At 70.5% G+C, this 115343-nt stretch carries 98 protein-coding genes and 6 pseudogenes (2 of these 104 running past the window's edge); 58 read left to right on the top strand and 46 right to left on the bottom strand.

Translation table 11 applies throughout. The features are described 5' to 3' along the window. Together ACQEXA_RS26160 and ACQEXA_RS26155 are read right to left on the bottom strand one after the other, a co-directional pair. A protein-coding gene (locus ACQEXA_RS26160; RefSeq protein ID WP_433131170.1) for a transposase crosses the window boundary here: on the bottom strand, nt 1–1043 show its 5' end (the start). Its footprint begins 1240 nt before the window's first position; only the first 1043 of its 2283 coding nucleotides appear in the window; the start codon lies at nt 1041–1043; its stop codon lies off the left edge, out of view. After that, nucleotides 1040–1903 (bottom strand): TnsA-like heteromeric transposase endonuclease subunit, encoded by an 864-nt coding sequence (locus tag ACQEXA_RS26155; protein WP_433131168.1) that lies wholly within the window; start codon nt 1901–1903, stop codon nt 1040–1042. The genes ACQEXA_RS26160 and ACQEXA_RS26155 overlap by 4 nt, the downstream gene beginning before the upstream one ends. 705 nt (nt 1904–2608) lie before the next feature. Here ACQEXA_RS26155 and ACQEXA_RS26150 point away from each other — a divergent pair. Then, complete coding sequence (locus tag ACQEXA_RS26150; RefSeq protein ID WP_433131166.1) at nt 2609–4087, top strand: eCIS core domain-containing protein; 1479 nt, start codon at nt 2609–2611, stop codon at nt 4085–4087. A 133-nt stretch (nt 4088–4220) separates the two neighbouring features. Here ACQEXA_RS26150 and ACQEXA_RS26145 read toward each other — a convergent pair whose 3' ends face one another. Beyond that, entirely contained in the window at nt 4221–4823 is a 603-nt protein-coding gene (locus ACQEXA_RS26145) for a hypothetical protein (RefSeq protein ID WP_433131164.1), read from the bottom strand. Between the two features lie 413 nt (nt 4824–5236). After that, nucleotides 5237–6556 carry an AlbA family DNA-binding domain-containing protein gene (locus ACQEXA_RS26140; RefSeq protein ID WP_433131162.1) on the bottom strand — a complete coding sequence of 440 codons (1320 nt, stop codon included), beginning with the start codon at nt 6554–6556 and terminating at the stop codon, nt 5237–5239. 777 nt (nt 6557–7333) lie between these two features. On the opposite strand from ACQEXA_RS26140, the gene ACQEXA_RS26135 reads away from it, so the two are divergent. Then, nucleotides 7334–10045, top strand: coding sequence for an ADP-ribosylglycohydrolase family protein (locus ACQEXA_RS26135; protein WP_433131160.1), 2712 nt, complete (start codon nt 7334–7336; stop codon nt 10043–10045). A 632-nt stretch (nt 10046–10677) separates the two neighbouring features. On the opposite strand, the gene ACQEXA_RS26130 is transcribed toward ACQEXA_RS26135, so the two are convergent. From ACQEXA_RS26130 to ACQEXA_RS26120, 3 genes are all read right to left on the bottom strand, one after another. Next, nucleotides 10678–11202, bottom strand: a complete 525-nt coding sequence (locus ACQEXA_RS26130; RefSeq protein WP_432930841.1) for a tyrosine-type recombinase/integrase — start codon at nt 11200–11202, stop codon at nt 10678–10680. Between the two features lie 664 nt (nt 11203–11866). Continuing rightward, nucleotides 11867–12526 (bottom strand): hypothetical protein, encoded by a 660-nt coding sequence (locus ACQEXA_RS26125; protein ID WP_432930843.1) that lies wholly within the window; start codon nt 12524–12526, stop codon nt 11867–11869. Between the two features lie 338 nt (nt 12527–12864). Continuing rightward, complete coding sequence (locus tag ACQEXA_RS26120) at nt 12865–13503, bottom strand: TetR/AcrR family transcriptional regulator (RefSeq protein WP_432930845.1); 639 nt, start codon at nt 13501–13503, stop codon at nt 12865–12867. Between the two features lie 135 nt (nt 13504–13638). Between ACQEXA_RS26120 and ACQEXA_RS26115 the strand changes: the two genes are divergently transcribed. The 3 genes from ACQEXA_RS26115 to ACQEXA_RS26105 all read left to right on the top strand — a co-directional run bounded on the left by ACQEXA_RS26115 (nt 13639) and on the right by ACQEXA_RS26105 (nt 15479). Continuing rightward, a complete protein-coding gene (locus ACQEXA_RS26115) occupies nt 13639–14172 on the top strand; it encodes a carboxymuconolactone decarboxylase family protein (RefSeq protein ID WP_433131158.1) in 534 nt (177 codons plus the stop codon). A gap of 137 nt (nt 14173–14309) precedes the next feature. Next, nucleotides 14310–14960, top strand: coding sequence for a nitroreductase family protein (locus tag ACQEXA_RS26110; RefSeq protein ID WP_433131156.1), 651 nt, complete (start codon nt 14310–14312; stop codon nt 14958–14960). A gap of 123 nt (nt 14961–15083) precedes the next feature. Next, the gene (locus ACQEXA_RS26105) at nt 15084–15479 is read left to right on the top strand and encodes an MmcQ/YjbR family DNA-binding protein (protein WP_432930847.1); all 396 of its coding nucleotides are present in this window, start codon (nt 15084–15086) and stop codon (nt 15477–15479) included. Between the two features lie 53 nt (nt 15480–15532). Here ACQEXA_RS26105 and ACQEXA_RS26100 read toward each other — a convergent pair whose 3' ends face one another. Beyond that, entirely contained in the window at nt 15533–16102 is a 570-nt protein-coding gene (locus tag ACQEXA_RS26100; protein WP_432930849.1) for an IS630 family transposase, read from the bottom strand. A 38-nt stretch (nt 16103–16140) separates the two neighbouring features. Here ACQEXA_RS26100 and ACQEXA_RS26095 point away from each other — a divergent pair. After that, nucleotides 16141–16374 (top strand): annotated as a pseudogene (locus tag ACQEXA_RS26095) (IS1096 element passenger TnpR family protein); the annotation flags it as partial. 140 nt (nt 16375–16514) lie between these two features. Continuing rightward, a complete protein-coding gene (locus tag ACQEXA_RS26090; RefSeq protein ID WP_433131154.1) occupies nt 16515–17750 on the top strand; it encodes an IS701 family transposase in 1236 nt (411 codons plus the stop codon). Between the two features lie 305 nt (nt 17751–18055). Here ACQEXA_RS26090 and ACQEXA_RS26085 read toward each other — a convergent pair whose 3' ends face one another. Beyond that, nucleotides 18056–18265, bottom strand: a complete 210-nt coding sequence (locus ACQEXA_RS26085) for a hypothetical protein (protein WP_432930851.1) — start codon at nt 18263–18265, stop codon at nt 18056–18058. 1473 nt (nt 18266–19738) lie between these two features. Between ACQEXA_RS26085 and ACQEXA_RS26080 the strand changes: the two genes are divergently transcribed. From ACQEXA_RS26080 to ACQEXA_RS26070, 3 genes are all read left to right on the top strand, one after another. Further along, nucleotides 19739–20044 (top strand): ANTAR domain-containing protein, encoded by a 306-nt coding sequence (locus tag ACQEXA_RS26080; RefSeq protein ID WP_432930853.1) that lies wholly within the window; start codon nt 19739–19741, stop codon nt 20042–20044. 1256 nt (nt 20045–21300) lie between these two features. Next, nucleotides 21301–23049 (top strand): sialidase family protein, encoded by a 1749-nt coding sequence (locus tag ACQEXA_RS26075; RefSeq protein WP_432930855.1) that lies wholly within the window; start codon nt 21301–21303, stop codon nt 23047–23049. Further along, on the top strand, nt 23050–23553 hold the full coding sequence (locus ACQEXA_RS26070; protein WP_432930857.1) for a hypothetical protein: 504 nt from the start codon (nt 23050–23052) through the stop codon (nt 23551–23553). Nucleotides 23554–24040: 487 nt separating this feature from the next. Here ACQEXA_RS26070 and ACQEXA_RS26065 read toward each other — a convergent pair whose 3' ends face one another. The 3 genes from ACQEXA_RS26065 to ACQEXA_RS26055 all read right to left on the bottom strand — a co-directional run bounded on the left by ACQEXA_RS26065 (nt 24041) and on the right by ACQEXA_RS26055 (nt 25755). Further along, complete coding sequence (locus ACQEXA_RS26065) at nt 24041–24754, bottom strand: LPXTG cell wall anchor domain-containing protein (RefSeq protein ID WP_432930859.1); 714 nt, start codon at nt 24752–24754, stop codon at nt 24041–24043. A 217-nt stretch (nt 24755–24971) separates the two neighbouring features. After that, nucleotides 24972–25280, bottom strand: coding sequence for a hypothetical protein (locus ACQEXA_RS26060; RefSeq protein ID WP_432930860.1), 309 nt, complete (start codon nt 25278–25280; stop codon nt 24972–24974). 319 nt (nt 25281–25599) lie between these two features. After that, nucleotides 25600–25755 carry a hypothetical protein gene (locus ACQEXA_RS26055; RefSeq protein ID WP_359410450.1) on the bottom strand — a complete coding sequence of 52 codons (156 nt, stop codon included), beginning with the start codon at nt 25753–25755 and terminating at the stop codon, nt 25600–25602. Nucleotides 25756–26485: 730 nt separating this feature from the next. On the opposite strand from ACQEXA_RS26055, the gene ACQEXA_RS26050 reads away from it, so the two are divergent. The 5 genes from ACQEXA_RS26050 (at nt 26486) to ACQEXA_RS26030 (ending at nt 30192) form a co-directional block, all read left to right on the top strand. After that, nucleotides 26486–27388 carry a YceI family protein gene (locus ACQEXA_RS26050; protein WP_432930863.1) on the top strand — a complete coding sequence of 301 codons (903 nt, stop codon included), beginning with the start codon at nt 26486–26488 and terminating at the stop codon, nt 27386–27388. 291 nt (nt 27389–27679) lie between these two features. Continuing rightward, nucleotides 27680–28714, top strand: a complete 1035-nt coding sequence (locus ACQEXA_RS26045; RefSeq protein WP_432930865.1) for a sigma-70 family RNA polymerase sigma factor — start codon at nt 27680–27682, stop codon at nt 28712–28714. A 671-nt stretch (nt 28715–29385) separates the two neighbouring features. Further along, nucleotides 29386–29604, top strand: a complete 219-nt coding sequence (locus ACQEXA_RS26040; protein ID WP_432930867.1) for a hypothetical protein — start codon at nt 29386–29388, stop codon at nt 29602–29604. Beyond that, nucleotides 29597–29977 carry a DUF6221 family protein gene (locus ACQEXA_RS26035; protein ID WP_432930869.1) on the top strand — a complete coding sequence of 127 codons (381 nt, stop codon included), beginning with the start codon at nt 29597–29599 and terminating at the stop codon, nt 29975–29977. The genes ACQEXA_RS26040 and ACQEXA_RS26035 overlap by 8 nt, the downstream gene beginning before the upstream one ends. Next, nucleotides 29974–30192: a hypothetical protein gene (locus tag ACQEXA_RS26030; protein ID WP_432930871.1), complete on the top strand. Its 219-nt coding sequence runs from the start codon at nt 29974–29976 to the stop codon at nt 30190–30192. Before ACQEXA_RS26035 ends, ACQEXA_RS26030 begins: the two co-directional genes overlap by 4 nt. Before the next feature lie 412 nt (nt 30193–30604). On the opposite strand, the gene ACQEXA_RS26025 is transcribed toward ACQEXA_RS26030, so the two are convergent. After that, nucleotides 30605–30874, bottom strand: coding sequence for a hypothetical protein (locus ACQEXA_RS26025; protein ID WP_433131152.1), 270 nt, complete (start codon nt 30872–30874; stop codon nt 30605–30607). Nucleotides 30875–30952: 78 nt separating this feature from the next. Here ACQEXA_RS26025 and ACQEXA_RS26020 point away from each other — a divergent pair, with 78 nt between their 5' ends. Both ACQEXA_RS26020 and ACQEXA_RS26015 read left to right on the top strand, forming a co-directional pair. Beyond that, nucleotides 30953–31279 carry a hypothetical protein gene (locus tag ACQEXA_RS26020; protein WP_432930875.1) on the top strand — a complete coding sequence of 109 codons (327 nt, stop codon included), beginning with the start codon at nt 30953–30955 and terminating at the stop codon, nt 31277–31279. A gap of 272 nt (nt 31280–31551) precedes the next feature. Beyond that, nucleotides 31552–31992, top strand: a complete 441-nt coding sequence (locus ACQEXA_RS26015; protein ID WP_432930877.1) for a hypothetical protein — start codon at nt 31552–31554, stop codon at nt 31990–31992. Nucleotides 31993–32243: 251 nt separating this feature from the next. Here ACQEXA_RS26015 and ACQEXA_RS26010 read toward each other — a convergent pair. The 8 genes and pseudogenes from ACQEXA_RS26010 to ACQEXA_RS25975 form a co-directional block, all read right to left on the bottom strand. Beyond that, nucleotides 32244–32639, bottom strand: a pseudogene (locus ACQEXA_RS26010) (transposase); the annotation flags it as partial. A 127-nt stretch (nt 32640–32766) separates the two neighbouring features. Next, entirely contained in the window at nt 32767–33300 is a 534-nt protein-coding gene (locus ACQEXA_RS26005; RefSeq protein ID WP_432930879.1) for a GNAT family N-acetyltransferase, read from the bottom strand. Nucleotides 33301–33578: 278 nt separating this feature from the next. Further along, nucleotides 33579–34613, bottom strand: a complete 1035-nt coding sequence (locus tag ACQEXA_RS26000; protein ID WP_433131032.1) for an IS630 family transposase — start codon at nt 34611–34613, stop codon at nt 33579–33581. Nucleotides 34614–34947: 334 nt separating this feature from the next. Continuing rightward, nucleotides 34948–36792 (bottom strand): hypothetical protein, encoded by a 1845-nt coding sequence (locus tag ACQEXA_RS25995; RefSeq protein ID WP_432930881.1) that lies wholly within the window; start codon nt 36790–36792, stop codon nt 34948–34950. 38 nt (nt 36793–36830) lie between these two features. Then, nucleotides 36831–37385, bottom strand: coding sequence for an IS630 family transposase (locus tag ACQEXA_RS25990; RefSeq protein WP_432934313.1), 555 nt, complete (start codon nt 37383–37385; stop codon nt 36831–36833). Beyond that, nucleotides 37382–37963 (bottom strand): helix-turn-helix domain-containing protein, encoded by a 582-nt coding sequence (locus ACQEXA_RS25985; protein WP_432930885.1) that lies wholly within the window; start codon nt 37961–37963, stop codon nt 37382–37384. The genes ACQEXA_RS25990 and ACQEXA_RS25985 overlap by 4 nt, the downstream gene beginning before the upstream one ends. Nucleotides 37964–37974: 11 nt before the next feature. Continuing rightward, complete coding sequence (locus ACQEXA_RS25980) at nt 37975–38916, bottom strand: hypothetical protein (protein ID WP_432930887.1); 942 nt, start codon at nt 38914–38916, stop codon at nt 37975–37977. A 1275-nt stretch (nt 38917–40191) separates the two neighbouring features. Continuing rightward, on the bottom strand, nt 40192–40686 hold the full coding sequence (locus tag ACQEXA_RS25975; protein ID WP_432930889.1) for a hypothetical protein: 495 nt from the start codon (nt 40684–40686) through the stop codon (nt 40192–40194). A gap of 636 nt (nt 40687–41322) precedes the next feature. Here ACQEXA_RS25975 and ACQEXA_RS25970 point away from each other — a divergent pair. Together ACQEXA_RS25970 and ACQEXA_RS25965 are read left to right on the top strand one after the other, a co-directional pair. Next, nucleotides 41323–41766, top strand: a complete 444-nt coding sequence (locus ACQEXA_RS25970) for a cupin domain-containing protein (protein WP_433131150.1) — start codon at nt 41323–41325, stop codon at nt 41764–41766. A gap of 52 nt (nt 41767–41818) precedes the next feature. Beyond that, nucleotides 41819–42550, top strand: a complete 732-nt coding sequence (locus ACQEXA_RS25965; RefSeq protein ID WP_433131148.1) for an SDR family oxidoreductase — start codon at nt 41819–41821, stop codon at nt 42548–42550. A 34-nt stretch (nt 42551–42584) separates the two neighbouring features. On the opposite strand, the gene ACQEXA_RS25960 is transcribed toward ACQEXA_RS25965, so the two are convergent. Further along, nucleotides 42585–43421 carry a TrmH family RNA methyltransferase gene (locus ACQEXA_RS25960; protein WP_432930896.1) on the bottom strand — a complete coding sequence of 279 codons (837 nt, stop codon included), beginning with the start codon at nt 43419–43421 and terminating at the stop codon, nt 42585–42587. 309 nt (nt 43422–43730) lie between these two features. Here ACQEXA_RS25960 and ACQEXA_RS25955 point away from each other — a divergent pair, with 309 nt between their 5' ends. The 3 genes and pseudogenes from ACQEXA_RS25955 (at nt 43731) to ACQEXA_RS25945 (ending at nt 45202) form a co-directional block, all read left to right on the top strand. Further along, entirely contained in the window at nt 43731–44642 is a 912-nt protein-coding gene (locus ACQEXA_RS25955) for a glycosyltransferase family 2 protein (RefSeq protein WP_432930898.1), read from the top strand. 63 nt (nt 44643–44705) lie between these two features. Further along, a pseudogene (locus ACQEXA_RS25950) lies at nt 44706–44960 on the top strand (BTAD domain-containing putative transcriptional regulator); the annotation flags it as partial. Continuing rightward, nucleotides 44882–45202: a BTAD domain-containing putative transcriptional regulator gene (locus ACQEXA_RS25945; protein ID WP_433134620.1), complete on the top strand. Its 321-nt coding sequence runs from the start codon at nt 44882–44884 to the stop codon at nt 45200–45202. The pseudogene ACQEXA_RS25950 and the gene ACQEXA_RS25945, both read left to right, overlap by 79 nt. A 227-nt stretch (nt 45203–45429) precedes the next feature. Here ACQEXA_RS25945 and ACQEXA_RS25940 read toward each other — a convergent pair whose 3' ends face one another. Both ACQEXA_RS25940 and ACQEXA_RS25935 read right to left on the bottom strand, forming a co-directional pair. Continuing rightward, a complete protein-coding gene (locus ACQEXA_RS25940; protein ID WP_432930902.1) occupies nt 45430–47127 on the bottom strand; it encodes a bifunctional 3'-5' exonuclease/DNA polymerase in 1698 nt (565 codons plus the stop codon). A gap of 56 nt (nt 47128–47183) precedes the next feature. Further along, the gene (locus ACQEXA_RS25935; protein ID WP_432930904.1) at nt 47184–47915 is read right to left on the bottom strand and encodes a Clp protease N-terminal domain-containing protein; all 732 of its coding nucleotides are present in this window, start codon (nt 47913–47915) and stop codon (nt 47184–47186) included. A gap of 81 nt (nt 47916–47996) precedes the next feature. On the opposite strand from ACQEXA_RS25935, the gene ACQEXA_RS25930 reads away from it, so the two are divergent. Next, nucleotides 47997–49115 carry a DUF2786 domain-containing protein gene (locus ACQEXA_RS25930; protein WP_432930906.1) on the top strand — a complete coding sequence of 373 codons (1119 nt, stop codon included), beginning with the start codon at nt 47997–47999 and terminating at the stop codon, nt 49113–49115. Nucleotides 49116–49124: 9 nt separating this feature from the next. On the opposite strand, the gene ACQEXA_RS25925 is transcribed toward ACQEXA_RS25930, so the two are convergent. From ACQEXA_RS25925 to ACQEXA_RS25915, 3 genes and pseudogenes are all read right to left on the bottom strand, one after another. Then, nucleotides 49125–49661, bottom strand: coding sequence for a DUF4232 domain-containing protein (locus ACQEXA_RS25925; RefSeq protein WP_359394686.1), 537 nt, complete (start codon nt 49659–49661; stop codon nt 49125–49127). 244 nt (nt 49662–49905) lie between these two features. Continuing rightward, nucleotides 49906–50415 carry a hypothetical protein gene (locus ACQEXA_RS25920; protein ID WP_432930908.1) on the bottom strand — a complete coding sequence of 170 codons (510 nt, stop codon included), beginning with the start codon at nt 50413–50415 and terminating at the stop codon, nt 49906–49908. A gap of 52 nt (nt 50416–50467) precedes the next feature. After that, a pseudogene (locus ACQEXA_RS25915) lies at nt 50468–50745 on the bottom strand (30S ribosomal protein S14). A gap of 111 nt (nt 50746–50856) precedes the next feature. Here ACQEXA_RS25915 and ACQEXA_RS25910 point away from each other — a divergent pair. From ACQEXA_RS25910 to ACQEXA_RS25895, 4 genes are all read left to right on the top strand, one after another. After that, on the top strand, nt 50857–51228 hold the full coding sequence (locus ACQEXA_RS25910) for a VOC family protein (RefSeq protein WP_359394690.1): 372 nt from the start codon (nt 50857–50859) through the stop codon (nt 51226–51228). Between the two features lie 11 nt (nt 51229–51239). After that, complete coding sequence (locus ACQEXA_RS25905; protein ID WP_359394692.1) at nt 51240–51599, top strand: ArsR/SmtB family transcription factor; 360 nt, start codon at nt 51240–51242, stop codon at nt 51597–51599. After that, nucleotides 51596–52057: an SRPBCC family protein gene (locus ACQEXA_RS25900; protein ID WP_359394694.1), complete on the top strand. Its 462-nt coding sequence runs from the start codon at nt 51596–51598 to the stop codon at nt 52055–52057. Before ACQEXA_RS25905 ends, ACQEXA_RS25900 begins: the two co-directional genes overlap by 4 nt. Nucleotides 52058–52228: 171 nt before the next feature. Then, nucleotides 52229–52486 (top strand): DUF397 domain-containing protein, encoded by a 258-nt coding sequence (locus tag ACQEXA_RS25895; protein WP_359394696.1) that lies wholly within the window; start codon nt 52229–52231, stop codon nt 52484–52486. Between the two features lie 122 nt (nt 52487–52608). On the opposite strand, the gene ACQEXA_RS25890 is transcribed toward ACQEXA_RS25895, so the two are convergent. Then, nucleotides 52609–53097 (bottom strand): ATP-binding protein, encoded by a 489-nt coding sequence (locus tag ACQEXA_RS25890; RefSeq protein WP_432930910.1) that lies wholly within the window; start codon nt 53095–53097, stop codon nt 52609–52611. A gap of 345 nt (nt 53098–53442) precedes the next feature. On the opposite strand from ACQEXA_RS25890, the gene ACQEXA_RS25885 reads away from it, so the two are divergent. From ACQEXA_RS25885 to ACQEXA_RS25875, 3 genes are all read left to right on the top strand, one after another. Beyond that, nucleotides 53443–54279 carry a helix-turn-helix domain-containing protein gene (locus ACQEXA_RS25885; protein ID WP_432939402.1) on the top strand — a complete coding sequence of 279 codons (837 nt, stop codon included), beginning with the start codon at nt 53443–53445 and terminating at the stop codon, nt 54277–54279. Between the two features lie 133 nt (nt 54280–54412). Beyond that, a complete protein-coding gene (locus tag ACQEXA_RS25880; RefSeq protein ID WP_432930911.1) occupies nt 54413–55873 on the top strand; it encodes an aldehyde dehydrogenase family protein in 1461 nt (486 codons plus the stop codon). 111 nt (nt 55874–55984) lie between these two features. Beyond that, nucleotides 55985–56533, top strand: a complete 549-nt coding sequence (locus tag ACQEXA_RS25875; RefSeq protein ID WP_432930912.1) for a DinB family protein — start codon at nt 55985–55987, stop codon at nt 56531–56533. A gap of 82 nt (nt 56534–56615) precedes the next feature. Here the strand turns inward: ACQEXA_RS25875 and ACQEXA_RS25870 are convergent, their stop codons facing one another. Further along, nucleotides 56616–58028: a glutamate decarboxylase gene (locus ACQEXA_RS25870; protein WP_359394704.1), complete on the bottom strand. Its 1413-nt coding sequence runs from the start codon at nt 58026–58028 to the stop codon at nt 56616–56618. Between the two features lie 160 nt (nt 58029–58188). Then, a pseudogene (locus ACQEXA_RS25865) lies at nt 58189–58850 on the bottom strand (chloride channel protein); the annotation flags it as partial. A 145-nt stretch (nt 58851–58995) separates the two neighbouring features. On the opposite strand from ACQEXA_RS25865, the gene ACQEXA_RS25860 reads away from it, so the two are divergent. Beyond that, nucleotides 58996–59757: a MerR family transcriptional regulator gene (locus ACQEXA_RS25860; RefSeq protein WP_432930913.1), complete on the top strand. Its 762-nt coding sequence runs from the start codon at nt 58996–58998 to the stop codon at nt 59755–59757. Nucleotides 59758–59775: 18 nt separating this feature from the next. Here ACQEXA_RS25860 and ACQEXA_RS25855 read toward each other — a convergent pair whose 3' ends face one another. Beyond that, entirely contained in the window at nt 59776–60141 is a 366-nt protein-coding gene (locus tag ACQEXA_RS25855; protein WP_359394708.1) for a YbjQ family protein, read from the bottom strand. 163 nt (nt 60142–60304) lie between these two features. Between ACQEXA_RS25855 and ACQEXA_RS25850 the strand changes: the two are divergent. Continuing rightward, nucleotides 60305–61336: pseudogene (locus ACQEXA_RS25850) on the top strand (DedA family protein); the annotation flags it as partial. Nucleotides 61337–61586: 250 nt separating this feature from the next. On the opposite strand, the gene ACQEXA_RS25845 reads toward ACQEXA_RS25850, so the two are convergent. After that, entirely contained in the window at nt 61587–63389 is a 1803-nt protein-coding gene (locus ACQEXA_RS25845) for a threonine/serine exporter family protein (protein ID WP_433131145.1), read from the bottom strand. A gap of 95 nt (nt 63390–63484) precedes the next feature. Then, nucleotides 63485–63976 carry an inorganic diphosphatase gene (locus ACQEXA_RS25840; RefSeq protein ID WP_234512613.1) on the bottom strand — a complete coding sequence of 164 codons (492 nt, stop codon included), beginning with the start codon at nt 63974–63976 and terminating at the stop codon, nt 63485–63487. Nucleotides 63977–64055: 79 nt separating this feature from the next. Between ACQEXA_RS25840 and dacB the strand changes: the two genes are divergently transcribed. From dacB to folE, 6 genes are all read left to right on the top strand, one after another. Continuing rightward, nucleotides 64056–65720: a D-alanyl-D-alanine carboxypeptidase/D-alanyl-D-alanine endopeptidase gene (gene dacB / locus ACQEXA_RS25835; RefSeq protein ID WP_432930915.1), complete on the top strand. Its 1665-nt coding sequence runs from the start codon at nt 64056–64058 to the stop codon at nt 65718–65720. A 92-nt stretch (nt 65721–65812) separates the two neighbouring features. Further along, nucleotides 65813–66937, top strand: a complete 1125-nt coding sequence (locus tag ACQEXA_RS25830) for a zinc-dependent metalloprotease (RefSeq protein WP_432930916.1) — start codon at nt 65813–65815, stop codon at nt 66935–66937. 190 nt (nt 66938–67127) lie between these two features. Then, on the top strand, nt 67128–68147 hold the full coding sequence (gene tilS / locus ACQEXA_RS25825) for a tRNA lysidine(34) synthetase TilS (RefSeq protein WP_432930917.1): 1020 nt from the start codon (nt 67128–67130) through the stop codon (nt 68145–68147). A 233-nt stretch (nt 68148–68380) separates the two neighbouring features. Continuing rightward, on the top strand, nt 68381–68941 hold the full coding sequence (hpt, locus tag ACQEXA_RS25820; RefSeq protein WP_359394722.1) for a hypoxanthine phosphoribosyltransferase: 561 nt from the start codon (nt 68381–68383) through the stop codon (nt 68939–68941). Nucleotides 68942–69162: 221 nt separating this feature from the next. Continuing rightward, the gene (ftsH, locus tag ACQEXA_RS25815; RefSeq protein ID WP_432930918.1) at nt 69163–71184 is read left to right on the top strand and encodes an ATP-dependent zinc metalloprotease FtsH; all 2022 of its coding nucleotides are present in this window, start codon (nt 69163–69165) and stop codon (nt 71182–71184) included. A gap of 143 nt (nt 71185–71327) precedes the next feature. Beyond that, nucleotides 71328–71933 carry a GTP cyclohydrolase I FolE gene (gene folE, locus ACQEXA_RS25810; RefSeq protein WP_432930919.1) on the top strand — a complete coding sequence of 202 codons (606 nt, stop codon included), beginning with the start codon at nt 71328–71330 and terminating at the stop codon, nt 71931–71933. Nucleotides 71934–71954: 21 nt separating this feature from the next. Here the strand turns inward: folE and ACQEXA_RS25805 are convergent, their stop codons facing one another. From ACQEXA_RS25805 to ACQEXA_RS25780, 6 genes are all read right to left on the bottom strand, one after another. Further along, nucleotides 71955–72440 carry a DUF3180 domain-containing protein gene (locus ACQEXA_RS25805; protein WP_432930920.1) on the bottom strand — a complete coding sequence of 162 codons (486 nt, stop codon included), beginning with the start codon at nt 72438–72440 and terminating at the stop codon, nt 71955–71957. Between the two features lie 80 nt (nt 72441–72520). After that, a complete protein-coding gene (gene folK, locus ACQEXA_RS25800) occupies nt 72521–73132 on the bottom strand; it encodes a 2-amino-4-hydroxy-6-hydroxymethyldihydropteridine diphosphokinase (protein ID WP_433131143.1) in 612 nt (203 codons plus the stop codon). Beyond that, the gene (folB, locus tag ACQEXA_RS25795; RefSeq protein WP_432930922.1) at nt 73129–73488 is read right to left on the bottom strand and encodes a dihydroneopterin aldolase; all 360 of its coding nucleotides are present in this window, start codon (nt 73486–73488) and stop codon (nt 73129–73131) included. The genes folK and folB overlap by 4 nt, the downstream gene beginning before the upstream one ends. Before the next feature lie 257 nt (nt 73489–73745). Next, a complete protein-coding gene (locus tag ACQEXA_RS25790) occupies nt 73746–74249 on the bottom strand; it encodes a nuclear transport factor 2 family protein (protein WP_432930924.1) in 504 nt (167 codons plus the stop codon). Beyond that, nucleotides 74246–75106: a dihydropteroate synthase gene (folP, locus tag ACQEXA_RS25785; protein ID WP_432930926.1), complete on the bottom strand. Its 861-nt coding sequence runs from the start codon at nt 75104–75106 to the stop codon at nt 74246–74248. Before folP ends, ACQEXA_RS25790 begins: the two co-directional genes overlap by 4 nt. 737 nt (nt 75107–75843) lie before the next feature. After that, nucleotides 75844–77682, bottom strand: a complete 1839-nt coding sequence (locus ACQEXA_RS25780; protein WP_432930928.1) for a phosphatidylglycerol lysyltransferase domain-containing protein — start codon at nt 77680–77682, stop codon at nt 75844–75846. Between the two features lie 205 nt (nt 77683–77887). Between ACQEXA_RS25780 and ACQEXA_RS25775 the strand changes: the two genes are divergently transcribed. Both ACQEXA_RS25775 and ACQEXA_RS25770 read left to right on the top strand, forming a co-directional pair. Next, complete coding sequence (locus tag ACQEXA_RS25775) at nt 77888–79015, top strand: alpha/beta hydrolase (protein ID WP_433131141.1); 1128 nt, start codon at nt 77888–77890, stop codon at nt 79013–79015. A 466-nt stretch (nt 79016–79481) separates the two neighbouring features. Next, a complete protein-coding gene (locus ACQEXA_RS25770; RefSeq protein WP_432930932.1) occupies nt 79482–80918 on the top strand; it encodes a hypothetical protein in 1437 nt (478 codons plus the stop codon). Between the two features lie 70 nt (nt 80919–80988). Here the strand turns inward: ACQEXA_RS25770 and ACQEXA_RS25765 are convergent, their stop codons facing one another. Both ACQEXA_RS25765 and ACQEXA_RS25760 read right to left on the bottom strand, forming a co-directional pair. After that, nucleotides 80989–82320 (bottom strand): PH domain-containing protein, encoded by a 1332-nt coding sequence (locus tag ACQEXA_RS25765; RefSeq protein ID WP_432930933.1) that lies wholly within the window; start codon nt 82318–82320, stop codon nt 80989–80991. Beyond that, nucleotides 82317–82808 (bottom strand): PH domain-containing protein, encoded by a 492-nt coding sequence (locus ACQEXA_RS25760; RefSeq protein WP_432930935.1) that lies wholly within the window; start codon nt 82806–82808, stop codon nt 82317–82319. Before ACQEXA_RS25760 ends, ACQEXA_RS25765 begins: the two co-directional genes overlap by 4 nt. Before the next feature lie 31 nt (nt 82809–82839). Between ACQEXA_RS25760 and ACQEXA_RS25755 the strand changes: the two genes are divergently transcribed. After that, a complete protein-coding gene (locus tag ACQEXA_RS25755; RefSeq protein WP_359394746.1) occupies nt 82840–83991 on the top strand; it encodes an NADH-quinone oxidoreductase subunit D in 1152 nt (383 codons plus the stop codon). Here the strand turns inward: ACQEXA_RS25755 and ACQEXA_RS25750 are convergent. Then, entirely contained in the window at nt 83956–84981 is a 1026-nt protein-coding gene (locus tag ACQEXA_RS25750) for an SAM-dependent methyltransferase (protein WP_432930938.1), read from the bottom strand. The two genes, ACQEXA_RS25755 and ACQEXA_RS25750, sit on opposite strands and share 36 nt — an antisense overlap. A 257-nt stretch (nt 84982–85238) precedes the next feature. Between ACQEXA_RS25750 and ACQEXA_RS25745 the strand changes: the two genes are divergently transcribed. The 3 genes from ACQEXA_RS25745 to ACQEXA_RS25735 all read left to right on the top strand — a co-directional run bounded on the left by ACQEXA_RS25745 (nt 85239) and on the right by ACQEXA_RS25735 (nt 87869). Further along, nucleotides 85239–86444 carry a sensor histidine kinase gene (locus ACQEXA_RS25745; RefSeq protein ID WP_432930940.1) on the top strand — a complete coding sequence of 402 codons (1206 nt, stop codon included), beginning with the start codon at nt 85239–85241 and terminating at the stop codon, nt 86442–86444. 74 nt (nt 86445–86518) lie between these two features. Then, entirely contained in the window at nt 86519–87190 is a 672-nt protein-coding gene (locus ACQEXA_RS25740; protein ID WP_359394753.1) for a response regulator transcription factor, read from the top strand. Between the two features lie 46 nt (nt 87191–87236). Next, nucleotides 87237–87869, top strand: coding sequence for an AAA family ATPase (locus ACQEXA_RS25735; protein ID WP_433131139.1), 633 nt, complete (start codon nt 87237–87239; stop codon nt 87867–87869). A 230-nt stretch (nt 87870–88099) separates the two neighbouring features. Here ACQEXA_RS25735 and ACQEXA_RS25730 read toward each other — a convergent pair whose 3' ends face one another. The 4 genes from ACQEXA_RS25730 to ACQEXA_RS25715 all read right to left on the bottom strand — a co-directional run bounded on the left by ACQEXA_RS25730 (nt 88100) and on the right by ACQEXA_RS25715 (nt 92486). Beyond that, complete coding sequence (locus tag ACQEXA_RS25730) at nt 88100–89206, bottom strand: DUF5937 family protein (RefSeq protein ID WP_432930944.1); 1107 nt, start codon at nt 89204–89206, stop codon at nt 88100–88102. 182 nt (nt 89207–89388) lie between these two features. Next, a complete protein-coding gene (locus ACQEXA_RS25725; protein WP_432930946.1) occupies nt 89389–90375 on the bottom strand; it encodes an aldo/keto reductase in 987 nt (328 codons plus the stop codon). A 49-nt stretch (nt 90376–90424) separates the two neighbouring features. Next, a complete protein-coding gene (locus ACQEXA_RS25720; protein WP_433131137.1) occupies nt 90425–91201 on the bottom strand; it encodes a thioesterase II family protein in 777 nt (258 codons plus the stop codon). Between the two features lie 7 nt (nt 91202–91208). Continuing rightward, complete coding sequence (locus ACQEXA_RS25715; RefSeq protein WP_433131135.1) at nt 91209–92486, bottom strand: cytochrome P450; 1278 nt, start codon at nt 92484–92486, stop codon at nt 91209–91211. Nucleotides 92487–92973: 487 nt separating this feature from the next. Here ACQEXA_RS25715 and ACQEXA_RS25710 point away from each other — a divergent pair, with 487 nt between their 5' ends. The 14 genes from ACQEXA_RS25710 to ACQEXA_RS25645 form a co-directional block, all read left to right on the top strand. Continuing rightward, nucleotides 92974–94563 carry a condensation domain-containing protein gene (locus tag ACQEXA_RS25710; protein ID WP_433131133.1) on the top strand — a complete coding sequence of 530 codons (1590 nt, stop codon included), beginning with the start codon at nt 92974–92976 and terminating at the stop codon, nt 94561–94563. Further along, nucleotides 94563–97988 carry an amino acid adenylation domain-containing protein gene (locus tag ACQEXA_RS25705; RefSeq protein ID WP_432930954.1) on the top strand — a complete coding sequence of 1142 codons (3426 nt, stop codon included), beginning with the start codon at nt 94563–94565 and terminating at the stop codon, nt 97986–97988. The genes ACQEXA_RS25710 and ACQEXA_RS25705 overlap by 1 nt, the downstream gene beginning before the upstream one ends. Beyond that, the gene (locus ACQEXA_RS25700) at nt 97985–99115 is read left to right on the top strand and encodes a cytochrome P450 (protein ID WP_432930956.1); all 1131 of its coding nucleotides are present in this window, start codon (nt 97985–97987) and stop codon (nt 99113–99115) included. The genes ACQEXA_RS25705 and ACQEXA_RS25700 overlap by 4 nt, the downstream gene beginning before the upstream one ends. Beyond that, nucleotides 99112–102870, top strand: a complete 3759-nt coding sequence (locus ACQEXA_RS25695) for a type I polyketide synthase (RefSeq protein ID WP_433131131.1) — start codon at nt 99112–99114, stop codon at nt 102868–102870. Before ACQEXA_RS25700 ends, ACQEXA_RS25695 begins: the two co-directional genes overlap by 4 nt. A 2-nt stretch (nt 102871–102872) precedes the next feature. Continuing rightward, entirely contained in the window at nt 102873–104252 is a 1380-nt protein-coding gene (locus tag ACQEXA_RS25690; protein ID WP_432930960.1) for an MFS transporter, read from the top strand. Then, nucleotides 104252–105640, top strand: coding sequence for a cytochrome P450 (locus ACQEXA_RS25685; RefSeq protein ID WP_433131129.1), 1389 nt, complete (start codon nt 104252–104254; stop codon nt 105638–105640). Before ACQEXA_RS25690 ends, ACQEXA_RS25685 begins: the two co-directional genes overlap by 1 nt. Nucleotides 105641–105678: 38 nt before the next feature. Continuing rightward, the gene (locus ACQEXA_RS25680; protein WP_432930964.1) at nt 105679–106410 is read left to right on the top strand and encodes a thioesterase II family protein; all 732 of its coding nucleotides are present in this window, start codon (nt 105679–105681) and stop codon (nt 106408–106410) included. 31 nt (nt 106411–106441) lie between these two features. After that, the gene (locus tag ACQEXA_RS25675) at nt 106442–107266 is read left to right on the top strand and encodes an SDR family oxidoreductase (RefSeq protein ID WP_432930966.1); all 825 of its coding nucleotides are present in this window, start codon (nt 106442–106444) and stop codon (nt 107264–107266) included. Nucleotides 107267–107330: 64 nt separating this feature from the next. Next, nucleotides 107331–110174, top strand: a complete 2844-nt coding sequence (locus ACQEXA_RS25670) for an amino acid adenylation domain-containing protein (RefSeq protein ID WP_433131127.1) — start codon at nt 107331–107333, stop codon at nt 110172–110174. Nucleotides 110175–110279: 105 nt separating this feature from the next. After that, nucleotides 110280–111266, top strand: coding sequence for a Rossmann-like and DUF2520 domain-containing protein (locus ACQEXA_RS25665; protein WP_432930970.1), 987 nt, complete (start codon nt 110280–110282; stop codon nt 111264–111266). Next, on the top strand, nt 111263–112303 hold the full coding sequence (panC, locus tag ACQEXA_RS25660) for a pantoate--beta-alanine ligase (RefSeq protein ID WP_432930972.1): 1041 nt from the start codon (nt 111263–111265) through the stop codon (nt 112301–112303). Before ACQEXA_RS25665 ends, panC begins: the two co-directional genes overlap by 4 nt. Next, nucleotides 112300–114018 (top strand): L-aspartate oxidase, encoded by a 1719-nt coding sequence (locus ACQEXA_RS25655; protein ID WP_432930974.1) that lies wholly within the window; start codon nt 112300–112302, stop codon nt 114016–114018. Before panC ends, ACQEXA_RS25655 begins: the two co-directional genes overlap by 4 nt. Nucleotides 114019–114023: 5 nt before the next feature. After that, complete coding sequence (gene nadC, locus ACQEXA_RS25650) at nt 114024–115001, top strand: carboxylating nicotinate-nucleotide diphosphorylase (RefSeq protein WP_433131125.1); 978 nt, start codon at nt 114024–114026, stop codon at nt 114999–115001. An 8-nt stretch (nt 115002–115009) separates the two neighbouring features. Further along, on the top strand, nt 115010–115343 hold the 5' portion of the coding sequence (locus tag ACQEXA_RS25645) for a type III pantothenate kinase (RefSeq protein ID WP_433131123.1). Its footprint extends 464 nt past the window's final position; only the first 334 of its 798 coding nucleotides appear in the window; it begins with the start codon at nt 115010–115012; the stop codon falls past the right edge of the window.

Below are 115343 nucleotides of genomic sequence, written 5' to 3'. Positions count from 1 at the left end.
ATCATCACGTCCCGCAGGAGCATCGCGACGTCCACCGCGGTGTCGGACACCAGGGTGAGCCGGAACGCGACCAGCGAATGCGTGTAGGTATCGAGGGCGATCGTCAGGTGGGGCTTGACCGGGTCGTCGAAGACCCCGTCGCGGACCATGACCGGCAGGACGGTGGTGTCCAGTGCGACCACCTGGCCCGGCCGGTGGACCACCACGTGCCCGTTCTTCATCGGCAGCTCGGCCGAACGCGCATAGCGCTGACGTGCGCCTCCCGAGCCGAACCATTCCTTCCAGACCCGGCAGAGCGTGCGGTAGCTGGGGACCGCAGTCGCCGCCTTGGTCTCCTCGCCGGCATCCGGGTCCTTCGCGTCGAAGGTCTCGCGGATGTACTGCCGGATCATGCGGTCCTTCGTGCGCATCGAGACCTTCGCCCCGCGCAGGGTCTCCTCACGGACCGCCAGGATCGCCTCCCGCACTTCCTCCGACACCGTTCGAGGTCCGCCGCTTTCCCTCAGCCAGCGGTCGTCGGCGCACCCGATCAGCCCGAACTTCCGGCGCTTGGTCTCCCACCGGATCAGGGTGTGGACGCTGACGGCGTCCAGCCCCAGCAGCTTCGCCTGCTGGCGGTCCAAGGCGGCGAGCTCGGCCGCTTTCGCCCGGCGACGGCCCGTCAGCGTGGTGGTGTCCGGGTCGTACTCGGGCTTGGGCTCGCCCGGCACCGGCCGCAGCGGATCACCGCTGCGGAACCCGGTCGCTACCTCCAGGAGGTGGGCCATCCTCAGTTCAACGAGTTCCAGCCGCCCCTTCTTCAGGTCCTCGACGGTCCTGGACTGGCGCCCCCGGTCGCCACCGGTCGACGTCGTCCGCGAAGATGGCCGGCAACCGGGATGGTTGGCCAGGAACCGGAAGCTCACCTGCTGGCGGACGCCGTCGCGGGCGACGAGCTGAACCCGGCCCAGGTGCGGCTCCCGCCGCTCAACCGTCCACTCGGTGCCGTCCAGCACCACCCCGGCCCCTGGCGAGAGGTCCAGCACCGCCCCGGCCGGCCTCATACCGCCACTCCCGACGCTGCCACCACAGGGGAACGGTCGGCCAGCGGCTGTGCCAGGTCGACTCCGAGCTTGCGGTGCCAGAGCAGGTGCAGCAACTGGGCCCGGGCCAGCGGCTCGTAGGCTGCCGTGGCGGCGAGTTCGCCGAATGTCAGCCCCGGCCGCGCGGCCCCAAGAAGCGCAGGCCGCAGCCCGAGCGGGTCGGACAGCCGCCGTCGTCGGGAGGAGAACGCATCCAGGGACGACCACACGTGGTCACGCCAGCCGGCGGCCACCACGTAGTGCCAGCCGCAAGCCAGGGCGACCTCGGCCGCCGCGGCGAACGACTCCCGGTCCTTCTCCTTGATCAGCGGTTCCGGGCGCACATCGATCAGCCAGACCCCCGAACGGGTCACCGCGAGGAAATCCGGCGTATGACTCCGGCGCTTGTCCGCGGTGTCGAACCGCAGCCTCATAGGCTGCGAGACGACATCAACCAGGCCCCCGGCGAAGTCCAGCGCCAGCAGCAACCGGGCCTCCTCCAGGCTCTCCGCGCCGTGGTGACGGCCGGTGCTGACCAGGAACTGCAGGCCGGGCCGGTGACACTGTTCACGCTGCCAGGAGAAACAGCGAATCGGATCGCCATCCACCATCGGTGTCCGGACGAGATCCCGTACCAGACAGGACACCTGGTCACCGCGGGTCCTCCACGTCACCGTCCACCGCCCGGTCCAGCCCTCGTCCAGGTCCAGGCCGTCCCTGCCGCCCTCCACCGAGACCGGGACGAGAAGCTCATCCCAAGCGGCGAGGTGCGACCACAACGGCCCACCCGCCGTCGCCACCACCCCACCCGCGGCCCTGCGTACGCACTCGCTCGGTTCCATGCCTCCCAGGAAAACGACCACGGACGCCGCAGGCCCGAGATGTTCGGAACTGGTTCCAGCATGAATGGCAATTCGCCGGACGTTGCAAGAAGCGTGACCAGATGGTTCCAACAAGCGCGTCCGAGCAGGTCAAGACCACCAGGTCACCTCACCGCACCGGTTCCAACTATCGTGTCCCGGCTCATGGGCCGGCCACCGGGGCGCGGGGAGCTCCGGCGACTGGTGGAGCGCCGGAGCTGGTGACACCGGTCCTGCTTTGCGGGCTGCTGGTGACAAGACGAGCACCGCCGGGCGCCGGGCCAGCCGAGAGCGCGTGTGTGAACCGGCGACCTGCCACGGGCCACGCCGCTACCGTGGGAGACGCCGGATGAGCAGCTGCTCCGCCAAGACCTCTACTGCTCCGCCGCCGCACCTGCCCTGCCAGCTCCCCGAACCAGGAGGAGAGACGTCATGAACGCTCAGGATTTGGGCGCGGCCCGACACGAACTGCGCATCAATGTGCCGGATGACGTCTACGAGCAGCTGCACCCTGGACCCCGGGGGCCGTTCTTCCCCTGGCGAGAACAGGTCGGCCCACACGCGGATCATCGCGGCATTGGATGTGCCTGTCCGGTCATTGCTTGCTGCCCGCCCGTACCTTGCGCCAGCGGCTCCCCGCCACGTAGCCAAGGAAGTTGACGATCTCACGCCAGAAGAGGGGTTCCCGTGCACGATCACGAGAAGGCCGGCTCCCACACCGGGGCGGGCAACAGCCGTATCCCTGCCCGTCGGCCCGCATCCGCCCCGCCCGCGCAGCATGGCCTGCTCGGCCTACAAGCCGCTGCGGGCAACGCCGGGGTCGTCCAGATGCTCCGCGGCGCCGACCACCCCTGGGCCCGGGAACAGCACGAGCACGGCGCCGGCTGCGGCCACCAGGAGATCGCGACCTCGCCCGCACCGGTGCAGCGCTCCGCCGTCCACGACGTGCTCCGCAGCGCCGGAAAGCCCCTCGACGAGCCAGTGCGCCAGGAAATGGAGGCGCGGCTCGGCGCGGACTTCTCCGACGTGCGCGTCCACGACGACAACGCCGCCCGTGCGTCGGCCACCGAGGTCGGCGCCCGCGCCTACACGTCCGGCAGCCATGTCGTCATCGGCGCCGACGGTGGGGACAAGCACACCCTCGCCCATGAACTGACCCATGTAATCCAGCAGCGTCAGGGCCCTGTGGCCGGTACGGACATGGGCAACGGACTCCGCGTCTCCGACGCTTCCGACAAGTTCGAACGCGCCGCGGAGGTCAACGCGCAGCGCGTCATGCAGGCACCGCTCGATGTGCAACGCGCCGTGGAGCCACGGACCGCCCCCGCCGCCGGTGCCGCCCACGAGGGGGTCGGCGGCCCGGTCGCCGTACAGACCGCGCCCACCGATGGGAAAAGGAAGCCGCCGCCCGTACCGGACAAGCCCGACAAGCTGAGGCTCGGCGGGGCCGCGCAGACCTCCAGCGCTGACCAGACCCACTCGACCGGGCATACGTCGGCCGCCGCGGAGCCCGCGCAGGCGCAGTCCGACACCCCCGCTGGGAAAAGGAAGCCGCCGCCCGTACCGGACAAGCCCGACAAGCTGAGGCTCGGCGGGGCCGCGCAGACCTCCAGCGCCGACCAGACCCACTCGGCCGGGCATACGTCGGCCGCCGCGGAGCCCGCGCAGGCGCAGTCCGACACTCCCGCGCACGGGTATACGCTCGCCGGATCGGCCAGCCTGGTCTGCTTCCGAGCCGATGGGCGCTCCCCCGAGGTCATCCGGCAGGCGAACGGGATGAGGTCCCGCAACAACACGTCCGTCGCGACCGAACTCGCCATGTTCCTTGAGGACCCGATCGCCTACGCCCGGGCCCATGTCAGCAGCCCCAAGCCGACCTTGGTCTCCACGGCGCTGGACGAGGACTGCGGCGGGTACGCCAGCAACGACCGGCACCTCTACCAGATCCAGGTCAGCGGCTGGCACAAATTCGCCGCGCCGCCCGCGCGGAGCAAGATCCTGACCAAGCCGACGGTCTACGCCAACAGCACGTCCCTGGAGACCGCGACCGCGGCCGTCATCGGTCCCGTCGGCCCCACCCAGGAAATGGATTTCATCGGGGGAATCCCCCTGGCGGCCATCACTGACTGCCGCCGACCGGGGGAGAGCGGCTTCAGCGCGCTCTGACGCCCGCGACGGGGGGCGGTGCCTGCCCGGGGGCGGGCCCGTCACCGCCCCCGTCATGCCCCCGCCGCCCTCAGCAGACGGGCAGTCCCGGGCCGGGCTGGTCGTTGTCGGTCCGGGCCCAGCAGACGTTCGTTCAGCACTCGTGGAGCCGACGCGCGAGATGGACGGTGATGTCGGCGTCAATCGCCGCGGCGAACGACTCCCGGTCCGCCTCCTTGATCAGGGGCTCGGGGCGTACGTCGATCAGCCAGACGCCGCGGCGGGTCACCGCGAGGTAGTCAGGGGTGCGGGTGCGGCGTTTCCCGCAGGTTGTGAAGGAGATCTTCAGCGGCTGCGAGACGACGTCGACCACGTCGCCGGCGAAGTCCAGGGCCAGCAGCAACCGGCTCTCCTCCAGGCTCTCCGCGCCGTGGTGACGGCCGGTGCTGACCAGGAACTGCAGGCCGGGCCGGTGACACTGTTCACGCTGCCAGGAGAAACAGCGAATCGGATCGCCATCCACCATCGGTGTCCGGACGAGATCCCGTACCAGACAGGACACCTGGTCACCGCGGGTCCTCCACGTCACCGTCCACCGCCCGGTCCAGCCCTCGTCCAGGTCCAGGCCGTCCCTGCCGCCCTCCACCGAGACCGGGACGAGAAGCTCATCCCAAGCGGCGAGGTGCGACCACAACGGCCCACCCGCCGTCGCCACCACCCCACCCGCGGCCCTGCGTACGCACTCGCTCGGTTCCATGCCTCCCAGGAAAACGACCACGGACGCCGCAGGCCCGAGATGTTCGGAACTGGTTCCAACATGAATGGCAATTCACCGAACGTTGCAAGAAGCGTGACCAGATGGTTCCAACAAGCGCGTCCGAGCAGGTCAAGACCACCAGGTCACCTCACCGCACCGGTTCCAACTATCGTGTCCCGGCTCACTTGAGCGGGTGAGCCGAGGCACGATAGCTGTCACCAAGGCAGGTGGGTTGTCACCAGACCGCCGGAGGGAGCACACCGGGCTGACCGTGTGGGGACGCAGTGCAGCTCAGGCGGACGGTACAACGCCGGAGCCGGTGACACCCACCGTGCTTCGCGTGCCCTTGGTGACAGGTAGTGCGCCGACCTGGTGACAATTTGGTACAGGGCCCGCAGAGCTTCCGGAGGGAGCTACGCCGTCGGCGTGGTCGTGGCCCGGTAGTGCTCCAACAGCGATTCCATGCCGGTCAGGCCAGCGTCCAGACCGAGCTGGCGGAGCCAGTCGTCCACCTGATCCTGGCGCTCGGCGGCGACACGCAAGTCCAGGGTGGGGGTGGCGCGGAAGATGCCCCCGGTCGACGCGCCGGCATCCGGGATCTCCCGCAGCCCTTCGTCGCGGAGGAGATGGGCCACCCACCGGTCCGCGACGAGGTGGAGTTCACGCGGCTGCGCTACCAGGGCGGTGTCGATGTCCGTGATGCGGGCGAGTTCCGTGGTGACATCGTGGTTGACGGCGGTCTCCAGGAGGCCGTTGAACAGGACCGCCAGGTCCGGCACGGGGTACCGGTACTCCCACTGCATGTGCCCGAGGCTCTCGGCGTATCGCCGGACTCGGGAGATGACGTCCATAGTGACGTTCGCCATCGGAGCTGTGGGAGTGGGGCCGTAGACCTCGGGGAGCTTGACCGTCACGATTGCCTCGACTGGGTGCGCCACTGAGGCTTTGCTGACGGCCTGCCACACCAGCCGTGCCGTCCGGGACCTGTTGTGCCCGAGCGGGCGGAAGCCGATGCTGTCGGTGACCGCCCCCTGCATGAGGTTGAGCAGAGCACTGGGGAAAGGTGAGGCGTTCAAGGCCCGCGCGAGCGAGGCGACGGATCGCTCCGATAGCGGGCGCCAGATGCCAGCCTCTCCCATCGGGAGGTTAACGCCGGTGCGGAGGATGAAGTCCTCGGTGCAATGGCCGTCGCTGTCCTGGTTCAGCCGCGGGGCCATGAGGCTCTGACCCATGGGCAGCACCCCTGCGGCCGGCTCCTCACGGGCGAGCTGAAGGAGCTTGTCGCGGTCTGCGGTGGAGTTCTGCCCGCTCAGCCGGATCGGGGCGCGCAGGTCAATCAGCAGGGGTCGAGGGGCGACGTTGGCGTCAACGCGTATGACCACCACGCTGCGCCCGGACTCGTCGTCCAGCGGGACGGGAATGAAGGTCGGCTCCCAGGGCGGGTCGAACTTCTCACGGCAGCCACTGGCAATCTTGTCGATCGTCTCCTGCGCGTCGACACCGACGACGCGCTCGCAGCCCTTTTTGTCGGCCTCGGCTTTATCGATGATGCCGACCATGATCAGGCCGCCGTAGGTGTTGGCCATAGCCGCGATGGTCTTCAGCAGGCTGGTGGAGTACTCGCGCTTGAACTCCAGCGTCAGGCTTTCTACCTGCTCCGGCCGTGCAGCGAAGGCGCGTATACGCTCGATCGTCAGGTCCGCCGCCGACGCGGCGAACAAGGAGGTAGTCATCCCCTCATGATCCACCAACAGCCGTAAGCCCACATCGAATTACCGCCTCAGCCCGGCTCTGCCGCCAGCCTTTTCGCTCCCTCGGTGACAACTATCGTGCCCTCGGCACAGCGGTATGTCGTTTCTTCCTGCTGAGCAACTGCCTTGCGGAAGTGCTCCGCTGGTACGGTCCGATCATGCCGCGCTTGGTGGATGTTCCGGGGTACATGCCCTTTTGGACCGCCTCCGCGTTCTCTGCCTCCGGTTCGCAGGTGACTGGGCTTGCCCTGCAGATCCTCCGCGAGCTCGGAAAGGCGCGCGACATCCGGTTCGCCCGCTGACACGCGCCGCTCCCGCGAGTCCCTGCGCGCCCCGTACGCCCAGCCCTGGAATTAGGTGCCCTGCCCGCACGAGTGCGGCTACGTCGGCCGGCCCGAGATCCGCCCGAGCGTCCTGTACGGACTAGGTCGAGCCTCTTCGGAGACATGGCCACGAGGTCGGCGAGAGCGGCTGCTCATCGGTCGACGTGGCATCCCTCGCCGGTTTGACTGGGTGTGTTCGCCGCACGAGTACTGCTGTGAACCCCTTTGCTGCCCGTCCTGACAAGCACTCACTATCGTCTCCTTGACGATAACTGAGGTGTCGTGCCAATCTGGCGCAGCATCAAGCCGCCGATGAACCGACTTCTTCAGCCTGCCAGTTGCGGCTGTGTCACCCCGACTTCTCACGCCTGGGATCGCTGCCCGCCCGCCACTGCTCGGCTCACAAACGTGCGCCGCCGCACCACATGGAGGCCCCATGGTCCACGCCCGTAAACCCCAGCCCTACTTGGACTCCCTGGGCGCCGATCGGGTCGCCGGCGTACTGCTCGGGGCAGCCGTGGGCGACGCGTTGGGCGTGCCCTACGAGTTCGCGGCAAGGCTGCGCGAGGACCAGCAGCCGCAGATGATCGGCGGTGGTCTGGGGCCGTACGAGCCCGGCGAGTACTCCGACGACACCCAGATGCAGGTGTGCATTGCCGACGTCGCGGCCGCCGGGGCGGACCTGCGCACCCCCGAGGCCCTCGACCAGATTGCCGCCAACTTCCAGCAATGGCTGAGCGGCGGCGCCACCGATGTCGGCTCGCAGACCCGCACTGTCCTGGGCGTCGCCCGCCGGGCCGGCGGAGCGCCGGGCGCGGCGCTGTTGGAGGCCGCACGAGGCTTCACCTCCGGCAACGATCGCGCCGCCGGGAACGGCTCGCTGATGCGCACCGGGATCGTCGCTCTCGCTCACCTGGGCGACGCCGCGGAGATGGCCGAGGCCGCCACCGCCGTCAGCGCGCTCACCCACCCCGATCCCGACTGCGCCGACGCCTGCGTGCTGTGGTGCTCCGGTATCCGTACCGCGGTTCTCGAGGGGACGTTCGACGGCGTCCGCGCTGGCCTGGACCTTCTCCCCGAGGAGCGCCGGGGCGTTTGGGCGCGGCGCCTGGACGAGGCGGAGGCCCACCCGCCGCACCACTTCGGCAACAACGGCTGGGTGGTCCACGCGCTCCAGGCGGCCTGGTCGGCGATCACCCGCACCGCCGTTCCCGAATTGCTGCCCGTCAAGGGCAGCTTCCCCGCCCAGCACTTTCACCTCGCCCTGGAGGCGGCGGTGCGCGCCGGGACGGACACCGACACCGTCGCGGCGATCGCCGGCGCCCTGCTCGGCGCGCGCTGGGGCTGCTCCGGCATCCCGCTTCAGTGGCAGCAGGCCGTCCACGGCTGGCCCGGCCACAGGCAGGCCGACCTGGTCCGGCTGGCAGTGCTCACCGCCCGCGGCGGGAGCAACGACGACGCAGGCTGGCCCTTGGCGCAGCGGATGCCGATCCCGCCGCAGTCCAGCCGGGCCTTCGCGATACACCACCCGCACGACCCTGGGGTGGTACTGGGCAACCTGGCCCTGACTCAGCGTGCCGAGCCGGTCCCCGTCGATGCCGTGGTCTCGCTGTGCCGGGTCGGGACGGACCCGATCCTCCCCGGCAGCGACATCGAGCATGTCCGCGTCTGGCTAGTGGACAGCCAGGGACACAACGCCAACCTCCACTACGTCCTGGACCAGGCAGCCCGCCAGGTACTGCGGCTCCGCCACGCCGGCAAGCGGGTCCTACTGCACTGCGCGGCCGGGCAGAGCCGCACCCCAGCCGTCGCAGCCCTCTACAGCCACCTGGCCACCGGAACCGACGCCGAGACCGCACTGAACGACCTGCGCCGGGTGTTGACCGGCGGCTGGCATCTCGACAAGCACCCAGAGATGCAGGACGCGGTGCACGCGTTGGCCACCCCGGCGGCCAGCGATGGCACCTCTCCCGTAAGCCGGCCGCGAGAGGTCGAGGAAGTACGGGAGGAGTGCGACGCGGAGCCGGAGCGGCAGATTGAGTTCTTGAAGCAGAAGTGGACATCCTCGCGGGTGCGCGGGTTGCTGCTCGGGCTGGCGGTGGGCGACACGCTGGGTGCGGCGCGGGGCAAGCTGCCGGCCGAGGGCACCTTGCGGGCCGGGGTCACCACTCAATTGGCCTGTTTCACCACCGAGGGCACGATCCGCGCTTGCGTGCGCGGTGACCACAGGGGCCTGTGCCATCCCCCGTCGGTGGTGTGGCACGCCTACTGCCGGTGGGCCGCCCTGCAGGGCATAGAGGTGGAGCGGATGCGGCGCCGCTGGGTCACAGCTGGTGACGAGGAGTGGCCCGACGGCTGGCTCGCCCAGGTGCCCGTGCTGGCACACCGGCGGGGTTCGGCGCCGGCGACCGTGGCCGCACTGTCCAAGATCGAGCAGGGCACCGTGGAGAAGCCGACGACGACCAGCCGCGGCTGCCATGCGCTCACCCGTACCCTCCCCGTCGCCGTGGCCGTTGCGGGGCACGACCCGGAGTACTGGGTGCGGCAGGCTCGCGAGATCGCCGCCCTCACCCACGGCGACCCGGCCGCCCAGTCCGCCGCGGCCCACGCGACCGTGCTGCTCAGCCACTGCCTGACCAGCACTCCCGAGGTGCAGGAGTCCCTGTTCGTCGCGCAGTCGCAGGTGCGCCAAACCCTGATGGACGCCATCCACGCGCTTCCTGATATCGACCCCGACCTGTCCAGCAGGGAACGCGTACAGCTCATCAAGGCACTTGAGCAGGCCGACCAGCATCCTGCCGACCCGAAGCGGCTCGCGCACCTCGCTCCGGACGCCACCGCGCCCTCGGCGCTGTTCGGTGGCCTGTATGTCGCCGCCTCCTTCCCGGAGCGGGACCAGGTGGGCGCCGCACTGCGCTTCGCCGCCGGAGCGCCCGACGGCGACTCGGTGGCCTGCATGACCGGGGCGCTGCTCGGAGCCGCGCACGGCGCGGAGGCGCTGCCCGTCGATCTGGTGAGTCGGCATGAACTGGCCTGGGTGCTCGACACCCTGGCCCGCGACCTCGTCGCCCAGATCGTCGACCGCCCCAGCGGCGGCGAGTACCTCGGAGGCTGGGACCCGCACTGGCAGGGCCGCTACCCCGGCTAGTGATCCGCTGAGCGCCCTGAGGGCTTCCCCGATGCGCGCGCTGCCAGGGCCTGACAGCGCGCTACGGGCCCAACGCCCAAGTCGTGTGTGCCTACTGCCAGGCGAACGAGCGCCAGAGCCGCTAGCCTGTGCTCAGCGGCCACGAGCTGGCCCGCGCAGACGGCCAAAGAGGCCCTACCCTCAGCGGGGTAGGGCCTCTTTGCGTCGCAAGGGGGATGCGCTGTACGGGCTTTCCCGCGCGGCGCTGAACTGGCGGGCCGCCCAGCTGGTGTCCCGTGTGGCCGCCAACAGGGCCTCCGTGTGGCCAGGGTGTGGCCGGAAGGACAGTGAAACCCGGTGATCGATCATGGAGCCTCGGAGAGGTGTGCGGCCGCTGACCTGCTGGAACGAGGAAAGCGGGGACGGGCAGGGAAGCATAGGGGAACGTTCTTGCGAGCTCGTAATGCGTAGGTCTCGGGTTCGAATCCCGAAAGCGGCTCATCCACAAAGGCCCAGGTCACCTACTCTGACCTGGGCCTTTACTGTTTCCTTGATCGGCTCGTGGTCTAGCCCACTGCCCTGTGAGACCCGGAAAGCGGCCCGATGGGGCCAAGATGGGGCCCGCGCGGGACCCAGTGGGGCCCCGCGGCCTGTCAGGCCACCCGCCTGCGCTGCCTCTTCGCCCTCTTCACGGCCGCCTTCCCTGGCTGCGCGGGCTGCACCTGGTAGCCGTCGGTCGTTTCCACCGCGGCGTGCCCGAGCTGCGCCGCTTCCGCCTGCTCGGCCTTCCGGTAGGCGGTGATGAGGTCCAGGGACGCCGACGCGGTCTGGGCGTGCATCTCGGGCAGCACCGTCTGGTAGGTGTCGGTCGTCATCCGCATCGACGCGTGCCCGAGCATCGCCTGCACGGCCTTCGGGGCGACGCCAGCGGCCAGCGCCAGGCTTGCCGCCTCGTGGCGGCCGTCGTGGAGCCGGATCGGCGGCAGCCCGGACAGTTCCACCAGCCGGTCCCAGCGGTCGGTGAAGAACTGCGGGTGGTAGGCCGCACCGTCGTCCCTGGTGAAGACCCGGTTGCCGGACTGTGCGGGCACGCCGGCCGACGCCCACTCCTCGCGTTCGGCGGCCTGCTTCTTGCGCCACGCCTTCAGCAGCATCACCGAGTCCCCACCGACCACCACGGCCACACGATCCGCAACGTCCGGCACGTCTTCACTACCCCCCCGGGCAGTCCTGGTGGTCCCTGCCCGTCCGCCCCGGCGAGCGCGCCTACGAGTTCGACCCCGCCACCAGCGAGCCCGCCGCCGGCAGCGGACGCCCCTACCCGCACCCCGTCCTGCCGCACGAGATCGCCGCGCTGGAGGAGGAACGCTGCGGCCCCTACCGCGACGCCTTCGGCCTGTGCTCGGGCTGCGGCCTCCGAGGCCGCGTCGAGCGCCGCTGCGCCTCCGACGACCCCGACCGCTCCCGCGAGTCCTTGCGCGCCCCGTACGCCCAGCCCAGGAAGCGGGTGCCCTGCCCGCACAAGTGCGGCTACGTCGGCCAGCCCGAGATCCGCCCGAGCATCCTGTACGGACTCATCCCGCCTAAGGCGATGATTTACCCGAACGAGTGAAGACCGGTTTGCGACTCCTCATCAGTCCTCATTCGGCGCCTCCCAGCGGTCGTACTCCGGTCCCGGGCAGACAGAGCGGGGTACCTCTATGACCTTCGTCAAGCGAGGCGAGTGTGTGCACCGGGCCTCTTGGTCTTGCGGCACGGATCTCCTTGTGTGCGTTTCCGAACGCGGGCGGGGCCGCAGTTTCCCGCGGCCCCGCCTTGAATGCGACGTGGGTCAGGAGGTGGTCATCGAGCCGTCGTCGTGGTGCCGGTGGCCCATAGGGCACCGCCCTTGCCGGTGCCGCCGGTGCTCTTGTAGACGACCAGGTTGCCGTCGTTCTGCATCACTGCGTATGCGCCGGAGTTGTGGGAGGTGCCGCTGGACCACAGGGCGCCGCCCTTGCCGGTGCCGCCGCCGCTCTTGTAGACGACGAAGTTGCCGTCCGTCTGCATCACCGCGTATGCGCCCGGGTGGCCGGAGCTCCGGCTTGACCAGATGGCGGCGCCGTCGCGTCGGCGGTACATCACCAGGTTGCCGTCCGTCTGCATGACCAGGCGGGTGTAGGTGCCTTGCGTCCACCAGCCGGGCTTGAGGGTGGTGCCGGAGCGGATGGTCTGCGGCCGGGCGTAGGTGCCGCTTGACCACAGGGGTGCGGTGCTCGCGTTCGCGTAGACGACGACGTTGCCGTCGTCCTGCACGGTGGCGTACGCGCCCGGGTTGTCGTAGGTGCCGGTCGACCACAGGGCGCCGCCCGTGTCGGGGCCGCCGCCGCTCTTGTAGACGACGAGGTTGTCGTCCGTCTGCATCACCGCGTACGCACCGGGGTTGCCACGTGTCCGGCTCGACCAGATCGCCTGGCCGGTGCCCTTGCCGGTCTTCAGGTACGCCACGAGGTTGCCGTCCATCTCCAGCCCGGCGAGACCTGATCAGGGCCCCGCCGGGGGGCGCTCCGGGGGGAGAGACCTGGATGATCAGTCCAGGACCCGGGCGCGGCCGACCAAGCCGGAGAGGAAGGTCGACCACGCCATGATGGCAGCGGACAGCGCGCTGCGTAAGTCCGCGCGCGAGGGGGTCGGGGACGGGCGGGTCCTCTACTTGGCAACGGAGCTGGGCCACCTGCGCGGCCCTCTCGTTCAGCATTGGCAACACCAGTGCCGGTGCTTCCCGGATCCTGACGGCAGAGGATGACGGCAACCAAGTCGTACACACAAGGACCTTGGGAGGCCCGGGCTTCGTATCAGGTTCACACGACGTCGTCTGACGTTGTGTACGCGCGAAGATGCTCGACCGCGGCATACAGCGCGTCACGCAATGGCGCTACGTCGCGGGCGATCTGCGCGAGCAGGCTGCCTCCCTGGTAGGCGGCGATCAGCATGTGTGCGAGTCGCGCCGGATCCGCCGACGCGTCGAGTCGTCCGTCATATTGCATCCGCTCGAGTCCCGCTCGGAAGATGTCCCGCCATTCGGCGAAGACACGGGTGAGGTCGTCGCGGACATCCAGATCGGTCTTGACGATCTCGCTCGCGAGGGATCCGAGGCTGCAGCCGTTCTCGAACGGGCGACCGGAGACGACGAAGAAGTCCGCCCACTCCTGGTACGCCTCGATCGTGTCGAAGCCGGCGAACCGTTCGCTTCGGTGGAAGCCGAGCACGCTCTCGGCCTGCCAGTCGATGACGGCGCGCACCAGGCTCTCCTTGTTCGCGAAGTAGTGGCTCAGCTGCGAGCCGCTGACCCCCGCTGCTCTTCGTACCAGCTCGTTGTTCGTCGCGTGGACCCCCCGCGTGTAGATCAAGTCCGCGGCGTGCTCGAGGATGCGACCTCGCGTCGCCAGCCCCTTGCCCGTGCGCCCGCGAAGATCACGCGATCCATCGTTCATCTGCATGTCACCACCCTATCCCGCAGATTGGGCTCAGCGGCCCAATATGAACGCGGATTGGGCTTGACAGCCCATTCCGCGTCGCGTTCACTGTGAGTGGGCCAAGCAGCCCAGACTGATACCGACCCGAGGACCGCCACCATGTCTCGTCTCAGCACGCCCGAGCTCACCGACATCGACGCCAAGACGCAGGGCACGCTCGACGCCATCGCCAAGCAGTTCGGCTTCGCTCCGGGCATGTTCACCACGCTCGCCGCCAACCCGGCCGTCCTCGAGATCGTGATGGGCCTGCAGGGCAGCATCGCGAAGCTCCTCGACGCGAAGACCCGCCACACGATCGCGCTGGCCACGTCCCACTCCAACAACTGCGACTACTGCTCGGCGCTGCACGGACACATCTCCGCGAACCTCGGAGGCATGTCCACCGAGGAGATCGAGCTGGCCCGCACCGGCGCCTCCACCGATCCCAAGCGTGCCGCCGTCGCTCGCTTCTCCCAGCAGGTGATCGAGACCCGCGGTCAGGTGCGCGACGAGGACATCGCCGCGGTCCGCGAGGCCGGCTACACGGACCCCGAGATCCAGGCGATCGTCACCGTCGTGGTCGTCACGCTGCTCACGAACTACCTCAACAACGTCAACGACACCGTCGTCGACATCCCCGGTGCGGGCGCGTAACCAGCGACGTCGAAACCGCGTCGACCGGCACGTAAGGCACCCCCATGACAGCGACGCTCACCACGTACTGACGTGACTCCAACGCCCAGAAACCACCTCCCGACCCGATCTCTCCGACAACGAAACGAAAACCAGGCATGGATCTCAATAACCTGATCACCAAGCACCTCACCCGCTACTTCGACCCGAACAAGAAGATCCCCGAGGAGACCTTCCAGCTCCTGCTGCGCTACCTGCGCACCTCGCCGACGACGATCAACATCCAGCCGAACCACTTCCATGTGCTGGAGTCGCAGGCCGGCAAGGACAAGCTTGCGGACGCTCTCGTCGGCCGCTTCGAGGACAACCAGGAGAAGGTGCGCAACGCCTCGCACGCGATCGTCTTCACGACCCGCAAGACGATTCCCGACGAGCACTTGCAGGAGATCTTCGCCAAGGAGCGCGCGGACCATCGCTTCGCGGACCCGGAGATCCAGAAGGGATGGGAGGCTGGAGCGTCCCACTTCGTGGAGATCCAGTCGAAGAACTATGACGGCGACGTGCTCCACTGGCTGGAGAAGAACACCTACCTCGTCGTCGGCGCGACCATGATGGCCGCCGCTTCTCTCGGAGTCGACGCCACCCCGTTCGAAGGGTTCGACCGCGCGGCGATCGACGAAGCGTTCGGCCTCACCGACACCGACTTCACCACAACGCTGATCATGGCGCTCGGATACCCGGACGAGACGCGCGTCTCTCACCAGCCGGTCTCGCGCTTCGACGCCGAGAAGATCTTCACCCACATATAACGAACTGAGCGGGCGCGCGATCGGCACGCCCGCTCAGTTCCGGGGGACTCGACTGTCCGGCGCCCGCACCTCTGCTCGACGGACGCCGGACAGTCGACCTCCACCGACCTCGAGGAGGCCAAGATGCACGCAGACAGGACAGTTCAGAACCGCGCGGCCGCGCGCGCCGCAGAGCTCCCGGGTTCAGAGCACACGCACCAGTTCACCGGCGACTGGGAGGTGTGGAAAGTCGGCGGCAAGGTGTTCATGCTGCAGACATCGATGCCTGGGGAGCCGGTCGTGATCCTCAAGGCCGATCCCTCAGATGCGGAGACGCTCCGCGCGTCGCACACGAGCATCTCTCGCGGCTACCACATGAATAAGAAGCACTGGATCACCGTCAGACCTGGTGCGGATATCGAGCAGGCGTTGGTGGACGACCTCGTGACCGAGTCGTACCTGCTCGTCGTCGCGGGCCTTCCCAGACAGAGCCGCCCGGTCGACCCCGACACTTTCAGCTTTCTGCCGTCCGCCGACTGACCGACGCGGCGCCAGACAAAAACAAAACCGGCTCTTCGCCGATCCGGTGGGGATCATGGCGTGAGTCCGCTGGCGGCTAGTGCAGCAGCGTATTGATCTTGCGAGGATCGTGCGGCTTTGAGTGGGGTTCCGTCGTAGGTCCAGCGGAACGGTCGGGCCTCATCGTCGTAGGCGAGAGTGAACTCGCGGATCTGGTCGATGAGGTCCTGGCGCGAGGTGAACTCACCGCGCCGCAGCAGTCGGCGGGCCAGGATCGAGAAGAAGATCTCGACTTGGTTGAGCCACGAGGCGTGTTTGGGTGTGTGGTGGACGGCGAACCTCGGGTGTGCTGCCAGCCAGGCCCGGGTCGCCTTCGAGACATGGGACGACCCGTTGTCAAGGACCAGGTGGATCGTGAGCTTCGGGTCGATGGACTGGTCGAGCATCCGCAGGAAGCGGATGAAGGTGGACGAGTCGTTGCGGACGATGTCTTCGACCAGGACCTGACCGGTGTGCACGTCCAGGGCCGCGATGATGGAGGCGGTGCCGTGGCGTCGGTACTCGAACTCGCGCTGCTCGATCTGGCCGGGCTTCACCGGGCGGGTCGGATGGCGGCGCTTCGGCGACGACTGGGAACACGACATCCTCATCGAGGACGTCACCGCCCCGGAGGCCGGGCACCGCCTACTCCCGATGCCTCACCGGCCGCCGAGCCTGCCCGCCCGAGGACTGCGGCGGCATCTGGGGATACGACTACCTTGTCGAGATTCTCGCCGACTTCCGCCACGAAGAACACAAAGACCGCCTGGAATGGCTGGGCCTCGACTCTGCCGACCAGTTCGACCCCGCAGCCTTCGACGCAGCCCAGGTCAACTCCGCGCTATCCCCTCTCGCGACCGTGCTCATCAAGAACTGACGCCTCACCGCCCGACGTCAGCAGCCCCGTCGCCGCTGACGGCGGGCACCTACCCCCGCAAGATCAATGCGGCGCTGCACTAGTAGGGCTTGGTTATCTTGGGGGAAGGAGGGCGTGTTGGCCTCGCGGAGGTGAGGGCCATGGCTCCGCAGGAGCTCGTGGAGGCCCAGGACCGGTTGGCGGCGTTCGCGGCCGAGGTGTTCGCCCCGTTGGGACGGTCCGACCAGCGGCGGTGGGGCGAGCGGTATGTGCGCGGGCTGCTCGGTGCGGGCCGCCGCAAGTCGATGGAGCCGATGGCGGCCCGGCTGGGGGTGGACCGGCAGGGCCTGCAGCAGTTCCTGGCCGACGCCCCGTGGTCCCATCAGATGGTGCTGGCCGAGCTGGCCTGGCGCATGGAGCCGGTCATCCGCCCGGCCGCCTGGGTGATCGACGATGTGTCCTTTCCCAAGGACGGCCACGCCTCGCCCGGCGTGGCCGCGCAGTACTGCGGGGCGCTGGGCAAGACCGCCAACTGCCAGGTCGCCCCGAGCGTGCACCTGGTCACCGACGCGGCCTCCTGTCCGGTGAACTGGCGGCTGTTCCTGCCCGAGCAGTGGGACGTGACCGCCGCGTCCGCCGAGGACGCCGACCAGGTGGCCAAGCGCCGCCGCCGGGCCCACATCCCCGACGAGGTCTGGCATGTCGCCAAGTGGCAGCTGGCCGTCGACATGGTCGACGAGCTGCGGTGCTGGGGGCTGGACCCGCCGCTGATCGTGGCCGACGAGGGCTACGGTCAAGACGGTGCCTTCCGGCTGGCGTTGGAAGAGCGCGGCATCGACTACGTGGTCGGGGTGCGTTCGGACACTGCGGTGCTGCCCGAGACCGCCACGCGTACCGCTCCGGCCTGGTCGGGCACCGGCCGGCCCCCGGTGCCCCGCTACCGGCAGGCACCCACCTCGGTGCGCACGCTGGTGCAGGACGCCGGGCACGGCGCCCTGCACCGGGTGACCTGGCGGCAGGGCTCCAAGGGCCCGTTGCGCTCGCGGTTCGCCGCACTGCGGGTGCGCCCCGCCGGAGTGCGGCTGCGCCGGGCGCACCCCGGCGAGGACCTGCCGGTGTGCTGGCTGCTGGCCGAGTGGCCCGCCGGCGAGAAGGAGCCGACCAAGTACTGGCTCTCCACGCTGCCCGCGGACACCCCCCTGCGGCACCTGGTGCGCTCGGCGAAGCTCCGCTGGCGGGTCGAGCACGACTACCGCGAGCTGAAGACCGCCTTGGGGCTGGGTCACTTCGAGGGCCGCACCTGGAACGGCTTCCACCGGCACCTCACCCTGGCCTCGGTCGCCCAGGCGTTTTGCACCCTGGAGCGACTGTCCCCGAAAGCGGCGGCCACGGCCTGACGACCTACCAGGTCGTGGCCGGACTGCAGGTCCTGCTGGCCTGCTGGGCCGGGCGCTGCCCGCTGTGCCGGACGCCGCTGCCCCCACCCAGACACACCAAGCCCATCCCAACCTAACCAAGCCCTACTAGGAGCAACGCGGCAACCCGTATGTAGCTAAGGATGAACTCCTAATGCGGTGCTCACTACGGGTGTCTTCCCTCGACGCATGAGCGCCCTCCCGAAGCCCTTGCAGAGCCGCGAAAGGGCGCTCAAATGTGAGCCACGGCGACAACCGTCGACAGCTCAGCTGCGCGAGGCTACCGATCAGAAGGAGACGAAGACACCGGCCTGGTGGTACTGGCTGGCGGCTCCCACGACCTCGCTCTTGACTGCGTCAACCTGCGCCAGGACATCAGAGTCGCTGACTGTCATGGGTCCGGCGATGACGCTGGCGTGCGGGCTGAGGCCGCCGGAGACGTTGTCGAGCTCAGCGTCGGAGATTTCAACGGTCTGAACCTGAGGAGCGGAGTTCATAGTGAGACTGCCCTTCGTGTGAATGTTCTGCAAGGGGAGCGGCCCATGTGGGGACAAACCGCGAGCCGCGGCTGCAGGCGCGCTACGTCCAGTTTCGGGAACCGTCGTGGGACCCCGGCAGCGCAAAGGATGAAATCACGGAGCGTGCCGAGCATCCAGTTAAACCGCGCTTCTACCCGGCTGGTTAAGGGCGCGGTCTACACATCTGTGCAGGCACAGCCGTGATTTGAGGACAACATCTCTACAAGATGCCTGGGCCTGAAGTCGGTTGGCGACGCCGCAGTAGTTCCCAACTTGACGCTCCGCACCAACCGAGCGTCGTCTGGCGTGTTCGTGTGCAGATTCCGCAACCGCTGTGTTGCGGTTGGGGCATTCGATGTGCAGATTCACGGCGTGGGGGCGTTCGGGGACGCGCTGCATGACCTGTCCTATCGGCGCCAGCGAAGGTCACAGGCCCCAGGACGCCACGGGTCAAGGACCGTCCAGACCCCCGAAGTGATCAAGTGCAGCGCAGAGAGACCGCGTAGAACTCCGGCGCCCACGACGGACGCGCCAAGGTCTATTGCGTACTTCGTGGTCGATTTGTGACGCTGCCAAGTGCTCTTTTCGCAAAGGTGTTGATCTCGCAACCATCGGCCGTCACCTGTGACACTCCAGTCCCAGGCCGCGCTGGACGTAGTGACCCCGGGCGGGGTCAAGGCGCCTGCACTCCGGGGGGAGGTTCGCGGGCGCCAGCGTGCAGGGGCAGACTCGTTTCCCCCCGTGACGGGTGTGCCCCCTGCTCGCAAAACCAAAGCTGGCCTGGACGTCATACGAGCGGTTCCAGCACGGCACCGGTGACACCGCCCGGCGCCGAAAGCTGCTAGCTCTCAGCCCGGCAAGTGCACATTGTCCACCAAGATCAGGCACCTCTCTCGCGGAGATTGCGGAGGTCTACGAGTCAGCCGACGTGGAGCGCACGCTGCGCGAGAAGCTGCCCGAGTACTTCGGCGGCCGGACCGACCTTTAGCTGAACCGGGGGGAAGCGTTAACGCAGACCAGGAGTTCCGGCCGCGGCATTACATGCTGCTGCCGTCCTGTAGGGGCAGATGTCGAGCGGCACGGCCGCCACTACGGGCGATCCGAAGATCATGCAGGGTGCGGCGATAAACGTCGCGATCCTTGCAGACCCGTTTGCGCAGTACATCAAGCGCGAGGATTCACACCGCCGAGGCTCCGCTATCCGCACGCGTGGAGAGGACGACAGCCTTACGCTAGAGCCCCCTGTGCGGTCTCCACGGCGAGCAGGGGCATCCACATGCCGCACCGCAACCAGAGCCGAGATGGCGCCACCAGCTGGAGCGCATTGTGCGCGCCTGCGCCATCGGTGTGACGGTGAAGACAGTAGGCCCGCGGACCAAGCCGGGCTTACGTTGCGCAAGGCAGGGCAGCCCAGCCATGGAGTGCTGACCACCACCACACCACGGAGGCGACGTGGACACCCACGCCGACGAGCTCCCCGGCGCGGTACAGGAGCTCGACACTCCCGATCGGATCAGACGGTTGGAGACCCAGGTTGCTCAGCTTCAGCAGGCGGTGACCTCCCATGCAGTGATCGACCAGGCGATGGGCGTCATCGTGGCCGTGGGCCGGATGACCCCTGACGAGGCCTGGGACGCGCTCCGCAAGACTTCGATGTGTACGAACATCAAGCTGCGCCATGTGGCGGAGCTGGTCGTCGTTTGGGTCGAGACGGAGTCCTTGCGGCAGAGATTCGGGAGGAGCTCTCGGTGCGGCTGAAGCGCCGGATCCCCGGATGAGCTGCTGGGAGCGCCGTACGTGCCCTCGCTCGATCGTTATGGCCGGGCGGGGGCTTTCGTTTGTCCGCCGTTCCGGCTCGGCTCGGGGTTCAGCCCCGACCTCCACTCGGAGGTTGTTCACTCGCAGCCCTGCAGCACGGGCTCTGGTGGACTGCCCGGTGTCGTATGTCACGCGCGTCACGGGCGCGCCAGCCAGGACCTGGGCGACCACGCACGGTCGACGATCCCATCGTCGTTGATGGACAGTCGCGTGTGCCCGGCGGACAGTGCACAAGGCTTTCAACGTGTCAGGCTGGCCCTTTCGAGCAGGGGCAGACCCGTCACGGGGGGTACGAGCCTGCCCCTGCACGACGGCGCCCGCGAACCTCCCCCAAGAGGGACAGGCGCCTGAACCCCACCCGGGGTCGCTCTCTCCAGCGCCCCGTCCCAGTGGAGTGTCACGGGTGACGGCGGATCGGCGCGAGATCAACCTCCATGTGGACGCAGCCACTTGAACACGTCACAATCCCGCCGCACTTCCTCCGCCTGGTCTGCGCGCTCGGCACACTGCAGGGATTGCCCCGCCAGGACCACCCCACCGAACGTATCGGGACCGGGCACCCGCGTGCCGTGCCCGCAGTGGACGGGGCCGGGAATACGTCCCGCAGTGATCCAGGAACGCGCCCGGGCCCAACCCGACAACCTCAGTGAGGCCGCCGAGCGAGGCGTTGCCCAGCATCACCGCTGCCCTGCACGTCTTCGCCCTCGAACCACCCCAGTCCGAGCCGCAGCCCGCCCCGGCCGCTGAGCTGCCCGAATCACCATGGCCGACCGACACCGGCTCGCCGACCGCACCCGGGCCGGCACGCCACCGTCTATCGGCGGAGCAACTGTTCCGCGGCCTGTCCCATTTCTGGGTACGAAGCTGCGTTGCCGCTCAAAGCCAGCGGTTGATGAACTGGCAGGGGGCACGAGTTGGAGACAAGCATGCAACCGTACGCAGCTTCTTGATCGGGTTCGTGAGCCGCCGATCGAGGTCGGCCCCCGCGCGCTGTGGAAACCGTTTCGAAAAGAGTTCGGGTTCCTTGCGACGGACGCCGCCTACCTCTCCGTAGAGCAGACGAAGGCCTGACCAGTACCGCCACGCACCACCCGTCCTCGTCCGACTCACGAACTCACGAGGTATCTGTGGCTCTCTTCTCCGCACTACGTCTCCAGCGCAATCCTCGGTTGCGGGGGCGCATTACTGTCGGGTTGATGGCGCTCGTTGCCGGCGCCCTGCCGAATGTGTCGGCCGACGCCGCCGCTTCGCCCTCCGGATCGGTCAGCGACGCAGCGCCCACGACCATGTGGAGCGCCGGCCCCTTCGTCGTGCCCAACGTCTCGGGCACCTCTGGGACGGTGAGTTGCGGGAATCCGCAACTCTGCGACGACTACGCCCTGAAGGTGTCCGTGCCTGCGGGCTACGACGCTGGTCACAGCCTGCGCATCGACATCAAGTGGCCTGACAGCGCAGCTGACTTCGATGTCTACGTCCTCGACGCGAACGGCCGCGAGGTGGCTGCCTCGGCGTCCTCCAGCGACCCCGAGACCGTGCTGCTTCCGGCGCTGACGGCGTCGTACACCGTGCGCGTGGTGCCGTACGCACCGCTCGGCGACAGCTTCACCGGCACGGCGAGCCTGGTCGCCGACCCGGTCGATCCGCCGCCGAGCACAGCCGTCCCACCGACGTACGCCAACTCCTCAGCGCCCGACACCATCAAGGACGCGCACAATGCCGGTGAACCCTCGATCGGCGTGAACCGCGCGAGTGGCGCCGCGATGTTCCAGGCATACACCTCGACACTCAAGGTCACCTACGACAGCGCCGGCACCGCCGCTTGGCAGGACAAGAGCGCGAACGCGGCCAGCGGATGTCCCCAGGGCAGCACCACCAGCCTCGACCCCATCCTGTTCACCGACCCGGCCACCCACCGCACCTTCGAGTCGCAGCTCGCCGGCAAGACCGCTCTGACCTGCTACACCGACGACGACGGCGAGACATGGACGCCGACGAGCGGCTCCGGCATCAACTCCGGTGTGGACCACCAGACCATCGGCGGCGGCCCCTTCGCCCCGGGCGGACCTGGCGCCCTCACGTCCTACCCGAACGCCGTCTACTACTGCTCGCAGGACATCGCCGACGCCTCCTGCGCGGTCAGCCGGGACGGCGGTCTGACTTACGGGCCCGCCGTCCCGATGTACTCGCTCCTGGACTGCGGCGGTCTGCACGGGCACGTCAAGGTCGCGCCGGACGGCACGGCATATGTGCCTAACAAGGGCTGCGGCGGCAACCAGGCCGTGGCCGTCTCCGAGGACAACGGGCTGACGTGGACGGTCCGCAAGAACCCGTCCAGCACCCCCGGCGACTCCGACCCGAGCCTGGGGATCGGGGCCGGCGGGACCGTCTACATGGGCTACCAGAACAGCGACGGCACCGCGCGTATCGCCGTCAGCCACGACAAGGGCAAGACGTGGCTGTACGACCAGAACGTCGGCGCTGCCCTCGGCATCAAGAACATCGTCTTCCCGGCCGTGACCGCAGGCGACGACGACCGCGCCGCCTTCGCCTTCCTGGGCACCACCACGGGCGGCAACTACCAGGACACGGCCAACTTCAAGGGCGTCTGGCACCTGTACGTGTCCACCACCTACGACGGCGGCCAGTCCTGGGTCACCGTCGACGCCACCCCCACTGACCCGGTCCAGAAGGGCTCGATCTGCACCGGCGGCACCACCTGCGGCCAGGACCGCAATCTCCTGGACTTCAACGACGTCACCCTCGACGCCCAGGGCCGCGTGCTCGCCGCCTACGCCGACGGCTGCACCGGCGCCTGTGCCACCGGCGGCGCGCAGAACTACGACGCACTGGCCTCCATCGCCCGCCAAACCACCGGCAACACGCTGTACGGCGCGTATGACGCTGTGGTCCGCGGCGCACACAAGAAGCCCAAAGGAGGCCAGTAAGTGAAGTCTCTCCTCCCCGCTGCCGCATTGGTCGGCGCCCTCCTCAGCCTGGCGGCTGTCACCGGATGCTCGGCGACGACCAAGCACGCCGAACCCGAGAGACAGACGCGGTATGCGGCCGTGCAAGGAGAAGACCCGTCTGCCACGAAGGCCGCCGACACCGCGCCCCGCAGCTGTCCCACCGCCGCCTCACTGCCGCTTCCCAAGGACTTCCCGGCGACCCTGCCGGTGCCCGACGGCGCGGTCGTCACCTCGGTGCAGCATCGCACCAGTAACCGGCTCGTCGTTGCCACATTCGTAAGGGGCAGCTTCGACTCCGCGCTGGCCTTCCTGCACAAGCAGCTCCCCAAGGCTGGATACGCCCCGAAGGAGGGCGAAGTGGAAGAGGACGACGCCGAGTCGAACTTCTCCTCCGCGACCGTCAACGGCCGTTGGACCCTGCAAAAGATGCCTGCTTGCGAGGGAGGGGTCTACCTGACGTACCTGACGTCCGCCGTCTCCTGAGTTTGGTCAGACCGACGCCGCTTGTTGACCAGGTGGAACTGCGAGTGGCCACCTGCACGCGGGCTGCGGAGGACGACGGTGAAGCGCTGATGCAGCGTGCCGTCGACCATGACGGCGCCGACGACAGCGCTGAATCGTACGACGAGGTCACCGACCCGTGCACGGGCACCGTCCGGCTAGGCGCCCGGCTATGCGATACGTGCGTCTTCCGCCCGGGCAACCTCATGGACCTGCAGCCCGGCCGGGTCGCAAACATGGTCACCACCCGGGCGCGGTGTGCCACGCAACCCTGGGAACCGACGCCCCGGCGATCTGCCGGGGCGTCGCCGACAGCCCCGATCGGGGCCACAGCCTTGCCCTCCGCCTGGCCCGCGCGCTCGGCACACTGTGGTCAGCGTCTCGCCGCCTCAGCCCCGATCCGCATACGACGGTGCCCCCGTACCCGTCACCAGGACGAGCACGGGGGCACCGTCATGCCCGGCGGACGTCAGCCCCGGGATGCCTTGCGGCGCCGCAGCACCAGGTAGCCGCCCGCGGCCACCAGCGCCGCCGCGGTGCCCGACAGCAGGCCCACCGGGGCGCTGCTGCCGGTCTCGGCCAGATTGCCGCTGCCGCCCTGCGCGGACGGGGATGCGGCGGCCGACGGGGCGGCCCCGCCCTCGCCGGACGACGCACTCGGCGCGGCGGTCGCACCGGCCGAGCCCGAAGGCGAGGGCGACGCCGACGAGGAGGGCGCCGACGACGAGGGCGACGTGGAGGCGGACGGCGTCGTACCGCCGCCACCGCCCTGTGAATCCTTGCAGTCGGTCCAGAACACCTTGTGCTTGGCGGCGCCCTTCTCGCCGTCGAAGTTCCAGAACAGTTTGTAGTGCCCGTCGGGAAGCGACAGGTCCGCCGTACGGCCGTGACCCTGGCCGTCCAGGGTGATGGCCCCGGCCTTGACGGTCTCGCCCTTGGTGGCGGCGGTCGGGGCCCAGGCCTCGATGTGCCAGTCGACCTTCTGGACCGCGTCGAAGCCGAAGGCGTCGAGGTAGAAGGTGCAGACGTGGGGCTCGTTGCGGCGCAGCTCCTCGCCTGTTTTGGCGTCGTGGATCTTCACTGTGCCGTTGTCACCGGGAGCGGTGGCGTGCGCGGCCGGCGCAAGGAGCAGCACGGCCGAGACGCCGGCGGTCAGCGCGCCGGCGCGGATGTGGGTACGCATGGGGCAGGTCCATCTTCGAGATGAGAACGGGAAGACGTGGAGGGGGCGGCTCAGCTTTTAGCCAGACTTGACGATAGGTCAAGCACGGACAGACAACGAACGGACCTATCACCGACGTGGGAGCCATCCCCGGGACCCCGCAGGCGTCCCGCCGGGTGTGGAGGTGCCATCTCAGCGCCCCTCTCGCTTAACTGGGCATGCCGGCGGCTATGCCCGTCTAGCCGGCATCGCCGTCTTTCACCAGGACGATGATGTCGCCGTTGGGCCTGCCCATGACCGGGTATCCCAGGGAGGTCATCAAACAGGAGACGGCAGCCTGCACCGCAACCCGCATACTGTCCCGGCAAGCACCGCCAGGTTGGTCAGCAGCCAGCGCGGCGAATCCGTCAGACGTCGCCCAGGCGACCAGCACGCCGGCAGGGGTCTCGCTGACCTGGAGACCGGTCATCCGGCGATCTATTCCGCCGACCACCTGAAATCCCGCCTGGTTCAGGGCATGCCGGATCCGCGCGACAAGCTCATCCACCTCACATGACACATTCCTCGCTTGCCCGCCGTCGGGCCCTCCATGCCCATTTGTGCGGGGGGCTTCGTGGGCGATCTGTAAGGCTCGCGAGGTCAGCACCACCCAGATGTGTTGATCTCATGGCTACGGGCGATCACTCGTGACACTTGAAACCCGCGCGGCGCTGGAGAAAGTGACCCCCGGTGGTGGGTCGGGCCGCCTGCCCTCCAGGGGAGGTGCGCGGGCGGCATCGTGCAGGGGTAGGGCCGTTTCCCCCCGTGACGGGTCTGCCCCTGCACGTGTCTTCCGGAGAACGGGGCAACTTACCAAGCCGTGCCGATCAAGTGCTGAAGGTGCCGGGCCTGCCGACGAGGTCGACCGCCTCATCGGTCCCGTCGCTTCCCCCGGCCTCGGCCGTACCGACCGCTCCGCTCTCCTTCCCCGCCCCGACGCCTTCTCGCACGCCCTCGCCGAAGCTGCCGTAGCGCCCGTACACGCGTCCGCAAAAAATTCTTCGCCTGGCGCGACGGACGTCCCTCCCGTAGAGAAGACGTCGGAGCTGCTCCACGGGCGAAGGGCGGAACCGGATGGTTGTGGAGATCTGTGTGGAAGGGCTGACCAAGTCGTCGCCCCGGGCTTGAACGCCCTCCCATAGCAACCTGCCTGTGCTGACAGTGCCACCGCTCTGACCGCAGACGGCCACGCTTGAGCCACGTAAGCCACCCAGCGATACCGATGTGGTCACCCGCCGGGCAGTTCGGCCTACCGCGCGGCTGCCAGCATCCTTCGTGCACCCTCCCGGACGATCTCGTCGATCAGGGCGGAGCCGTGAGCGGTGGTGCCGTCGTCGTTCACAACGCTGAGCACGGACGTGCCTTCCTGGCCGGTGCTGCGAACACCGGTCTTGCTCGGTGACCTATCGATCAATTACCCAGGAAGGTACGTCCTCCCCGAGCCGATCCACAGGTCTTGAGAATGGCTCCCAAGGAGTCGAACTCCCTATCTGCACACGTGACTTCAACCCCACACTTCAGCAGGTTGGATGACACGCGAGGTTAAACGCCAAGCTTAGTGATGGTGAGGCACTCAACGGTCAATGACCGGGGCCTAAGGCGGAATTGTGGAGGTAGTGCGCCGATGAGTTCACTGTACACCCACCCTTCCCATTGATTGAACATGAAACGATAGAGCCTTTCCAAACCCTCCGCTCAAAAAGGACGACCGTCATGCTCTTCTCGCTCCGCCGGAAGCATAGGGACACGACTTCGACAGCCCTACTCCCAACGCTTCCTCAGGGTGCTGGAGTTCTCAGTTGCGAGGTCGTGGACCCGGTAGGGCTGCCGCTGCACCGTGCGACAGTCACAGTGACCAACGGCGCCACGCACTCCATGGTGGTCACCTCCCTCACCGACCCCTACGGGCGGTTTGTCACTATGCTGCCGCCTGGCGAATACACAGTCCTGGTGACTGCTGACAGCCTGGAGCCCGTCCGCAGGTCCGCCACGGTATCCGCCGGATCACTTCGCGACTTGGGGCAGATCCAACTGCGCCCCTCCCCCATTAAAGAGCTTCCCATACCTGGCAGTTGGGTATTCGACCCGCCGCACACCGCCATCCGCTTTATCGCGCAGCACGTGGGCATGGCGCACGTACACGGCCGCTTCACCCGGTTCGACGGTGACATCAAGATTGGCGAGCGGATGGAGGACTCGTACGTCGAGGTCTCCATCGAGACAGCCAGCATCACCACCGGCAACAAAACCCGCGACAGCCATCTGTGTTCGCCCGACTTTCTCGACGTGCGCAGTTACCCCTACATCCATTTCGCCAGCGAGGCCTTCGTGCACCGGCACGGCGCCCAGTGGACCGTACAGGGCGTACTCACCATGCACGGTGTCAGTCGTTCCGTACAGCTGGATACCACCTACCTGGGCATGGTCAACGGAGGCTACGAACAGGAGTTGCGCTGCGCTGCGCTGGCCACTGCCGAGTTGCACCGAGAGGACTTCACTCTCAACTGGCGCTCGATGCTGGCTCGTGGCATCGCTGTGGTAGGACCGCGGATCAAGTTGGAACTGGATCTCCAGGCAATGTTCCAGGGTCCGGATACTCCGACGCCGCCACAGTAGCGCCCCATGATTCTCGAGGAGCCGGACTCATACATCCGAGCCCCGGGTTCATGACCCCGGATCGTTGTCGCCTTCATCGACAGCTACGTGATCGGCTCCGGAAGGGGCTCCCGTCCCCGAACCGCCCCTCACGCTGCCCGGCGGCGGTGTGCTACCCGACGCGGGGCCGCTGACCACCGGCAACGGCTGGAACGCAATGGGCGTCTCCCCCTCCACAACTGCCGCTACTCGGCGGTAATGTCGCCACCCGTCGGAACCACAGGACCGGCGGGTGAGCGCGAAGGGGCCCTCATGGCGACGGACATGCCTGCGGACACAGCAGCCGCCGACGAGCGTTGGCAGCGCATGTGGAGCCATCGCGAGCAGCTGCTCAAGGTGGCCCGGCGGCGATCCATGAACCAGGAGGACGCCGAGGACGCCGTTCACGAGGCGATGCTGCGGGCCGCGGAGCGCCCGGACCTCGACGACGAGCGGCTCGGCGCCTGGCTGACGACGGTGACGATGCGGCTGTGCGTCGACCGGCACCGGCAGGTCAACCGCGAGGCCGAGGTGGGCAGCCGCCCCACACTCGTCGCGCCGGGCCCGATACCCGTCGAGGAGGCGGTGTGCGACCGGGCCGAGGCAAAGTGGCTCGCAGTGCGCAGCGGTGAGCTGCCCGCCCGGCAGGCGGAGGCGCTTCGGCTGAGGTCCGAGGACCTGGAGGTGAGCCAGGTCGCGGTGCGGATGGGGCTCAGCTACCGGACCGTCGAGTCGCTGCTCGCCCGAGCCCGGCGGACGCTGCGCGCCTCGCTGGCCGGGACGCTCGGGCTGGTGCTGTTCCTGGTCGGGCGCGGGCGGCTGCGCGGGGGCGGCAATGCCCAGGCGGTCGCGGTCACCTCGACGGCGGCGACCCTGGTGGTGGCGGGGTTCGTGCTGCCGTACGCGCTCGACACCGGCGGAAACGGGAACGGTCCGGCGCCGCGGCCGGCCGTGTCCAGCGACGCGCAGGTCCTGGGCAGCGAGGTCACGGGCCGGGGGCACGCCCCCAGGATGCCCACCTCCTCGCCCCCGCCGCCCGGAGCCTGGGGCCGGACGCCCTCACCCACCGGGGGAACGTCCCTGCCGGTGCCCGTGCCGTCCCTGCTGGACGTGTCCGCGTCCCCGCTTCCGATGCTGTCGGCGCCGCGGGTCCCGCAGGCGCCCGAGGTTCGGAAGGTGCCGGGCCTGCCGACGAGGTCGGCCGCCTCGTCGGTCCCGACGCTTCCCCCGGCCTCGGCCGTACCGGCCGCTCCGCTCTCCGTTCCCGCCCCGACGCCTTCGCGCACGCCGTCGCCGAAGCTGCCATAGCGCCCCGTACACGCGTCCGCAAATGCCCGTCAGCACGCCCTCGCACGCCGCGCCCTCGCGGTCCGCGACAAGTACGACGACCTGTGAAATGCCGACCCGGCGGAACACGGCGCCAGCCCGGCCGGTATAACCCGGGCCCGCAGGCACGCGGTGGCGAACGGCTGGGCGCCCGTGGGCGCCTGGGACGACGACACGATCGACGACTCTGAGGCGGTCCCCAACTGGACCGGCCAGTGCGGCACGCCCGAGGGGTTCTGGCGCACCGCTACATCAATGTCCCCGCCTGCCCGCCGTGTCGAAGGTCTGCCCGCCACAGATGGACTGCCAGGGCGGAACGCTCGCCTATGCCGACGTCTGGCACCTCCGCCAGGGCCGCAGCCTGCGCGGCGCCAGCGGCGAGACCATCACCCCCAGACGTCCTCGCCGAGCCTCAGCCTGCCCCGGGGGTACAGAGGTGAGCGCACTCCTTCAGGTCCGGCCGGCCGCGTTCCCGCCCGTCGGGTTCAGCGCTGCGCCGCCCGTGCGTGCCCGGGCGGCGTGGTGCGGCCCGTGCGGGCGGGACGGCCTGGCCCTGCTGATATGCCGGTCCTCAAGGCTCGACCGGCCCGGCTGGGACACCTTCATGGCGGCCGGGTTCGCGCACATATCCGATCAAAGACGGGAGGCCGACTGTGATCCAGCCTGGCGACCGAATCGACGTCGTCCTCGACGTCTTCGTAGAGGACGACGCGTACAAGGTGGTCATGTCCGGCGTGCTCCGGCCCGGCCAGCCCGTGCCGAGCCTCCCTGTGGGGGCGACCCGCAACATCGTTCAGACGTGGCTGGACGTGCGCCACAGCGTGAGCGCCTTCGCTATCCAGCGCACGGGAGAGGAAGAGATCCATGGCTGACGAACTGGTGACGTTTCTACGCGACCGGCTCGACGAGGACGACGAGACCGCCCGCAAGGCCACCGTCCGCCGCAGGGGTGGAGAAGCCTGGTCGTACGACCCACCCGCCGTGCGCGCGCAGAGCGGCGTGGTCATCGCCGAGCGCATCGTGCCGGTCCTTGGCGAGCACATCGCCGGCCACGACCCGGCCCGCGCTCTCGCCGAAGTGGAAGCCAAGCGGCGGATCATCCGGGCCCACGACAAGTGGTGCCAGGGCGAGTGCGAGGCCAAGTACCCAGACGGTGGCTTCGACGCCGCGTACTACTGGTCGATCAAGTCGCTCGCCGCCGCATACGGCGACCACCCCGCCTACCGAGAAGAATGGAGACCATGACCGCTGAGCGTGTCCGTGTCCTTGTCCTGCTGCTGTTCGGCGACCAGGCCGAGATCGTCGCCGACGTCCCGCCGGCGGAGCAGGCCGAGCCGGAGTGCTACCCGGCCACCGAGATCGCCGACGCTATCGGCGTCCGGGTCCATGATCTGCCGGGCGTGCGGCTGACCGCCGAGGTCGGTGAGGATGGCCGGCTGTCCGGCTGGTGGTTCGCCTGACCAGCTGACGAGCACATCACCTGAAAGAGGTCGGCGCAGCTGCAGCACTTTCGTTCTGCATATGCATGAACGACTGGCCAAAGGATCATCGATGGGCGAACGGTTGGCCAACGGTCCACCCGCCCGGCCGAGCTACGGCCCTGCCGCGTGCGGGTACGTCTCTCTACACCTCGGCTCAGTCGCCCCCTCAGCAGGAGTCGAGGCTCACCGCCCCTGCCTCCCACGGCGTGGCGCCGGGAGGCAGGGGACGCGCCGTCCGTCAGGCGGCTTGGCTCGCACGGGAACGAGCGACCGGTGCATCGCTCGAAAGGTTTGCCGCGCGGCGACGCTGGCCCCTCGGCTCGTCTCCGGTGCAACAGTGAACCCGGGCGCCTCACGTGGTCGGGCTCCCATCCGGCCCGCCTCGTCTCCCTCACACCAGCGAGGCGGGCCCGCCCGGGGCCGCCCAGCCGTCCGGGCAGACGTGGCGCGGCCACACTTCCGGACCGCCGCCGTGCCACTCGATGGCGTCCGATTCGGCCACGTCCAGCTCATCCCATCCCGCCAGCCCGGCGCGTCGCAGGAACACTGCCAAATCGTGCAGCGAGTACGCCGTGCCCAGGACCTCGTCATCGATGCGTATGCGGCGGCCGCCAGGCCCGCAAGGCGCATCCACGCTCACGCAACGCAGGGCCATGGCCATGGCCCTAGTTTTCCGTAGGCGAGGGCCAACCGCATTCCGAGAATGTGTGATCTTGGAGGTGCCGGGTAGGCGGCCCCGGTGTCGCCCGCGCTGCCTGAATTCGTGTCCGAGGTCAAGCACGCTCTGACGCAGGCTGGCTTTCACCTGGCCGAGGATGCCGACAACCGTCACCCGGGCCTGCGGGTGATGCCCGCCCCGTCTGGCGTCTTGATCAAGTGGACAGCTTCGGACGGCTTCACCGCCTTGGCTGCTGACCAGTCGAGATCCTCCGGCGACGCCATGAAAGCCATCGTGCAGGCTGCGGTCTCGGGGCTGCTTATCCAGCTCGGCCACACGGTGACGGAAACCCCGGCCGGAGCCCACCTGCTCGTGATGGGCAACATTTCCCAGCCCTCCGACCAGTAACGGTGCGCCTCGCCCGGCCGCCTTGAAGGCCTGGGCACAGTTGGAGGGTTTCGAGCGGGCGTTATGGGGGCGGGGCAACTGTCCAACGAGGCTGCCAGGAGTGCCACATGGCTTCACAGGAACTTCACAGGCCTGCACACTGACACCCGGCCCCCCACGCCGGTCTCGACCTAGGGATCACTATGACCCTCACCGAACCGCGCCCTCACCATCCTCGCCGGCCTCGCGGCAGCCGCGAGGGGATGGGGCCAACGGCCCCTCGCTCCGAAGCTGTGGCCGCCGCCGCCTGGTGGGCCGAGCAGCTCGCCACGCCCTCGCACCATGATGTCGGCGCGCCGCTACGTACGGCCTCGGCGAACGTCACAACGGCCCACGGCAGGCGGCAGCGCACCCGCGAACAGATCGACGCGTTCCGCACCGCCCTCGCCGACAGGATCGAACAGCACCTCGCGAAGTACTGCTGGCTGCCCGACGAGCCTGACTTCGGCTCCTACATGCGCGCCGTCGTGGTCGACCCTGTGCCGGACGACGTGCTCGCGGACGCCGCCGCGCGCGCCGGCTTCAGGCTCACCTCGTTCGACCTGCCGATGAGAACCGTGATGTGGATCGACCCCGGCATCGTGAAGGTGGCTGCGGGCCACGGTGCCGGGTCCGTCGTCATCTGGGCGACACCCACCACTGCAACTCCTGGGAAGATGTTCCCTGACCACTGAGCGCATGACGGCCCGACGCGAAAGATGTGTAGAGCAGGCGGGCCCTCGTGTCTGGGAACGCTCCGTCGAGTACGTCTGCCTGCGATGTTGGGTCGCGGCGACCGGCTGGTGGTTGTGGACGGGCACGATGCACACGCCACCACGGAGCTCCTCAGGTGATTCCCGGGAAGGAGCTTGCTGGGGGCTGTGCAGGCGGCACCTCAGCCCCCATCATGGCAACTGCCCAATGTGGGATGCCTCGAGGCTGCCCCTTTTGACCCGGCCTTCTCCTCCTCGGCCGCGGCCTTCTCCAGGGCGGTGAGGACGTCCTGGTCCAAGTGCATCCCGGCGACGTCATGGTGAGCGCGCGCGGTGGTGAAGTCGATGCTGACCAGGGACAGGTCGCCCCGCTTCGATGCTTCTGCGATCAGGCCCTCCAGCAGGGCCTCGAAGAGGCCGGCGTCACGCCACTGCCGGAAACGGTTGTGGACGGTCGACCAGGCGCCGAACTCCTGCGGCATCTCCCGCCACTGCCCGCCGGTCTTGAACCGCCAGATCACGTCTTCGAACTGCTGCCGCAGCCGCTCGGGGTAGGGGCCGTACTCGCCGATTGGCAGGTACGGCTCGATGAACGCCCATTCCGCGTCGGTCAGTTGCACTCGCATCACTACCGGTCCAGGACCTGCCGCGAGGGCGAATCCCGCAGATTGATTACGACTCGATACGGGCCCTAATGCGCTTGGGGGCGTGGGGACAGTGGTCAGCTGTCTTGTGGTGATCGACGGCTCGGTCGGGTCATGCCTGGAACTCGGTGAGATCGATGGCGTGAACGCGCAGCGGGTAGCCGTACACCGGGTGTGCCGTCTCCCGCTCGGGCACCATGCCGAGCTTGCGGATGACGTTCTCGGAGGCGTTGTCACCCACCCGGTTGATGCTGATGACCCGGTCCAGGCCACGGTCCTGGAGCGCGAACTCCAGCGTGGCGTGGGCGGCTTCGGACGCGTATCCCTGGCCCCAGAACTGTGAGCCGATCCGCCAGCTGATCGCCACGGCGGGCATCACCTCCGGCAGGAACTCGGGCACGGACAGTCCCGTGAAGCCGATCAGTTCGCCCGAGGCCAGCAGCTCGACGGCGAAGAGTCCGAAGCCCTCCTCGTCCCACTCCTCCTCCCACCGCTCGATGTCCTCGACCGTGTGGTCCAGGTCGCGCACCGAGCCGTCGTCGATCCAGCGCATGACCCGTGGGTCCGCGTTGATGTCCGCCATCGGCGCGAGGTCGTCGTCGTGCCAGCTACGGAGGAGGAGGCGGGGTGTGCGGATCTCGGTCATGCGCCCATCCTGCCGAAGGCAAAGGCCTCATCGGTAATCCGGCGCTCGCCCGCGCTGCCGCTGCGGAACCATAAGGCGTCAAGCCGCCTGCACCGCACGGCGTGACGGGTGAAACATCGGGCCGACGGCCGGACAGACGACGTGCCACTTCGGCGGCGCGGCCGAGAGGTGAGATCGATTCGGCGGCAGCCTGCCGCAGCAGCAGCAAGATCATTCACGGAATCGCGGGCAGAGCCAAATTCAAAGATCCCCATCAATACGAACCTGACCAAGCCCTACTAAGCGGCTTGCCTGAAGTTCTGCGCGTAACTCTTCGGCAGCCAGGGCGAGGCCCAGGGTGCGGCGGTGGTCAGCATCTGGGTGGGTGAGCGCTGCCGGAAGAAGGCGTGGACCTGGCGCAGGCGGCCCGGCCAGGTGACGGCGGTGTTGGCAATGTGGGCCTTCAGCGCGGCCCAGATGCGCTCGACCGGGTTGTCGTGCGGGCTGTAGCGGGCGCCGAACAGCAGGCGCAGGCGGGGCTGGTCGGCCAGGTAGGCGGTCACCGCCTTCGCGTGATGAATGCTGTCGTTGTCGCAGACCACCGCGACGACCGGGGCGGCGGGGTAGGCGGCCAGCAGTAGCTGGAGGAAGGCGACGAAGGCGGCGGCATTGCGGCGGCCCAGGGTGTAGACCCAGGCGCCGGTGGCCACTTCCAGGGCCCCGAAGACGGTGGCCTGCCGGTTCTTGCCTGGGGTGGCCACCTGCTGCCGCGTCCCGCGCAGGATCCAGCTCGCCCGCACGTGCGGCAGTAGGTGCAGGTGGGTCTCGTCCTCGGCCCAGACCACCGACCCGTGGGGCAGGGCGGCGAGTTGGCGGCGCAGGGCGGCGAGGGTGCGCCTGCGCTCGGGGTCACCCCTGGCCACCAGGCGGGGCCGCCGCCAGGCCGCCTGTTCGCGAGTGTGCCGGTACACGGTGCGCAGGCTCATCTTCGGCCGGCCCAGGCGGCGCCAGATCCGGCGGATGGTCCACGGCCCGGGGCGGGTCAGCAGGCGGCGGATGCGCTCGCCCAGCCTCGGCCCGCCGAGCCGGGGCCGCCCCGCGCGGGGGCGATCGGCCAGGCCCGCCAGGCCGGCGGTGTTGTAGCGATGGATCCAGCGGCGCACCGTGGCCGGGTGGTAGCCGAGCAGCTCGCCGATCTCTCCTGCGGTCATGCCAGCCGCGGACAGCAGCACGATCACCGCGCGGGAGGCCTCTCGCCACCGGTGATGCAGCAGGTGATACAGGTGCTGGTACGCCGGACCGGGGCGGTTGGCGAACCCGGATGCCGGACGCATACTGGCCTTGACCTCGCCGGTTTTGTCGTAGTTTGGTCAACCTCGATACAACACCCGGCGAGGTCTTCTCGTCATCGAGGCCATCGCGCCAGGCCGCCGCTGCCGCTCCAGATTCCGCGCAGAACTTCAGGTCATCCGCTTAGTAGCTAGGGCTTACCCATCCGCCCGTGGAATGGCCGCACAGCGTCTTTCGTGCGGATGCGGCGAGCTATGTGGGGCCGCCGACGGAGCTGGATAGGGCAGAGTGGATCGCGGCGCGACGGGCGCCGAAGCCTGATTACTCAGGGCGCCGACCCTGGCTGGGGTCGGCGCCCTGTGCCGCGTACGAGAGGCGTCAGGGGATGTTGTGCGTGGTGTTGCTGGCCCACAGAGCGCCGCCCTTGCCGGGGCCGCCAGTGCGTTTGTAAACGACGAGGTTGCCGTCGTCCTGCATGACCGCGTACGCCCCGGGGTTGCCGTAGGTTCTGGTGGACCACAGGGCGCCGCCCTTACCGGGCCCGCCGCTGCTCTTGTAGAGGACGAGGTTCCCATCGGTCTGCGTGATCGCGTACGCCCCCGGGTGTCCGGAGGTCTTGCTGGACCAGATGGCGGCGCCGTCGCGCTTGCGGTACATCACCAGGTTGCCGTCGGTTTGCATCACCAGCCGGGTGTATCGGCTCTGTGTCCACCATCCGGCCTTCATAGTCTGGCCGGAGGCGATGGTCTGGGGGCGCGCGTACGAGCCGCTGGACCACAGGGCACTGCCGGGGGCGGTGCTCCCGGCCCGGTAGACGACGAGGTTTCCGTCGTCCTGCAGGGCCGTGTGCGCGCCGGGGTTGCCGTAGGTCTTGGTGGACCACAGGGCGCCGCCCTTACCGGGGCCGCCAGTGCCTGTGTAAATGACGAGGTTGCCGTCGGTCTGCATGATCGCGTACGCGCCGGGGTGGCCGGAGGTCCTGCTGGACCAGATGGCCTGGCCGGTGCCGCTGCCGCCTGTCTTGAGGTAGGCGACGAGGTTGCCGTCTGTCTGCATCACCAGCGTCACGCTGCTGCTGCTCAGATGGTGTCCCGGCGGAAGCACCTGTCCGGACAGCATGGCGGTGCCGGCGGCCGGCGCGGGGGCGGATGCGGGAATCTGCGGGTCGACGACGTGGATGTTCTCGTGCGCGTCGAGGAAGGCGATCCCTCCGTGGTACTTGTCCACCGCCCAGGTCATGCGGCGGTCGTCGGTAAGCGGCCCGGCCGGAAGATCGGCTAGGTCGCTGGTGGCCGCGGTGTCGGTGTGGACGTCGGTGAGCACCAGTTTTCCGGCAGCCTCGTCATGTTCGACGAGATAGCCGTCGCCGAGCTGGGCGGGCCCTGCGGACGGCAGGGGTATGTCCTTGCCCGTGGTGAGGTCCCACACACCGCCTGGTGCGTTGTTCCCGCAGGACCAGTAGACCCATCGGCGGGCCGCGGCCTGCAGTTCGCTTGGCACGCACGGGGCACCGGTGGCGACGGTCTGCACGGTCTTCTGCGTGGTGAGGTCGACCTGGCTGATGGTGCCCGCAGTCGGGCCGGCCTCCCACAGCGTGGAGCCCGACAACGCCGCCCCGGTGACCGGGCGGGTGAACAGTACCCGGCCGGGGTTGGCCGAATCGGTGTCGCCGATGTACTGCTTGTGCGTGGAGACGCCGTCGTAGACCACATAGCGACCATCAGCGTCGATGAGCGTGCCGCCGGTCGCGGAAGGTTCGATGAAGTAGCCGGTCTCGCCTTGTTGAACGGTGACCTTGTCGTCTCCGGAGCCGGCCCACAGTTGCGAGATGCGGCCGTCACCGGTCCCGATCGGCGGTGCGCACGTGGCCGCTGCGTCGCAGTTGCTGGGTGCCCAGGTCTGGCCGAACGTCGTGTGGGCACCGTAGGAGGGCGTGGTGCCCAGCGTGATGGTGCGGGTGAAGCCGTTCACGGCGGGCGTGCTGCTGCGTTCGACGGTGAACAGGGTGCCACCGGCGAGCGAGAGTCCGTCGATCGGTGATGGCGTCGCCGGGTCGGAGTCCACTGCGGTCACGGTGGGGGTGCCATCGGGGCCGGGGGTCACCCTGCGTGCTGCCCAGTCGGTGACCGACGCCCCGCCGACGACCAGAACGCCGCCCGGTCCGGTGCGTATCTCGTCCGGGGTGGCGTGGGGGAGGAGGGTTTGCGTGTCGCCGCTGGTCAAGGGTGTGGCGGTCAGCGGACCGCCTAGTGCCGCGTTCCTCAAAGCAGGTAGACGAACTTCCGGCGCAGTCGGCGGTGCGGTGGTGGTGGTCGTCCCCAAACCCACGGGTGGGCACGGGTGTTGAGTTGGGCGGTGGCCACCCTCATGGCGTAGGCGATCTCGCCGGGGTCGGCGAAGGTCTGCCCGGCCAGCGCGGCCTTGCGCAGCAGCCGCCACCAGCCCTCGGCCAGGTTCAGCCAGCACGCGCCGACGGGGATGAAGACCTGATGGACCCTCGGGTGCTTCCGCAGCCACCTGCGGACGGGGCCGCTGGTGTGGCTGGAGAGGTTGTCTGCGATCACGTAGAGCCGGCCGCGCGGGTTGGCCCGGGCGATCTCCTGCAGTAGCCGGAGCCAGCCGGCGGTATTGCGGGACGGCGCGCAGAGGGTCACCTCCTGGCCGTCCGCCGGTCGCAGGGCCCCGTACACCCAGGTCTTCTCCCGCCCGCGGGAGTATTCCAGCGGCGCCTTGATCCGGTGCCCGCCGGGAGACCAGCCTGGGGCGGGGGCGAAGGTCCGCGGGATCACCGGGCCGAGCTCGTCCGCGCAGATCACCGTGGAGCGCGGCGGCGGGTCGGTGTACAGCCCGACGACCCGCGCCCTTTTGGGGCGAACTCCGCATCGGTGCTGTGCGCCCAGGACCGCGGGTGCCGCCAGTGCACCCCCTCTGCCCGCAGGATCCGGCGCACCTGGCTGCGGTGGACGTCGATGCCCCGCTCGCGGGCGACTTCGGTGAGCGCATCCAGCGTCCACTCGCCCGGCCCGGCCTCGTCGGCAGCCTTCAGGACGCCGCCGGGACCGGGCACCGGGCGCCCGGGCGGGTCACTTTCGGCCAGAGCGATGATCACCGAGCGCTCGGCCTCGGTCAGCCGGCGGGGGCGTCCGGGGACCGGCCGGTCGCCGAGCCCGTCGATGCCCTCGGCGTTGAACCGGTGCAGCCGCTCCCGCACGGTCTTGGGATGGCAACCCAGTTCGGCGGCGATGGCGGTGACCTGCTTCCCGGCCCAGCTGAGGCTGATCATGCGGGCTCGCAGGATCCAATCAGCGGGGGCATGACGAGCGCCGGCCAGCTTGCGGATCTTGCGCTCCTCGTCCGGATCACGCGCCGGACGCGCGTACAGAGGCGGATACATGGCACAGTCCTTCACCACGCATCATGCGCCCCCTGACGCCCAGCGGTCCACACCCACTTTGAGGAACGCAGCACTAGGCCGTAGGTTGGGGTGCTGGAGGGGCTGTGGATCGCTATGAGCCAGTCGCCTGCGATGCCGAATCCGGTGGCCACCATGCCGGCGACAGCGGGCACGGTGACGGTCGTCTGCGGGTCGCCGGGGGAGGACCGCGGTACCAGGTGGATGGCTGAGGTGTCCTGCTGGGAGTACCAGGCGATGTACTTGTCCGTCAGGAGGACGGAGACGTTTGCCTGCGGCACGGTGCCGGATATCGGAGTTATCTGGCCGGTGTTGAGGTCTACCAGGGCGAGCCGTGTACCCGTGGTGTCGGTGTAGTGCACGACCGTGGAGTCGGCGTCGCCCGCTCCCGTGCCGCCGGTGATGGTCGCGTCTGCGGGCCAGCCCGTCATCTGGGTGTCGGTGACCTGGCCGTCAGCCGACGTGAGGATGTGCAGTGAGGCAATCCCCCGGCCTGAGGACCCTGGCACCATCGTCACAACGTGCGATCCGTACGTGCCCACGTAACGCTGACCGGCAGGGATGGGGATGCTCATCGTGGTACCGGCGTCCATGTCGTGGAGTTCGATACCGGTCGTGTCCACGGTAGCCACGACATCCGCGCCCGCGCCGTCAGGGTGTCCGGCGAGAGATCCCTTCACGGCGATATCCGGGCCGCCGGGGTAAGCAGTCCAGACCGCCCCGGAGTTGCTGCCGCTCTGCTGGTGCAGGAACCCGCCGGGACCAGCGAAGTCCAACACGTCAGGGCTCGGAAGGTAGTCCGGGGCGGCGGGAATGACGGTCTCGGTGGGGCTGTCGGCCTGGGCGGCCGGTGCGGCGATCGCGGCGAGGCCTGAGACCAGGGTGAATGATGCGGCTACGGCGATCGAGCCGCGTACGAGGGCGCGATGGGCCACCCGTTCCTCCTAATGAAGGTGAGAAGACATGGGTGGGACGCGGTAGATGGCGCCTCGCCATCCTGATGGTCCTGTTAGAAGCTCCCGGCTCGCTGTACTCCCCATGCAAACGGCGAAGCTAGCGCAGTCTCACGAGGATGGGGAAGCTCCAGCAGGCCAGTCTTGCCGGGTTCACAACTTCGAACTCCCCTCATGCGCCTGCCACGAGGCTTGAGTTGACGTGGAACGAGAGGCGCCTACACGGGAAAGGCCAGCGTCGCGTCTGTCGGCAAACGATTGCCCATCCAGCGGCTGAAGGCACCCGCGGCACATCGATGGGAGGGACGCACTTGGTCGGTGCAGCCTGCTGAGTGACGCAGCCCCAGTTGGCGGAGGGCGACGGGGTGTGGCTCGCCGAGGAACGCTCGATGGCGTTCGACCCGTCGTATCCGGTACCGACCCGACCACGGACCGCGCCGCAGCGGCGCTCACCCTTGGCTGCTCCCCGAACCAGGTCGGCTGCTGCGGACGCTGCCAGGGCCTGCCGGCGCGCTACGAGCCCAACGCCCAGGTCGTGTGTCCCTACTGCCGGGCGAGGGAGCGCCAGAACCGCTAGCCTCTCCTCAGCGGCCCGGACAGGGCGCGCGCAGACGGCCAGAGGCCCTACCCCAAGCGGGGTAGGGCCTCTTTGCGTCGCAAGGTCTCTGCGCTGGACGCCACTTTGCCGCCCGGCCCTCAACTGCGGGCCTGCCCGACTGGGGCCCGGCCCACCCGCCGGCGGGGCCCCTGTGGGGCCAGGATGGGGCCGGAAGGACCGTGAAACCCCGTGAACGATCATGGCGCCCCGCATACACCCACTGCTACTGACCTGCACAGACGAGGAAAACGGGGACTCTCGGGGAACGGTGGTGCAACGCTCTGGTGAGCTCGTAATGCGTAGGTCTCGGGTTCGAATCCCGAAAGCGGCTCCACCAAAACCCCAGCTCAGAGTGGATTTGAGCTGGGGTTTTTCGTTCAGTGGACCCGACGGCGGGGCGGGCCCGTGTCATGAGGCTGTCCCTGGTCTCGGTTCTGGTCTCAGCCGTGGGTTCCCGACGAGGCATGAAGGCGACCCCCAGGCGTCGTGTCGCGCCCTTGGGCGGGTGGGACTGTTCCGGATTGTGCCGGCCGTGTGGCGACTGCCGTCGTACAGGCGACGGTCGCCGACGGGCAGGGCTCCGGCCCCTCTTGGTCTTGGGACGGGTGAACACCAGGCCGCCCGCCTTCCGCTCCGGGCAGGGCTTGGGCCCCGCGCTTTCACGAGGAGGACGCTCGGACGAGATAAACCGTGTAGTCGCTCTTCTCCCCGTTGACAAGAATATAGCCGCGGGCATTTGTGTACTCCCCCGTGCCGCCGGTGATGGCCGTTTTCCACGGCGGTGGAGTGCCCTGGCGCGAAACGGAGAGTGTGTTTTGCCAGGTAATCTGCCCCTTATCAAGGTTGTAAACGCCCGAACACAGCTGAGTGGCCGGATTCGCCTGGGTGGGATTCGAGGGGCCACCGACCTGGGTGCACATAACTGCGGAGAAGCCGGACTTGTGTCCGTTGCGCATGAGGTTCTCGGTGATCAGGACCTGATTGCCTACTCCGGTTGTGTGATCCCCATTGCTGAGCCTCTTGTTCTTCTGCATCTCGCCGTGCAGATGGATTACATCGTAGCTGCCCGATTCCTTATCGCTCTTGGGCTGGGAGACCGACGACATGGAGGCGTGGCATCCGATATCCGTCAGTGCGAGGACCGAAGCGGCCATGAGGCACCATCTTGAAACGCGCATGACTGTTTCCTTTTCTGGCGGTGATTGCTTACTGCGTGACGAGCGAGCATCGCGGTATACGGTGGGTCAATTCGTAAACGCAATGCGTGAGGGGGAGCTCTTCGTGTCGTAGTGGGCCGACGGCACATCATGCACCGCGGTATCACGCCGGGGTCGTGCGCTGTCCGCAAGAGAGGCGGGCTGGCTGGTGAGGCGACAGCCTGTGCTTCAACACCAGAACCGGTCTCGGACGGAGTAATGACGTGACATCAACGTCCGCAGACAACGGACGTGCGCTGTTTTCCCCTCCGCGCCGGTGCTCGAACCGGACGGGGCCGGAGATCGCCTGAAAAGCGGAGGGTCGCTGCGTCCAATCGGGGGCTCGACACGGAATTCTCGCGGAGGCGCGAACCTCGAAAGCGCCTCCACCCGGAACCCGGCTCGATATTTCTGGACTCTTTTCGGCTGGGGTGGGGCTCCGGTGGTCGCGGTGGCGGTGGATGCGCGCCTGAGTCAGGCTGAGAGGGTTACAGCCTCGCGGGACCGTCGGTACGCCTGAGAGCGGTCCGGTGCCATGCCACCGACCTTTGAATCCTGCGGGGCAAATCCGGCGAAGAACGGGGGTAGTAGCTCATGCCCGCCCCAGAATCCCGATCCACCGGTGAGGAGATCACGCCCGGGGCGCCCGCCTGGAAGACGGCGCTCACGTCCCTGTTGGACATCCAGCCGCCGTCCGTCCCGGAGCGGCCCCAGGTGATGACCGCGCTCGTGCAGTTCCCGCCGGGTGATCCCGGAACCCCTCCGCACCGGCATTCGGGGCCGGTGTTCGGCTACATGGTGGAGGGGGAGATGCTTTTCGAACTGGAGGGTGAGCCCGAGCGCGTCATTCGCGCGGGGGAGGCGTTCTGGGAGCCTGGTGGCGACGTGATCCACTACCAGGACGGCAACAACCGCGAGGACATCTGGAGCCGCTTCGTGGTCGTGATGATGATGGTTCCGGGCCAGCCCATGCTCACGCTCGTGGACGAGGAGGAGCTGGCCGGCCGACGGCATCTGCGCGCGCCCCGTTCCGGCTGATGCCGACTCCCCTCACGCGTTGGTGTCCCTCGCGTGGCGAAGGAGCCACTTCATGAAGATCGCGGTCATCGGTGGCACTGGTTTCGTGGGGTCCCGGCTCGTGGACAGGCTGAGGGCCGCCGACCACGAGGTCGCCGCGCACGGCAGGTCCAGCGGACTCGACCTCCAGTCGGGAGAAGGACTGCAGGAGGCGCTCGGGTCGGCCGACGTCGTCGTGGACACCATTGACGCGCCCGGCTTCGACGAGACGGCGTCCGAGTTCTTCCATGTCACCATGGAAAATCTCCTTCAAGCCGCCGAGCGGGCAGGCATCGGGCACATCGTCCTGCTGTCGATCGTCGGCATCGACCGTGTCCCCGACGTCGCGTACTACAGGGCCAAGGTCCTTCAGGAGGTCCTTGTGGTGGAAGGCCCCATTCCGTACTCGATCGTGCGCGCCACCCAGTTCATGGAGTTCATCGACAAGATCGTGGGGTGGACCAGCGACGGCAGCACCGTCCGTCTGCCCACCACCCGGCTGCAACCGGTCGCGGTGGCGGAGGCCGTCGACACGCTCGCCGATGTCGCCACCGGGCCGCCGCTGAACGGCACGATCAGCGTCGCCGGCCCCGACGTCTTTCCCCTCGACGAGCTCGGTCGACTGACCTTGCGAGTGCGAGACGACCGTCGCAGCGTCGTCACCGACGAGTCCGCGGGCCTGTTCGCAGCCGTCCCGACGGAAGCGATCATCGCTCCTGCCGATGCGCGCATCGGCAGCATCCGCTACACGGACTGGCTGGGATGACGCCGCACGGAACAGGACTCAAGAAGAGCGGTTCTCAGCGCTGCCCGGTCGCCATGCGCTGCCGCACGGCCTCGTAGGTGAAGAGGGCGGCCGACACCGCCACGTTGAGCGAGTCCACCTGACCGAACATCGGGATCTTGGCCTTGGTGTGACGGCCGGCGAGCCACTGGTCCGACAGTCCGTACTTCTCGCTGCCCATCAGGATCGCCGTGGGCCCGGTCATGTCGACGTCCGCCATCAGGACGTCGGTGTCCGGCGTCGTCGCGACGACGTTCACCGAGTGCTCGGCCAGCCAGTGCACGACCTCCTCGGAGTCGGCCGAGGCGATCGGGACGGCGAACACCGTGCCCTTGCTGGCCCGGATCACATTGGGATTGCCCCAGTCGGTCACGGGGTTGGCGGAGATGACGGCGGTCACTCCCGCCGCGTCCGCGGTGCGCAGCATCGAGCCCAGGTTGCCGGGCTTCTCGACGCTCTCGCAGATGAGGAACAGGGCCCGTTCGTCGACCGCGATGCGGGAGAGATCGGTCTCGATGTCCGGGACCACGGCGAGCCAGCCGTCCGGGCCCTCCCGGTAGGCGGCCTTGTCGAAGGCCTGCCGGCTCAGGCTGAACAGGGCGGCCCCGCGTTCGGCCGCGCGAGCAAGGACGTTCCGCGGGTCGGATCCGCCGGTCAGTGCCGGGCAGTAGTACAGCTCGCGGGGACGGACGCCGGCCCGCAGGGCGAGATCCAGTTCCTCATAGCCCTCGACGAGGGTCACTCCGGAGCTCTGCCTGTTCCGTCGGCGACGGAGGGCGGCGAGTTCCTTCACATGAGGGTTGCTCGGGCTGGAGATTTCCTTGGGCGAACCAACCCGCGGGATGGACGGCATCGGCGGTGGGAATCACGGCGCCTTTCCGGCCCCGATCCTCCGCCCCCTTTCTCGTGTTTCTGTGCATTGCGCGCGGTCGTGGCCAGGTTACCCGGTCCGGGACGGCCGGCCGGGGGAGGAAGCGGGGGGCAGGGGTGCGCGTGACGGGGCCTGGTGGGTGGTGTGGGGACCGGCGGTGGGCGTGGGTGGCACGTCGGGGCAACCAGTCGGTAAATCATCCAGAGCACTGAGAACCAGAGACCCTCAGGCGTCCTCTTAGTGAACGGTTAGCATCGCGTCACTGTCGTCGGCCGGGATGGGGTGGGTGTCGTGTCGCAGGCGGAGCAGGAGCCCGGCCTCCGTATCGCTGTCGCCGTCGTGACCATGGGGAACCGGCCCGCCGAGATCGACGCCCTCCTCACCTCGGTCGCCAAGCAGGACCTCGCCCCCTCCCGCATCGTCGTCGTCGGGAACGGCTGCCCCCTGCCCGAGTTCGCCGAGCGTCTCGGACTGCCGGGGGAGGTGACGTGCGTCGAGGAGGAGGAGAACCTCGGCTGCCCGGGCGGCCGCAATGTGGCCCTCGCCCGGCTGCGGGAGTTCGGGGACGTCGACGTCGTGGTGGAACTCGACGACGACGGGCTGCTGATCGACGCCGACGTGCTGCGGCGGGTGCGGGATCTGTACGCCGCCGATCCGGGGCTCGGCATCGTCGGATTCCGTATCGCCGACGAGCACGGCGAGACCCAGCAGCGCCACGTGCCAAGGGTCGGTGCGGCCGATCCGTTGCGCGGTGGACCGGTGACCGCCTTCCTCGGCGGCGCGCACGCGCTGTCCATGGCGATGCTCGCCGAGACCGGCGACTGGCCCGCGGAGTTCTTCTTCGCCCACGAGGAGACGGATCTCGCGTGGCGGGCCCTCGACTCCGGCTGGACCGTGCTCTACGCACCGCAGTTGCTGCTCCGGCACCCGAGGACCTCACCCGCCCGGCACGCCATCTACTACCGGGTGACGGCGCGCAACCGCGTGTGGCTCGTACGACGCAGGCTGCCCCTCCCGCTCATCCCCGTCCACCTGGGCGTGTGGATCGCCGTCACCCTCCTGCGGACGCGATCGGTCGGCGGGCTGAAGGCCTGGTTCGGCGGGTTCCTCGAAGGGCTGCGCACCTCGCCCGGGGAGCGGCGGCCCATGCGGTGGCACACGGTGTGGCGACTGACCAGGCTCGGCCGACCGCCGGTCATCTAGCCCACGGCGCGGTCGGACGACGGGGCGACCGGTCCATGGGGCGGTCGGACGGCGGGGCCGTGAATGTGCTGGACGGCTGATTCGCGCACCCTTCGCGCATCCGGCCAACGACCGGTCATGAATGCGGCGTTCGCCGCGCTCGCGCTGTGGCGCGGAGCTCCGCTCAGCGGTCTGCCCTTGGAGACCGGCGGGCGCGCTCTTGTGCAGCGGCTGGAGGAGACGCGGCTGCTTGTCCTGGAGTGGCGGTACGACGCCGAACTGCACCTCGGCGGCTCCCGACTGGACGGACTCGCAGCGGAGTTGGCCGCGTTGGTCGCCGAACGCTCGTCGTGGGAGGGCTTCCACCGTCTGCTGATGCTCGTGCTGCAAAGAACCGCACCGCACGCCCGGCCGAGGCCCTGGCCGTCCACCGTGACCTGCGCGAACGCCTCATCGAGGAACTCGGCACCGACGGCGCGGCGCAGGCTCGGGCTGGTGCGGGCGCTGCCGGGCCGGGGCGACGCCCGTCGGGTCGCGCAGGAGTGCGAACTACTGCTGTGCCTCGCCGTCCGTCGCGGTGACCGGTACACCGAGGGTCTCGCCCGTCACCAGCTGGGGCTGCTCCACCGGGCGGACGGCGACATCGAGGAGGCCCGTCGGCAGTGGGAGTCCGCCCTCTCGGCCCCGAAGGACCGGACAGCCCAGTGGCCGGTGAGCTGAGGGAACTGCCGGCGCGGGGGGTGAGCCGGGGACTGCGTCAGGAGTGCGGCGCGGGTCTCGTGCCCGCCCGACGGCCGCGTACGCACCGTCACTTGGCGTCCGCGTAGCACTCGACCACGGCCGTCGTGAACGGAATGCGCACCGGTGTCTCGCCGAACGTCAGCCGCATCGCCAGGTCCGAGGCCTCCTGGATCGCGCCGACCACCGTGTCCGCCTCCTGTGCCGGGCAGTGCACGATCACTTCGTCGTGCTGGAAGAAGACCAGCTCGGCGGCGAGACCCGCACAGGAGCGGCGCAGCGCGGCGAGCATCAGCAGGGCCCAGTCGGCCGCGCTGCCCTGCACGACGAAGTTGCGCGCGAAACGGCCCCGGGCGCGGGAGTTGGTGGAGGCGTAGCCGGGCATCCACTGGTGTCCTTCCCCGGACGTCTCCACCGGGCCGTCCTCCTGCGGAATGCCCGCCTCCTCCGTCGCGTCGTCCGACGTCCCGGCGGCGGGCGGGGACGTACGCCCGAGCCAGGTCCGCACCAGCCGGCCCTCCTCGCCCGCACGGGCCGCGTCGTCCACGTACGCCACGGCTTTGGGGAAGCGGCGGCGCAGCGCGGCCAGGTTCTTCAGGCCGTCGCCGGACGTCTGGCCGTAGATCGCGCCGAGCACGGCCAGCTTGGCCTGGCCCCGGTCGCCGGAGAACGCCCGGTCCGACACCGACTGGTAGAGGTCGGCCTCGCGACCGGCGACCTCCATGAACGCCGGGTCGCGCGAGATCGCGGCCAGGATGCGCGGTTCCATCTGGGCGGCGTCGGCGACGACCAGTCGCCAGCCAGGGTCGGCGACGACGGCACGCCGGATGACCTTGGGGATCTGCAGGGCCCCGCCGCCGTTGGTGACCCAGCGGCCGGTGACCGTGCCGCCCGGCAGGTACTCGGGCCGGAAGCGGCCGTCGCGTACCCAGTCCTGCAGCCAGGACCAGCCGTGGGCGACCCAGATGCGGTACAGCTTCTTGTACTCCAGCAGGGGCTTCACGGCGGGATGGTCGACGGACTCGATCTCCCATCGGCGGGTGGAGCGCACCTTGATCCCGGCCTGTGCGAACGCCTTGACGACGTCGGCGGGCAGGTCGGGTCTGACACGGCGGCCGAAGGCGGCCGACACCTCGTCGGCCAGCTCGGCCAGCCGCCGGGGTTCGCCGCCGCCCGCGTACCGCTCGCCGAGCAGTTCGTGCAGCAGGTCGCGGTGGACGTCCGCGCTCCAGGGCAGCCCCGACCGGTTCATCTCGGAGGCCACCAGCATTCCGGCCGACTCGGCGGCGGTGAGCAGGCGCATCCGGTCCGGGTGCGCGGTGGCCTCGTGCCGGCGCTGCTGGTCCGCGTACACCTCGACGAGGTCGCGGAGCGGAACGTGGACGGGTCTCGGCTCGAACAGGGAGGACTGCGAGCCGGGCTCGGCGGAGCGCGACGGGGGATCGGGCGGTACGGGGCCGCCGCGCAACCGGGCCAGTGCGGCGGCGGTGGACCGGGGCTCACCGAGGCGTCCCTCGTGGCCCAGGAGGAGGGCCTCGGCGGCCTCGACGTCGTAACACCGGTCGACCCGCACCCCCGTGGCGAGCAGACGCGGCTGGACGTCGGCGGTGGACCGCCACACCCACCGGGTGACCTCGGGCCGTGCCCGGACGGCCTCCCCGAGATCCTCCTCCCTGACCACGGGCCCGGCGAGCAGCCCGTCCGGGCCGAGAGCGGCGACCTCCACGCCACCGTCCTCGGCCGGAGCGAGAGCCCAGCGCCCGGTCATACTGCGAGTCTGGCAGGGGGGTCTGACAACGGGCCGGGACGAGCTGTCCGAGCGGCTCAGCTGTTCTCTTCGAGCTTCTTGCGGATCTTGTCGAGCTCCTTCACCACATGCGCTTCGGTCGCCGCCTTACCGACGCCGAGGCCGCTCAGCGGGCCCACGCCGTTCTCCTGCTCGAGGAGCGCGAGGAGGATGTGCTCGGTGCCGATGTAGTTGTGGCCGAGGCGGAGCGCCTCGCGGAAGGTGAGCTCGAGGGCCTTCTTCGCGGCGGGGGAGTAGGGCAGGAGCTCCGGCGCGTTCTCGTGACGGGGCGGGAGCGCCGCGGCCGCCGCCTCGCGCACCGATTCCAGGGAGACGCCCTGCGCGGTGATCGCCTTGGCCGCGAGCGCCTCCGGCTCGGTGAGCAGCCCGAGGACGATGTGGTCGGGGACGGTCTCCGCGTTGCCCGCGGCCTTCGCCGCGTTGTGCGCGGCCATCACCACATTGCGGGCGCGCGGGGTGTAGCGGCTGAACCCCTGGCTGGGGTCGAGGTCCGCGGACTCCTTGGGCACGAAGCGCTTCTGGGCCGCCTGCCGGGTCACGCCCATGCTCTTGCCGATGTCGGTCCAGGACGCGCCCGAACGCCGGGCCTGGTCCACGAAGTGGCCGATCAGATGGTCGGCCACGTCGCCGAGGTGCTCCGCCGCGATCACCGCGTCCTGGAGCTGGTCGAGTGCGTCGGTGTGGACCTTCTTGATGGCTTCGATCAGGTCGTCGAGACGCAGGTTCGCTGTGTAGGGCTTCTCCGTCATGTGTCAACCGTAAGTTGACGCTCAGGCACTGTCAACCCGAAGTTGACACCTTGCATCCGTGTCCGTGCCACGATCGGACGCGTGAGTACGACGACCACCGTGGACCGCGCCTTCCGGGCCGCCCTCTACGAAGACACCGACGCGGCGCTCGACACCGGCGCCTCGCTGCTCGCCGCTGACCCCGCGGCCGACGCCGAACTCGCCCGGCGAGGCGAGCAGTTCGTCGCCGCGGCCTGGCGCCGCGGCTGGCAGCCCGCCGACGTCGTACGCATCGTGCGCCGTGAACTGGACGACCTCCATGTGCGCCTGGTGTCCGCGCTGATCGTCGAGGAGGCGGGTGAGCGGCCGGCCCCCGGTCCCCGCTGGGCCGCCCAGCTCCAGGACCTCGACCCGGAACGTCCACGGGCCGCCGACCGCTTCTCGTACGCCACCGCCGTCCTGAAGCTCTACCGCCTGCTCCTGCGGCTGCCGGCCCTCGAATCCCTCGACCTGCCGCGGCAGCAGGCCGGACCGCAGCAGCCGGAGTCCCGCATGCTCACCCGGATCCGCGCCCTGCTCGCCAAGGCCGAGGCGACCGGCTATCCCGAGGAGGCGGAGGCGCTCAGTGCCAAGGCGCAGGAGCTGATGGCGCGGTACAGCATCGACGAGGCGCTGCTCGCCGCCCGTACGCACACCGGGGACGCGCCCGGCGCCTGCCGGATCGGCGTCGACGCGCCGTACGAGACGGCCAAGGCGGTCCTCCTGGACGCGGTGGCGACCGCGAACCGCTGCCGCGCGGTGTGGCACGAGGCCCTGGGCTTCTCCACGGTCATCGGCTTCGAACCCGACCTCGGGGCGGTCGAGCTCCTCTACACCTCGCTGCTGGTGCAGGCCACCACGGCGATGACGAAGGCCGAGGCGGCGCAGCGCAAGGGCGGGCGGAAGCGTACGAAGACGTTCCGGCAGTCGTTCCTGACCGCGTACGCGCACCGCATCGGCGACCGCCTGCGGACCGTGGCCGAGGGGCAGGTCGCGCAGAGCGAGGGCGACCTGCTGCCGGTGCTCGCGGCCCGGGACGTGGCCGTCGCGGACCGCATGGAGCAGATGTTCCCCGCCACGGTCACCACCCGGCTGCGCGGGGCCGGTGACGTGGCCGGATGGGAGCAGGGGACCGCGGCCGCCGACCGCGCCCAGGTCACAGGGCGGCCCCGGCTCCCCTGAGCGAGGGGATCAGTCCCCCGCGACCTGGACGGGGCTCACGGAGGCGTCCGGGGTGTTCGGGCTCTTGAGCGCCACATCGCCGTACGACCACGGGTAGCTCCCGGCATCGGCGGCGCCCGGCACGGTGATCTTCACCGTCCTCATCGGAGCGCTGAGCGAGCCGCCGTCGCCGCGGACGTACGTGATGGTGAAGGTCGCCGCCTCACCCTTCTGCAGCGTCACCTTGGCCGGCTTGGCGCCCTGCTCCTCCGCGACGTCCCAGGCGGACTTGCCGTCCTTGAGCTCGATACCCGGGAAGCCCTCGAAGGTGCACTTCTCCGAGTCGTTGTTGGTGATGGTGACCGGGACGTTGCCGGTGTCGCCGGCGCTGGTGGCCGCGTTGCCGGGGCCGACCTTGACGGCGATCCGGCAGCCCGCGGTGTCCTTGCCGCCGTCGCCGCTCGCGCTGTCGCAGGCGGTCAGGGCGAGGGCCGCGGTGAGGGCGGTGAGGGCGAGGGGGACGTGGAACGTGCGCATCAGGGTCCTCTGGCTCGTGACGGTGTCCATGGATCATCACGCAAGTGCGCGGCGGTGCGTCGCGCGCCCCCGTAATACCCCGGGCGCCATGGCCGCGGATGTCATGATCATCCGGTTTTATCCCATGTGTGAAGGAGGGATGTGCCGGCTGCCGGCGCCGCAGGAGTCCTGTCGGGGTGCGGACACCGTGCGGCGTTCAGAGGAACGGAGGGGCGTACGGACCACGGGGGCGGGGCGTGCGTCGTGCGAGGGGTCCCAGGGCTGCCGGGCGAGGTCAGGAGCCCAGGCCCGCCGTCGGCAGTCCGCTCGGGAGGCTGCCGCCCTCGGCCTTGGCGTAGGTCTCCGTCCCGACGCCGCCCTCCCAGGTCACCTTCATACTCGCGGAGTTCACGGAGTCGACCGTCCCGGTCCGGCGGTTCTTGCTGCCGTCCGTGCACGAGAGGTGGATCATCTGCGTTCCCGCCTTCTCGCCCGCGGTCCCGCTGCACACGGTGCCGCCCGTGGCGAAAAGCCCGGCCTGCTTGCCGGTGATCACCAGTGCCACCGCCTTGCCGCCGGTCGTGGCGAGCCAGCTGCCCTCCAGCTTGCCGGCCTTGGCGCCCGGCGTACCGGCGCTGCCGGTGTCCGCCGGGGACGCGGACGCGTTCGGCGTGGAGGTCGCACCGTTCGCCGAGTCGCTGCCCCCGGAGTCGCTGCTGCAGCCCGTCAGTGCGAGCGCGGCCACAAGACCCGCGGCGGCCACCGCGATGCGCGCCTGCGGACGCGTGACATGGGTCGCTGTCACTGAAGTCTCCCAAGGTTGCCGATGAGGTCGTCATGGAGACGGCCGCAGCAAGTTACCAGGAGGTCTTGTGAAGGCCCGGGAGGCGAGCGGCGTGCGCTTGCTCACGCGGACCGGCGCGCAAGAGGCCGAAGGTACGGAAGTGACCGTGCGCCGGGCAGCCCACGCTGTCCCGGTCGCGGACACGGGTGGCACTCGGGTCGTGCGGCTGCCTGCGCAGTTCCCGCCGGGCGGCGGATGATCTTCTCCGGTTTCGGTTCGCCGCTCCGGGCACCGCGTGATGACCTCTCGGCGCCTCTCGTTCTTCGCGATCTCTGCCTTTCTTCGCCGAATCGACCCCTCGCCCCCCTCGGGTCTTCACGTCACGGGTGCGCACGCTCCGCAATACACGTAGGAGATCCCCTACGCTTGACGAGTAGGGAATCTCCTACCTATCGTGGCCGCATGACCGTCACACACGCCTCATTCGTCACCCTTCCCGTCACCGACCAGGACCGTGCGCTGCGCTTCTACACGGACGTCCTCGGCTTCGAGGTCACCGCGGATCTGGACCTGCCGCAGGGGCGGTGGCTCCAGGTCGCGCCCAAGGGCGCACAGACCGTCTTCACGCTCTCCGGCCCCGGGATGGGCGATTTCGAACCCGGCTCGACCCGGGGGATCATGTTGGTCACGACCGATGTCGATGCCGACTGCGCGCGGCTGGCCGAGGCGGGGGTGTCCGTGCAGGGCCCGGACGACCTCCCCTGGGGCCGGATGGCGTCCTTCCAGGACCCCGACGGCAACGGTCTGATGCTGCTGACGGAGGCTCACGGATAGGAAGAACCGGTATGACCACGACCGGGGCCGGGGCGGACACCGCCGCCGAGGACCGCGTCTTCGCCGCGCTCGCCAACGGCACGCGCCGCGAGGTGCTGCGCCTGCTGCGTGAGGACGGGCCGCAGCCGGTCCAGGCTCTGGCCGACCGTTTCGACATGCGCCGCCCGAGCCTCTCGGAGCACCTCAGGGTGCTCCGAGAGGCCGGACTCGTCTCGGAGCAGCGTTCCGGCCGGCAGCGCATCTACCGCCTCGAGGCGGCGCCGCTGGCCGAGGTGCAGGACTGGCTCCATCCGTACGAGCGGTTCTGGCGGCAGCGACTGCGCGGGCTCGGCGAGCTGCTCGACCGCATGCCCGACGATGACCGGCCATGAGCACCGCACCCGACGACGACCTCACCACGATCCGCGTCGACCAGTTCCTGCCGCATCCGCCGGGCAAGGTCTGGCGCGCCCTGACCGAGCCCGAGTTGCTCGCCCAGTGGCAGATGCCCGGCTCCGAGAACTTCCGGCTCGAGGTCGGCCACCGCTACACGATGACCTCGGTTCCCCGGCCGAACACCAACTTCTCCGGCACCGTCGACGTGCAGGTTCTCGCGTTCGAGCCCGAGCGGATGCTGCGCGTCCGGTGGGCCGACGCCGATCCCGCCAATCCCGCGGACTGGACCATCACATGGACGTTGGAACAGGAAGGCCGCGGTACGCGTCTCTTCCTAGTGCATGAAGGGTTCGACCCGGACGACCCGGCACAGATGAGGGCGCGGACGATCATGGACGGGGGCTGGAGGTCGCATGTTGTGCGAGCTCTGGGGCAGACGCTTGACCGGCTGTAGTCAGTCGGCGGTCAGGCTGTAGTCAAGGGACTGTAAAAGCTGTAATCGCAGGAACACCCCGCGTGCACGTGCATCTGCCCAAGCATCTGCATGTGAACGGAGTTATGATCCGGAGCAGTTGACCACTGCATCAATGGCCACATCAGCCAATGCACGACCGGGGAGCGACCTGTGGACCACGACGTGTACGACGTGGACGACGTGTACAACGGCATGGCTGCGACCGAGCTGCATCATGTGGCCTGGCAGAAGAGCCGGCACAGCAACTCGCAGGGGTCATGCGTGGAGTTCGCCCGACTTCCGGGCGGGGAAGTGGCGGTGCGCAACTCCCGCTTCCCCGACGGGCCCGCGCTGGTCTACACCCGCGCGGAGATCGAGGCGATGCTCCTGGGCATCAAGGACGGCGAGTTCGACCATCTGATCGCCTGACCCACGCGGTCGGGGCCCTGGTCGGGCTCCGCCGGCCACCGACTACCCGCGGCCCGCGGTGCGTTGACGCACCGCGGGTTGCGACACGCGTAGATCGGTGACCCAAAAAAAGCCGTACGGTGTCATTCCGCGCGCGCGGACATGGACGGCAGCCGGAACAGCGCCCAGACCACCTTCCCGCTCAACGTGCCCGCCAGCGGGTGCCAGCCCCAGCTGTCGGCGAACGAGTCGACCAGGAACAGCCCGCGGCCCGACTCCGCCGAGAAGTCCTCGGAGTCACCCGCGACCGGGCTGTCGTGGCTGGGGTCGCGCACGGCGCAGACCAGGCGGGAGGTCCAGCGCATCAGATGCAGCCGCACGGCCGCTTCCTGGTCGCACGTGCGCGAGGCGGGCGAGGGCAGCGCATGCCGCAGGGCGTTGGTCACGAGCTCGGAGACCACCAGGCAGACGTCGTCGAGGCGTTCGGCGACATCCCACTGGCCGAGAGTTCTGCGGGTGAACTGCCGTGCCTCACGGACCGCTTCGAGACGGGCCGGCAGGGCGCAGGAGGCGGCGCTGGACACGGCCGCGGGGTCGAGCGGCGGAAGTCCCTGCCGTAAGGGCTCGAGCATGGTCGATCCATTCGTCCCCATGCGAGGCACTCCCGGGTGTTCGCGGTCGTGGCAATGCAGCGGTGGCGCGGGACCATGGTTTCGGATGAGCCAGGCAGATGCAAGGGCAGATGCACGTGCACGCGCCGGAATTGGACGTCCCCGTACCGCTTTCTGCTTATTTCTTCTGTCACTTTCTTCCCGCTTGCTTGCCTTTCCTTATCTCTCTCGGTGTCTCAGCTTTGACTGCTTTCCATTTCTGTAACCGTACGAGTACTGCTCGAAGTGTTTTAGTGGCAGACTGCGCGGTCGGAAGGACGGTTGGGGAGGCTGACGAACGTGAGCGCTGGGGACTCGAGTGGGTCGGTGGTGCGGCGCATTCTGCTGGGATCCCATCTCAGGCGCCTGCGGGAGGCGCGCGGCATCACCAGGGAGCAAGCCGGCTACTCGATCCGGGCCTCGGAGTCGAAGATCAGCCGCATGGAGTTGGGACGGGTGAGCTTCAAGACACGGGATGTCGAGGATCTGCTGACGTTGTACGGGATCACCGACGAGGCCGAGCGCACATCCCTGCTCTCCCTGGCGAAGGAGGCCAATGTCGCCGGGTGGTGGCACAGCTACTCCGACGTCCTGCCCAGCTGGTTCCCCACCTACGTCGGGCTGGAGGGGGCGGCGCACCTGATCCGCTCGTACGAGGTCCAGTTCGTGCACGGGCTGCTGCAGACCGAGGCGTACGCGCACGCGGTCGTCGCCCGGGGCATGAAGGGTGCGAGCGCCGCGGACATCGACCGGCGGGTGGCGCTGCGCCTGGAGCGGCAGAAGTACCTCGTGGCGGAGAACGCCCCGGAGTTCCATGTCGTGCTCGACGAGGCGGCCCTGCGGCGCCCGTACGGGAACCGGCAGGTGATGCGCGACCAGCTCCAGCATCTGATCGAGATCTCGGAGCGCCCCAACGTACGGCTTCAGGTCATGCCGTTCAGCTTCGGCGGGCACTCCGGCGAGAGCGGTTCGTTCACCATCTTGAGCTTCCCCGAGTCCGACCTGTCGGACGTCGTGTATCTGGAGCAGCTCACCAGCGCCCTGTACCTGGACAAACGCGAGGACGTCGCCCAGTACGAGGGCGCGATGAAGCAGCTGCAGCAGGACAGCCCGGGACCCGACGAGAGCCGCGATCTGCTGCGGGGGCTGCTCCAGCTTTCCTGAGAGTCCTTGTGGAGTATCCCGAGGCGTTCCCCAACTCCCTTTAAACACAAGTACGATGACGCGTGATCAAAGAACGACGTGATCGCACGTGCGAACGGGTGTCTGCTTCGGCTGCAAGGGATTGAGGGGTCACATGTCGTCCTACTTCACCGATCTGTCCCAGCAGTACATCGGCGGGGAGTGGCGTCCGGGCACCGGCTCCTGGGACATCATCGACTTCGACCCGTACGACGGCGAGAAGCTGGCGTCGATCACGATCGCCACGGTCGACGAGGTGGACGAGGCCTACCGGGCCGCCGCGGCCGCCCAGCGGGAGTGGGCCGCCACCAACCCCTACACCCGCCGCGCGGTGTTCGAGAAGGCGCTCAGGCGCATAGAGGACCGCGAGACCGAGATCAGCGACGCGATCATCGCGGAGCTGGGCGGCACGCGCCTGAAGGCCGCCTTCGAGCTGCACCTCGCCAAGGAGTTCCTGCGCGAGTCGATCCAGCTGGCGCTGCGTCCCGAGGGCAAGATCCTGCCGTCGCCGATCGACGGCAAGGAGAACCGGCTCTACCGCGTGCCGGTCGGCGTCGTCGGTGTGATCAGCCCCTTCAACTTCCCGTTCCTGCTGTCGATCAAGTCCGTCGCCCCGGCGCTCGCGCTCGGCAACGGTGTCGTTCTCAAGCCGCACCAGAACACACCGATCGTCGGTGGCTCCCTGGTCGCGAAGATCTTCGAGGAGGCGGGCCTCCCGGGTGGCCTGCTGAACGTCGTGATCACGGACATAGCGGAGATAGGCGACGCCTTCATCGAGCACCCGATCCCGAAGGTCATCTCCTTCACCGGTTCCGACAAGGTGGGCCGGCACGTCGCGACCGTCTGTGCGTCGCGGTTCAAGCGCTCCGTCCTCGAACTCGGCGGCAACAGCGCGCTCGTGGTCCTGGACGACGCGGACGTCGACTACGCCGTCGACGCGGCCGTCTTCAGCCGGTACGTGCACCAGGGCCAGGTCTGCATGGCCGCCAACCGCGTCCTGGTGGACCGCTCGCTGCAGGCGGAGTTCACCGAGAAGTTCGTCGCCAAGGTGAAGTCCCTCAAGGTCGGCGACCCGCGCGACCCGCAGACCGTCATCGGCCCGGTGATCAACTCCTCTCAGGCGGAGGCCCTCTCGAGCGCGGTCGAGCAGGCCATCGCCGAGGGCGCGACCGCGCTGGTGCACGGCGCGACCACCGACAACCTCGTCGAGCCCTCCGTCCTGACGGATGTCCCCGCCGACTCGGCCCTCCTCCAGCAGGAGATCTTCGGCCCGGTCGCCTTCCTGATCCCGTTCGACGGTGAGGAGGAGGCCGTGCGCGTGGTCAACGACACCCCGTACGGCCTGAGTGGCGCGGTCCACACCGGCGACATCGAGCGCGGCGTCAACTTCGCCAAGCAGATCGACACGGGCATGTTCCATGTGAACGACGGCACCGTCCACGACGAGCCGCTCGTCCCGTTCGGCGGCGAGAAGCACTCGGGCATCGGCCGCCTGAACGGCGAGACGACCCTGGAGTCGTTCACCACGCTGAAGTGGATCTCGGTCCAGCACGGCCGCAGCGGTTTCCCGTTCTGATTTTCGTCCGCTCCTCCCGGCCCTTGCGGACAGAAACTGACCGCAAGGGTCCGTAGCTTCGTGGGTGTCAGGCAGGGACGAACTGCCGGAACCCACGAAAGGCGGACGGTCATGGTCACTCACGTGCGCGCCGAGGCGCAGGGCGACGAGCGCGGAGCGCTGCTCTCCTTCCTCGAGGAGCAGCGCGGCGGCATCCGCCGGGCCCTGCTCGGTCTGACCGAGGAACAGGCGGCGAGCCGGCCGAGCGCCAGTGAGCTGTCGCTCTCGGGCCTGCTCAAACATGTCGCCGAGGTCGAGCAGAGCTGGATCGCGCGGGCCAAGGGCGAGGAGCCGGCGGTCAAGCGGACGGAGGCCAACTGGCACGAGTGCTTCCGCCTCATCGGTGACGAGACGGTCGAGTCGCAGCTCGCGTACTGGCAGAAGGTCGCGGACGAGACCGAGGCCTTCGTCCGTTCGGCGCCGAGCCTCGACGACACGTTCCCGCTGCCGAACGAACCGTGGTTCCCGCCGGACGAGCGGGTCTCGACACGCTGGGTACTGCTCCACCTGATCCGCGAGACCGCCCGGCACGCCGGCCACGCCGACATCATCCGGGAGTCCCTGGACGGCAAGACGGCCTTCGAGCTGGTGGCCGTGGAACGGGGCACGTCCTGGGGCTGACCCCGAACGCCGTGCGCCGTGTCCCCGTCCCATGACACCACCGGCCGTCCTCGCCCCGCGCAGGGACGGCCGGTGCCGGACGTCAGTGGTGGAAGCTGGTGGCCTTCTGCTTGTCCCGGGTCAACGGGTGCGGCTGCCGCCGCAGCCCGGGCAGCAGGCGGCTGAGGTCCTCCAGGAACAGATCGGCGAGGTCCGTCGAGAAGCCGTTGCGGCACACGATCCGCAGTACGGAGAGGTCCTCGCGGTTGGCGGGGAAGGTGTACGCGGGCACCAGCCAGCCGGACTCACGCAGGCGCCGGGAGACGTCGAAGACGTCGTACTCCTGCACATCCGGCGCGGTGGTGAAGGCGAAGACCGGCAACTGGTTTCCCCGGGTGAGGAGGCGGAAGTCGCCGAGCGCCTCCACCCGCTCGGCAAGTCCCTCGGCCACGGTCCGGGTGGCCTGCTGGACCGCTCGGTATCCGTCCTGGCCGAGCCGCAGGAACGTGTAGTACTGGGCGACGACCTGGGCCCCGGGCCGGGAGAAGTTGAGCGCGAAGGTCGGCATGTCGCCGCCCAGGTAGTTGACCCGGAAGACGAGTTCCTCGGGGAGCGCGTCCGTGTCGCGCCACAGCGCCCAGCCCACGCCCGGGTAGACCAGCCCGTACTTGTGCCCGGAGGTGTTGATCGACGCCACCCGCGGCAGCCGGAAGTCCCACACCAGATCCTCGTCGAGGAAGGGCGCGATCATCCCCCCGGACGCGCCGTCCACGTGCACCGGGATGTCCAGTCCCGTGCGCTCCTGAAGGTCGTCCAGAGCCGCGCACAGCTCGGCGATCGGCTCGTAGGACCCGTCGAAGGTGGACCCGAGGATGCCCACGACCCCGATCGTGTTCTCGTCGCACAGCTCGGCGGCCGCCTGCGGGTCCAGGTGATACCGGTCGCCCTCCATGGGCACCTGGCGTGCCTCGACCTCCCAGAAGTTGCAGAACTTCTCCCAGCAGACCTGCACGTTCACGCCCATGACCAGGTTCGGCCGCGCGTCCCTGGAGGGGTAGCGGTCCGCGTTGCGCTGGGCCCAGCGCCGCTTCAGGGCCATTCCGGCGAGCATGCATGCCTCGCTCGAACCGGTCGTCGAACAGCCCACAGCGGACTCCGGGTTCGGCGCGTGCCACAGCTGGGCGAGCATGGCCACGCAGCGGCGCTCCAGCTCCGCGGTCCGCGGGTACTCGTCCTTGTCGATCATGTTCTTGTCGCGGCACTCCGCCATCAGCCGGTCGGCCTGGTCCTCCATCCACGTGGTGACGAACGTGGCGAGGTTCAGCCGGGAGTTGCCGTCCAGCATCAGTTCGTCGTGGACCAGTTGATAGGCGACCGAGGGCGGCAGGGGCCCGTCGGGCAGCCGGTGCCGGGGCGGTGCCTGGGTCATCTCGACGACCGGGTTCGCCTCCCCGAAGAAGGGGTTCAACGACATGGGGCGTTCGTCGGGCTTCCCCGGGCCGGTGTGGAGCGGCATGGTGTCTCGTCTCCCATCGCGAAGTTGGCGCGCGTCTACTGGTTCATCGGGTGTGGAGGTGCTGCTGGTTCCTCGGAACGGCGAAGTTTGCCGATCCATGGGTTCCCCGGCCCGGGCCGCTTCATGGATCACCTCGCCCGTTCATCGGATCGGACCGGCTCGACGGTTCACCGGATCGCGGTCCCGTCCGCCCGCCCGCGGCGGCCGCGATCAGCGGTCCGAACACGTTGTCCCACGGCAGCCCCTTGATCTGCTGCCCGGCCGGCGCCTCGGAGAGCAGCAGCGCGCGCCGCCACCGGCGTACCGAACAGCGCGCCGATGGTGGCAGCCTCGGCCGGCGCCACCCACAGTCCGCTCGGCAGCCGGGGCGCCGGCCTGCGGCCCAGCCAGAACGCCGGCGCGGCGTTCGTCGCGACGACCGGGTTCTCCGGACCGAGGCTCGGGCCGCCGGCCGGCATCAGCATGGCTGCCACCAGCAGACCGGGCACGACGCCGGGCGGCAGCGGCGTGGTCATGGCCGGCCCCAGAGGTCGCCGGGTCGGGACCGGCGTGCCCCGGTGCCTTCCGGACGACCAGACCGACCAGGACGCCGGTCGCGGTGAGCGCGACGAGCATCCAGAGTGCCGAGCAGCGGCCGATGCCCGGCGCCTCCGGCAGGTTCCGCCACAGGAGGTGCTGGAGTCCTACGGCGAGCCCGCTCACCCCCAGGTAGAGCAGACTGGCGCCGATACCGACGGCCGGCGCCGGGAGGACCAGCGGCAGCAGGCCCCGCGCGGGGGTCGCCGGCGTGCCGGGCTCCTGCTGCGCGGTGTGCTGGGCCACGGACTCACCATAAGCGGGCAAAACCGGCACGACGTCCCTGGCGCGCGGACATCCGGAGGCACGCCGCGGCCCGCGGAGGAATGCCGCTTGCACCTCACGCGACGTGAGGCCGCAGTCTGAGGTGCGTACCCAGAAGGGAGCGGAAGTGAGCTACTCGGTGGGCCAGGTGGCCGGTTTCGCCGGCGTGACCGTGCGCACGCTGCACCACTACGACGAGATCGGGCTGCTCGTGCCCAGTGAGCGCACGCATGCCGGTCACCGGCGCTACGGCGACGCGGACCTCGACCGGCTGCAGCAGATCCTGTTCTACCGGGAACTCGGCTTTCCGCTCGACGAGGTCGCCGCCCTGCTCGACGACCCGGACGCGGACCCGCGTGCGCATCTGCGCCGCCAGCACGAACTGCTGACCGCCCGGATCGAGAAGCTGCAGAAGATGGCGGCGGCCGTGGAGCACGCCATGGAGGCACGAAAGATGGGCATCAACCTCACGCCCGAGGAGAGGTTCGAGGTGTTCGGGGACAAGGACCCCGAGCAGTACGCCGAGGAGGCGGAGCAGCGCTGGGGCGGCACCGAGGCGTACGCCGAGTCGCAGCGTCGCGCCGCCCGCTACACCAAGGACGACTGGAAGCGCATGCAGGCCGAGGTCACCGCCTGGGGCGAGCGCTACGGCGCCCTGATGGCCGCCGGTGAACCGCCGACCGGGGAGGCGGCCATGGACCTGGCCGAGGAGCACCGGCAGCACATCTGCACGTGGTTCTACGAGTGCCCGTACGAGATGCACCGGGGTCTCGCCGAGATGTACGTGGCCGACGAGCGTTTCAAGGCGTTCTACGAATCCATGCGTCCGGGGCTCGCCGAGCACCTCAAGGAGGCGATTCTCGCGAACGCCGCCCGGCACTCCTCCTAGGGTCCTGGCCCGGGCGCGCTACACCCGGGCCAGGACCACCGCGGTCCCGTAGGCGCACACCTCGGTGCCGGCGTCTGCGGCCTCCGTCACGTCGAAGCGGAAGGCCAGGACACCGTTCGCGCCACGCGCGCGTGCCTGCTCGATGAGCCGTTCCATGGCCTGGTTGCGGGTCTGTACCAGCGTCTTGGTGAGCCCTTTCAGCTCGCCGCCGATCATGGACTTCAGGCCCGCGCCGATCTGGCTGCCCAGATGGCGCGAGCGGACGGTGAGGCCGAAGACCTCGCCGACCACCCGCTCGACGCGGTAGCCGGGTACGTCGTTCGTCGTCACGACCAGCACGTCGGGCTCGGGGCCCTGGCCGCCGCCGTACTCTTCGATGCCCATGGCTCACAGCTTCGCCCCGGTCCACGCACCGTGCACCCCGGGGGCACCGGTGGAACCCGATGAGGACATCGTGCGTTGATAGCTTTGTCCGGCCCATGCCGTGAGGGCCGCCCCACAGGACGCCGCACGCCGCACCCCTCTCACCTCTCAGGAGCCCGGAACCGTGACGACGCTTGCCATCGGACCGAGCTGGATGGATCCGAATCAGCTGCTGGACACCTTCGGGATCTGGGGCCTGCTCTGCGTCGTCTTCGCGGAGTCGGGCCTGCTCATCGGCTTCTTCCTGCCGGGTGACTCGCTGCTGTTCACCTGCGGCCTGCTGATCACGTCGAACCAGCTGGACTTCCCCCTGTGGGACGCCATCGCCCTGATCTGCCTCGCCGCGGTCGTGGGCGACCAGGTGGGCTACATGTTCGGCAAGAAGGTCGGTCCCTCGCTCTTCAACCGCCCCGACTCCCGCCTCTTCAAGCAGGAGAACGTCACCAAGGCACACGAGTTCTTCGAGAAGTACGGCCCGAAGTCCCTGGTCCTGGCCCGCTTCGTGCCGGTCGTGCGTACCTTCACGCCGATCATCGCCGGCGTCAGCGGGATGAAGTACCGCTCGTTCGTCGTCTTCAACGTCATCGGCGGCGTCCTGTGGGGCGCGGGTGTCACGCTGCTCGGCTCCTGGCTGGGCAACATCGACTTCGTCAAGAAGAACATCGAGGCGATCCTCATCCTGATCGTCCTCGTCTCGGTGATCCCGATCGCCATCGAGTTCCTGCGGGCGCGTTCCAAGGCCAGGAAGAACCCCGCGCAGGACATGGACGCCCAGTTCCAGCAGCAGCCCCCGGTCATGGACGACGCGACGACGCGGCTGCGGCCCGTGGCTCCCGCGTACCAGGATCGGAACCAGAACCAGGCCTACGGCAGTCAGGGCCAGCCTTACGGCGACCAGGGCCAGCCTTACGGCGACCAAGGCCAGGCCTACGGCGGCAACCAGAACCAGGCGTACGGCAACCAGGGTCAGGGCTACCCGCAGGGTCAGGGCTACCCGCAGGGCCAGGGGTACCCCCAGGCCCAGGGGTATCCGCAGGGTCAGGGCTACCCGCAGGGCCAGGGGTACCCCCAGGCCCAGGGGTATCCGCAGGGTCAGGGCTACCCGCAGGGCCAGGGGTACCCCCAGGCCCAGGGGTATCCGCAGGGTCAGGGCTACCCGCAGGGTCAGGGGTATCCGCAGGGTCAGGGGTATCCGCAGGGTCAGGGATACCCCCAGGGTCAGGGCTACCCGCAGGGCCGGCCGCAGCAGCGGCCTCACGGAACGGACCAGGGCCACGACGGCCAGTACTACGGCCAGGCCCCGCAGCAGCAGCCCCAGGAGTACCCGCAGCAGTCGTACGGCTCGCCGCAGGGTTATCAGCAGGGCGAGCAGCCCTACGACCAGGGCTACCGCGCCCAGTAAGGGCTCAGAAACCGCGCGTCCGCTTGGCCGCCCGCCGCCCCTTCGCGGAGCCCACCCGCAGGAACAGCCGGGAGATCTCCGACCCCAGGTTCACGCCGATGGCGATGGCCATGGCGAGCGAGGCGGCCTTGGCCAGCGACACCAGGCCTTTGTCGACGTGGGCCTGGGCGATCGACAGCAGCCCGAAGTACGTCGCGGAGCCGGGCAGCAGCGGCCCGATCGCGGCCGTCGTGTACGGCAGCGCGGAGGCGAACCGGTACCGGGCCAGCAACTGCCCGAACAGGCCCACCAGACCCGCGGCCACGGCCGTGGAGGCGACCGGCGAGAGGCCGCCCGGGTAGTGCATGGCGCCGTACACGCTCCAGGCGACGCCCCCGTTGAGGGTCACCCACAGCACGGTGGACCGCTCCTGCTGGAGCAGTACCGCGAAGGTCAGGCACAGCAGCATGGACGCGAGGATCTGCACGACCGGCCGCTCGGAGACGTTCAGCGCCGCGTCCGGGTTCAGCTGGGCGCCCAGCTTGACGCCGAAATAGAGCACCACCAGGACGCCGATCACGATGCCCACGAAGAAGTACATGACCTCCAGCAGGCGCGCGGCCGCGGTGATGTAGAAACCGGTCAGCCCGTCCTGCACGCCCGCCACCAGGGCCCGTCCGGGCAGCAGCGCGAACAGACCACCGGTGACCACCGCGGATGCGTTCACGTGCACCTGGGCGACCGTGAGCGCCACGCCGATCGCGGCCGGGGGCGTCGCGGCCACCGTGAACTGGTAGAACTCCGGCAGTCCGCGCCCGGCGCACAGCCAGGCTAGCCGGTCGCCGAGCATCGCGCCGAGCGCGGCCGCGATGAACACGATCACGTCGCCGCCGACGAGTACGGAGGCCGCACCGGCGAGCAGCCCGCTCGCCCCGGTCAGCGCCCACCCGGGGTAGGGGTGCCGGTTGCGCCGGAGCTCAGCGAGGCGGCGGTAGGCCTCCTCCAGGGAGATCGTCGTGTCCGGGTCGCTGAGGTCCGCCACGAGCCGGAACACGGCCGACAGGCGGGTGTAGTCGGTGCCGCGGCGGCGTACGGTGCGCGAGGCCGTCACCGGGTCGTCGACCAGGGACGGCTGGTACGAGATCGACAGCAGCGTGAAGGTGACGGTCGGCTCGCAGCGGTCCAGGCCGTAGGACCGGCAGACCGCGAACATCGCCGCCTCCACGTCCTCGGCGCCCTCGCCGCCCGCCAGCAGCAGTTCGCCGATACGCAGGGTCAGGTCGAGTACACGCGGCACGGCGGGGGCGGACTCGCCGGTCTTGTGCACGGGTTCCGGCGCGGGCCGCTCGGCCACCGGCATGCGCAGCATCGTGCGCATCCGGTCCTGCCAGGGCGCCTCCTTGGTCAGACGCACCGCGGGGATCCCGGAGGGCGGGGTGAACGCGGGTGGTGCCTGCCCGGCGGTGTACGTGCTCGGCGGGCTGAACGCCGACCCCTCCGGTTCGGCGGCGTGCGGCCGACGGGCCTCGAGCCCCTGCGGGAGGGCGAACTCGGACGTCGTCTCCGGTTCGGCAGCCGGCGCCGACGGCACATCGAGCCCCGCCGGGACGGCGAACTCGGACGTTGTGGACGAGTCGGTGCCGGACACCGGGGGAACGCGAACGGCCGTGGGACTCAAGAACTCGGACGTCGCGGCGGAATCGCCCTCGTCCCGCCCCGGGGGCGCGAACGCGCTCCTCGCCTCGTCCGACTGCGGCTTGCGGTCCTCCGCGTCAGGCTCCGCCACCAGTTCCCGCCTCCGCCTTTCGTACTCGTGCTTCCCTCGCATACCTCCCGTACGTCTCAGTATGCGTATGAACACCGGCGTACGAACGGGCCGCGTCACCCCGAAAGGGGTCACGCGGCCCGCAGGACGACAGGAGGTCAGTGACCGCCGTGCTCCTTGAACCGCTTGTACGAACGCTCGATCTCGGCCTCCGCGTCGGAACGGCCCACCCAGTTGGCGCCCTCGACCGACTTGCCGGGCTCCAGGTCCTTGTAGACCTCGAAGAAGTGCTGGATCTCCAGGCGGTCGAACTCGGAGACGTGGTGGATGTCCCGGAGGTGCTCCACGCGCGGGTCGGACGCCGGCACGCACAGCAGCTTGTCGTCGCCGCCGGCCTCGTCCGTCATGCGGAACATGCCGATGGCGCGGCACTTGATGAGGCAGCCGGGGAAGGTCGGCTCCTCCAGGATGACCAGGGCGTCCAGCGGGTCGCCGTCCTCGCCGAGGGTGTTCTCGACGAAGCCGTAGTCGGCCGGGTAGCTGGTCGAGGTGAAGAGTCGACGGTCCAGGCGGATACGACCGGTCTCGTGGTCCACCTCGTACTTGTTCCGCGAACCCTTCGGAATCTCGATCGTGACGTCGAACTCCACCGGTGGCTCCTCCATGATCAACACATAGTTCTGGTGATTAAGTGTCCCTCACGCAGGTGTGTGATCGCGAAAGGGGCTGGTGGTCGTGCCGGAGCTGAGGGCTTGGCGGGCCGCGCGACCGCATCTCGCGCGGGTCGCCCGGGCCGTGAGACCGCGCCTCGCGCGCATGGGCCAGGTCGTGGGACCCCGTGCGCAGCGGATCGGCGAGGCCGTGCGGCCGCGTGCTACCCGGCTCCCCGGGGCGGTGAAACCGCACGTCACGCGGGTCGCGCGCGCCGTGGGCCCGGGCTCTGGGGGGCTTACGGCCCCACAGCTGACGGCCGTCGCCGCCACCGTGGGCCTCGCGCTCGCGGCCGGGGCCGCGACCGCTGCCGGTCCCTGGGACTCCTCGGGTCAGCGTACGGCCGAGCGTGACCGCGCCGCGGCGTGGGGTCGCCAGGGTGGTGCAGATCACGCACGTAATTCCGGTACGGCGGCCGACGCACCCCCTCCCGCGCCGAGTGCCGCGCCCGTGCTTGCCGGTCTCGGCACCGCCGCGAACACCACCAAGTCCGCCCCGTTCGCGACGAGCCTGACCGCGGTCCTCGACAAGCTCCTTGACGACCACTCCCTCGGCAGCCGGCGCACCGCCGTCGTGGTCGACGTGGCCACCGGCAAACGCCTGTACGGCAAGGGCGCGGACGACGCGCTGACCCCCGCGTCCACCACGAAGATCGCCACGGCCGTCGCCGTCCTCTCCGCGGCGGGCCCCGACCACCGTCTGACCACCCGCACCGTGCTGGAGCCGGGCAAGGACACCGTGGTGCTGGTGGGCGGTGGCGATCCGACCCTGACCGCCCGCAAGGACGACGCGGGCGGCTGGGCGAGCCTGCGCACGCTCGCCGACGCGACGGCCGCCGCGCTGAAGAAGCGCCACCTGGCCTCGGTGACCCTCTCCTACGACGCCTCCCTGTTCACCGGCGAGGCGGTGCACGAGATCGGGGCCAACCCCAATCTCGCGCCGGTCACCGCCCTGACGGCGGACGAGGGCCGCGCGGACAACTCCACCAGCGGGCCGGCGCCGCGAGGCACGGACCCGGCGGGTGACGCGGCTCGCACGTTCGCCGGTCTGCTGCGCGACCGTGGCATTCGCACGTCTGGCCCCGGTGCCTCCCAGGCGAAGGCCACGTCCCGCGCGCAGCCCCTCGCCTCGGTGCAGTCGCCCCCGCTGTCGGCCGTGGTCGAGCGGATGCTCACCAACAGCGACAACGACATCGCCGAGGCCCTCGCCCGGCAGACTGCCCTCGCCACCGGGGGCAGGCCGAGCTTCGACGGGGGCGCGGCCGCGATCGCCGCCCAGCTGAAGAAGCTGGCGCTGCCACTCAAGGGTGGGCAGTTCCACGACGGCAGCGGCCTGAATCGCGCGGACAAGCTCTCGGCGGACCTGCTGACGGCCCTTTTGGCGACCGCCGGCTCCACCTCCCACCCCGAGCTGCGCACGGTCCTGACGGGGCTGCCGGTGGCCGGCTTCACGGGCACCCTGAGCGACCGCTACGAGGACGCCGCGCAACGGTCGGGAATCGGCGTCGTACGCGCCAAGACGGGCTCCCTGACCGGCGTCAACACGCTTGCCGGGACGCTGGTCGACGTCGACGGCCGACTGCTGGCGTTCGCGTTCCTGACGGACGGCTCGATGGACCAGACGGCGGCGAGGGCGGCACTCGACCGCGTGGCCGCTGCACTGGCGGGTTGCGGCTGCCGGTAACAGCGGCATCAGCGGTCCCACCGACCCCGCACCGGACCTGCGTCGGTGCCGTGGCCTCACCGCACTCGCGCACGAGCACGTACCGTTGACGCATGACGAGCATCGGTGGTGCCGAGATGGTCGACTGGAATCTCGCGGTGGCGACCGCGACCCGGCTCGTGCGGCCGGGCCCCGAGGTGAGCCGTGACGAGGCCCGTGCCGTCGTCGCGGAGCTGCGCCGACATGCGAAGGCCTCGGAGGAACATGTCCGGGGCTTTACTCGTATGGGCGAGGAGGGCACGCACGACACTCCCGTCCTCGTCGTCGACCGCCCCGGGTGGGTCCGGGCGAACGTCGCCGGGTTCAGGGAGATCCTCAAACCCCTTCTGGACAAGATGCAGGAGCGCCGCGGCAACACCCCCGGTGGAGCCGTCCTGGGCGCCGTCGGAGGCAAGGTCACCGGCGTGGAGCTGGGCATGCTCCTGTCGTTCCTGTCCTCCCGTGTCCTCGGCCAGTACGAGACGTTCGCCCCCGACACCCGCGATCTGCCCGCGGGTGAGAACGGCGGCGGCCGCCTCCTGCTGGTCGCGCCGAACATCGTGCACGTGGAGCGCGAACTCGACGTGCACCCCCACGACTTCCGGCTCTGGGTCTGCCTGCACGAGGAGACGCACCGCACGCAGTTCACCGCGGTGCCCTGGCTGCGCGATCACCTCGAGGGTGAAATCCAGTCCTTCCTGGAGCAGACCGAGATCGACCCCATGACGGTCCTGGAGCGCATCAGGGAGGCCGCCCAGTCCCTCGCCGGGGGCCGCCCGGAGGGCGAGGAGGACGACGACGGGCATTCCTTCGTGGAGCTCGTGCAGACGCCCGCCCAGCGGGAGATCCTCGGCCGGCTGACCGCCGTCATGTCCCTCCTGGAGGGTCACGCCGACTTCGTGATGGACGGCGTCGGCCCGGACGTCGTCCCGTCCGTCGCCGAGATCCGCGAGAAGTTCCAGCAGCGCCGCGCCAAAGGCGCCTCCCGTCTCGACCTGGCCCTGCGCAAACTCCTGGGCCTCGACGCCAAGTTGAGGCAGTACCGCGACGGCGAGCGGTTCGTGCGGGCGGTCGTCGAGCAGGTCGGCATGGACGGGTTCAACCGTGTGTGGACCTCTCCGAACACGCTTCCGACCAAGGCGGAGATCTCCACACCGGCGGACTGGGTCGCGCGGGTGCACCGCAAGGCGGAGTCGTGAGGCCGACACGAGGGTAGTGAGACGAATCCGGCCTTCGGCAGGTGAACGCCTCGCCAATCACCCGTCCGAGGGACCGTGAGGCATGCGTAGGCGTGCAATGCTCGGGGAACCGCCCGTTTCTGTCACCATCGACACACTCTGAGTGACCGGCTCGGGCTCATCCCCCGAAAATTTCAGAAGGGAACCGGACATGGGTCCCCATCCTGCGGTCGCGGCGATACGCCTGGCGGTCCGCCGCGTCCTACACGACGTCCTCACCGAACTGAACAGCGGCGACCGGCCGCACCACGAGCGCCGTGCGCCGCTCGTGCTCGTCGCGTGCTCGGGCGGCGCCGACTCCATGGCGCTCGCCTCCGCCCTCGCCTTCGAGGCCCCCAAGCTCGGCGTCCGCGCCGGTGGCATCACCGTCGACCACGGTCTGCAGCCGGGCTCCGACCTACGCGCGGACGAGGTCGTCCTGCGCCTGCGTGAACTCGGTCTGGCCCCGGTCGAGTCCATCGCCGTCAGCGTCGGCCGCGAAGGCGGCCCCGAAGCGGCCGCCCGCGACGCCCGCTACGCCGCCCTGGACGCCGCCGCCGCGCGCCACCGCGCCGCCGCGATCCTCCTCGGACACACCCGCGACGACCAGGCCGAGACCGTGCTGCTCGGCCTCGCGCGGGGCTCCGGCATCCGTTCGCTGTCCGGAATGGCTGCGGTCTCGGGGGCCGGCGGCCGCTACCGCCGCCCCTTCCTGCACCTCGACCGGCAGACCGCCCGCAAGGCCTGCATGGCCCAGTCGCTGCCCGTGTGGGACGACCCGCACAACACCGACCCCGCGTACACGCGCTCCCGCCTCCGCCACGAAGGCCTGCCGGCTCTCGAGAAGGCGCTCGGCAAGGGTGTCGTCGAAGCTCTCGCCCGGACGGCTCAGCTCTCCCGCGACGACGCCGACGCCCTCGACGCCTGGGCCCGCCAGGTCGAGACCTCCGTGCGCGACGCCTCCGGCCTCCTGGAGTGCGCCAAGCTCTACGCGCTGCCCCCCGCCGTGCGCCGCCGGATCCTGCGCCGCGCCGCCATCGAGGCAGGCGCGCCGGCCGGCTCCCTCTTCGCCCGCCACATCGAGGAGGTCGACCGCCTGATCACCGGCTGGCGCGGCCAAGGGGCCATCAATCTCCCGGGCAAAGTGGTCGCTCAGCGGCAGGGTGGCAGACTGGTGATTCGGCAAGGCTGAGAACACGCCTCCTGCGGGAGGCGCCCGGTCGCCCCTTCGGGGCGGTTCCGGTCAGCCGCGCGAGCGAGCCGAAGGGGCGCGCCGCTGTCGAATGGGAGAGCTCGCCCAGACCGCGCGGGCCGCAGCCGACAGGCTGCTGCTGCGGCGCGGACGCCCGGATAACGGCCGGCCGCCGACGGCGGCAGCCGCACCCCGGAGGCGAGCGGGCGACAAGTGCGGGACGACCGAAAGTGATGCGGGTGGACGCGAAAGACATGGGTGCCGACCTCCAGCAGGTGCTCATCACCAAGGAAGAGATCGACGCGAAGCTGGCCGAGCTGGCCGCGAAGATCGACGCGGAGTACGCGGGCAAGGACCTGTTGATCGTCGGTGTCCTCAAGGGCGCGGTGATGGTCATGGCCGACCTCGCCCGGGCGCTGTCCACCCCCCTCACCATGGACTGGATGGCGGTGTCCTCCTACGGCGCGGGCACCCAGTCCTCCGGCGTCGTACGGATCCTCAAGGACCTCGACACCGACATCAAGGGCAGGCACGTCCTGATCGTCGAGGACATCATCGACTCCGGTCTGACCCTGTCCTGGCTGATCTCCAACCTCGGCTCGCGCGAGCCCGCCTCCCTCAAGGTGTGCACGCTGCTGCGCAAGCCGGATGCCGCCAAGGTCGCCATCGAAGTCGAGTGGGTCGGATTCGACATCCCGAACGAATTCGTCGTGGGATACGGACTCGACTACGCCGAGAAGTACCGCAATCTTCCATTCGTCGGTACGCTCGCGCCCCACGTATACGGCGGCTGAGCTTCCGGGGCCCGGCCTCCTCGCGGTGACCGCGACCCCCGGGTCGCGGTCGTTCGTGGACGTTCGGGAACCCCAGCGGCTCTCTCGCCGTTGGAGCATGCGTGGACGGTATGCCAGAGGTCCCCTGCGGCTTCGGGTGACAATCCTGGGGTACCGTCAGAAGAACTGTCTTTATCAAACTCACTATGGCAGGAGGGACGGGGCGGCACCGCTCCGTATGGATGGACGTGAAGCGATACTTCCGTGGGCCGGTCATGTGGATCGTGCTGGCCGTCCTTGCCGTGGTCGTGTTGATGCAGGTCGTCGGCTCCTCTGGCGGCTACAAGACGGTGGACACCGGCCAAGTTGTGGCGGCGATCAATCAGAACAAGGTCCAGTCGGCCAAGCTGACCACCGGCGACGAGCAGATCGTCAAGGTCTCGCTCAAGGACGGCGTGAAAGTCGATGGCAGCTCCAAGATCCAGTCGAGCTACATCGGCGACCAGGGCGTGAACCTGGCCAACTCCCTGCAGGACAAGTACGAGCACAAGCAGATCCCGGACGGCTACACGGTCGCTCCGTCCAAGCAGAACCCCTTCGTCGGGATCCTGCTCTCCCTGCTGCCCTTCGTCCTCATCGTGGTCGTCTTCCTGTTCCTGATGAACCAGATGCAGGGCGGCGGCTCCCGGGTCATGAACTTCGGGAAGTCCAAGGCGAAGCTCATCACCAAGGACACCCCGAAGACGACCTTCGCGGACGTCGCGGGCGCGGACGAGGCTGTCGAGGAGCTCCAGGAGATCAAGGAGTTCCTCCAGGAGCCGGCCAAGTTCCAGGCCGTCGGCGCCAAGATCCCCAAGGGTGTGCTCCTGTACGGGCCTCCCGGTACCGGTAAGACGCTGCTCGCACGTGCCGTGGCAGGCGAGGCGGGCGTCCCCTTCTACTCGATCTCGGGTTCCGACTTCGTCGAGATGTTCGTCGGTGTCGGTGCCTCCCGGGTCCGTGACCTGTTCGAGCAGGCCAAGGCGAACGCCCCGGCGATCGTCTTCGTCGACGAGATCGACGCGGTCGGCCGCCACCGCGGCGCCGGCCTCGGCGGCGGTCACGACGAGCGCGAGCAGACCCTGAACCAGCTGCTCGTCGAGATGGACGGCTTCGACGTGAAGGGCGGCGTGATCCTCATCGCCGCCACGAACCGCCCCGACATCCTCGACCCGGCGCTGCTGCGCCCTGGCCGCTTCGACCGGCAGATCGCCGTCGACCGCCCGGACATGCAGGGTCGGCTGGAGATCCTCAAGGTCCACCAGAAGGGCAAGCCGGTCGCTCCGGACGTCGACCTGTCGGCCGTCTCCCGCCGCACCCCGGGCTTCACCGGCGCGGACCTGTCGAACGTGCTGAACGAGGCGGCGCTGCTGACGGCCCGCAGCGACCGCAAGCTGATCGACAACCAGATGCTGGACGAGGCGATCGACCGCGTGGTCGCGGGCCCGCAGAAGCGGACCCGGATCATGTCGGACAAGGAGAAGAAGATCACCGCGTACCACGAGGGCGGCCACGCCCTGGTCGCGGCGGCCTCGCCGAACTCCGACCCGGTCCACAAGATCACGATCCTGTCCCGGGGCCGTGCGCTCGGCTACACGATGGTGCTCCCGGACGAGGACAAGTACTCCACGACCCGCAACGAGATGCTGGACCAGCTGGCCTACATGCTGGGCGGCCGCGCGGCCGAGGAACTCGTCTTCCACGACCCCACCACCGGTGCCGCGAACGACATCGAGAAGGCCACGTCCACGGCCCGCTCGATGGTCACGCAGTACGGCATGACCGAGCGTCTCGGCGCGATCAAGTTCGGTGGCGACAACACCGAGCCGTTCCTGGGACGTGAGATGGCTCACCAGCGCGACTACTCGGAAGAGGTCGCCGCGCTGGTGGACGAGGAAGTCAAGAAGCTCATCGAGAACGCGCACAACGAGGCCTGGGAGATCCTGGTCGAGAACCGCGACGTCCTCGACAACCTCGTCCTCGCCCTGCTGGAGAAGGAGACGCTGGGCAAGGAGGAGATCGCCGAGATCTTCGCCCCGATCGTCAAGCGCCCGCCGCGGCCTGCCTGGACGGGTTCCTCGCGCCGCACGCCGTCCACCCGCCCGCCGGTGCTCTCCCCGAGGGAGCTCGCACTGACGAACGGGGCCAACGGCGCCAGCCCGGCGATCACCGCGTCGGAGCCGCTCTCCACGGAGAAGGCCCCGGAAGACCGCCGAGAGAGCTGACTCACAGCCCTCCGACGGGCTCACAGGCCCGGAATTTCAGCCGCGCCCCCCAGGGTTCTAGCCTGGGGGGCGCGGCATTTCCCCAAGGTCGCACATGAGACGCGTGATCCGTGCGCGTCACAGTCGCAGGAACGAGGCACCACATGACCGACCCGGTGACGCTGGACGGCGAAGGCACGATCGGCGAGTTCGACGAGAAGCGCGCGGAGAACGCCGTCCGCGAATTGCTCATCGCGGTCGGGGAGGACCCGGACCGAGAGGGACTGCGGGAGACGCCGGGCAGGGTGGCCCGGGCGTACCGGGAGATATTCGCGGGACTGTGGCAGAAGCCCGAGGACGTCCTGACGACGACGTTCGACCTCGGTCACGACGAGATGGTGCTCGTGAAGGACATTGAGGTGTTCTCCACGTGTGAGCACCATCTCGTGCCGTTCAGGGGCGTCGCGCATGTCGGGTACATCCCGGCCACCAGCGGCAAGATCACGGGTCTGTCCAAGCTGGCCCGGCTCGTGGACGTGTTCGCGCGCCGGCCCCAGGTGCAGGAGCGGCTGACGACGCAGATCGCCGACTCCCTGATGGAGATACTCGAGCCGCGCGGTGTGATCGTCGTGGTCGAGTGCGAGCACATGTGCATGTCGATGCGCGGCATCCGCAAGCCCGGTGCGAAGACGATCACTTCGGCCGTACGCGGTCAGCTCCGCGATGCGGCGACCCGGAACGAGGCGATGAGCCTCATCATGGCGCGCTGACCGTCGCCGTCGCGCCGCGGCTCAGGTGACCGACGCCGTTCCTCCGTCGTGTTCGTCGTCCTCCGGGAGTTTGCAGACCCGTTCGAGGAAGAAGGCCGCCGCTATGACGGCGATTCCGGCCACGACCGAGAGGCCGGCGTAGATGGCCTGGTCGCGGCGGGTGGGGAGGTCGAGGGACTCCAGCAGGAAGACGCCCGTACCGCCGTACATGCCGGCGACCAGGGACGCCACGAGGGCGCTCGCCTGACCGAAGACGACGGCCCGGGCCGCCATCAGCGGCTCGACGCCCTTGGCTCCCGGGCGGCGTTCCCGCTGGGCCTTGAGGCGGCTGCGGAGCGAAAGCGCCGTGGCCAGCAGGACCACGGCGATCAGGGCGAGGACGATGGGCGCGGCCAGGGGGACCCGGGGCAGCGTTCCCACCGCGTTCCACAGGCGGGCGGCCGCCCAGGACAGCACTCCGGCCACCACGAACACCGCTGCCAGCGTCCTGATGCGCAGCTCTCTCACGATGTCCCTTCGTCAGCCCGGCACTCGGCCGTACTCGGTCGGGGCGCGGAGAGATATCCCCGCCCGGTAGACCTTAACGACTACTCGGGCAGCCGGAGTTCCAGGTCGGCGCGGGGGATGACGCTCTCGCGGGTGACGACGGCGAGCAGGTCGGCCACCGGGCCGCGGCCGGGCAGCTGCGCCCCGGGGTCGAGGTCGTGCCAGGGGGCGAGGACGAACGCCCGCTCGTGGGCGCGCGGGTGGGGGAGCGTCAGCACCGGGTTGTCGGAGACGTGCTCCGCGTACGCGATGATGTCCACGTCCAGGGTCCGTGCGCCCCAGCGCTCGTCGCGGACCCGGTGGAACGCCTCCTCCACGGCGTGTGCGCGCTCGAGGAGGGAGGAGGGCGGCAGGGTCGTCTTCACGACGACCACCGCGTTGAAGTACGCTGGCTGGCTGCCCGGCGCCACGCCCCACGGCTCCGTCTCGTACACCGGCGAGACCGCCTTGACGCGGACGCCCGGGGTGTCCTCGAAGGCGTCGATGGCGCCTTGGAGGGTCTCCAGGCGGTTGCCCAGGTTGGACCCCAGCGAGATCACGGCGCGCTTGGGGTTCTGCAGGGTGGTGTCGGCGGCGTCCACGCGCTGCACCACGGAGGCGGGTACCGGCTGGACTGTCGGGTCGCTCTGACCCCAGGTGATGAATGCGGTCATACTCGGCTCCTGGTGATGGTCACGGTCACGTCGTCGAAGGGGACCGCGATCGGTGCGTCCGGTTTGTGGACGCAGACCTCGACCTCCAGTACCGGGGCGTGCTTGAGGCAGGAGAAGGCGATGCGCTCGGCCAGCGTCTCGAGCAGGTCGACGGGCTCTCCCTCGACCAGGGCGACGACCTCTTCCGCCACGACACCGTAGTGCACGGTCTTGGTCAGGTCGTCGTCGGCCGCTGCCGGCCGGGTGTCCAGGCCGAGGATGAGGTCCACGATGAAGGTCTGGCCTTCCTCGCGTTCCTTGGGGAAGACGCCGTGGTGCCCGCGGGCCTTCAGGCCGCGCAGCGCGACACGATCCACGCGAATCACTCCTGCAATCGTCGGTAGCGGCAGGTGCTCACCGGGTGGGGTCGGAACACCGGCCTGGAAGGAATCTACCTGCGGACACGGTCAGCTCCGGCTCCCGGAGCGCGCGCCCCGGTGACTGGGAGGAGGGTTCATCCGGTGTTTCCCCTGGGGAACGCGGTGGCTTACGGGTTGGTAGCCACGAATACCCAGGAGTAGGTGATTCCCGCCACTATCTGCCGCCTACCCACTCCGGCGTGGCAGCCACCCCCTCAGGAAGGGGACTCGTCCTCTTCTTCCTCGGCGGATTCGGTCAGGACGGGCGAGGCGTGGTGCGACCAGAGTTTCCAGCCGTCGGGTGTGCGGTGGAACACATTGGTCGCGACGACCAGCTGGCCGACGAGCGGTCCGAGCTCGTCGCCGTCCTCCGGGGCCGGGCCTCCGCTGAGGATGTTCTCGGTGCAGGTCACCAGGGCGGTGTCGCCGGTGACGGAGACATGGACGTCCGTGAGGAAGAACTGGATGTAGTCGGTGTTCGCCATGATCAGCGCGTACGACCTCAGGACCTCGCCGCGACCGGTCAGAACCGGCCAGCCGGGGTGTACACAGGAGATCACTCCGGTGTCCGCCGGATCGTGGTACGCCTCGTCGACTCCCAGGTCGGAGGGCGAGAGCCAGAGCGAGGACACCTCTTCGAAGTCGCCTCGCTCCATCGCCTCGTAGAAGGCGGTGTTGGCCTGCTCGACCTGCTCGATATCCGTGTGGGCTGTGCTCACCGGGCTCCTTCGATGGCGCGTGCGACGCGCACGGCGTCCGCCGTCGCGCGCACCTCGTGCACGCGCACGGCCCATGCGCCGGCGTGTGCGGCGAGCGCGGAGACCGCGGCCGTGGCGGCGTCGCGCTCGCGCGCAGGTGGCGGGGCGCCCTCGGGGCCGGCCAGTACCCGGCCGAGGAAGCGCTTGCGGGACGCGGCCACCAGCAGGGGGTGGCCGAGGCCGTGCAGACGGTCCAGGTGGGCGATCAGGGTCAGGTCGTGCCCGGCGTCCTTGGAGAAGCCGAGGCCGGGGTCGACGACGATCCGGTCGGGGGCGATGCCGCCCTCCAGGACTGCCTCCACGCGCGCGTGCAGCTCGTCGACGACTTCGGCGACCACGTCCTCGTAGACGCCCTTGACGTTGCCGCCCTCCAGGAAGCCGCGCCAGTGCATGACCACGAAGGGGGCGCGGGCGGCGGCGACGACCTCGATCATGGCGGGGTCGGCGAGGCCGCCGCTGACGTCGTTGACGAGTGCGGCACCGGCGGCGAGGGCCTTTTCGGCGACCGAGGCACGCATGGTGTCGACGGAGACCGTGACGCCCTCGGAGGCGAGTCCGCGGACGACGGGGATGACGCGCCTGAGCTCCTCGGCCTCGTCGACGCGGGTGGCGCCCGGGCGGGTGGACTCGCCGCCTACGTCTATGAGGTCTGCCCCCTCGGTGACCAGGTCGAGGCCGCGCTTGACGGCGGCGGTGGTGTCGAACCAGCGTCCGCCGTCGGAGAAGGAGTCGGGGGTGACGTTGACGACCCCCATGACCGCGCAGCGGTCCCATGTCGGAAGGCCCGCCACGTGGCCCCGCCCGGTCTTCGTGCTCATACGTTCAGCGTAGGCCCCCGGGGCCTCCCGCTCGGCTCACCGACCGGTCACGGGCCCCGCGGACCGGCGGGGGAGCACGGGCGGGTCCGTCGGACGGAGGGCCTGGCGGGGCGGGCCGGGGTCGAGATGCCGCTGCCCGAGCGGGGGACTCCGGCCTGGGGGTTGAGGACTTGGCTCGAACTGGTCGGCCTTGGCGACCGGACGGGACGGACCGGGACGGGGGTCGCTCGGTGAGCGGGTTCCGTCAGGGGCGGCTTGCGGAGGCGACTCGGTGCGGTGGGGCCGGGCCTGCTTGTGGCGGTGTCTCTGCTCGGTTCGGCCGGGTGTTGCTCGCGGGGACGGTTCGGTCAAGTCCGGCTGCGGTGGCGGCTCCGCCTGGTTCGGTCAGGCGCGGGCAGCGGTGGCGGTTTCTGCCTGGTTCGGTCAGGTGCCGCTTGTGGCGGCCGGCTTTACCCGTCTCGGCTGGAGGCTTGAGCGAGATGGGGGCCGCCGCTCGTGGCCCGGTTGGGCCGGGTGTTGCTCGTGGCGCCGAATCGGCCCGCTTCGGCCAGGCGCGGCTCGCGGTGACGGCTTCTGCCTGGTTCGGTCGGGCGCCGCCTGCGGTGGCGGCTTGGCCAGTCCCGCTGGGAGGCCGGACCCGGACGGGGCCGGTCGGTGGGCAGGTTCCGTCAGGGCTGGCGACACCTCTGCCGGTTCGGGGCCGCCTCCGATTGCGGCGCCCGGTCGGTGCGGTTCCGTCAGGCGCGGCTTGCGGCGCCGACTCCGTGTTCGGCGACGTGGTGGTGGGCGCAGGGGCGCGGAGCCGGGGTCGTACGGCGCAGGAGGCGGGGCAGGGCCAGGTTCACGAAGCCCTCCGCCTGCATGGCCGCGAGGCCGATGCGCGGCAGGTCGCTGGAGGAGGCGTACACCACGAAACGCGGCTCCCAGCGGGGCTGGAACTTGGCGTTGAACTTGTACAGGGACTCGATCTGGAACCAGCGGGAGAGGAAGACCAGCAGCCCCCGCCACGCCCGCAGCACCGGACCCGCGCCGATCTTCTCGCCGCGGGCCAGTGCCGAGCGGAACATCGCGAAGTTGAGGGAGACACGGGCGATGCCCAGCTTGGGGGCGGCGTGGAGCGCGGCCACGATCAGCAGTTCGTTCATGCCCGGGTCCGCCGAGCGGTCGCGGCGCATCAGGTCCAGGGAGACCCCGTCCGTGCCCCACGGGACGAAGTGCAGGACGGCCTTCAGATCACCGTACGGGCCCGCCTCCGCGTCGGCCTTGTGGGCCGTGGCGATCAGGCAGTCGCCGTCGGACGGGTCGCCGATGCGGCCGAGTGCCATCGAGAAGCCGCGCTCGGTGTCCGTGCCGCGCCAGTCCTCGGCGGCCCGCCGTATGCGCTCCAGTTCGCCCTCGCCGAGGTCACGGATGCGCCGTACCCGGGTTTCGTAACCGGCGCGCTCGATGCGCTTCACCATCTGGCGCACGTTGCGCATCGCGCGGCCGGAGAGGGAGAAATCCGCGACGTCCACCACCGCCTCGTCACCCAGTTCGAGGGCGTCCAGGCCGGTCTCGCGGGTCCACACCTCGCCGCCTGTCTCCGAGCAGCCCATGACGGCCGGGGTCCAGGAGTGGGCCTTGGCCTCGTCCATGAAGCGCTCGATGGCTCCGGGCCATGCCTCCACGTCGCCGATCGGGTCGCCGCTGGCCAGCATCACGCCCGACACGACCCGGTAGGTCACCGCCGCCTTGCCGCTCGGCGAGAAGACGACCGCCTTGTCGCGGCGGAGCGCGAAGTGGCCGAGCGAGTCGCGTCCGCCGTGCTTCTCGAGCAGGGCGCGCAGCTGTACCTCGTCCTCCTCGGTGAGCCGGGCGGCCGGATGCTCGGGACGGAAGGCCAGGTAGATCGTGGTGACCGCGGTCAGCAGTCCCAGCGCGCCGAGCGAGAAGCCCACCGTCCAGGAGGTGTTGCCGGTGTAGTCGACCGGGCCCTCGAAGCCGAACATGCCGTACAGGACGTGCTCGATGCGGTCGGCCAGGCTGGGGTTGCCCACCATGCGGTGCGGGTGGGCGCTGACGATGATCAGGCCGAGGCTCAGGGAACCGGCGCCCATGAGGACGAAGTTGGCGAGCGCCCGCCAGCGGCTGCGCGGGTCGGGCAGCGCCGCGAACTCGTCCCGGTGGCGCACCAGCGGCAGCAACAGCAACAGCGAGATGACCACGCCGATGACCGAGTGGCGGTAGACGTACTCGGCCACGGCACCCGCCGGAAGGAGCCCCACGGCCGCACGCCAGGCGCGGCGTTTGCGGCGCCGCAGTCCGTGTGCGAGGAGCAGCAGGAGGACTCCGGCGCTCAGCGACAGGGCAGCGGCGAAGGGACCGAGCGAGCCCGGCAGGACCTCGGCCATGCGGTGCATGCGGCTGTGCCGGAAGCGCGGGAAGACGCCCGCGGCGACGTCCAGGACTCCCACGAGTGCGCAGGCCCTGGCGATCAGCGCGGGAACGGCTTCCGGGCGAGGGCCACGCACTATGCGCCGCACCAGGGACCGCTTCGGAACCTCACCCGACTTTTCCCCATCTATCCTGACAGACATCGCATCCCGTAGTTCTGCGAGAGACCTTGAGTCCGGTGCCGATCGGGGCATCCGGCGACATTGCGCCCTCTAGGACGGTGTCTTGGGGAGAGAGGTTCACTCCCCATCGCAAAGCCGGTTCAAAGCCGAAGGAAAGTCCCGGGCAAGCCCGCGCGAAGGCGTAGCGAAACCCGAGCGGACGGAAAGCGCGGGCAAGGAAAGGCTCATGGGTCTCACGAGCAACAAAGTGCTGGCACTGGCGGTCGTACTCGCCGTGCTGCTGTTCGCCGGCACGGTCTGGTACTGGCCGCGGCTGGCGCACCGGAACTGGCGGGCCGTCACCGGACGGGTCGGTCTGCTGTTCGCCACCCAGCTGATGGTCTTCGCGTCGGTCGGGCTGGGCGCCAATCAGGCCTTCGGGTTCTACGCGGGCTGGGCGGATCTGTTCGGGCAGGAGAACGAGCAGGGTGTGGTGGTCGACCACGGCGCGTCGGGGGCGAGCGGTGGTCCTCTCCGGGTGATCGACACACGGCAGGTGGCCGTGCCGGGCGGGGCGCGGACGCAGGACGGCGGTGAGGTCCAGCAGGTGGACATCGTGGGCCGTACGACCCATATCGCCTCGCCTGCCTTCGTGTACCTGCCGCCCGAGTACTTCCAGCCGCAGTACCGCACCCGGACCTTTCCCGCCGCGGTGGTGCTCACCGGTTACCCGGGTACGGCGGAGGCGCTCATCAAGGGGCTGCACTACCCGCAGACGGCGCACGAGCTGGCCAAGAACGGCAGGATGCAGCCGATGATCCTGGTGATGATGCGGCCGACGGTGGCGCCGCCCAGGGACACGGAGTGCGTGGACGTCCCGGGGGGACCGCAGACCGAGACCTTCTTCGCCAAGGACCTCCCCGACGCGGTCGCGGCCCACTACAGGGTGGGCAGGCGGCCCGGCAGTTGGGGCGTCATCGGCGACTCCACGGGCGGCTACTGCGCGCTGAAGCTCGCGATGCACCACCCGGACGCGTACGCCGCCGGGGCGGGGCTGTCGCCGTACTACAAGGCCCCGATCGACCCGACCACGGGCGACCTCTTCCACGGCAACGACGACCTGCGCAACCGCGCCGACCTGTTCTGGTGCCTCAAGCACCTGCCGGCCCCCGACACCTCACTGCTCGTCACCAGCAGCAAGGCCGGGGAGAAGGACTACAGGTCCACGGTCAGGTTCATACAGCAGGTGCAGGCCAGGAAGCTGACCCGGATCTCGTCGATCATCCTCGACAGCGGCGGCCACAACTTCAACACTTGGCGGCGGGAGATCCCGGCGGCGCTGCAGTGGCTGAGCGGGCGGCTCAGCGACCGGTAGCAGCTGAACGGCCCGGCCGCGCCGCCCGGATTTCGCGGCAATCCGAAGGGGACCGGTACCGCCGGGGAGCGGTGCCCTTCGATGTCGCCCAGGGCGGGCGCTTTTCCGGGCGGGGGCCGTCGAGTTCCTTTACCCGGCGGCGGAAGCCGGGACGGAGATCGTGATAAGCGTCCGGCAAGAAATGATCTTGCAAGGCCGCTTCCCCGTATCAGGGCCGCTTCCCCGTATTCGGAGGGCACGACCAGAGTGCCGAAGGGGGCCCGGCGGGCCTGGCAGGGCGGGCGGTGCCGGTCGCCGGCCGTCCCGTGCCCGGGCCCGAAGGGGATGCGCGGGATTGGCTTTCTGCCGGATTCGGCGGCCGCCGATGCCTTTCCGGAGGCCGTGGGACGGCGTGAAGAGTTCGCAGTGGCCGTGTTTTTACCACGCGGGCCACCATCATTCGCCTACGCGCGGTAAGTTTCTGGCCATGCCACGTGGACGTCACCGCCATTCTCCGCCCTTGCACAGGCTCCTGCCTCCTTCGGTGATCGCCGGTGTCTCGGTCGTCTGCGCCGTCGGGCCCTGGCTGTTCACGGAGCCGCTGGTGCTCCGTGGGCTGGCCGCGGGTGCCGCGGCGACGACGGCCGTGGGCTCGGTCGTCATGCGCCGCTGGGATCTGGCCGCGGGCAAACGCGTCGCCGACCTCACGCGCGCGCGGGCGAGCGACGAGTGGCGCCATGAGGAGCGGGTCGCCGAACTGGAGACCGACCTCGACGAATCGCGTGAGCTGCGCACCAAGCTGGAGCAGAAGCTGCGGGCCAAGCGCACGGAACTGGCCAATCTGCGCAACGAGCACGCCTCACTGCTGCGCCGGTACGCCACCGCGGAGACGGAGCGCGCCAGCGCCCTGGAGGGCCGCCGGCTGCTGGCCATCGAGACGACGAGCCCCGCGAAGGCGCTGCCCGCGGCGGAGCCGAAGCCCCCTGCCGAGCAGGAGACGCCCGACGAAGCCGAGGACCTGGTCGCCGCGGGTGCCGGGGACGCCGCCGCGGTGGACGCCGAACCGTCGGCCGCGGTGGCCGAGGACGCCGAGCCGTCGGCCGCCCGGGTGTTCTCGCCGGAGGGCTCCTCGCTCTTCATGCGGGCCGACTCGGCGCTGGTGCGTCTGATCAAGGGCAAGGCCGAGGCGCAGGAGGAGTCCGGCGCTTCCGAGCCCGACGCCTCCGGGTCCGACGCCGAAGAGGACGAGACGCAGGCTGCCGGCACCGATCCGGCGGGCGACGACGAGGCACAGGCGGACGGCGCCGCGCAGGACGGCGAAGCAGCCGAGCCGGCCGTCGTCACCGGCGACGCCCAGCCCGGCCGGACGCCGGAGTCCGCCCCGCGCAGTGCCGGCCGCAAGGCGACCGCCAAGGCATCTCCCCCGGAGGACGGGCCCGGCAACGGAGGCGGCAGGAAGCCGAACGCCGCGCCCGAGGCCCCCGCGTCCGCCGCCAAGGAGGGCGGTTCCGCGGAGGCGGTCGAGGCCGAGGGGAAGCCCGCGGCCGTCGCCGGCCCGGAGCACGCCGCCGCCCCGACCGCGCAGCAGCCCCAGCCTGCCAGGCCCCCGCACGCCTCCGGCCACTTCACGGTGCCGACCGCCGTGGCCGTCGTACCGGCAGCCCCGCGGCGGCGCCCGGCCGTCGAGGGCGGATTCGACTTCTTCGGCACGCAGAAGTCGCGGGAGTCGCTGGAGTCCGTGCAGAACGAGGACCTGGCGGACGTGGTCGGCCAGGAGGCGCTCGCGATGCACAAGGCGGAGTCCGAGTCCGGCTTCAAGGCCATGGACCCGCAGGCCCGCGGCATCGGCCAGGTCATCGATCTGACGGCGCACGACGAGACGGAGCAGATCGACGTCCAGGGGCTGCGCACCGCGGCTTCCTGACACCGGTCTCACACACGCCAGGGGCGGTGGCACACCATGTGCCGCCGCCCCTCGTCGTGCGAGCCCTCGCCTACGAGGCCATCCACCGGTCCGGCCGGGCGTCACGGCGCCCCGTGCGCGACCGGTCGGCCTGCGCGGACAGCAGCGCCGCGGCCTCCCCGGCGTCCCGCAGACGGGCCGTGACCGTCTGGCCGGCGCCGGTGTCCACATGGATGTCGGCGACCCTCCTGAGCCGTTCCCACGGCCCCTGGGTGAGCCGCACGCTCTGCACCTTGGCATGCGGTACGAGGGCAAGATGCCGGCGCAGTAGTCCGTGCCGGGCGGCGAAGACCGTGTCGGTGACGGCGAGCCCGTGGCCCCGCCACCACAGCGGAACGCACCAGCGCGCCCGGCGCGGCGGCCGGGACAGCGACGCGGGCACGGTCACCCCGGGCAGCACCTGGGCGATCACCGCCTCCGCGATCGGGCGCGGGGCCACCGGCACGAGAACCGAGTTGGAGGAGCCCGCCACGTCCAGCCTGACCTCGACCCAGCCGCGCCGCCGCCACAGCAGCGGCTCCACGATGCGTACGGTCTGCACCCGTCCCGGTGGCACGGTCTCATGGGCGCGGTCGAGCAGACCGTGGTCGATACGGAGCCCGTCCGGCGATTCGCTCACCGTCCAGTCGTAGGCCTGGGCGAACCGTCCCGCGCTTCGGGTGGCCGCCGTGCCGAGCAGCGGCAGCCCGACGGCGAACACCGTCCACAGGCTGTGGGTGACGAACCACAGCACCGGAGGCACGACGAGCGCGGCGAACAGCGATACCCAGGTCGCACCGGAGAGCACCAGGGAGACGGCCAGCACGCGCGGTGGTACGTGCACCAGCACCCGGGACGGCGCCTCGCCGACCTCGTGTGCCGTCTCGGGTGCGAAACCGGCAGCGCGGGCGAGGAGTTCGGCCCGCAGTGCACGCGCCTCGCCCTGACTGAGATATGCCAGTTCGTCCTTCTTGTCCGTGCCGATGACGTCGAGCTTGAGCTTGGCGACGCCCGCGATGCGGGCCAGCAGCGGCTGTGTGACGTCGATGGCCTGCAGCCGCTCCAGCCGGATATGGGCCGTGCGGCGGAACAACAGGCCCGTGCGGATGCGCAGTTCGGTCTCGGTCACCGCGAAGTGGGTGAACCACCAGCTCAGGAAGCCGTAAAGGGCGGCGGCCAGGACGAGTGTCGCGAGGCCTATGAGGACGGTGGTCCCGGTCAGCCTCGTCAGCTGCTGCCGGGTCTGGCCGGGATCGTGCGCGGCCCAGCCGGCGACCACGGTGACCGGCGCCCAGGCGCGCCGCAGCGGGGTCACCGGGTGCAGCCGCCGCTCCGCGACTTCCCGGCCGCCGGGTATGGCGGGGCCGGCCGCGGTCCCGCTCACAGCCCGGCCGATCGGGCCTCGCCCAGCTCGGTCAGCCGGTCCCGCAGCCGTTCCGCCTCCGCCGGGTCGAGACCCGGGATGCTGGCGTCCGTCGCGGCGGCGGCCGTGTGCAGCTGCACGCTCGCCAGCCCGAAGTGGCGCTCCACCGGCCCGGAGGTGACCTCGACCAGCTGCATGCGGCCGTACGGCACCACGGTCTGCTCGCGCCACAGCACGCCCCGGCTGATCAGCAGGTCGTCGGCCCGCTCGGCGTAGCGCCAGGAGCGCCAGTTGCGGCCCAGCAGCACCCAGCCCCAGCACAGCGCGGCGAGCGGCACGAGCGCGAACAGCGCCCAGAGGGGCCCGGCGAGCAGACCGAGGAGCAGCCCCACGGCCGGCGTCAGCAGTCCCAGCCACACCACCAGCAGCAGTCGCCGCATCCGCAGCAGTCCCGGCGGCAGCCCCGTCCAGACGGGCTCGCCGCCCCTCCCCGCAGTCCCCGTTTCCATGCCGCAAGCGTACGTACGAGAGACTGTGTCCATGACTCCTACGACGGAGACCATGGTCGGGATCGGCGGTGCCGCGGAGAGCACCGACATGGTGCTCAACATCGGGCCCCAGCATCCGTCCACACACGGGGTGCTGCGGCTGAAGCTCGTGCTGGACGGTGAGCGCATCCTGCGCGCGGAGCCGGTCGTCGGCTATATGCACCGCGGTGCGGAGAAGCTGTTCGAGGCGCGTGACTACCGCCAGATCATCGTCCTCGCCAACCGCCACGACTGGCTCTCCGCCTTCTCGAACGAGCTGGGCGTGGTCCTCGCCGTCGAGCGGATGCTCGGGATGGAGGTCCCCGAGCGCGCGGTGTGGATGCGCACGCTCCTCGCGGAGCTGAACCGGGTCCTGAACCATCTGATGTTCCTCGGCTCGTACCCGCTGGAGCTGGGCGGCATCACACCGGTGTTCTACGCCTTCCAGGAGCGCGAGGAACTCCAGGGCGTCATGGAGGAGATCTCCGGCGGGCGCATGCACTACATGTTCAACCGCGTGGGCGGCCTCAAGGAGGACCTGCCCGCGGGCTGGACGGCACGCGCGCGTGCCGCCGTCTCGGCGGTGCGCTCGCGCATGGACCGGTTCGACGACCTGGTGCTCGGCAACGAGATCTTCCGGGGGCGCACCCGGGGCGTGGGTGTCCTGTCGCCTCGGGCCGTGCACGCGTACGGCGTGAGCGGTCCGATCGCACGAGCCTCCGGTGTGGACTTCGACCTGCGCCGCGACGAGCCGTACCTGGCCTATCCGGAGCTCCAGGACACGCTGAAGGTCGTCACCCGCCAGGAGGGGGACTGCCTGGCCCGCTTCGAGTGCCTCCTGGAGCAGACGCACAACGCGCTCGACCTGGCCGACGCCTGCCTGGACCGGCTGGCGGACCTGCCGCCCGGGCCGGTCAACCAGCGTCTGCCGAAGGTGCTCAAGGCGCCCGAGGGCCACACCTACGCCTGGACCGAGAACCCGCTCGGCATCAACGGCTACTACCTGGTCAGCAAGGGCGACAAGACCCCGTACCGGCTCAAGCTGCGCTCCGCCTCGTACAACAACATCCAGGTGCTGACCGAGCTGCTGCCGGGGACGCTGGTGGCCGACATGGTGGCCATCCTCGGCTCAATGTTCTTCGTGGTCGGGGACATCGACAAATAGCTCCCCGAGACGGGCGGCCGGGACGCCGGCCGGCTGGAGCAGCCAGCCGAAGTCGCCGAGGCCTCCGGGCGCGATCAGTTCCGCGGCGGTTCCGGCCTGTGCGAGGGCGTGCACATAGGCCGTCGGGTGGGTGGACGCGAGGGCCAGCGGGGGACGTGCGCCACTGACACCGAGAGCGCGCAGGGCGGCGCGCTGGGTCATGAGGCGTGCGCCCGGCAGGGCGCACGCGTCCAGTGCCACATGCGCGGTGATGTCGCAGGATCCATCGGGTACGGGCGCGCACGCCCGGCCGGCGCGGAATCCGGTGAGCGTCCCGAAGGGCGGCCGGGCGTCCGTGCGGTGCGCGTAGTCGACGGCGACGGCGAGCCCTCGGTTCAGGGTGGCGACGGCCTCGGCCCAGACGGTGTCCCTGGGGAGGCCGATCTCGGCGCGGCACCCCTCGGCGGACAGCGGCCACCAGCGCTCCAGCCACTGCGCCTCCGCGCCCGCGACCGGCTCCCCGAGGCGCTCGCTACCGTCCTGGCGTACCAGGACCAGCCGGGGCACGCCGTCGGCGCCGGCCTCCGCGACCTCGACCGGCACGTTGTCCAGCCACTCGTTCGCGAACAGCAGCCCCTCGATCCGCGCCGGGGGCTCGCCGAGCCATTCGATGCGGGAATCGAGGCCCTCGGGGCGCTCGGCGATCTCGACGGCACACGCGCGAGTGCGGTCCGCGACCTCGCGGGGCAGCGCGTCGAGGACGCCGGTGACCAGCTCGCCCCGGCCGGCCGCCATGTCCACGAAGGCGAGCTCCTCGGGCCGTCCCAGCGCCTCGTCGACCCGGCACAGCAGCCGGGCCACGGCGGCGGCGAAGAGCGGTGAGGCGTGCACGGAGGTACGGAAGTGCCCCGCGGGTCCCTCGGGCCGCCGGTAGAACCCGTCCGCCCCGTACAGCGCCTCCTCGGCCGCCGCCCGCCATCCGCGCCACTCGCCGTCGCCTCTGTCTGCCACGCGTTCAGGCTAGGCGGGGTGCGGACGGGCCATGCGCGGGGAGCGTGCGGTCCGGGCACGCGCCGGGAGCCCGGGAGGCATGCCGCGCGCCCGGAGCGTGCGGCACGCGTCCCGAGCGCACCCCGCGCGCCCGGCGCCCAAAGCCGTTCCTAAGCGACCGGAATCACAAGACATCCACCTTGCGGAGTACGCGTGTCCGCCCCGGATCGGCCCTCCGGTTGACCCCGCACACGCTGGGCTTCCCTACGCTGGGTTACGTGCAGGGCCTCTATGACTTCCTCCGCAGACACCCCACGTGGGTCGACGGCTTCTGGGCCGTGGTCCTGTTCGGGCTTTCCTGCGTGAGCCTGACGAACCTCGACGGGGCGCGGAACCACCACGGGTCGCTCCCGGTGGGGCTCGCGATCTCGGCCGTCCTGTGCGTGGTCGTCGCGCTCCGCCGCCGGATGCCCGAGAAGATGCTCATCGTGGCGGCGGCCATGGGGGTGGCCCAGCTGGCCCTGGACCAGGAGTCGATGGTCGCCGACTTCGCCATGCTCGTGATCATCTACACGGTCGCCGCGGACGGCGCCGGCTGGGCCTCGCGCGTCGGACTGATCGGCGGTCTGCTCGCCGGGCCCCTGGCACAGGCACGCTGGGCGCAGCACCACTCCAGTCCCCTGAGCAATGTGGCGATCGCCGTCTTCCAGAGCGTGCCGTTCGCGCTCGCCTGGGTCCTCGGCGACTCCGTGCGCACCCGCCGTGCCTATCTCGCCCAGCTGGAGGAGCGCGCCGCCCGGCTGGAGAAGGAGCGCGAGGCGCAGGCCAAGGTGGCCGTCGCCGCCGAGCGCGCGCGGATCGCCCGCGAGCTGCACGACGTGGTCGCCCACAACGTCTCGGTGATGGTGGTCCAGGCGGACGGCGCCGCCTACGTGCTCGACACCGCCCCCGAGCAGGCGAAGAAGGCCCTGGAGACGATCTCGGGAACGGGCCGCCAGGCTCTCGCGGAGATGCGCCGCCTGCTCGGCGTGCTGCGCACCGGCGAGCACAAGGAAGCCGGCGAGTACGTTCCCCAGCCCGACGTCGGGCAGATCGACGAGCTCGTCGAGCAGTGCCGCAGCGCGGGGCTGCCCGTCGACTTCAAGGTGGAGGGGACCCCGCGCCCGCTGCCCAGCGGCGTGGAGCTCACGGCGTACCGCATCGTCCAGGAGGCGCTCACCAACACGCGCAAGCACGGGGGCCCCAACACGGGTGCGAGCGTGCGCCTGGTGTACTTCGACGACGGCCTCGGCCTGCTCGTCGAGGACGACGGCAAGGGCGCCCCGCACGAGCTGTACGAGGAGGGCGGCATCGACGGCCAGGGCCATGGACTGATCGGCATGCGCGAGCGTGTGGGCATGGTCGGCGGCACCCTGGACGCGGGCCCCCGCCCCGGAGGAGGCTTCCGCATCAGCGCCCTGCTGCCGCTGAAACCGGCTCACTGACACGTGCGCGCCAGACCGCCAGCCGCCCGCCACACGATCCAGCCCATCGACCGAAGGCCGACCGGAGGACCCCCATGCCGATCCGAGTGATGCTCGTCGACGACCAGGTGCTGCTGCGCACCGGGTTCCGGATGGTGCTCGCCGCCCAGCCGGACATGGAGGTCGTCGCGGAGGCGGGCGACGGCGTCGAGGCCCTTCAGGTGCTGCGCTCCACCGAGGTGGACGTGGTCCTCATGGACGTCCGTATGCCGAAGCTGGACGGGGTGGAGACCACCCGCCGCATCTGCTCCGAGCCCAACCCGCCGAAGGTGCTGATCCTGACCACCTTTGACCTCGACGAGTACGCGTTCTCCGGGCTGAAGGCGGGCGCCTCCGGCTTCATGCTCAAGGACGTACCGCCCGGTGAACTGCTCGCCGCCATCCGCTCCGTGCACAGCGGCGACGCCGTGGTCGCGCCGTCCACCACCCGCCGGCTCCTGGACCGGTTCGCGCCGATGCTGCCGGGCGCCACGACGGAACCACGGCACAAGGAGCTCGAACGGCTCACCGACCGCGAGCGCGAGGTCATGGTGCTGGTCGCCCAGGGGCTCTCGAACGGCGAGATCGCGGCGCGACTGGTGCTCTCCGAGGCGACCGTGAAGACCCACGTCGGCCGCATCCTGACGAAACTGGGCCTCCGGGACCGCGTACAGGTGGTCGTCCTCGCCTACGAGACCGGTCTCGTACGGGCGGGCGGACACGGTTGAGCCACCGCGTTCCCCGGAGGTGAAGGTCACCCACTAGGGTCGGCGCATGCTCCTGTGGATCAACGGCCCCTTCGGGGGCGGCAAGACACAGACCGCACACGAGATACAGCGTCGCCTGCCCGGCAGCGTCATCTGCGATCCGGAACACGCCGGCTTCGGGCTGCGCCGTATGCTGCCGCCCGATCTGCGTGGGGACTTCCAGGATTTGGCGTCCTGGCGGCAGGGCGTGGTGGAGGTCCTCGACCTGACGCTGAGCAAGCACGACGGCGATGTCATCGTCCCCATGACCGTCACGGATCCCGACTACTTCGCGCAGATGATCGGCCGACTGCGCGAACTGGGCCATGACGTACGGCACTTCGCGCTGCTCGCCGACCGCGAGACCGTACTGCGCAGGCTGCGGGAGCGCGGTCTCGGCCACCTCATGCAGTACGTCGGCGGCAAGGACGCCCCGCTGCGCAGTGAGAGCTGGGCCGTCCAGCAGCTCGACCACTGTCTGGAGCGGCTGCGCGAGCCCGAGTTCGCCGAACACCTGTGGACGGACCACTCCACGGTGCCCAAGACGGCGGACCGGATCGCGGTGCTCGTCGGACTGACCCTCACACCCAACACGGGCGGCGCCCTACGGACCCGGCTGCGGCAGGCGAAGGTGGGGCTGAAGCACATCCGGTTCGACTGACAGGGGCCGACTACCAGGGCCGGTGCACCGAGGGACGGGAGGCCGTTGCGGCCAGGAGCCGGGTGCCGGCGAGGTCCGGTCGCGGACGGGAGCCCGTCGCGGACGAGGGGCCGATCGGAGCCGGGAGCCGGGAGCCGCGAGGGCCCATCGCCCACGGGAGTCCGATCGGCCGGTGGCCGTCCACGGATCCGTGACCGCCCAGGGACCGGTGGGTCCCACTGGTGCCACGTCTACCGGAGGATGCCCTCCAGGAAGTCGCTGCCCAGCCGGGCCACCGCCGTCACGTCCAGCTGGTGCAGGACGTACCGGCCGCGGCGCCGGGTGGCGAGCAGGCCCGCCTTCTTCAGGACGCTCAGATGCCGGGATATCTCCGGTGCCGTCATCCCGTGGACCTGGGCCAGCTCCCCGGTGGTGAAGGCGCTGCGGGCCAGGCTGCGGCACATGCGCATCCGCACCGGGTGGGACAGGGCCGCCATCCGCAGCGTCAGCTGCTCCAGCGAAGGCGGAGCCGCCGGTTCCGGAGAGCTCACCGGATAGTGCAGCACCGGCTGCCAGCCGTACCGGTGCAGCACCATCAGATGCGGCCGGCCCAGGCTGGTCGGGACGAGCAGCAGTCCTCCGCCCACCGTGGCGGTGCGGCCGTCACCGAGTTTGTCGACGGTGATCCGGGCCGCCTCCTCGTCGAGCGTCACCACGGGCGACACCGATGCGAGGGCCTCGGCAAGACCCTTGCGCCGCAGGAGGTCCGTCTTGTGGCGGGCGTCCGCCGCGAGCTGGTGGCGCAGCCGGGACCAGGTGTCCGCGAAGAACGCGGCGTCGCAGTCCTCCAGGAACTGCCGCAGCCAGGCCCGGATCCGCGGCGGGTCGGCCAGCAGCCGCTCGCTGAACCGCAGCTGCCGGGGCCCGCGCGCGGCGGCCAGCTCCAGGGCGCGCCGGCGCACCTCGGTGTCCGAGAGCACGCTCGGCCCGCGCGTGCTGTAGCAGACGGCGCAGGTGAACTCCAGGGCCGCGTCCACGAACTGCTCGTCGCTGAGCTTGTCCAGAATGTCGAGGTCCTCGGCGAGCGTCGCGCCGGGCAGCGTCGCGCCGCCAGGGACGCCCGCGTAGGGGAGGAAGAGGTCCGAGAACGTCGACCGCCACAGGAAGTCGGCGTCGCACATCCGGTCCGCCAGATGGGGGTCGAGTCCGGCGGTGATGCTCGTCACCCAGCCCTGCAGGCCCGGGTGGTGTCCCGGCTCGGACAGCGCGTGCAGCGCCATGCTGAGCTCGGCCAGAGGCGAGGGCACGACGGAGACCCTCTCCGGCCGCAGCCCGGTGATGTCGATGTCCACGCTCATGACCACATGGTGCACCGGACCACCGGCAACGCGGGCATCGGTTGACGGCGGCCGTCAATCGGGGCGGAACGTGCCCTGAGCGGCGGCCCTCCCCGCCCGTGCCCGGAGCCGGGGCTTCCCGGCACGCAGAACGCGACGCCGGCGGCCACCTCCGCGTCCGGGGTGCCCGCCGGCGGACGGGCTCAGTTCACGCCGTCGAGCTTGGCGCGCTGCTCGGAGGTCAGCGTGAGGTCGACGGCGGCCAGGCTGTCGTCGAGCTGCTCGACCGAGGACGCACCGACCAGCGGCAGGATCGGGATGTCGCCGCCCATCAGCCAGGACAGGACGACCTGGTTCACGCTCGCACCGGTCTCGTCGGCCACCTCGCGTACGACCTGGAGGCGGGCGGGTGTGGCCGCGTGCTCGAAGCCCGGGCCCAGCGGCTTGTCGTCGCGCACATACGCCCCGGACAGCAGCGGGGAGTAGGCGACCTGGGTGAGGGACGGGTTGGCCCGTACGTAGCTGAGCAGGTCCGCGCTGACCAGGCCCTGGTTGCCGTCGGGCGAGCGCAGGCTCGGGATGTCGGTGCGCTGGCGCAGGTAGCTGTGGTGATGCTGGAGGACCTCGTAGCCGGGCAGCCCGGCGGCCTTGGCGATGCCGCGGGCGGCCTCCACCCGCCAGGCCCAGTGGTTGCTCGCGCCGAGCAGGCCCGCGACGCCGTCGGCCACGACCTCGGCGAAGCCGGTGACGGTCTCCTCGAGGGGGGTCTTCTCGTCCATGATGTGCGCGTACAGGAGGTGGATGCGCTCGACACCGAGGCGCTCCCTGCTGCGCTCGGCGGATTCCCGAATGGTTTTGGCCGAAAGTCCCTCGACGTCGAGGCTGAAACCGGTCGCCGGTGCGTTCGGGCGGGCGCCGAGTTTGGTGGCGATGGTGATCTCGTCGCCGATGCCCCGGCTGCGGATCCAGCGGCCGAGCAGTTCCTCGCTTTCCCCGCCCTGCGTTCCGTTGACCCAGAACGCATAGTTGTTTGACGTGTCGATGAAGGTTCCGCCCGCCTCGACGAAACGATCGAGAATGGCCAAAGACGTCGCTTCGTCGGTCACCGTCCCGAAGAGCATCGAGCCGAGGCTCAGGACGCTCACCTCGCGGCGGGTTGCCGGGTCGCTACCGATGACGCGGTATTTCATGGAGAATCCTCTTCAGGGCTTCGGACGTTCATGGCGGAGGCCGGAATCATTAACTCCGGGTGAATGCTTGAGGGTCGCCTGTCGTGTCGAGAACCGTTGCGACACTCTCCACGACGGAAGCGAGATGCGGTACGAGAAAGAAGTGACCCCCGCCGAATACACGCAGCTGGAACTCTTCCGTCGTGTGGGTGGCCCAGGCCCGGGCCATGGGGGCGTCCACGCGGGGATCGGCATCCCCGATGAACGCGGTGACGGGGCAGTCGAGCCGGGGTGCCCCCCGGTAGCGGTACGTCTCCGTGGCGACGTAGTCGCTGCGTATCGCGGGCAGGATCGCCGCGAGCAGCTCGGGGTTGTCCAGCATCCGCGTGTCCGTGCCGCCCAGGAGCTTCATGTCGGCGATCAGCTCGTCGTCGCTCGCCCGGTGCACCGAGCCGGGCGCGGGCACCGAGGGGGCGCGCCGCCCGGACACGAACAGGGTGCTCGGACGGGCCCCGGCGGCGTGCAGCCGGCTGCCCACCTCGAACGCCAGCGTGGCTCCCATGCTGTGTCCGAACAGGGCGAACGGCTCGCCGGCCCACGTGGTGAGCTCCGCGGCCACGGTGTCGGCCAGGACGTGCAGGTCCTCGATGCAGGGCTCGTCGAACCGCTCCTGACGTCCCGGATACTGCACGACCAGCACCTCGGCCCGCGGTGCGAGCCGCGCCGAGAACGGGTGGAAGAACGAGGCGTTGCCACCGGCGTGCGGGAAGCAGAACAACCGCATCGCGCCGGGTTCGGAGGTGTGGAAGCGGCGCAGCCACGGGGTGGACGGCGCGGTCACGGCCATCGTCGCGTCACCCGGCCTTGCCGGCGCCGCGGCGCGGCCGGGCGGTGATGGGCACGTGCTTCCAGCCGGAGACGAAGTTCGAGGCGAGGCGTTCCGGCTTGCCAGCCGGCTGGAAGTCCTCGAAGCGGGTGAGCAGTTCCTCGAAGAGGATGCGTAAGGTGACACGGGCCACACTGTGCCCGATGCAGTAGTGCGGGCCGATGCCGAAGGCCACGTGCTTGTTGGGCTTGCGGCGGATGTCGAAGGTCTGCGCGTCGGGGAACACGGCCTCGTCGCGGTTGGCCGAACCGAGCCAGACGACCACCGCGTCGCCCGCGCCGACCTTGGTGTTCCTGACCTCCACGTCGCGGGTGGCGTAGCGCAGGAAGTGGTTGACGGGCGAGGCCCAGCGCAGCGCCTCCTCGGTGGCCGAGGTGGTGACGTCCGGGTGCGCGGCCCAGTCCTGGAGCACGCCCTTGTCGATGAACTCCGCCATCACGTAGTTGGGGGAGTGCGGGGTGGTGACGTTCGCGCCGAGCAGCAGGCTGTAGCAGTTGGCCACGATCTCACCGGGGTCCATGTGGCGGCCCTCGAACTCGGTGGAGATCAGCACGCTCAGCAGGTCGTCGCCGAGGTTGTGGCGGCGGAAGCGCATCAGGTCCTGGAAGTACGCGAACAGGTCCCGGTGGGCCCGCGCCAGGGTGGCCGCCTTGCCGCCGGGGTCCTGGTACTCCGGGTCGTCCGCGGCGATGCAGATGGTCGTCAGAAGGCTCAGCCAGGGCCAGTCCGCCTTGGGCAGCCCCATCATGGTGCCGGTCACGGACATCGGCATCGCCAGCATCGCCTCGGCGAAGTCGAAGGTGCCGCCGTCGCCGAGCGGTGCGATCAGGTCGACGACCAGCGGTCTGATCATGTCCTTCTGGCGCTCGACGGCCTTGACCGCAAGTGCTTTCTTCAGGCGCGTCTGCATCTCGGTGTGGCGCGGCGGGTCGGTGACGGCGAGCTGCTTGCCGCCGGCCGGGTCGTCCGTGCCGAGGAGGTCGAGCATGGTGCCGCGCTCCGAGGTGAAGGTCTCGGTGTCGCGCAGGACGCGTTCGGCGTCGTCGAACCCCACGATGTTCCAGAAGCCGCGCTCCGCGTCCACCTCCTGGCGCGTGAGGGTCTCCTGTGCGCGCATCCAGCGCCATACGGCGTGTGCGTCGCCGCCGCTGTACAGCCAGGGGACGACGAGATCGGCCGTCGCACCAGGGTGCACGGGGCATCCGGAAATCGCGGCGTTGGATATGGCGGCGTCATGGACTTTCAAGGCGGTTGTCCTTTCGTCCGGGCGCGGAGCCCCTCCTCCTGGTGCGGTGGAAGCCAGCGGGGGCGGGGACGCCGCGAGACAACGTACACGATCGGTGTCGGTCAAAGCTCAATGATTTGACCATGTACTCTCGGGTCACCCGAGCGTGCAATGAATTGGACATGTTCCGCGTGTCGGAATTGCTTTGAGCCAGGTGGCCGAAAAGCAATGCATAACGGTTGATCGGCAGGTCCGGGGGCGTTGAATTCCGCCGAGTCCGACCGCCCTTGACATGTTCATCGGGCGCTGCCTAGGGTCATTCAGCCATTGGACGTCGGTGCTGCCCTGCTTAGATTCACACCCCCTTCTGCGCCTTGCGGTGAAAACATGCCGCGCGGGGGTCGTTGTGTTCCGTGTGTCGTCGACTGTATTTGCGCTTCCAGTAAGCGGTTCCATTGCTGTATGAGTTTCGGGGGAATCTCACTTGTTGTCCGATTCGTCGTTACACGTGCCGGAAGAGTTCCTTTGGTACCCAGCCACTCGGATGCAGCAGGGTCTGTGGGTCCTCGATCGCGACGAACTGCAGAGACCCACCCAACTCGTCCCGACCGTCGTCGAGTTCACCGGTGAGGTGGACCACGGGCAGCTCGTCGAGGCCGCCCGGCTGACCATCGCCCGGCATCCGTCGCTCCGGACCCGCTTCCGGTTCAACACCAGGCTCCGTCGCGTCGAGTACAGCACCCACGGTGAACCGGGCGAGGCGGTGCTGCGCGACGCCGAGGCCGAGGGGCTCGGCGCCCCGGAGGTCGACGCGTTCGTGCGGCAGCTGTGCAGCACCCCGTTCGACCTGGGTGCCGACGCGCCCGCGCGGGCCGTGGTCGTCCGACTCGACGCCCGGCGCACCCTGCTGGTCCTCGTCTCGCACCACATCGTGGTCGACGGCCTGTCGCGCACGATGCTCCTGGAGGAGACCTTCGCCGTCTACCGGGCCCGGCTCGCCGGCACCCGGCCGCAGCTGAGCGATCCCCCGCACCCCGCCTCGGTCGTCGCCGACCGCTCGCCCGAGGAGGTGGCCGCCCAGGTCGCCGAGGTCGTCGAGCGGCTGCGCGGCGCACCCGTCGACGTACGCCTTCCCTTCGAGCGCGGCGCCGGAGACGACCTGGAGGCCGCCCGGCTCGGCGCCACCGTCACCACCCGCCTGGATGCCGAGCACACCGCGAAGGCCCTGGCGGTCGCCTCCGAGGAGGGGTGCACCACCTTCATGCTCGGCGTCGCCCTGCTCGCCGGCACGCTGGCCCGCGGCAGCGGACAGCGGGACTTCCTGATCGCCTTCGCCTGGCCGGGCCGCGACCATCCGGACGCCGCCGACGTCATCGGCATGTTCATCACCACCGTGGTGCTGCGTATCTCCCTGGAACCGGACACCGGCTGGCGGGAACTGCTGCGCGCCGCCCGGGTCGCGAGCATGGAGGCGTTCATGGACGCCGATGTGCCGCTGGACGCGCTCGCCGCCGAACTCAACCCCGACCGGACCCGGCTCTGGCCGCCCCTGACCCCGGTCCTGCTCAATCTCGACGACGCCCCGCACACTCCCGTGCTCGCCCCCGGCGTCACCGGCCGGCTGCGCCCGCTCGACCCCCTCTACGTCAAGTACGACCTCGCGGTGTTCGTCCGGATCGCCGACGACGTCGACGGCCGGCAACTGGAGCTGTCCCTCGACCACCCGACGGACGTCACCGATCGCTCCGCCGTGTCCGCCTTCCTGACAGATCTGCGGCGCAGCGCCGCGGACCTTGCCACCTCACCGGAGGAACCCGTGCTCGAACAGCCCGTCGAGACGATCAACCTGGACGACTCCGAGGAGCGGCTCGAACTCGTACGGTCCATCTGGCGGGAGATCCTCGGCATCGACGCCGCCGACGACATCGACGACGACGTCAGCTTCTTCGAGGCCGGCGGCGACTCGCTGCTTCTCGTGGTCCTGGTGGAGCGCCTCAGCCAGACCTCCGGGCGGACCCTGCGCACCATCGACCTGTTCCGCTCCGCCACCGTCAGCGGCCAGGCCGATCTCCTCGCGAGCCCCGCCGAGGCCGTCTGATGGCGCCGACCCGCGAAGCGCTGGCCGCCGCCGTCCTCGGCGGGGCGGACCCGGCGAGCTTCGCCACGGAGACGTTCCTCTCCCTCGGCGGCGACTCGCTGCGGGCCATGCGTCTGGCCGCCCAGGTCCAGGAGCGGCTCGGCCTGCGCATCGCCGTGAAGGAGCTGCTCGGCGGCCGGCCGCTCGCCGAGGTCCTCGCCGGGGCGCGGGCCGAGGAGACGACCGAGGTCACCGCCGAGGTGGGCCCCCGCGGGGACACGGCCCTCTCGCCGGCCCAGCGCGGTATGTGGCTCATCGAACGCGTGGCCGGTGGATCCCCGTACAACCTCGTCTTCACCTGCCACGCCGAGGACGGCGGTCGCATCGACCGCGGCGCCCTCGCCAAGGCGCTCGCCGAGACCGCCGCCCGCCACGAGGGGCTGCGCACGGTCTTCCGGGAGAGCCCGGGCGACGGCGAGGACGACGTCGTACGGGAGGTACTGCCCTCCCACGCACCGCAGCTGACGGAGATCGTGCACGAGGGGCCCGTCGAGGGCTTCGACGCGTTCGTCCGCCGTGAGGGCGCCGAACAGGGGCGCCGTCCCTTCGACCTGTCGGCCGCGCCCGCCTGGCGGCTGCTGTACTTCTCGCACCCGGCGGGCCGCGATGCCGTCGTCCTGTCCGCGCACCACATGGTGCTCGACGGCTGGGCGGTCGGGCTGCTGTTACGTGAGCTGTTCGCACGGCACGCCGCGCTCACCGGCACCGGCACCGGCCTCGAGCCGGAGGCCGGACCCGCCGTCCCGGTAAGGGTGCTGAGCGAGCGTCAGGAAGCCCTGCGGGCACGTGGCGTGTGGGACGCCCAGGCCGCGTTCTGGAAGAGCCACCTCGACGGCGCGCCCACGGCCCTGGAACTGCCCGCGGACCGGCAGCGCCCCGCCGTCCAGGACGCCGAGGGCGAGCGCACCGCACTGGACCTCGGGCCCGCCGTGACCGCCGCCGTCACCGAGCGGGCCCGCGTGCTCGGCATCACCCCGTACGCCTTCCTGCTCGGCGCCTTCGCCCTGGCCGTCGGCCGCCGTACCGGGGCCCGCAGCCTGCTCGTCGGTGTGCCGCTGCTCGGGCGCGGGAGCAGCGACCTGGAGCGGCTGATCGCCGTCGCGGGCAATCTCGTCCCGGTCCGCGTCGACATCGACGACGAGCTGAGCCCTGCCGCCTATCTGCTCTCCGTGCACTCCTCGCTCGCACAGAGCATCGACGCGGGAGACCTGCCCTTCGAGGAACTGGTCTCCCGGCTCGGGGACGAACGCAGCCTCGGCTGCCACCCGCTGGTCCAGGTCTGCTTCGGCATGCACGACCAGTTGGTGCCGCAGTCCCTCGACGCGGGTACCGCGCGGCTACGGGTCGAGGAGGGCCACGGGGGCGGCTCGCAGTTCGACCTGACGATGCTCATCGGGCACTCCGACCCGGCCTACGCGGGCCACGTCGAATACGCCACCGGCGTCTGGACCGAGGCCGAGACCCGGGCCTTCGTCGCCGACTTCGTGGCCGGCGCCGGGGAACTGGCCACCGGTGCCGCCGAGCGCCTGGAGGACGTGCGCTGCATGTCCGCCGACGCCCACGCCCGGCTCGCCGAACTCAACGACACCCGCCGGGAGTTCCCCGGCACCTCCCTCGACGCGCTCTTCCGCGCGGCCGCCGCCCGCACTCCGGACGCCGTCGCCGTACGCGACGGGTCCGCCCGGCTCACGTACGCCGAACTGGCGGGTGCCGCACGCGAACAAGCGCGGCTGCTGCGCGCCGCCGGGGTCCGTCCCGGCGACCGGGTGCTGGTCGGTGTCGAGCGTTCGGTCGCCGAGGCCGTCGCCGTCCTGGGAGTGCTGTGGTCCGGCGCCGCTTACGTGGGCGTGGAGCAGAGCGCCACGGACGCCCATCTGGCGAGGATCGTGGCCCGCGCCCGGCCGTCCGCCGCGCTCGTCGGACCGGTCGCCGGGGACGCCGCGCGCCGTTTCCGCGCGCTGGGCACCGAGCCGGTCGCGGTATGGGAGCCCAGCTGGCGGCCGACGGACGCCGACGGTGAGGAGCTCGCGCCCGAGGACCCCGCCCGGCTCGCCTACGTCGCCTTCACCTCCGGTTCCACCGGCGAGCCCAAGGGCGTCGCCGTGCCCCACCGCGCCGTGATCCGTCTTGTGCACGAGGCGGGGTTCGTGCGCCTGGGCCCGGGCGAGCGGATGCTGCGCCTGTCCCCCCTGGCGTTCGACGCCTCGACCCTCGAAGTGTGGGGCGCCCTGCTCACCGGGACGACCCTGGAGGTGCATCCGGCGGGCCTTGCCTCGCCCACCGAACTCGGCGCCTTCCTGCGCGAGCGCGAGATCACCGTGGCCTGGCTCACCGCGGGCCTGTTCCGGCTCGTGGAGGAGTTCGCGCCCGACTCGCTCGGCGGCCTGAGGCAGTTGCTGACCGGCGGCGACGTGGTGCCGCACGAACACACCGCCAGGGTGCTGGCCCGCCACCCCGGCATCGTCGTCACCAACGGCTACGGCCCCACCGAGAACACCACCTTCACCACCACGCACTCGGTCTCCTCGCCCGACGAGGTCGACGGCCCGCTGCCCATCGGCCGGCCCGTGCCCGGCACCCGGGTCTACGTCCTGGACGGGCGGCGCAGGCTGCTGCCGCCCGGCGCGATCGGCGAGCTGTACGCGGCGGGAGCGGGCCTCGCCGACGGATACCTCGGGGACGCGGACGAGACGGCGCGCTCCTTCGGGGAGTTCTCGCCCGACGTGCCCGAGCGGCTCTACCGCACCGGCGACATCGTGCGCATCGACTCCCGCGGCAGGCTCCGCTTCCTCGGGCGCGTCGACGACCAGGTCAAACTGCGCGGCTACCGGGTCGAACTCAGCGCCATCAGCGATGTGCTGACCGAGCACCCCGCCGTCCAGGACGCCGTCGTACAGGTCACCGACGGGGACAGCGCCGACAAACGGCTGGTCGCCGCGGTGGTTCCGGCCGCGGGCGCCGCCCTCGCCGCCACGGACCTGCGTGCCCTGCTCCAGCAGAGGCTGCCCGCCTACATGGTCCCCACCCTGTGGACGATCGTGGACCGCATCCCGGTCACCGCCAACGGCAAGGTCGACCGGCGTGCCCTTGCCGCCCGCGCCGTACCCGCGGGGCAGGCGACCCGGGCCGCGGAGACCGAGGACGCGGCCACGACCGCCCGCATCATCGAGCTGTTCGCCGAGCTCACCGAGGAAGCCGAGCCGGGGGCCGTGATCGACGCCGACACCGATTTCTTCATGGTGGGCGGCAACTCCCTCGGCGCGGTGCGCCTCATGCGCAAGGTGAAGGAGCGCCTCGGTGTGAGCGTGCGGCTGCGCGACTTCCTGCTCTCCCCGACCCCGGCCGGTCTGCGGGCGCTCGTCGAGAAGGAGGCCGGCGGCGCGTGAACGGTACGCCCCCGCTCGCGTGGGACGAGGGCCTCGAATGCTGGGTCGTCGCGGATCCGCGGCTCGCCCGGCAGGTCCTCAACCACCCCGGCTTCACATCCGGGACCTTCGAGCGCTCCTTCCAGCTGTACATGACCGGCGCCGCGCGCGAGGAGTACCGCGAGCTCACCGAGTTCCTGCGGTTGTGGTTCGTGCAGGCCGACGCCCCCGAGCACACGGCGCTGCGCCGCCCGGTGCAGCGGGTGATGTCGGCCTCGTACGCACGCTCTCTCGCGTCCCGCGTCGAGGAGTTCACCGACGAGTGCCTCGACGCGCTGGCCGGGGCCGTGCCGCACGACGTCGTGTCGGCCGTCGCCGACGGGCTCTCCGGCAAGGTGATGGCGCACGTCGTCGGAGTCGCCGAACCGCCCGGGGTGCTGCACCGCTGGGCGCGCACCCTCTCGCTGTTCATCGGTGCGATGTACCGCCGGGACTACGCCGAGGCGGCCCACCGCACGATGGTGGAGATGACCGAGGCCCTGTCCCGGGCCACCGCCCCGAAGGCCTTCCCGCAGGAGACCCCCGAGGACCGGGCGCGCACGACGGCGACCTGGGCGATGAACCTCTTCGGCGGCCTGGAGACCACGTCGTCGCTGCTCGCGGCAACAGTCCTGGACGTCCTGGGCGAGCCGCGGGTGTGGGACGCCGTGCGCGAGCAGCGGCCCGGCGTCGCGGAGGCGTTCGTGGAGCGGGTGCTGCAACGCCGCCCGCCGCTACGGCACTTGGGCCGCGTCGTCGCCCACGACCAGGAGCTCGCCGGAGAGCACATGAAGGAGGGGGACCTCGTCCTCGTCAGCCTCACCGGTGAGGGCCTGCTCGCCGACGGCGGCGCACCGGCCGCGGCCTGCCCGGTCACCGGCGAAGCGGCAGGCACCGCCGAGGGCGGCGCGTCCGAGCAGCATCTGGTCTTCGGGTTCGGGCCGCACTACTGCGTCGGCGCACCGCTCGCCCGGCTGGAGGCGGCCGTGCTGCTGCGCCGCTTCGCCGCACGTTTCCCGGCCGCCCGGCTCGCACCCGAGGCCGCGGTGTGGGGCCCCAACCTCTCGTACGTGGGCCTCGACCACCTCTACGTCGACCTGGGGGTATGACCGTGCCGAGTGCAGGCGAGTACGGGGACGGCGCCGTGGCGGTCGTGGGCATGGCCTGCCGGCTGCCCGGGGCCGACGACGTGGACCAGTACTGGGCGGCGCTGACGGCCGGCGCGGACGGCATCAGCCGCTTCGACCCCGAACGGCTGATCGCCCGGGGCGCCGACCCCTCCTACGTCCGCCGGGACAACTTCGTCCCCGCCATGGGTGTCATCGCAGGCTCCCGCCGGTTCGACCGGGCGTACTTCTCCTACAGCCGGGCCGAGGCGGCGGCGACGGACCCGCAGCAGCGCGTGTTCCTGGAGTGCGCGGTCACCGCCTTCGACGACGCGGGCCTCGACCCGACCCGCTTCAAAGGCCGGATCGGGGTGTACGCGGGTGCCGACCGGGTGGGCGAGCACACCGACCCCGACCTGGGTGAACTCGCCCGCTACATCGGGCGGGAGAAGGACTTCCTCGCCACCCGCGCCGCCTACAAGCTCGGGCTGCGCGGCCCCGCGCTCACCGTCCAGACGGCCTGCTCCACCTCGCTGACCGCCACCCATCTCGCCGTACGCGCCCTCGTCGGCGGCGAGTGCGACGCGGCCCTCGCCGGAGGCGTCACCGTCATGCCCGACGGGGAGTGGGGCTATCTGTACGAGCCGGGCGGCATCCTCTCGCCCGACGGCCGCTGCCGGCCCTTCGACGAGGAGGCGGCGGGCACGGTGCCCAGCGAGGGTGTCGCCGTGGTGGTGCTGAAGCGGCTCGCGGACGCGGTGCGCGACGGCGACCGGATCGCCGCGGTGATCACCGGTACCGCCGTCAACAACGACGGCTCCGACAAAATGGCGTACACCGCGCCGTCCCTGACCGGGCAGAGCGAGGTGATCCGCGCCGCGCAGCGCATCGCGGGAGTGGACCCGGCGGACATCGACTACGTCGAGGCGCACGGCACCGCGACCCGGCTCGGCGACCCGGTCGAGGTGCAGGCCCTCGCCGATGTCTTCGGGGGCGCGGCGGCGAGCCGCGAGCGGTGCGCGCTCGGCGCCGCGAAGGGGAACATCGGTCACACCGGTGTGGCCTCCGGAGTCGCCGGGCTGATCAAGACCGCGCTGATGCTGGAGCACGGCCGGCTCGTGCCCACCGCGCACTTCACCAGCCCCAACCCGCTTCTGGAACTGGACAGTTCGCCGTTCCGGATCGTCGAGCGGTGCGAGCCGTGGACGCCCCGCCGGGACGACGGGGCCTGGGTCGCCGCCGTCAGCTCCTTCGGCGTGGGCGGCACCAACGCCCATGTGGTCCTTCGGTCCGCGCCCCGCCGCGCCCCGCTCCCGGACCGGGGCGGGCCACGGCCGCTGCTGGTGTCCGCGGCCGCGCCCCACGCCCTCGGCCGGATGGCCGGGGCGCTCGCCGACCGGCTCGAGCCGGATCCGGCCGCGCCGTCCGTCGCCGAGGTCTCCCGCACCCTCGCCGGGCGGCGCGCGCACCGGCACCGGGCAGCCGTCGTGGCGCGCGACACCCGGCAGGCGGCCCGGCTGCTGCGCGGGGTCGCCGAGCGGGAGGGCGCCCGGGACGCCGCCGCCAAGCCGCGCAGGATCGGCAAGGTCGCATTCGTCCTCCCGGGCCAGGGCACCCTGCGGCACGCCGCGGGCGCGGCGGCCCATCGCCTGCTCCCCGGATTCCGGACGGCGTTCGACGCGATACACAAGACCGTGCTCGACGCTCACGGCATCGATCTGACGCCCGTCGTCGCGGAGGGGGACGGCACGCCGCAGGAGTGGTTCGCCGACACCGTGCACCAGCAACTCGCCCTGTTCGCCCTCGGATACGCCTTCGGCAGCCAGCTCCAGCAGTGGGGCGTACGGCCCGCCGCCCTGCTCGGCAACAGCGTCGGCGAATACACGGCCGCCGCCCTCGCCGGGGTCTGGTCGCCGCAGGACGCGGCCGGCCTGGTGTGCCGCCGGGCCCGCGCCATGTGGGACACCGAACCCGGCCGCATGGTGAGCGTCACCGCCGACGCCGGCGAGATCGCCACCAGGCTCCCCGTGGACGGCGAGGTCACCGTCGCGGTCGAGGGCGCGGGCTCCGTCGTCCTGTCCGGGCCAGAGGCCGCCGTCGCCGACCTGCTCGCGGCCGATACGCTCGCGGGCCTGCCCGTCACGCCGGTGCACACCCGGCGAGCCTTCCACTCGAAGGCCATGGAACCGGCAGCCGAGGCGGTGCGTGCGTCCCTGTCGTCGGTGCCCGCCCGCACGCCCCGGCTGCCACTCGTCTCCAACGCCACCGGCGACTGGGCCGATCCGGCACAGGTGGCCCGCCCCGACTACTGGGCCACCCAGTTGCGCAGCCCCGTGCTGCTGGCCCGGGCCATGGAGACGCTGCTCGCCTCGGGCTGCACGACGTACGTCGAACTCGGCCCGGGCAGTTCGATGCTCGGCGGACTGCGCCGCAGCCCCGGCTGGGACACCGCGTTCACTGCTGTGCGGCTGACCGGGCGCCCCGGGGAACCCGCCGCCGACGCCCTGCTGTCGGCGCTCTGCACCCCGTGGGAGCTGGGCGGCGACCGCGCGATCGACGACGTACTGGAACCCGCCGGACCCGGGGCGGTGCGCGTCTCGCTGCCCGGCTACCGGTTCCTGGGCGAGGACCCGCGCGGCGAACGGGAGCCGCGGCCGCCCGCACCGGCGCCGGCCGCGCCCCGGTCCGTCCCCGGCCCGGACGGCGTCCGGGCCGTGCTCGAGAAGCTCTGGTGCCGCACCCTCGGGGTGAGCGCCGCGCGCGACGACGACGACTTCTTCGCCCTGGGCGGCGAGTCCCTCATGGCCGTCACCCTCATGTCCGCGGTCAGAGAGCACACCGGGTGCGCGCTGTCCGTCACCGACTTCTCACGCCACCCCGCCTTTGGTGACCTGGTGGCGGCCGTCACGAGCCGGTTGCCGGCATCCGGCGGGGGGCCGGCGACCACGTCCGGCGGCGGCCCTGTTCCCGGCGTGGCCGTCCTCGCCGAGGGACGGCCGGGGCAGCGGCCGCTGTTTCTCGTCAGCGACGCCGTCGGCAACGCGCTGCCCTACCGGGAACTCGCCGACGAACTGGCGGCCGCCGGCGGCAGACCGGTGCTGGGGCTGGAGGACACCGACGACCCGCGGGGCACACCGCGCACGGTCGGTGCCGTCGCCGCGGCACACCTCGCGGCCCTGCTGCGGGCGCAGCCCGAAGGCCCGTACACGATCGGCGGCTGGTCCTACGGTGCCGTCGTCGCCCATGAGCTGGCCCGGCTGCTGATCCGGCGCGGCGAGCACGTCGACCTGCTCGTGTGCCTGGACGGATTCGTGCCCGACACCGGCGGCCTGCCCGTGGGCTTCGCCCCGGAGTTCCTCCGCGCGGGCCTGCGCGCCCAGGCCGAGGCGGCCCTCGGCGTCGGCCCGCTCGCCCGGCGGCTGCGCCGGGACCCGGCCCAGCGCCGGCGGTTCGCGGCCCGCCAGGCGGGGCTGTTGCGCTACCGGCCGCGGCCGCTGCCCTGTCGCGCGGTGCTGTTCCAGGCCTCCGGTGAACCGGCGCGGGCCGGCGGGCCGGACGGCACGGACCGGCTGCGCGATCGCCTGGCCGGCCTGTACTGGGGCGGGCTGCGCATCGAGCCGGTGCCCGGCGACCACTGGTCGATGCTCGTCCCGCCGCACGCGGGCCCGCTGGCGCTCAGGCTCCTCGCCGTGCTGGACGCGGGGGAAGCGCCGCACCCCAGGGACGACGTCAGCGAAGCCCGGCAAGGAATGGAGTGACCATGGCTGACAAACCGGCTGACATCGACCTGGAGAAGGGACCGGGTGCGGCTCCGGCGGACGACGCGATCACCGACAGCGTCCCCGCGACGGCGCTCCCGGCGCAGGCCCAGGAGCAGCCGCGGGAGCCCAAACCCCTGCTGCGCAACGCCGACTTCCAGGCACTGTGGACCAGTGAGGCGTTCGCCGCGCTGGCCAAGGAGACCGCAGAGGTCGCGTACCCGCTGCTGATCCTCGCCACGAACGGCTCCGCGCTCTACGCGGGCGCCGTCGGGTCCGCGCAGCTGGTCACCGCCAGTCTGATGTCGATCCCGGGCGGCACCCTCGCCGACCGGCTCGACCGGCGGCTGCTGCTCATCGCCTGCAACATGGTGCGCGTCGTCCTCCTCGGCCTGCTGGCGCTGCTCGTCTCCACGGGGCACACCCACCCCGCCGTCATCTTCGGCGTCGCCATCGGCTCGGCGGCCTGCCTCGGCATCTCCAACCCGACCGGCCTCGCCGTCATCAAGCAGTTGGTGCCGCCCTCGCAGCTGACGCAGGCCACCGCGCAGAACCAGGTCCGCTACTTCGCGGCCACCATGGGCGGACCTCCCGCGGGCGGTTCGCTGTTCGCCGTCGCGCGTGCCTTCCCGTTCCTGACCGCGGCCGTCTCGTTCCTTGTCTCGTCCGTGCTGTTGCTGTTCATCCGCAAGCCGCTGAAGGTGGAGAACGCGGCGCCCGGGGAGAAGCGCAACGCCGCCGAGGGCTTCCGCTTCCTGGCCCGGCAGCCCGTACTGCGGCTGCTGATCATCTGGATCATGGGCTCGAACATGGCGTTCACCCACACCGGTGTCTTCCTGGCGCTGATCGCCACCGCCGAGAGCCGGGGCGCCTCGGCCACCTTCACCGGCCTGCTCCTGTCGATCGCCGGCATCGGCGGCGTGGTCGGCTCGCTCTTCGCGAGCCCGATCATCAAGCGTGTGCCGCCGCCGGTGGTGTTCCTGTGCGCCGCCTGGATCGGGCCCGTCGCCGCCGTGCTGCTCGCCACCGTCTCCGGCCTCGTCCCGCTCGGCATCATCGTCGCCTGCGTCTTCCTGCGCGGGCCGATCACCAGCGCCCTGTTCCTCGCCTATCTGGCGGCCATGGCACCGGACAAGACGCAGGGCCGGGTGCTCGGTGCCGTGATGTTCATGTCGATGGTCGCCGCCCCGCTCGGTGTGTTCGGCGTCGGCACCATCTTCGATCTGGCCGGACCCACCTGGGTGTTCACGGCCATGGGCATCGTCTCGGGCCTCGCCGCCCTGCCCACGCTCAGCCCTCGCATCCGCAAGCTCGCCCCGCCGGAGGCGTACGCCGTCACCACGGCGGACCCGTCCGGGGACCCGACCTCCAAGGAGACGTGATGCCCGCCGACACCTCACGGCCCACCTCCGCCCCCGCGACCGCCCGGGCTGCCGTCCCGGCGCAGCCCGACGGCCGGGGTGCCCCGGCACACGACGGCGACCCGGCCGTCACGGCCCTGGCCGCCGCGACGGGCGGCGGCGACCGGTTGCCGCCGGAGTTCTTCACCGACCCCGACCCGGCGCCCGGCGCCACCCACGCCGCCAACGCCGGGCTGCGGGCGACCGGTTGCCCCGTGCACCCCATCAACTACCCCCCGGGTGGGGACGCCTACGTGGTCGCCGACTACGAGACCGCGCTCAAGGGGTTCTCCGACCCGCGGCTGTCCAAGTCCGTCGACAACGCGCCCGCCTGGTTCCGCGACCTCCTCAAGGACAGCAGCCCGGTCCTGATCCGCAACATGATCACCGCGGACGCGCCCGAGCACACCCGGCTGCGCCGTCTGGTCAGCCGGGCCTTCGTACCGCGCCGGATGGCCCTGCTGCGTCCCCGCATTCAGGAGATCACCGACGAACTCATCGACGCGCTGCCCGAGTCGGGCGAGGTCGACCTGATGGAGTTCGCCTTCACCCTGCCGATGCGGGTCATCTGCGAGTTCCTCGGCGTCCCCATCGAGGACCGCCCGGACCTGCACGCCTGGGGCTACTGGCTGAGCGGTGCGCCCTTCGCGGACGAGGAGTCGAACCGCAAGCTGAAGGTGGCCAGCGACAGCATCGAGCAGTACCTCATCGGGCTGCTCGACCGGCGCCGGGCCGAAGGACTCGGCGACGACCTGGTCTCCATCCTGCTGCGGGCCGCCGACGAGGAGGACGTCTTCACCAACGACGAACTCGTCTCGACCCTCGTCCTGCTGATCATCGCCGGCCACAAGACCACCGCGAACCTCATCGGCAACGGCATGCAGGCCCTGTTCCGGTTCCCGGACCAGCTGGAACTCCTGCGGTCCGAGCCGGAGCTGGCGGAGCCGGCGGTCGAGGAGTTCCTCCGCTTCGAGCCGCCCGTCTACCGCGGCACCCTGCGCGTGGCCACCGAGGACATGGAACTGGGCGGCTGCCCCATACCGCGCGAAGGCTTCGTCCACATACTCATGGACTCGGCCAACCGCGACCCGCAGGCTTTCGAGGATCCCGACCGCCTCGACATCACCCGCACCGCCAACCGCCACTTCGCCTTCGGCCATGGCGCGCACTTCTGCGTCGGCGCCCCGCTCTCGCGCGTCGAGGGCTCGGTCGCCTTCCCGACACTGCTGCGCCGGCTGTCCGGGCTCGAACTCGCCGTCCCCCACGACCGGTTGGAGTGGGTCTTCGACAACTCCACCAGCCGGGGCCTGAAGAGGCTGCCGGTGCGGTACACGGCCCGGCTCGCCGCCGACGCGGAACAAGCGCACTGAGATGACGAGAACCGACGGCACGGGAGAGGCGCACTGAGATGACGACGAGCACCACCGCCACGACCCTGGTCTGCCTGCCCTTCGCCGGCGCGGGCGCCTCCTTCTTCCGCCCGTGGCAGCGCGTCGCGGGTGAGCGTCTGGCGATCCTGCCGCTCCAGCTTCCCGGTCGCGAGCGCCGTATCGACGAGGAGCCGTACACCGACGCCCGCACGGCGACCGAGGGCCTGCTCGGCGACCTGCGCGCCGCGCTCGCCGCCGACCCCGGACTGCCGCGCAGAATCGCCCTGTTCGGCCACAGCCTGGGGGCCGTCCTCGCCTACGAGCTCGCCCACCGTCTGGCCGCCGAGCCGTGCGGCACCGAACTCGCCCGCCTCTTCGTCAGCAGCTCCCCGCACCCGGCCGAACAGCGGACCCGGCGCGCCACAGGCCTGCCCGACGACGCGTTCCTCGCCCGCGTCCACGAGTTCGCCGGCTACACGCACGAGGCGCTCGACGACCCGGAGATGCGTGAGCTGATCCTGCCGACGCTGCGTGCCGACGTGGAGATGCACGAGAACTACACGCCCGCTGCCGACCTGCCGCTGCCCGCGCCGCTCACCGTGCTGCGTGGCAGCCACGACGAACTCGTCAGCCGCGACGAGGCGGCGGCCTGGGCGAAGGTCGCGGGCGCCGGCTTCCGCTCCGTCGAACTGCCCGGCGGCCATATGTACCTGACCGAGTCCGCGGGGGACCTGCTCGACGTCGTCTCCGCCGACCTCGACGCCAGGTGAACCGGACACCGAGCCGCGGGGGGAGCGAGCCATGCGCTTGAAAGGGAAGACCGTCGTCGTCACCGGGGCGTCCCGCGGCCTGGGCCGCGCCACGGCGGTGGCGTGCGCGGCCGAGGGCGCCGACGTCGCGCTGCTCGACCTCTGCGACGACCTGCCGGGAGTTCCGTATCCGCTGGGCACCGCCGGCCAGTTGGAGCACACCGCGGCGCTGTGCCGCAAGGCCGGTGCCGGGGTGCTCACGGCCCGCTGCGACGTGCGCGACCTGGCGTCCGTCGAGGAGGCGGTCGCGCTTGCCGAGGACCGGTTCGGCCCGCTCGACGGTGTGGTCAACAACGCGGGGATCGCGGCGCCCTCGGGCAGGCCCGTGCACGAGATCGGCGAGGACGAGTGGGCGCTGATGATCGACGTCGACCTCTCCGGGGCGTGGCGGATGATCCGTACGGTCGGCAAGGCGATGAGCGCCCGCCGGGCCGGCAGCATCGTCAACATCGCCTCCACGGCGGGCCTGGTGGGATACCGGCACTTCGCCGGATACGTCGCCGCCAAGCACGGCCTGATCGGGCTCACCAAGGCGGCGGCGCTCGACTACGCGCCCAGGAAGGTGCGGGTCAACGCCGTCTGCCCCGGCTCGGTCCGCGACGACCCGACCGCCGAGGGCCGGATGCTCGCCGAGATCGCGCGGGCCCTCGAGGTGCCGGTGAGTGAGCACGAGGAGACGTTCGTCGCGGCGCAGCCGATGAATGCGCTGATCGAGCCGGAGGACGTGGCGGCGGCCGTGGTCTACCTGCTGTCGGACGACGCCCGGCAGGTGACGGGGACGACCCTGACAGTGGACGGCGGGTTCACGGCCCGCTGAGCGGTGCGGCGGCACACGGAAGCCGGAAGTCGGACAGCAAGGAACACGACAGGGAGGACACCCCGTGCCAGGTGCACAGTGCCATGCGGTCCGCGTCTCGGTGACCGGGATCGGCGTACAGCGGCTGGAGGAGACGCTGGCCGTCGCGGGCCCATGGCGGCTGTGGGCGGCCGACGTGCCGGCCGCACCGGCCCAGCCGCTCGCCGTACGTCGCCGCGACGCCGAACTGCACCGCCCGGTGACCCGGGGCGTGCGGTGCGTCCTGCTGCGCTATGCCGACGGCACGGCGGATCTGGTCGTCGTGGCACACCGGGACCGACTGGACGGGGCCGGTCTGCGCCACCTGGCGGAGGTGCTGACGGGGGAGCGCCCGCCGTCGCCCTGCCCGCGACCGGCCGGATTCCGCGCCGAGCCGCCGCCCATGGCCGACGCCCCGGACTGGGGTGGGGGCGATCCGTCCGCCACGGCCCACGGCACGCACCACCTCGACCTGTTGGTCCCGTACGCCACCACACCTGCGTTCCTCCGCCTGCCCGCACTGGCCCTGACCCTCGCCCGCTACGACGGCCACGGCTCGACGGGCTCGGCCACGGTCGCGATCACCGGGGCGGCGGGAGCACTGGAGTACGCCGTGCCCCCGTCGACCACGCTGCGGGAGCTGGGCACCGCGGAACCGGCGCGGGTGACACGGGCCGTCCTCGCGGGCGTCCTCCAGGAGGCCGAGCCCGACCCGGCCCCGCCGCACGAAGCCGGGGCGCCCGCGGCACAGGCCCGGGGGGCGGTGCCGGACCCGGACGGCCGGGTCCCCGGCGTTCCGTCCGGTGGTGGCCCCGTGCCGGGCGTCAGCGGCGCCGGGCTGCGCGAACGGCTGCCCTGCCTCGCCCCGCCCTTCCCCCTCACGTTCGCCTTCTCGGCCCTTCCCGACGGCGGCACCCGACTGTCCTGCTTCTTCTGGCACAGCCATGTCTCGCCGGCGGTCGCCGAGGGCTTCACTCGGCACTTCGGTGAGGTGTACCGGCAGTCGGCGCTCGCACCGGGGACGGCGGTCGCGGACGTGGATCCGCTCGACGCCGACGAGCGGGACCGCGTGGCCCGGCTCGGGCGGCCCGCCACCGCCCTCGTGCCCGAACCGGACACCCTGGCCGGGGCATTCGCGAGGGTTGCGGCCGCCACGCCTGATGCCGTGGCCGTCTGCGACGGCGAAGTGGAGTTCACCTACCGGGAGTTGGACGAAGGCTCCGCCCGTATGGCCGCCGGGCTGCGGGCCCGCGGAGTGCGCCGCGGCGACCGCGTGGGCGTCTGCCTGGAGCGGACCGCGGAACTCGTCGTCACCCTGCTCGCCGTCGTCAGGGCGGGGGCCGCCTATGTGCCGACCGACCCGGCCTACCCCACCGAGCGTCTGGCCCGCACCCTCTCGGACGCCGGGCCGCGCGTCGTGGTGACCCGCCTCGGCGGGTTCCCGTGCGACGGCGGGGTCGCGCTGCTGACCCCCGACGAACTGGCCGACGTCGCCCCCGCCGAGGGAGGGGAGCTTCCCGGCGCGGGTCCCGACGACCCGGCGTACGTCATCTACACCTCCGGTTCCACGGGCCGCCCCAAGGGCGTGATCGTGCCGCACCGCAACGTCGTCTCCCTGATCGACGCCACCCGGGACGAGTACCGGCTCGGCGCCGACGACACCTGGACGCTGTTCCACTCGGCCGCCTTCGACTTCTCGGTGTGGGAGATCTGGGGCTGCCTGCTGACCGGCGGACGGCTCGTCGTCGTCCCGTACTTCGTCACCCGCGACCCGGAGGACTTCCGCGACCTGCTCCTCGCCCGGCGCGTCACCGTGCTCAGCCAGACCCCGTCCGCGTTCTCCCAGCTCCTCCAGGTCGACCACACCCGGCTGCCGGTCCGGCTGGTGGTGTTCGGCGGCGAGCCGCTGGACAGCCGCATGCTGCTCCCCTGGCTCGACCGGCATCCCGAGAACACCTGCCGCATGGTCAACATGTTCGGCATCACCGAGACGACCGTGCACGTCACCGCCCAGACCGTGACCCGCGAACTCGCCCTCGCCGGCTCCCGCTCCGTGGGCCCCGCCCTGCCGGGCTGGCATCTGTACGTCACCGACGAGCGGGGCCGCCTCGTGCCCCCGGGCGTCACCGGCGAGATCCGCGTGGGCGGCGCGGGCGTCGCCGCCGGATACCTCGACCGGCCCGATCTGACCGCGGAGCGCTTCCTGCCCGACCCGTACGCCCCCGGTCCCTCGGCCCGCGTGTACCGCAGCGGAGACCTGGGCCGGCTGCGCCCCGACGGACGGCTGGAGCACCTCGGCCGGATCGACAGCCAGGTCAAGATCCGCGGCTTCCGCATCGAACTCGACGAGATCCGCGCGGTCCTCCTGGAGGACCCGGACGTCGCCGCCGCGGCCGTCGTGGTGCGCCGCGACGACCCCGCCGACCCGGCCACGGCCCGACTCGACGCCTATGTCGTACCGGCCGCCGACGCGCCGGCCGCCGATCCGCAGGGCATCCGCAAGCGCGCCGCCCGCATCCTGCCCGAGCACATGGTCCCGGCCACGGTCACGGCCCTCGGCCTCCTCCCGCTGACGACCAACGGCAAGCTGGACCCGGCCCGGCTGCCCGCCCCGGTCCGCTCGACGGCGTCCGTCCGGCCCGGACCCGGACCTTCCGGCGACAGACCCGATGTCGGGGGTGACACCGGTCTCGCCGAGTCCCTCCAGGAGATCTGGGAGGCGGTCCTCGGTACCCCCGTGGGTCTCGACGACGACTTCTTCGAGCTCGGCGGCAACTCCCTGTTCGCCGTGCGTGTCAGCGCCGCCCTGCGCGCCCGTGGGCTGCCGTCACTGCCGCTGCGCGACCTCTACCGGACCCCGACGATCCGGGCCCTCACCACCGCACGCTGAACGGCGATCCGGCCCTCCCCAAACCGCCCCGAACCCCAATCGCGTTAACATGACGAGAAATCGTCCGGTACCCAGCGCGGACTGGAACGGGAAGGCCACCGTCGAGTGAGTACATTCCAGCAGCCAGACCCCAAGGACCGCCCCGCGCGGCTCACCGTGGGCGTGGTCGGAGCGGGCCGGGTGGGGCCCGCGCTCGCCGCGTCGCTGCAGCTGGCCGGGCACCGGCCGGTCGCCGTCTCCGGGGTCTCCGACACCTCCAGACGACGGGCGGCGCTGATGCTCCCGGACGTGCCGGTCGTCCCGCCCGCCGAAGTCCTGGACCGTGCCGACCTGGTCCTGCTGACCGTCCCCGACGACGTCCTGCCGGGCCTGGTGGAGGGCCTGGCCGAGACCGGGGCCGTACGCCCGGGGCAGCTGCTGGTGCACACCTCCGGGCGGTACGGGGCCAAGGTGCTCGACCCCGCCCTGCGCGCCGGGGCGCTGCCGCTCGCCCTGCACCCCGCGATGACATTCACCGGCACCCCGGTCGACGTCCAGCGCCTGGCCGGGTGCTCCTTCGGCGTCACCGCGCCCGAGGAGCTGCGGCTGGCCGCCGAGGCGCTCGTGATCGAGATGGGCGGCGAGCCCGAGTGGATCGCCGAGGAGCGGCGCCCGCTCTACCACGCGGCCCTCGCGCTCGGCGCGAACCACCTCGTCACCCTGGTCGCCCAGTCCATGGAGCTGCTGCGCGCGGCGGGCGTCGAGGCTCCCGACCGGATGCTCGGCCCGCTGCTCGGCGCCGCCCTGGACAACGCCCTGCGCTCCGGCGACGCGGCCCTGACCGGCCCCGTCGCGCGCGGCGACGCGGGCACGGTCGCCGCGCACATCGCCGAGCTGCGCGAGCACGCCCCCCAGGCCGTGGCCGGCTATCTGGCGATGGCCCGCGCGACCGCCGACCGGGCTCTTGCCCATGGACTGCTCAAGCCCGAGCTCGCGGAGGACCTCCTCGGGGTACTCGCCAACGGCACCGACCTGCCCGGGAGCCCGGAGCAGTCCGGGACGCCGGAGAACCCCGAGGACCCCGAGAACCCTGCGAACGGGGAAGACCGATGAGCCGACGTCCCTTCGAACTCGTCCCCACGGTGGACGACCTGCGGTACATCCAGGACCACTACGCGGTGCCGGGGCGCACCGCCGTCGTGATGACCATGGGCGCCCTGCACGAGGGCCACGCCAGCCTGATCCGGGCGGCCAGGAGGCACGTCGGCGGCAAGGGCTTCGTGATCGTCACCGTCTTCGTCAATCCGCTGCAGTTCGGCAAGGGTGAGGACCTCGAGCGCTATCCGCGCACCCTGGACGTCGACCTCAAGGTCGCGGAACAGGCCGGGGCGGACGCCGTGTTCGCCCCCTCCGTCGACGAGGTCTACCCCGGCGGCGAGCCCCAGGTCCGGATGTCCGCGGGATCCATGGGCGAGCGCCTCGAAGGGGCCTCCCGCCCCGGCCACTTCGACGGCATGCTCACCGTCGTCGCCAAGCTGCTGCACCTCACCCGCCCCGACGTGGCCCTGTTCGGGCAGAAGGACGCCCAGCAGCTCGCTCTCATCCGCCGGATGGTGCGCGACCTGAACTTCGGTGTGGACATCGTCGGCGTGCCCACCGTGCGCGAGCCCGACGGCCTGGCCCTCTCCAGCCGCAACCGCTACCTCTCGCCCGCCGAGCGGTACACCGCGCTCGCCCTGTCCCGCGCCCTGTTCGCGGGCCGCGACCGGCACGCCGCCCAGGAGGCCCTGCGCGCGCGTGCCCGTGAGGTGCCCGCCACGCGCGCGCGTGCCGAGGCCCTCAGCGCGATAGGCGAGTCGCGCGCCGCAGCCGACGCGCACGCCGTCGCCAAGGCCGCACCCGGCGGTCCGGCCGCCGTCCGCGCGGCCGCCCGTCTCGTCCTCGACGAGGCGGCGCAGCTGGACCCGCCGCTGGTCCTGGACTACCTGGCCCTGGTCGATCCGTCCGACTTCACCGAGATCCCCGACGACTTCGCCGGTGACGCGGTCCTCGCCGTGGCCGCCCGGGTCGGGACGACCCGGCTGATCGACAACATCCCCCTCTCCTTCGGAGCCCCCGAGCCCGTCGACCCTCACGGAGCCGCCTCGTGACCAGCACAGGCATACGACTGCACGCGCCCGCACCGGGCTGGTCCATCTCCGCGGACGTGGTGGTCGTCGGTTCCGGTGTCGCCGGCCTCACCGCGGCCCTGCGCTGCGAGGCGGCGGGCCTGAGGACGGTCGTCGTCACCAAGGCACGTCTCGACGACGGTTCCACCCGCTGGGCACAGGGCGGTATCGCGGCGGCGCTGGGCGAGGGCGACACCCCCGAGCAGCACCTGGACGACACACTGGTCGCGGGTGCGGGGCTGTGCGACGAGGAGGCGGTGCGCATCCTGGTCACCGAGGGCCCCGACGCCGTACGCCGGCTCATGTCCACCGGCGCCCACTTCGACACGGACGACGAGGGCGGCATCCAGCTCACCCGTGAGGGCGGCCACCACCGCCGCCGTATCGCGCACGCCGGCGGTGACGCGACCGGCGCCGAGATCTCCCGGGCGCTCGTCGAGGCGGTACGCGCGCGTGGGCTGCGCACGATCGAGAACGCGCTGGTCCTGGACCTGCTGACGGACGCCGAGGGGCGTACCGCGGGCGTGAGCCTGCACGTCATGGGCGAGGGCCAGCACGACGGCGTGGGCGCCGTGCACGCGCCCGCCGTGGTCCTCGCCACGGGAGGCATGGGCCAGGTCTTCTCCGCGACCACCAACCCGTCGGTGTCCACAGGCGACGGAGTGGCGCTCGCCCTGCGCGCCGGCGCCGAGGTCAGCGATCTGGAGTTCGTGCAGTTCCACCCGACCGTGCTCTTCCTCGGCCCGGACGCGGAGGGCCAGCAGCCGCTGGTCTCCGAGGCGGTCCGCGGGGAGGGCGCCCACCTCGTGGACGCGGACGGCGTGCGCTTCATGGTCGGACAGCACGAGCTGGCCGAACTGGCGCCCCGGGACATCGTCGCCAAGGGCATCATGCGCCGCATGCAGGAGCAGGGCGCCGAGCACATGTTCCTCGACGCCCGCCACTTCGGCGCCGAGATGTGGGAGCACCGCTTCCCGACGATCCTCGCCGCCTGCCGCGCCCACGGCATCGACCCGGTCACCGAGCCCATCCCGGTCGCCCCGGCGGCCCACTACGCCTCCGGCGGGGTGCGCACCGACGCCCGGGGCAGGACGACCGTGCCGGGCCTGTACGCCTGCGGCGAGGTCGCCTGCACGGGCGTCCACGGCGCGAACCGGCTCGCCTCCAACTCCCTCCTGGAGGGCCTCGTCTACGCCGAGCGCATCGCGGCGGACATCGCGCGGGAACGAGCCGAGGAGGGCCTGCACGCGCGCGTGCCCGAGCCCGTGCCGCATCCCGACCGGCCGGCGCACCCGCTGCTGGCCCCGGAGGACCGCTTCGCGATCCAGCGGATCATGACGGACGGCGCCGGGGTGCTGAGGTCCGAGCAGTCGCTCCGGACGGCCGCCGACCGCCTCCAGCGGCTGCACTCCGACGCCCGGGACGCTCTGGACGAGAACGGCAAGACCTCGGAGCCCGGCGTCGACACCTGGGAGGCCACCAACCTCCTGTGCGTGGCCCGGGTACTGGTCGCGGCCGCCCTCCTGCGCGCGGAGACCCGCGGCTGCCACTGGCGCGAGGACCACGCGGACCGCGACGACACCGCCTGGCGCCGCCATATCGTCGTACGGCTCAATCCGGACCGGACGCTGGCCGTCCGCACCACCGACACCGCAGACTTCCCCCCTACCCGGCAGCACCGTCCCCAGGAGCAGTGACAGAAGTGAGCACCCCCGACCTTCCCCTCGTCCCGAGCGACGGCTGCGGCGACGGCTGCGGCTGCGGAGCGGACGCCGACGAGGAATACCTGGAGTGCGGGCTCGACCCCGCGCTCGCCCAGCTCCTGACCGACGCCGGACTCGACCCGGTGGAGGTCGAGGACATCGCCAACGTCGCCATCCAGGAGGACCTGGTCCACGGCGTGGACGTCACGACGGTCGCGACGATCCCCGAGGACGCCGTCGCGACGGGCGACTTCACCGCGCGCCAGGCCGGTGTGGCGGCCGGCCTCAGGGTCGCCGAGGCGGTCATCTCGGTGGTCTGCTCGGACGAGTTCGAGGTCGAGCGGCACGTGGAGGACGGGGACCGGGTGGAGGCCGGTCAGACGCTCCTGACCGTCACCACCCGCACCCGTGACCTGCTGACCGCCGAGCGCAGCGCGCTGAACGTGCTGTGCCGTCTGTCGGGCATCGCGACCGCCACGCGCGCGTGGGCGGACGCCCTGGAAGGCACCGGGACGCGGGTGCGGGACACCCGCAAGACGACACCGGGCCTGCGGTCCCTGGAGAAGTTCGCCGTCCGCTGCGGCGGCGGCGTCAACCACCGGATGTCCCTGTCGGACGCGGCGCTGGTCAAGGACAACCACGTGGTGGCGGCGGGCGGCGTCTCGCAGGCCTTCAAGGCGGTCCGCGAGATGTTCCCCGACGTGGCGATCGAGGTCGAGGTCGACACCCTGCACCAGCTGCGCGAGGTCGTGGACGCGGGTGCCGACCTGATCCTCCTGGACAACTTCACGCCGGGCGAGTGCGAGGAGGCGGTGGCCATCGTCGCCGGCCGCGCGCTGCTGGAGGCGTCGGGCCGCCTGACCCTCGAGAACGCGAGGGCCTACGCGGACACGGGCGTCGACTTCCTGGCGGTGGGGGCACTGACGCACTCCTCCCCGATCCTGGACATCGGCCTGGACCTGCGAGCGGCGGAGTAGGTAGGGCCATGCTGCTGACCATCGACGTAGGCAACACGCACACGGTCCTGGGCCTGTTCGACGGCGAGGACATCGTCGAGCACTGGCGCATCTCCACGGACGCGCGCCGCACGGCGGACGAACTGGCGGTGCTCCTCCAGGGCCTGATGGGCATGCACCCGCTGCTCGGCGAGGAGCTGGGCGACGGCATCGACGGCATCGCCATCTGCTCGACCGTCCCCTCCGTGCTGCACGAACTGCGCGAGGTCACCCGCCGCTACTACGGCGACGTCCCCGCGGTCCTGGTGGAACCCGGCATCAAGACGGGCGTCCCGATCCTGATGGACAACCCGAAGGAGGTCG

The sequence above is a fragment of the Streptomyces sp. CA-106110 genome (assembly GCF_050936285.1).
Taxonomy (GTDB): domain Bacteria; phylum Actinomycetota; class Actinomycetes; order Streptomycetales; family Streptomycetaceae; genus Streptomyces.
The sequence above is the reverse complement of the archived record's forward strand: the minus strand, read 5'-3'. Positions and strand labels throughout refer to the sequence as shown.

Bases quoted from the DNA above. Each gene is read 5' to 3' on its own strand.
- ACQEXA_RS26065 (WP_432930859.1), bottom strand. From the start codon at position 24,754: ATGCGTACCCACATCCGCGCCGGCGCGCTGACCGCCGGCGTCTCGGCC.
- ACQEXA_RS25705 (WP_432930954.1), top strand. From the start codon at position 94,563: ATGGCGCCGACCCGCGAAGCGCTGGCCGCCGCCGTCCTCGGCGGGGCG.
- ACQEXA_RS25910 (WP_359394690.1), top strand. From the start codon at position 50,857: ATGACCGTCACACACGCCTCATTCGTCACCCTTCCCGTCACCGACCAG.
- ACQEXA_RS26110 (WP_433131156.1), top strand. From the start codon at position 14,310: ATGGATCTCAATAACCTGATCACCAAGCACCTCACCCGCTACTTCGAC.
- ACQEXA_RS25985 (WP_432930885.1), bottom strand. From the start codon at position 37,963: ATGTATCCGCCTCTGTACGCGCGTCCGGCGCGTGATCCGGACGAGGAG.
- ftsH (WP_432930918.1), top strand. From the start codon at position 69,163: ATGGACGTGAAGCGATACTTCCGTGGGCCGGTCATGTGGATCGTGCTG.
- ACQEXA_RS25925 (WP_359394686.1), bottom strand. From the start codon at position 49,661: ATGGACACCGTCACGAGCCAGAGGACCCTGATGCGCACGTTCCACGTC.
- ACQEXA_RS25870 (WP_359394704.1), bottom strand. From the start codon at position 58,028: ATGCCGCTCCACACCGGCCCGGGGAAGCCCGACGAACGCCCCATGTCG.
- ACQEXA_RS26155 (WP_433131168.1), bottom strand. From the start codon at position 1,903: ATGGAACCGAGCGAGTGCGTACGCAGGGCCGCGGGTGGGGTGGTGGCG.
- ACQEXA_RS26115 (WP_433131158.1), top strand. From the start codon at position 13,639: ATGTCTCGTCTCAGCACGCCCGAGCTCACCGACATCGACGCCAAGACG.
- ACQEXA_RS26145 (WP_433131164.1), bottom strand. From the start codon at position 4,823: ATGGAACCGAGCGAGTGCGTACGCAGGGCCGCGGGTGGGGTGGTGGCG.
- ACQEXA_RS25740 (WP_359394753.1), top strand. From the start codon at position 86,519: ATGCCGATCCGAGTGATGCTCGTCGACGACCAGGTGCTGCTGCGCACC.
- ACQEXA_RS26005 (WP_432930879.1), bottom strand. From the start codon at position 33,300: ATGACCGAGATCCGCACACCCCGCCTCCTCCTCCGTAGCTGGCACGAC.
- ACQEXA_RS25675 (WP_432930966.1), top strand. From the start codon at position 106,442: ATGCGCTTGAAAGGGAAGACCGTCGTCGTCACCGGGGCGTCCCGCGGC.
- ACQEXA_RS25845 (WP_433131145.1), bottom strand. From the start codon at position 63,389: ATGCGAGGGAAGCACGAGTACGAAAGGCGGAGGCGGGAACTGGTGGCG.
- ACQEXA_RS26090 (WP_433131154.1), top strand. From the start codon at position 16,515: ATGGCTCCGCAGGAGCTCGTGGAGGCCCAGGACCGGTTGGCGGCGTTC.
- ACQEXA_RS25780 (WP_432930928.1), bottom strand. From the start codon at position 77,682: ATGTCTGTCAGGATAGATGGGGAAAAGTCGGGTGAGGTTCCGAAGCGG.
- ACQEXA_RS25855 (WP_359394708.1), bottom strand. From the start codon at position 60,141: ATGGGCATCGAAGAGTACGGCGGCGGCCAGGGCCCCGAGCCCGACGTG.
- ACQEXA_RS26100 (WP_432930849.1), bottom strand. From the start codon at position 16,102: ATGTCGTGTTCCCAGTCGTCGCCGAAGCGCCGCCATCCGACCCGCCCG.
- ACQEXA_RS25935 (WP_432930904.1), bottom strand. From the start codon at position 47,915: ATGACGGAGAAGCCCTACACAGCGAACCTGCGTCTCGACGACCTGATC.
- ACQEXA_RS25685 (WP_433131129.1), top strand. From the start codon at position 104,252: ATGCCCGCCGACACCTCACGGCCCACCTCCGCCCCCGCGACCGCCCGG.
- ACQEXA_RS25970 (WP_433131150.1), top strand. From the start codon at position 41,323: ATGCCCGCCCCAGAATCCCGATCCACCGGTGAGGAGATCACGCCCGGG.
- ACQEXA_RS26075 (WP_432930855.1), top strand. From the start codon at position 21,301: ATGGCGCTCGTTGCCGGCGCCCTGCCGAATGTGTCGGCCGACGCCGCC.
- ACQEXA_RS26030 (WP_432930871.1), top strand. From the start codon at position 29,974: ATGACCGCTGAGCGTGTCCGTGTCCTTGTCCTGCTGCTGTTCGGCGAC.
- folE (WP_432930919.1), top strand. From the start codon at position 71,328: ATGACCGACCCGGTGACGCTGGACGGCGAAGGCACGATCGGCGAGTTC.
- ACQEXA_RS26140 (WP_433131162.1), bottom strand. From the start codon at position 6,556: ATGACTACCTCCTTGTTCGCCGCGTCGGCGGCGGACCTGACGATCGAG.
- folK (WP_433131143.1), bottom strand. From the start codon at position 73,132: ATGACCGCATTCATCACCTGGGGTCAGAGCGACCCGACAGTCCAGCCG.
- tilS (WP_432930917.1), top strand. From the start codon at position 67,128: ATGGGTCCCCATCCTGCGGTCGCGGCGATACGCCTGGCGGTCCGCCGC.
- ACQEXA_RS25940 (WP_432930902.1), bottom strand. From the start codon at position 47,127: ATGACCGGGCGCTGGGCTCTCGCTCCGGCCGAGGACGGTGGCGTGGAG.
- ACQEXA_RS26045 (WP_432930865.1), top strand. From the start codon at position 27,680: ATGGCGACGGACATGCCTGCGGACACAGCAGCCGCCGACGAGCGTTGG.
- ACQEXA_RS25730 (WP_432930944.1), bottom strand. From the start codon at position 89,206: ATGAGCGTGGACATCGACATCACCGGGCTGCGGCCGGAGAGGGTCTCC.
- ACQEXA_RS25775 (WP_433131141.1), top strand. From the start codon at position 77,888: ATGGGTCTCACGAGCAACAAAGTGCTGGCACTGGCGGTCGTACTCGCC.
- ACQEXA_RS25975 (WP_432930889.1), bottom strand. From the start codon at position 40,686: ATGGCCGCTTCGGTCCTCGCACTGACGGATATCGGATGCCACGCCTCC.
- ACQEXA_RS26120 (WP_432930845.1), bottom strand. From the start codon at position 13,503: ATGCAGATGAACGATGGATCGCGTGATCTTCGCGGGCGCACGGGCAAG.
- ACQEXA_RS25735 (WP_433131139.1), top strand. From the start codon at position 87,237: ATGCTCCTGTGGATCAACGGCCCCTTCGGGGGCGGCAAGACACAGACC.
- ACQEXA_RS25965 (WP_433131148.1), top strand. From the start codon at position 41,819: ATGAAGATCGCGGTCATCGGTGGCACTGGTTTCGTGGGGTCCCGGCTC.
- ACQEXA_RS26035 (WP_432930869.1), top strand. From the start codon at position 29,597: ATGGCTGACGAACTGGTGACGTTTCTACGCGACCGGCTCGACGAGGAC.
- ACQEXA_RS25770 (WP_432930932.1), top strand. From the start codon at position 79,482: ATGCCACGTGGACGTCACCGCCATTCTCCGCCCTTGCACAGGCTCCTG.
- folP (WP_432930926.1), bottom strand. From the start codon at position 75,106: ATGAGCACGAAGACCGGGCGGGGCCACGTGGCGGGCCTTCCGACATGG.
- ACQEXA_RS25695 (WP_433131131.1), top strand. From the start codon at position 99,112: ATGACCGTGCCGAGTGCAGGCGAGTACGGGGACGGCGCCGTGGCGGTC.
- ACQEXA_RS26025 (WP_433131152.1), bottom strand. From the start codon at position 30,874: ATGGCCATGGCCCTGCGTTGCGTGAGCGTGGATGCGCCTTGCGGGCCT.
- ACQEXA_RS26135 (WP_433131160.1), top strand. From the start codon at position 7,334: ATGGTCCACGCCCGTAAACCCCAGCCCTACTTGGACTCCCTGGGCGCC.
- ACQEXA_RS25875 (WP_432930912.1), top strand. From the start codon at position 55,985: ATGGTCACTCACGTGCGCGCCGAGGCGCAGGGCGACGAGCGCGGAGCG.
- ACQEXA_RS25830 (WP_432930916.1), top strand. From the start codon at position 65,813: ATGACGAGCATCGGTGGTGCCGAGATGGTCGACTGGAATCTCGCGGTG.
- ACQEXA_RS25690 (WP_432930960.1), top strand. From the start codon at position 102,873: ATGGCTGACAAACCGGCTGACATCGACCTGGAGAAGGGACCGGGTGCG.
- ACQEXA_RS25905 (WP_359394692.1), top strand. From the start codon at position 51,240: ATGACCACGACCGGGGCCGGGGCGGACACCGCCGCCGAGGACCGCGTC.
- ACQEXA_RS25725 (WP_432930946.1), bottom strand. From the start codon at position 90,375: ATGAAATACCGCGTCATCGGTAGCGACCCGGCAACCCGCCGCGAGGTG.
- ACQEXA_RS25720 (WP_433131137.1), bottom strand. From the start codon at position 91,201: ATGGCCGTGACCGCGCCGTCCACCCCGTGGCTGCGCCGCTTCCACACC.
- ACQEXA_RS26000 (WP_433131032.1), bottom strand. From the start codon at position 34,613: ATGCGTCCGGCATCCGGGTTCGCCAACCGCCCCGGTCCGGCGTACCAG.
- ACQEXA_RS25890 (WP_432930910.1), bottom strand. From the start codon at position 53,097: ATGCTCGAGCCCTTACGGCAGGGACTTCCGCCGCTCGACCCCGCGGCC.
- ACQEXA_RS26050 (WP_432930863.1), top strand. From the start codon at position 26,486: ATGCTCTTCTCGCTCCGCCGGAAGCATAGGGACACGACTTCGACAGCC.
- ACQEXA_RS25680 (WP_432930964.1), top strand. From the start codon at position 105,679: ATGACGACGAGCACCACCGCCACGACCCTGGTCTGCCTGCCCTTCGCC.
- ACQEXA_RS25960 (WP_432930896.1), bottom strand. From the start codon at position 43,421: ATGCCGTCCATCCCGCGGGTTGGTTCGCCCAAGGAAATCTCCAGCCCG.
- ACQEXA_RS25900 (WP_359394694.1), top strand. From the start codon at position 51,596: ATGAGCACCGCACCCGACGACGACCTCACCACGATCCGCGTCGACCAG.
- ACQEXA_RS26125 (WP_432930843.1), bottom strand. From the start codon at position 12,526: ATGGACGGCAACCTCGTGGCGTACCTGAAGACCGGCAAGGGCACCGGC.
- ACQEXA_RS26085 (WP_432930851.1), bottom strand. From the start codon at position 18,265: ATGAACTCCGCTCCTCAGGTTCAGACCGTTGAAATCTCCGACGCTGAG.
- hpt (WP_359394722.1), top strand. From the start codon at position 68,381: ATGCGGGTGGACGCGAAAGACATGGGTGCCGACCTCCAGCAGGTGCTC.
- ACQEXA_RS25760 (WP_432930935.1), bottom strand. From the start codon at position 82,808: ATGGAAACGGGGACTGCGGGGAGGGGCGGCGAGCCCGTCTGGACGGGG.
- ACQEXA_RS25755 (WP_359394746.1), top strand. From the start codon at position 82,840: ATGACTCCTACGACGGAGACCATGGTCGGGATCGGCGGTGCCGCGGAG.
- panC (WP_432930972.1), top strand. From the start codon at position 111,263: ATGAGCCGACGTCCCTTCGAACTCGTCCCCACGGTGGACGACCTGCGG.
- ACQEXA_RS26105 (WP_432930847.1), top strand. From the start codon at position 15,084: ATGCACGCAGACAGGACAGTTCAGAACCGCGCGGCCGCGCGCGCCGCA.
- ACQEXA_RS25880 (WP_432930911.1), top strand. From the start codon at position 54,413: ATGTCGTCCTACTTCACCGATCTGTCCCAGCAGTACATCGGCGGGGAG.